We start from the raw sequence: 115,343 nt of genomic DNA, 5'->3' as shown, positions 1-115,343 counted from the left end.
TTTGCTCGGCTGTGATTTTTTCTTTGGAAACCATTCTGTCTAAATTTTTAGCAATGGTATCCATACCCTTTTTAAGGGAAGTTTCGCTAATATCGATTAATTGAACTTTAAATCCGCTTTGTGCAAACGTATGTGCTATACCATTTCCCATGGTTCCTGCTCCAATAACTGCAACGTTTTTCATAAAAAGTATTTTTTAGTTCCACGCTTGTGGAAATTTTAAATTATTTAAAATTGATTTATAATAAGGGTTGCAACACGCAATGCTTCTGTACCATCATGTAATGTTACAACGGGTTTTGTATTGTTTGTAATAGCATATGCAAATGTTTCCAACTCATCTAAAATTGCATTGTTGGCTGCTATTTCTGGATTGTCAAAATAGATTTGTTTTTTAATGCCTTCAGCATTTTGTAAAATCATATCGAAATCGCCAGGATTTTTCGGAGCATCTTTCATTTTTACAACCTCACATTTCTTTTCCAGAAAATCTACTGATATGTAAGCATCTTTTTGAAAGAAACGCGATTTACGCATGTTTTTTAAAGAAATACGGCTAGCCGTTAAATTGGCAACACAACCATTTTCAAACTCTATTCGCGCATTGGCAATATCTGGCGTGTCACTAATAACCGAAACACCACTGGCCGACACATTCTTAACGGTTGATTTTACAACGCTTAAAATAATGTCAATATCATGAATCATTAAATCTAATACCACTGGAACATCCGTCCCTCGTGGATTAAATTCTGCCAACCTATGCGTTTCAATAAACATGGGATTTTCTATTTTATCCTTAACAGCGGTAAAAGCAGGGTTAAAACGTTCTACATGTCCAACCTGTCCACGAATATTATGTTGCGCTAAAAGCTCACGAATTTCTTCGGCTTCTTCAACGGTATTTGTGATAGGTTTTTCAATAAAAATATGTTTGCCTTTGGCGATGGCTTGTTTGGCACAATCGTAATGCGAAAGCGTAGGCGTAACAATATCAACCATATCAACAGCATCAATTAAATCGTCAATGGAATTAAAATATTTGTATCCAAACTCGTCTACTACCTTTTTGGCATTAGCTTCGTCGGCATCATAGAAACCAACCAATTCATATTTATCAGATTGTTGTAATAACCTTAAGTGAATTTTACCAAGATGACCAGCACCAAGAACACCAGCTTTAATCATTATTTTATCGTTTTCAACAAAAATAAGATTTTTCGTAGTTTAATTACATGAATTTGAGTATAAAATCCAACTGGAAAAAATCTTATAAAAAATGGCTGCTATTTAATTTTTATGATGAAAATGTTTGATTAATTTTAGCCATAAAATTACTGACCAATTGAAAGACACATTTAAGCATAAAGGTATGCGCCAGCAACTTGTTAAGGTTGTTGAGAGTAAAGGTATTACAGATAAAAATGTTTTAAATGCCATTGGCAAAATACCGAGACATTTATTCATGGATTCAGGTTTTTTAGATCATGCTTATCAAGACAAGGCATTCCCTATTGCTGCAGACCAAACTATTTCGCAACCTTATACAGTTGCGTTTCAAACTCAATTATTACAAGTTAAAAGCGGAGATAAAGTGTTGGAAATTGGTACAGGGAGCGGTTACCAAACAGCTGTTTTATGTGAATTGGGAGCCCAAGTTTATAGTATAGAGCGGCAGCACGAATTGTTTAAAAAAACCAGTAAATTTTTACCAAAATTAGGCTATCGTGCTAAAAAGCTAATTTTTGGAGATGGTTATATTGGTCTTAAGGAAGAAGCACCTTTTAATGGCATTATAGTTACTGCAGGCGCACCTTTTGTTCCTAAACCTTTATTAAGTCAATTAGCTATTGGTGGACGTTTGGTTATTCCAGTTGGAGATGATGTTCAAACCATGACCTTATTTATCAGGAGAGACCCTAAACAATTTGAAAAGCATGAGTATGGCGAATTTAGGTTTGTACCTTTGCTTGAAGATAAAAACTAATTTTTCGGTAAATAGGTTTCAGGAATAGGGTGGTCTTTTGTTTCCTGCATCCAGAAAATATTAACAATCCACCAACGGTTCTCATCAAATAGCAATTGAATACTGTTTATGCCACGCATAAACGGTTTTTCATCGGCTTCACTATTAAAAGCTTCATAAGTACTGAATACTTGAGCAATGTTTCCAAAAACATCAACTTTTCTATGGATTTCCTTTTCGAAAAAACCATTATCGGTGAGCCATTTTCCAGAAGAGTTAATATAATCATCCACAGTCATGTATCGCGCTAAAAAATCACCTTCTTGATTGCGGCCTGTTGGTATAAGTTTTGAATTAGCATAAAAGAGGTGCTTCATTAAATCCCAATTACGCTCTTGGCCTTTTTCACCAGAAATAACACCGTAAAGATTAGTGATTAAAGAATCTATGCTAGAGGTTTTTTCTGCATACAATTCAGCAGCGTCTTGTGCTTGAACCCAAAAGGTATTGAAAATAATAAGGATAGTGCAAACAAACTTTTTCATAACTAAGGATTTTAATTAATAGCTCTTTTTTATTCTGTCTAAACGGACTTTATTTTCACGATCTTTTATGGTCTCACGCTTATCATAAAGCTTTTTACCTTTGGCTAGTGCGATATCTAATTTGGCATAACCTTTTTCGTTAATAAATAGTCGTAATGGTATTATTGTTAAGCCTGTATTTTGGACTTCCTTTTGCAGTTTTTTAAGTTCTTTTTTATTTAAAAGTAACTTGCGTTCTGCTTTGGGTTTATGGTTATAATATGTACCGTATAGGTATTCCTCAATCGTCATATTAATAACAAACAGTTCGTTATTATCGTTGAACTCACAAAAACTTTCAGCAATAGATGCTTTGCTATTCCTAATCGATTTTATTTCAGTACCTGTTAAAACAATACCTGCTGTGTACTTATCTAAAATTTCATATTGAAATCGCGCTTTCTTATTCTGTATGTTGATTGTTTTTTGCATATAGGCAAAGGTAATTAATTCAATGTATTACTGTTCATTAATTTCCAAAACCTGATCTGCAATTACACCATTAATAATAGTTACCACATAAAGGTTGCCGTTGTTGCTATCATCAATATCACCATACTTTTCTTTGCCAATAACCTGATTGACAAACATGGGTGTTGTATTACTATGGCCAACTATTAATACTTTTTTTCCACTATTCTTAAATTTAAACGTTTCTATGTTTAAATCTTTAGGATTGTAAATGGTCAATTCTACTTGGCACCTTTTAGCTGTTGGATTTGCTGTTTCTTTTGTTCTATGGTAATCTGTTGAATAAACGGCGTCAAAATCAACATGCTTTAATATATCATTCCAATGATTGGCTCTGGCTTTACCTATTTCAGTTAAATGTGGATCTCTATTTGTTTTGTTGCTTCGGTCTTTTTCAGCATGACGAATAAAATAAAATGTAGTTATGGTATTGTCTAATGGTCCAGTTTTACTTTTTTCTTGGGCATAATCTGACAATCCGATAAGGAATGCACATAATAACAAAGTTATCTTAAATTTCATGATGTTAGTTTTTTTGTTCCTCTAAAAATCGTAATACTGCTTTCCAATTGGCTTTAACTGGTGCCTGCACACGATCTTCTACCAACATAGATGAACCGTGTCTGCCATTGTTGGCTACATAAGTTTGATGACCAAACTGATCTGCTAGAGCTATTTGGTTTCTAACACTTTCAATCTGTGCTTCATCGTATGGTCGTAATAAAAGCATAGGTGTTTTTAGGGTTTCAAACAAACCATTAGGGTTACAGCCGGCTAAAGGTTCTCCAGAAGCAGGCGAAAAGGCCAAAACAGCATCGATTGAGTCGGGATTTTCATGTGCTAATTTAATGGCTAACGCAGCACTAAAACTACTTCCCCAAGCTATTAATTTGCCATTAAACCCATTGTTTTTTATGTAGTTTACACTAGCTTCTAAATCAGGGTAGGCATCGCAGTAATTGTATCTATTAATACCAATATCTGCTACAGTTCGGTTGTAACTGCCCAGTAATTGCCCACCAACACGTTGGTCAACTGCCAATATATTGTAGCCTTCCTCAAGTAGTCTTGGAATAATAGGAGCATATTCAGATCTTACATTTGCTCCTCCTTGATGGAACAATAAAATAGTGGCGCCCTGTGAGTCTTGCTGGTATAAATCAGCATAGACTTTTATGCTGTCAGCAGTATAAAAATGAATTTCCTTGCCTTTTGAGTTGGCATCATCTGAATGAACTTCAGAATCGGTTTTTGGGTTGCAGGATGAGTTGAAAATTACCAATATAAAATAAAGGAAATAGCTAGTTTTCATGATATTATTAGTTAACTGGTCTACTCAAATATAGACACAGTTTAATAATACCTGATTTAAATATTTGTTAAAATTAGTTTAGGCTAGCTCTAAAGCAATCTCAATCATTTCCTTAAAAGTAGATTCACGTTCTTTACTTGTAGTGCGTTCTCCAGTAACCAATGAATCTGAAATGGTTAGGATTGACAAAGCATTTACGTTATGTTTGGCTGCTACAGTGTATAATCCAGCAGATTCCATTTCAACACAAAGCACACCGAATTTGGACCATTTTTTGTAGGATTCGAAATTATCGGCATAAAACTCATCAGAAGTAAATACATTACCTGCTTTAAGCGGAATATTCTTTGCCTTTGCGGCTTCAACTGCTTTTTGAAACAATCCAAAATCTGCTGTTGGTGCATAATCGGCACCACCAAAACGTAGCTCGTTAACGCCAGAGTTGGATGATGCTGCCATAGCTAAAACAATATCTCGAATTTTAACATGTTCTTGATACGATCCAGCACTACCAACACGAATCAGGTTTTTAACGCCAAATTCACTTATTAATTCATGCGCATATATAGATATACTGGGCACACCCATGCCTGTACCCATTACTGACACACGTTTGCCTTTGTAGGTGCCAGTATAGCCAAACATATTACGGACTCTATTGAAGCATACAGGATTTTCTAAAAATGTTTCGGCTATCCATTTTGCTCGTAATGGGTCACCTGGCAATAAAATGGTTTCAGCAATATCTCCTTTTTTAGCTTCAATATGCACACTCATAATTTATACGTTTACTTTTGCTTTACTTTCTTGTACAATTGATACACCCGAAGAAGTTCCAATTCTATTGGCTCCTAAATCAATATACTTTAAAGCAGTTTCTAGATTTTTAATGCCTCCAGAGGCTTTTATCTTGGCTTGATTACGTACTGTTTTTTTTATCATTTTAACAGCAGTAAGTGTAGCGCCGCCTTTACCAAACCCTGTTGAGGTTTTAACAAAATCGGCTTTAGCATCTAAACAAATTTGCGTAGCCTTTACCACTTCATTTTTAGATAATTCGCAAATCTCTATAATAACTTTTAAAGGTGTTTTTCCAATGGCCAATTTAACATCGCGAATGTCTTTATAAACACTTACGTAGTTTTCACTTTTCAGCATGCCAATATTCATGACCATATCTATTTCATCTGCGCCTTGCTCTATAGCTTGTTTAGCTTCAAATACTTTGGTTTCGGTTGTACAAGCACCCAAAGGAAAACCAACAACTGTACACACCTTTACATTGGATTTAGATACTAGTTGTTTAGCATAAGGCACATAAGAGCCATTGACACAAACCGAATAAAAACGGTGCTTTTTTGCTTCGGAACATAACGCTTTAATATCTTTTTGGGTAGCAGAGGGTTTAAGGAGCGTATGATCTATATATTCATTAATCTTCATAAGATAATATTGTAGGTTAAAGTGCTGTAAAAATACGATTAACTGTTAAATAATTGCTATGAAATAGCAATTTTATCATAAAATTAAGAGTGCTCATAACGCATAAATTGAACTTTCTTTACAATTTGTTGATTTTGAAATTTTGCTTTGGGAATAATTCAGATATTAATCTGTTGTAAATGAATATTTTTTGAATGTTTTATATAATAACGCTTGTAAGGTGAAATTAATTATAGGGTTTAAAAAGTAAAAGGCAATACTCCTCAAAAAAAGATTTGTATCGCCTTTTCAAACTAACTAACCAACTATTATGAAAACGTAACAGTTTGAAATTTATTACGCATATTCACATTAAAATTCTTCAACTACTAAATCACCTTGATTTCTAAACACTAATTTATCATCAAAAGCATCTAAAAGTATAATGCTATCTGTCGTTACACGACCCGATAAAATCTCTTTACTCAACTGATTCAGTACTTCTTTTTGTATCACACGTTTTACAGGCCTTGCACCATATTCTGGATTATAACCTTTTTCAGCCAGATATTCAATGGCTTCTTGAGTAGCGTCAAAAGTGATACCTTGTTGTGCAATCATTTTGGTGATGCCTTTTAGCTGTAAACCGACAATATCAGTAATATTCTCTTTAGTCAACGGTGTAAACATAATGGTATCGTCTATACGGTTTAAAAATTCTGGTCTTACCGATTGTTTTAATAAAGCCAATACATCAACTTTTGCTGCTTCCATAGCACTATCAATATCTTTTGTAGCTTCAAAACGTTCTTGTATAATATGACTTCCCATATTTGAAGTCATAATTATAATCGTGTTTTTAAAATCGGCAATTCTTCCTTTGTTATCTGTTAATCGCCCTTCATCTAATACTTGTAACAAAATGTTGAAGGTATCTGGATGTGCCTTTTCAATTTCATCTAACAGAACTACTGAATATGGCTTGCGTCTTACAGCTTCTGTTAATTGACCACCTTCGTCATAACCTACATAACCTGGAGGTGCGCCAACTAACCTGCTCACAGCATGACGCTCTTGATATTCACTCATATCAATTCGGGTCATAGCGTTTTCATCATCAAATAAATACTCTGCTAGAGCTTTCGCTAATTCAGTTTTACCAACACCTGTTGTTCCTAGAAACAAGAATGTTCCAATAGGTTTTTGAGGATTTTGTAATCCAGAACGGCTGCGTCTTACGGCATCACTAACAGCTTCAATGGCTTCTTCTTGGCCAACTACACGTTTGTGCAATTCATCTTCCAACTTCAATAGCTTTTCGCGTTCACTCTGTAACATTTTGGTTACCGGAATACCTGTCCATTTAGCTACAACTTCAGCAATATCGTCATAGGTGACCTCTTCCTTTATCAAAGAACTGCCGCTTTGATTCTCTTGCAATTCTTTTTGAAGTTTCTCCAAGTTTTCTTGAGCTTCTTTTATCTTTCCATAGCGTATTTCAGCAACCTTACCGTAGTCGCCTTCACGCTCGGCGCGTTCGGCTTCTAATTTGTAGTTTTCAATGTCAGACTTGGTCATCTGAATATTATCAACCACTTCTTTTTCGCTCTTCCACTTGGCGTTTATTTCATTTCGCTCTTCTTTGAGATTTGCTAATTCAGAACGCAGCGATTTTAACTTGGCTTCGTCTTTTTCACGCTTAATGGCTTCAATCTCGATTTCCAGCTGCATAATCTTGCGATCCAAAACATCCAATTCTTCGGGTTTGGAGTTGATTTCCATGCGAAGTTTCGAAGCAGCCTCATCCATCAAATCAATAGCCTTATCTGGTAGAAAACGATTAGTGATATAGCGTTCCGAAAGTTCTACGGCACCAATAATAGCCTCATCTTTAATACGAACCTTATGGTGGGTTTCGTATTTTTCCTTGATACCACGTAAAATAGAAATAGCACTTTCGGTATCTGGCTCATTAACCGTTACCTTTTGGAAACGACGTTCCAAAGCTTTATCCTTTTCAAAATACTTTTGGTATTCGTCTAAAGTAGTAGCACCAATGGCGCGTAGCTCACCTCTTGCCAAAGCGGGTTTTAAAATATTGGCTGCATCCATAGCACCTTGTCCGCCACCTGCACCAACCAAAGTGTGAATCTCATCAATAAAGAGTACAATATCACCTTCACTAGTGGTAACTTCCTTAATAACTGCTTTTAAGCGCTCTTCAAACTCACCTTTATATTTGGCACCTGCAATAAGGGCACCCATGTCTAAAGCGAAAATTTGTTTTTCCTTTAAGTTTTCAGGGACATCTCCATCAATTATTCTGTGTGCTAAACCTTCAGCGATGGCTGTTTTACCAGTTCCTGGTTCACCAACTAAAATGGGGTTGTTTTTGGTTCGACGCGACAGGATTTGTAGAATACGTCTAATCTCCTCATCGCGACCAATTACAGGATCCAGTTTACCATCTCTGGCCAACTGATTCAGGTTTTTAGCGTATTTGCTTAAGGAATTATAAGTTTCTTCCTGACTCTGTGATGTTACACGGTCGCCTTTGCGTAATTCTTCAATGGCTGCTGTTAGGGCTTTTTCGGTGACACCTTGGTCTTTAAGCATTTGTGCTATTTTACTGTTTGATTTAAAAACAGCAAGTATTAAGTGCTCGACAGATACGTATTCGTCATTCATTTTTTTAGCAATGATGGATGCCTCGTTCAAGGTTTTTCCAGCATCGCGCGATAACATAATATCCCCACCAGAAACTTTTGGATAGCTTTCCAATTGCTTGTCTAAAGCCTGTTCCAATACGTTTACGTTGACATTCAGTTTCTTTAAAATGAAAGGCAATACGTTTTCGTCAACATTGAAAAGCGCTTTAAAAATATGCTCATTTTCTATTTGTTGATTCTCGAAGCTCTGCGCAAGCTGTTGTGCTTGCTGTATGGCTTCCTGTGATTTTATGGTATAATTGTTAAAATTCATTTGTTTAATTTTTCTTTTAATGTGTGTTGTTTGAAAGGTCTATTTCAATTACCTTACCAGTTCTATTTAGACGACAAAATGTCTGCTTATAGTTGATTATTAGTGACGTTTCGTCAGTTGTAAGATTTTGAAAAGTAACCGACTTACTAAAATAAAGCGTCAGTTCGAGTGTTTCTGAAAGAAACGTATCGAGAACAAGAGGATTGACTTCTCGATACAATTTTTCTACGAAAAACCACTCGAAGTGACAAGATAATAATATACTATGGGCATACTAAATAAACTATTCGGGACTTCTGAACCCAAAGAAACCAAGCAACTACCATGGATTCCGTTAAACGAGATCCAGCAACTGCAACATATTACCGAAAAATCGAAAACCAAAACACAGGTTATCTTTAAACACTCTACACGTTGTGGTATTAGCCGTATGGTGATGAACCAGTTTGTGGAATCGTACAACTTGACCGAAAAGGAATTGGATTTGTATTACTTGGATTTATTATCCTATCGCAATGTTTCCAACGAAGTAGGTTATAAGTTTCAAGTTATGCATGAGTCACCACAGTTATTGGTTATTAAAAACGGTGTAACCGTAGCACATGCTAGTCATGGTGCTATTAATACTATAGACTTAAAGCGGTTCGTTTAAAGCCTAGTAAGAAAAATTAGGTTTAGCGTGTATTGAAATTGTTAGTTTAAAAAACTAACTTCGCCCTAATGAATTTTGACAGCCAAATTATTTTTTTCTTTAGTGCGTTGGGAGCCTTTAATGGGTTTATACTAGCTATTTATTTTGCTGTAATTGCAGAGAAGAAAAAATTTTCTAACTATTTTTTAGCTTTTTTGTTGTTGGTTTTAAGCATCCGGATTATTAAATCGGTGTTTTATTTTTTTAATCCAGGATTGTCCGGTGTATTTATTCAAATTGGGCTTTCGGCCTGTATTTTAATTGGGCCGTTTTTGTACCTCTATCTCAAGTCGCAAACCACGCAAAAATCCAAAGCATGGGCTGTTCATGTTTTACCCTACTTAATTGGGATTACCATTTTGGGTATAAGCTATCCGTACATAGAGCATCGTCCAATATGGAGTCGGTATATTGTAAGAGGCATTTACTTGCAATGGTTGGTGTATATTGTCTTATCCTTTAAATATGTAAAACCACTTTTTAAAATTGCGTTTGAAAAAAAGAATAGGCTTAAGAGTATAGAGATTTGGTTGTTAAGTATATTTTCTGGGGTTTCGGTAATTTGGTTTGCTTACAATATAGCCTCGTATACCTCGTATATTGTCGGTGCATTGTCTTTTTCATTTGTACTGTATTTAATTGTACTGCTTTTTGTGTTTAGAAATAAAAAGGAAGCCACGTTTTTTGAGGAAAAGGAAAAATATAAGAACAATAAAATTGATGCCAAAACAGTAGCGCTTATTGCTACTAGAATCAAACAAGTCCAAGAACAGAACTTGTATTTAAACCCTAAAATAACTTTAGCCAGTACTGCAAAGGAATTAAACATTTCAAAGCATCAGCTATCGCAGTTTTTAAATAATAACCTCAATAAATCATTTTCAGTTTTCATCAATGAATTGCGAATTGAAAAAGCCAAAGAGTTATTGCAGACAACTAACCAATATACCATTGAAGGAATAGGTTACGAATGTGGCTTTAACTCGAAATCGACTTTTCACACTACTTTTAAGAAAGTAACCGGACAAACACCTTCCGACTACCAAAAAGCATTAGCAAAATAAGTGTGATATTATAAATTAGAACTTCTACTTGATAAGTTAGAACCCGCAAGCCATCAGGTTTTCTCATATTTGCTTTAAAATATTACTTAAATAGATATGCGAACACTTGTAATTTCTTTTTTAATGCTATTTATAGCATCTAATGGTTTGTCCCAACATAAACAATCTGGGCGAATAGTATTTGTGACTTCCAATCAGGAAACTTATGGGAACTCCAATAAAAAGACAGCCAATCATTTTGGAGAAATTGTATTAGCCTATGATGTATTTGTAAAACATGGCTACTCAATTGATTTTATAAGTCCAAATGGTGGTGCGATACCTATAGGGTATACTTCTGAATCAGATTCCATTCAGAACCATTACTTAAATGATACCAAATTTATGAAGGCATTAAAAAACACCTTGCGCCCTACAGATATCAATCCTTCAGATTACGATGCTGTATATTACAGTGGTGGTGGTTCGGCCATGTTTGGAATAGCCAATAACACCACAATTAACAGCATAGCCGAAGCTATTTACAGGAATAATGGCATTATTTCAGCTGTATGTCATGGTACTGCAGGAATTACCAACCTAAAGACCAAAACTGGTGAGCCGCTTTACCAAGGAAAGCAGATTAGTGGCTATCCAGATATATTCGAAAATAAAGATGCTGCGTATTACAAAACTTTTCCGTTTTCTATTGAAGAAAAAATAAAGCAGAACAAAGGAGAGTTTCGCTATTCTGAAAAGAAACGAGATAACTTTTATGTTATGGACGGTCAATTTATTACGGGTCAGGATCCGTCTTCAACTGTTTCTGTAGCAACACAAGTAGTTAAAACATTACAAAACCAATAAACTAAATTTTATATCATGAAAAACACCATTTTATCCATTCTTTTTGTTTTTTCGATAAACCTTATTAGTGCTCAAAGCCAAAGCGGAACGACAGATATTCAAGAGATTTCAGAAACCTTAATGTTGTATATTGACGGTACCCAAAACGGAAAGCCAGAAAAATTAAAAAAGGCCTTTCATCCAGACTTTAATCTTTATACGGTAACCGAAGAAGATAGTTTGCGTATTCGCTCTGGCGCCAAGTACGTTTCCAATGTAAAAGAAGGGAAAATCAGTAATCGTATTGGGCGTATTATTTCTATTGATTATGAAAATGATGTGGCTATTGCTAAAGTGGAAATTTTAGTGGCCAATAGAATTTATACAGATTATTTTTTGTTGTTGAAATATGAAGGATCTTGGAAAATAGTTCATAAGAGTTACACCTGGAAACCAGCAAAAAGTTAAATATTATGTAACAAAAAGTAATGATTTAAGTCATATAGTAGTTCATCAAATCAAAAAACATGTTTTTAAATCAACTCACCCGATTACACATCGTAAGTCTGTTTATTGCCTTAATGTTGTTTAGTATTAAATCGAATGCTGAAACAATTGATAGCAAACAAGCAACCACCTACACCATAACAATTCATAAAAGCAATCCTAAACTCGCTCAAATAGAAGCTAGATTTACACTCAAGGATAGTTTGTTGTATATGGGTTGGGGCGCATCGAATCTATCCAATAGATGGGCAACCTTTGTACACAACCTTGAGGTTATGGACAAACAAGAGCAATTATTGTCTGTACAAGCGTTAGATGATGCCCAATGGAAAATTAATGCGCCAATACATACGGAAATAAGATTACGTTATGATGTTCATTTAGATCATGAAAACTACGATTGGAGTAGTGGTATAGATGCAGTGGCTTATACAACAGATTTAGGAGTTTTCTATACTGGCAGGACCTTATTTGTACTTAACGGTGAAGACCGAACGAATATAAGCGTAAGCTTTAATATACCCAAGGATTGGGCGGTAACCAATCCATGGTCTGAAAGTGCTGAAAATGCGAAAAGTTTTATGGCAACAAATATTACCGATTTGGTAACAGCACTGATTTTCGCTGGAAATCACAAAGAAATATCACTTAAACGTGATGATTTTGAGTTGGTTTTTGCTTTGGGTTCTACAGATATTATGAATCAGGAAACTGAACTTAAGGAACTAGCTCAAGGTGTGTTGGATTATTATATTGAGCTTATGGGCGGAATTCCTAATCCGAGTCCAGATAATCCCTTACATAAATCTGTGGTTGTCATTAGTTCATCGGAGAAAACAGATGGCGAAGCTCTTGGTAACAATGTGAGTGTGCTAATTGAAAAAAATGGTGATGATTTATCCAAAACTTTTTCAAGATTTATTTTTGCTCATGAATTTTTTCATCTATGGTGTGGTAAATCTTTTAGTCCAGCATCTGATGATAGCGAATGGTTTAAGGAAGGTTTCACAAATTATTATACGTTGAAAGCTTTGCGTCACGTTAATTTTTTAACAGATGAATCCTATTTAGATTTTTTAAGTAGCTTTTTTTATAAACGATATCATAACGACGAGGGAGTTGGACGCTATGCGATGGCAGATGGAGAAAAAAAACATGATCATTGGGGTTTGGTTTATGCAGGTGGAATGTTGGTTGGCATGTCGCAAGATCTGATTATTAGAAATGCCACAAATAATGAAAAAAGCATAGACGATTTAATGAGGCAATTATTTGAAAAATATGGTGGAAGTAACAATACATATACACTGCAAGAACTTCAAGAGTTATATGGAGAATTAAGTGGTACTATTCCAACCGAATTTTTTAATATGTATATATTAGGCACAAATAAAATACCAATTGACGAATATTTAACTTTAGCAGGATTAGATGCTAAAATTGAAAACGGTCAGTTAATTATTTCAAAAACCGATGTGACAACACCCAAGCAACAAAATGTATTGGATGGTTTTTTTGGTGAGTTAAACACGAAATAAGATTATCTACCTGACCATTAAACAAAAAACTCCCTAAATTTGTTGGGGGTTTTTATGTATTTGAGTAAAAATTATTTACTTTTTTTAGGGTTATAAACGGGTAGGAGTTGGGTAGAAACTTCACCAAAACCAATACGTGTACCATCTTTTTCACAATGTCCACGCATAATGACGGTATCGTAATCATTAATAAATTTACGTTCGCTGCCATCGGTCATTTTTAGTGGTTTTTCGCCACGCCATGTCAGTTCCAGCATAGAGCCATAAGAGTCTGGTGTTGGGCCAGAAATGGTACCGCTTCCCATCATATCGCCAGAGTTTACTGGGCAACCGTTTACCGTATGGTGCGCCAATTGTTGGCACATGTTCCAATACATGTATTTAAAGTTCGAGTTGCTCACAACTGTTTCTTTAGCTTTTTTAGGTTTTATGGCAACCTCCAAGTTTATATCGTAGCTCTTTTTACCTTTATATTGTAAATAGGGTAATTGAGGTTTTTTAGGTTTTGGGCTTTCAACACGGAAAGGCTCTAAAGCATCCAAGGTCACAATCCAAGGAGAAATAGATGAAGCAAAGTTTTTTGCCAAGAATGGACCTAGTGGTACGTATTCCCACTTTTGTATATCACGAGCAGACCAGTCATTAAAAAGAACTAGTCCAAAAATATACTCTTCAGCTTCTTCAATAGGAATAGGTTCACCCAAATCGTTCGCATCGGTCGTAATAAAGGCCATTTCTAATTCGAAATCTACCAACTTACTTGGTCCAAAAACAGGCGTGTCGCTATCAGCTGGTAAGGTTTGTCCTTGTGGTCTGTGTACCGGAATACCAGAAGGAATAATAGAACTACTTCTACCATGATAACCGACAGGAATATGCAACCAATTTGGCATCAAGGCATTTTCTGGGTCACGGAACATAGTGCCCACATTAGTGGCGTGCTCAATACTCGAGTAAAAATCAGTATAGTCACCAATTTGTACAGGGAGTTGCATTTCAATTTCATCTAAACGGAAGAGTACAATTTCCTTGTGCTTTTTGTTATTCTTTAATTCGTCATTTTCAGCATCAAAAATTTTGGCAATACGGTTACGTACTGAGCGCCATGTTTTTCGGCCATCGGCAATAAAGTCGTTTAGGGAATCCTGTAGAAAGATATCGTCGGTTAACGGAATACCATCAAAATAACCCAATTGGTGCAAAGCACCTAAATCAATAGCTGTATCACCAATTCGTGTTCCAATGGTAATAATATCGTCACGTGTTAAAAACACACCAAACGGAATATTTTGAATCGGGAAATCAGAATTTTTATCGACATGTAACCAAGACCTTCTATCTGGATTGTTGGCTGAAAGTGGCATAGTATTGTTTAAATTTAATAGTTGATAATTCTAGTCAAACCTACATAACTTTTTATTTTAAAACTAATTTTAAACATAAAATATAGGTTGTAGAAAGTTATTTACAGCTGTGTAAAACTTCTTGAGGTAAATATATGTTTTTTGAATAATTAAATACATGGATTTGTTATTTTTGACTTCAATTTAACTATAACCAAAATTTATGCAACGCGACGAACAAATTTTTGAATTGATAGCGGCTGAAAAAGAACGTCAGCTTCATGGTATAGAACTTATTGCATCGGAGAATTTTGTAAGTGACCAAGTGATGGAAGCAGCAGGTTCTGTATTAACTAATAAATATGCTGAAGGCTACCCAGGAAAGCGCTATTATGGCGGCTGTGAAGTGGTTGATGAAGTGGAGAATTTAGCAATTGAGCGCGCTAAAACCTTGTTTAATGCCGAATATGTAAACGTACAGCCACATTCGGGAAGTCAGGCCAATACGGCTGTCTTTGCCGCTTGCCTAAAACCAGGTGATACGATTCTGGGTTTTGATTTGTCGCATGGAGGGCATTTAACACATGGCTCGCCAGTAAACTTTTCTGGAAAATTATATAATCCGGTTTTTTATGGCGTAAAAAAGGAAACTGGTTTAATTGATTACGACCATGTTGCTGAAATGGCGCAAAAAGAAAAGCCAAAACTAATTATTGCAGGAGCTTCTGCCTATTCGCGTGATATGGACTTTAAACGTTTCCGTGAGATTGCTGATTCTGTTGGAGCAATTTTGTTGGCCGATATTTCTCACCCAGCTGGATTGATTGCCAAAGGTATTTTGAATGATCCATTACCTCATTGCCATATTGTGACTACAACAACTCACAAGACCTTACGTGGACCAAGAGGTGGAATGATTATGATGGGTCAGGATTTTGATAATCCGTTCGATATTACCTTAAAAAATGGTAGCTTACGTAAAATGTCGTCGTTGCTGGATTCCGGTGTATTTCCAGGAAACCAAGGTGGACCTTTAGAACATATTATAGCTGCTAAAGCCATTGCTTTTGGTGAAGCCTTAACAGATGATTTTATGCATTATATGTTGCAGGTAAAGAAAAATGCAGCTGCTATGTCTGAAGCGTTTGTGAAGCGTGACTATCACATTATTTCTGGTGGTACGGACAATCATATGATGTTGATTGATTTACGTAATAAAAATATTACAGGCAAAGATGCAGAACAAGCCTTGGTGAAAGCTGAAATTACCGTAAATAAAAACATGGTGCCATTTGATGATAAAAGTCCTTTTGTTACATCAGGCATTCGAGTGGGTACGCCAGCGATTACTACACGAGGTTTGAAAGAAGATGATATGGAAGCTATTGTTGCTTTAGTTGATGAGGTGATTATGAACTATGAAGATGAAGCTAAACTAGAACAAGTAGCCGAAAAAGTGAATGCGTTGATGGAGGGTTTACCATTATTTGCATAGCATTAATATAACAACACAAAAAAACCTGCTCACGGGCAGGTTTTTTATTTTAAGACTTTTCTTCATAAGGGCCTTCCCAAAGCACTTGTTCAATCATCCACTTATCACCACGTTTGGAGAGTAACATATAGTCTATGCCCCACCAAGCGGTTACTTTGGCAGCGGCTATGTTATTTCCTATGTTCAAAACTTCCACTTGTTTGGGTGCATCAGGTTTAGCAAAGTTTTTCTTGGCTTTTACATTTTCGGCGTAAGCTAAGGCCTGGTCAAAAGACATGTGGTCAACTTGTTTGTATTCACCTGTATCCTTATTCTTCCAAAAACCAAATTTGTTGAGTTCAGGTTGTAGGCAAGCTTTAAGTTTAGCAGAGTCACCTTCATAAAAGCCTTCAATGTAACTATAACAGGCTTTTTCTACCAATTCTTTATTGGTTTGCGAATGACCTATTGCCATTCCAATTATTAGTAAAGCGAGTGTAATAAATTTTTCCATGCTGTTTGCTAGTTTGATTATTATTAAGCACCTTTTGGTACGTATTAAAAGTAACTATTAAAACAGTAAGTAGTTGTTAACGAGACGTTAATCTAAAAATCAGTATGTTGGTAGGCACCAGCATCAGGATTTGGACTGGTTGGTCTTGTCTCCATTAAAATATCAAATTGAGTCGTACCACTAACAAATGATGGATTTCCAATTTCTATTGCTCCCGAATTTTCACCAATAATCAATTGGTTTTCATAAGGCTCCATGAAATGTGGATCATCATTAAACCGGTTACCCTCGTACAGTTCAGTATTATTGAAGTTATAGTTTTCGCCATCAAAATTGTTGTTGGGATCAGAAAAACGTAACAAGCAATTTGAAAACTTAAATTCAAACAAGACAGGATTGGTATTGTCGTTAATTTCGTCTAAAATAAATTCTGGATTATCATTACCATAAATGATACAGTTATTAAAATTGGCTTCGGTTAAATCTGCAATTATTGTGGCATCAGATGTTTCCGTAAAATTGTTTAGCAATAGTACAGGGAACTGTCTAAAACTATTTCTCCAATAATTAGCTATGGTACAGTGGGTAAAATTGTATTTACCTCCTAGAGTTCCCGCAAACGAAGACTGACCAGAATTGTTGATTACAACATTTTTAGCTAAAATAGAAGTGTTTCTTCCCAGAATTCCAAAGTTACTCGAATTGTATATTTGCGAGTTTGTAATAGTAAGTTTATCAGTGGCAGCATCGGGATTACCGTCGCTTAAAATACCAACACCCGAATTTTTAATGGTTGCATAATTAAAGATGTTGTTCACACTACCTTCAAATAACCAAATTGTGCCCCATTGCCCAGGAACATCACTGAAAATAGGTTCCAATCGGTCACCTTCAAAAATCACTTCGTTCTCTAAAGCTTCAGGGTCATTACTAAATAACCCATTAACATGAATAGAAGCATCTTCGGATACGAGAATACCAGAATCGGCATGGAAATGCACGCGAGCACCAGCTTCTATGGTTAATGTTTCGCCATTGGGAACAGCCGCATAACCATAAATGACATAAGGACGCTCGTTGGTAAAGGTAAATTCATCTGGCATAAGATAACGGCCTTGAATGTCGGTTTCAATTTGCTCGCCACCTACATTAAGCGTTAGTGTTTCTATTATCCCTGTTGCATTATCTCGATCTGGATAGATAAATACAGCATCTTTAACCAAGGTCACCAAATCCACATCTTGCATGTTGGCTCCAGAATCGAAAATAATTTTGTCGGTATATAAAAACTCACCGTCAGTGCTTGGTAGATTATTAATATCTATAGTGGTTTCGATAAAAATAAATAAGCTGTCATTGGCTAATAATTCCACATTTTGAAAGGTTCTACCTGGCATACCATCAACATTTAAACGGTATTCAGAATCTTCACCGCGCTCTAATCCCAGTGTGGGAATGTTGATGTCGTTATCGCTACGGTTGTATACTTTTAGGTTGTATGTGCTTGAGCCTATGTTTGTAAAAACGGTATCTAGATACACGGTATCTCGCGAGAATTCAAGATTTCCAGTACTGGGTTCAAACTCAAAATCTTTTCGGCAGGAGCTCCACAATACTAAAAAGGCTAAACAAGAAATAAAGTATACTAATCGTTTCATTGACATTATTTAAATTTTATGACCAATTGGTAGCGTTTCAAAAATATAACTTTTGAATTGATGATTTAGTATGAAAGCGGATTTATATTTAAAAATTCTAATCCTTTTTAGTGTTTTGTGTTTTCAACTAGTATTAGAAAGGACTGACTTAATTGAATGAGTTCTTCCAACAAATGGACTTGATTGTTCTTTGATAACAATTTTTTGTCAATATTATGTGCTCCACAGTATTCAAAAAACAATTGTTTAAGATTGTCGGGAATGTTGAGTTCGTTTTTTAGAAGGTCATCGGTAAAAAAAGAATCGGTAAGAAATAAGTCATTAAAATCCTGATATAGGGCAATTTCTTGAACGGTTTTTTTCTTGTTTTTAAAGAGTTTTCCTATGAGTTTGAAAATGGCTACAAAATCTACATTTGTACTAGGCGAAAGTCCGTACAAATGAGGGTTGTTTTTTATATCGTTAGCAATTTGGCTGTTTTGCCTACGTTGAACTTCTACCGTAAGGGTTTGCTCATCTTTTTTCTTGACAGATTGAATGGAAACTTCATCTAAAGCATTAGTAGCTTCTTTAAGTTCAATAACATTAATTTGATTTAAGTGCGTTTCTGTTACAAGAATTGTCTGTTCTTGATAAAAAAGGGAACTGAATATTAGTGTATCGTTTACTGCAGCCTGAATTGAAAAGTGCCCACCTCTATTAGAATACGTAAGTACTTGTTTGGTACTATTAAAAACCTTGATGTTCTCTAGGACTGATTTTGAATCGTAAACTTTTCCCTCGAATGTTTGGGCGTTTAAGTTACTGACAACTAGAAGCAGCAACAAGAAAAAGCGAAATAAATACACAGAAAGTTGGTTATAGTTTCTGTAAATGTATTTTTTAGGCTGTTGGTATAGTAGCTTGTTAAGAAAGTTTAACAGCCATTTTACATATTAATTAACAAAACAAGGTGATAATATTTGAAGTTATTCGTGTGGGCTTTTGGGTCTCTTTGGACATGAAACACCATTTGGTTTCCGATTCAGCTAACAATTTTTGTGTTTTGGCATTACGGATTTCCACTACACGTGTTGAGGTAACGCCTTCAGATTTAACGACATAAGTTTTTAAACTGATTTGATCGTTTAAAAGCGCTGGGCTTTTATATACTATATGGTGTGATAGCATGACCCAAAAGTATTTGTCTAATATATTTTGCGAAGCTCTAGAGAGCCAATGTTGCTCTGCAATATCTTGAACCCATTTTACATAACGTACATTATTTACGTGGTTTAAGGCATCTAAATCGGATTGGGTTGTGGTTATGGTTTTTTCAAAAATCTGCATATTCAAAAATAATGCAAAAAAATCGAGAATCTCATTATTTAAAAGGGTGTGTTATACTGTAAAAGAATTTACCAAGATTACTACGCTCTAGTTCTCCGCTTTTTATTTTTTCACGTTTTTCTTTTCTTAATGCTTTATCCTGCATGAATTTATTTTTGTAAAAGCTTTTGGTGTTGTTTTTTGCAATCTTTTGTTTAGTAATTTCTTCAGGTGTTGTATAATTGTTGTCGTAATGATTTTGAATATATCCATAACCTTGATCGTAGCTTTCTGAATATGAAATCATACCTGTATACACTACTTCACCTAAAATTTCAGAGTCAATATCCATACAAAATGAATGATCATTATTGACTCCAATAGTAACTTCTTTTGTTTTATAACCTAAATAACTGAATGAAACAATATTTCCTAAACTAGCTGTAATTTTATAGTTTCCATCAAAATCTGTTTGGGTACCTCTAGTAGTGCCTTTAATAATTATGTTTACTCCAGGTAAGGGCAATCCACTTTCATCAGCAATGGTTCCAGATATCGTTTTACTGTTTAAAACCGATACAGCTGTTTTTCCTTTTACAGTTGGTTGTTTTGTGGTGTCTGTTTGCTCTGCAATTGGCTTTTCTTGACTTAATGCTTGATGGCTTGTGAATGACAAAAAGGAGAGTAGGCTTGATGCCAAAAATGTTCTAAAGCTATTGGTGGTTTTTCGACTGTAAACCAATTCCTTATTTAGTTGTTTACCTTTGAATCGTCCGCATAAGTTTCGATTGTTTAAATAGGCTTTTACAATTTGTTCATCTGTTTTATTCGTAAAATCGTAAACCGTTTTTGTGCATACAGCACAATGGCGACCTTTGTCAACTGGTGTCATGTCGTTCCAGTTTTCATGACATGGTGCCGGAATGGATAGTGTTAGTGTTTTTCTCATAGTCCAAATAACTATAAGAAGCAAGACTTATAAAATGTATAATACGTGAAAACCTTATTTGATTGAGTGAAACCTACTTTTCAGTGATTTCAACTTCAAAGAGTTTATCCCAATACTTACCGGTTACAAACAAAGTTCCTGTTTCTGGGTTATAGGCAATGCCGTTTAGCACGTCTAGTTTAGGATGTTGTTTTACACTGTCTTTTAAAGGTGTAAAATCTATAACGCCTTCAACAGCACCATTTTCAGGATTAATTATGGCCACGCCGTTTTTGTTCCAGCGGTTAGCATAGATTTTTTCGTTTACCCATTCAAGCTCGTTAAGTTCTACAACTTTCCCTTTGTTGTGATAAGCTTGTATGTATTCTTCTTCAACAAGGGTTTCTGGGTTAAGGGTCCAAATTTTTTCGGTGCCATCACTTTTGTACAGTTTAGAACCATCGTTACAAATGCCCCAACCTTCTAGACTGTTACCGTATTTAAAGCTTCCAGTTTTTTCAAAGGTGTTAACATCGTATACAAACCCAGTTCCTTTTTTCCAGGTTAGCTGATAAATCTTATCATTCATAATGGTAATGCCTTCACCAAAGTACTCATTAGGTAAGTCAATATTTTTTAAAACTTCACCAGTTTTATAATCTACTTTGCGCAGTTTTGATTCACGGTATTGACCAGTGCCTTCATATAATTCACCATTATAAAATTCCAATCCTTGTGTATACGAACTCATGTCATGAGGATATTCGTTAATAATAGTGTAGGTATATATTTTAGGTGTTTGGTTATTTAAAATTGTAATACTTTTAGAAATACTAGCTTGTTCACCATTTACTGAAAAACTGGCTTCTAAATCATGAGTGCCCAATTTCATATTTATTAATGCTTCATTTGATGTAACAGAATTACCATCTAAAGTAAATGATACATTTTCTATTGGGTGGTTTTTGGGGTTGTTTAAGCTGAATTCCAAATTGTCGCCTAGCGTTACGGCATCGTTTTGGGCATTTGTGGTTATGGATAAGTCTTGTTTGACTTCAGTTATGCTGGCTCCACAGGATACCATTAAAACACATAAAAATATGATTGTAAGAGACTTATAAAGCTTCATGATTTTTGTAGAATTTGGAGCAAGATATTTATTAAAATTCAGTTTAAAAAATCATTGTGATAAATTTAAAAGATTGTATCTTTGCACTCGGCAAGTCCTACACAACCAGCTCCTGTTGAATCCTCCAGGGCGGGAACGCAGCAAAGGTAAGCGGTCGTAGCGGTGTGATGTAGGTAGCTTGCCTTTTTTTATGCCCTAAACTTTCCTTTTTTTTGTACTTTTGAAACGCAAAAAAACCATTTATAGATGTCTAAAGTTGTTTTAATTACGGGTGGGTCTTCCGGAATCGGAAAATCAGTTGGTGAGTATCTCTCTCAAAAAGGTTTTGTAGTATATGGCACTAGCAGGTCTCCCGAAAAATATACCAATAGCTTGTTTCCTATTGTTGGATTGGATGTCGCTAAAGTAGATACTATTGCACAAGCTGTTCAAACGGTTATTGAAAATGAAGGTCGAATTGATGTTTTGGTAAACAATGCAGGAGCTGGAATTACAGGCCCTATAGAGGAAATTCCTGAAGCTGAAATAAAAAACAATTTTGAAACCAATTTTTTTGGGCCAATTAACGTTATAAAAGCCGTGTTGCCACACATGCGTAAACAGCAATCCGGTTTGATTATTAATGTAACGTCTATCGCTGGTTATATGGGTTTACCGTATCGTGGTATTTATAGTGCGAGTAAAGGTGCTTTAGAGTTGTTAACAGAAGCCTTTAGAATGGAACTAAAACCTTTTAATGTTGAGATGACCAATGTGGCACCTGGTGATTTTGCCACCAATATTGCGGCTGGTCGTTATCATGCTCACGTATTGGATGATTCACCTTATAAAGAGACCTACGGAAAATCTTTAGAACTGATGAATGAGCATGTTGATGCAGGTAAAGACCCTTTGGAAATGGCTAAGGCTGTTTTAACTATTATCAACACATCTAAACCCAAAGTGCATTATAAAGTTGGGGAGTTTATGCAGAAATTCTCTATAGTACTAAAACGCATTCTGCCTGATACGGTTTATGAAAAAATGCTTATGAACCACTATAAGTTATAGACTATTCTATAGTAATATGCTCATTTGGTGTTGGGTTTAAATAGGTTTCGTGGATAACAATCTCGCAGTCATTACCCAAAATACTAAAGTTAATATAACCGTAATGTGGTTCGCCATTTAAAATCATTTTCACTACAATATACCAGTCAGATAAAATACCTGGATTATCATAAATATTCCACTCACGGCCAGTCCAAATATTGTATTGTTTGTATGGGTATTCAGATTCCCCAATAAAATCATGATACTCTCCAATGTAAACTGAATCACTTTCACTCGTAAAATCTTCAGATAAAATAGTACCATTTACAGTAGTTTGTAAGCCACCGTAAAATGCACCGTTGAAATTGTCAAAATATCCTAAAATTGTGTTATTAGGATTTGTACTTGTAAAATTAATTTCACTTTTTAAATATGGTACTTCATAAGAGTGATATTGAATAATTTCTTCATTATATATTATTGAATAATCAGGATTATTATCATTACTTACATCAATATTAAAAGGAGTTTGAGAACCTAAACAGTCTTGAAAGGAAGTGTATTCAGGAACTTCTTCCGTAAAATAATCATCTTCATTTAACTCAATCCAAAAATCAATATTATAGATTTCGTTTTGATGAGTGTTACTAATTCTCCCTACAAAAAGTCTATCTTCTATATATTCTTGGATTGTCAACTCATATAATAAAAAAGACTCTGAAATGCTTCTTGTGTCGAATATATTACCACCCTGATTGTAAACCGTATAGTAGTAGTTATAATCTATACAGTTGCCTATTTTGTTAAAGACAAAAATTGCCTTCGCTCCGCATTCTGGGCCACAATTCCCTTCAAAACTTAATTCTATTATATTATCTGAATACCTACCTTTCCAAGGTGTATCATCAATTGTCCATCCAGCTTGTTCAGCAAAAAAGATTTCATTTGCAACGGTTAACCCTAAATCATCAAATTGCATTTCGCAGGATTCTTCTTCTGGAATAGCACTGTTTTCTGGGTTGTCGTCGTCGTTTTGGCAGTTTAAGCATAGCAATACTATACCTATAAAGGGTAGTATTCTTTTCATAGCGGTTGTCTTTTTTATTTAAAGTTACAATTTTTACTGATACTTAAAAATTTTCACTATTTATACTAGCTTTAATTGTTAATTAATTTTCATAACAAATCAACAAGAAAACTCGCATTTAGTTGTACTTTTGCGCCATTAACAAACACAACTTATAATAAATAGTTTATGAAATTTTTTATTGATACGGCTAATTTAGACCAGATTCGTGAAGCTCAAGATTTGGGTGTTCTTGATGGTGTAACCACTAATCCATCTTTAATGGCTAAAGAAGGTATTACTGGGCACGACAACATAATGAAACACTATGTTGATATCTGCAATATTGTAGATGGAGATGTTAGTGCGGAGGTTATCGCAACCGATTTTGAAGGTATGATTCGTGAAGGTGAAGCTTTAGCTGAATTACACGACCAAATTGTAGTGAAATTACCGATGATTAAAGATGGTGTAAAGGCTTGTAAATACTTTTCCGATAAAGGTATTAAAACCAATGTGACTTTAGTGTTTTCTCCTGGTCAAGCTTTATTGGCAGCCAAGGCAGGTGCGACTTACGTATCACCATTTATTGGTCGTTTAGATGATATTTCAACCGACGGGTTAAACCTTATTGCAGAAATTCGCCATATATATGATAATTATGCTTTTGATACTGAAATTTTAGCAGCTTCTGTACGCCATACCATGCATATTATAGACTGTGCCAAATTAGGAGCAGATGTAATGACAGGGCCTTTAAGCGCAATTGAAGGTTTGCTAAAACACCCTTTAACAGATATTGGTTTAGCTAAATTTTTAGAAGACTTTAAAAAAGGTAACTAAAATTACTTTTTACCGATAAAAAAAAGCCTTAACGTTAATTGTTAAGGCTTTTTAATTTCTAACACTTAAATAATTATCTGTTTAACAGACCCAATAGTTCGTCTTCAAACCCAATATAAAACATATTGGTGTGCGCATTAACTATTTTAGCCTTTTGGTCTAGAATTATAACTTTATTAATAGGATAAATAGCTAATTGGTGCCTGGCTTCTTTAGGATTTTTAAAAACGTACTCTTGTTTTGTATTGTATTTGTACTCCTTAATAATTTTGCGCCAAAGCTTATCGTTTTCCACATTAACGTTAATAGCAATAAAATCTACTTCAGGATACTTTTGCTTTAATTCATTAGCTTTTTTATGACTATCAATGTGGGTTCTGTAAGCTGTAGACCAAAAGTAAATTACAGTTGGTCGCTTTATTAACGATCGTATTGTTTTTTGGTTGTTTTTAAAATCTGTAATCTCAACTTGAGGAATTGGGTTTCCAGGTTTTAAGCTTTTTAAAGAATTAACTAAATCAGCCACATAATTTTGCTGATGACCATCAGAACATTTGGCTTTAAACGATTCTAATAATGGGTCAAATTTATCTACGTCTTTACTTTTGGTAATAAATTCAACGGCAGCTTCCATCAATAATGAATTTTTAAGCTCTTTATCAGTTACTAAACTGTCAATTAAATTAAGGCGAATTAAATTATAGTCTAATGATTTAATATTGAAAACACTATCATCCGTTTTTTCAAAATATTTAGCAAGTGCCATATTTTCGAAATGATATTTTAGAAAAGAGGAGTAAGGAAAATAGTCCATAACCATTTTATGGTCATAATTTACATCCTTCCTGTAGCTATAAAAATCTTCAGGTAAAGACTCTAATGTTTTACGCTCGCTATTAACATAGTTAACAAAAGGGTAAACCTCTTTGCTTAAATAATAATCATAATTAATGTTGGCTTCTGCTATTTCGCTAAAAGCAGGAGTTGCATCGTAATTTTCTATAAAATAATTGAGCTTGTCCAATTTGCTATTTCTAATAGAATCGATACGCTTTGTAAAATCGGTAACAGGCAATTGACAAAGCCCTAAAACTTCCTTGTCTTCAATTTCGCCTTCTAGAAACAGGTTAATTAAGTAGTTGTTTTTTTTAGCACCTTTTCCACTGAATACAAGAGTTTCATCAAATTCCATTGTATTTAGGCGAAACATAATACTATCTTGAGGCTCCAATAAAACCATTTGATACTCTAGGCCTTGCGCAGCCCAAAGACGAAAGGTGTAAAGTCCAGACTCTACAGGTTTTACCTTGTAAATAAATCGGTTATTCTCGTCAAGAGTAATAGTATCTAATGCTTTGTCAGATTTTGCAATAATTACAAAATCTTTAATGGGGTTTACTACCTCACCACCAAAATAGGCAATATCGCCTTCATCAATTTTATTGTCTTTTTTGCAAGACACCAATGTCACGCTAGTAAACGCAATAAGACACAGAAATCGTAGTAATCTCATATTTATTAATCCCAATCTAGAAAGTTAGTTACCACAAAAGTAAAAGTTGTGGGTGTTAACTGTTGTTAATTGACTGTTAAATATTATTATACTTGGATTTTCTTCAACTTATGGTTGCTTTTTTTTACTTTTGCGCCAAATTTAAAAAGCAAGCTATGTTATCAGTTTCTAATTTATCGGTTCAGTTTGGAAAACGTGTGTTGTTTGATGAGGTGAGTACAACCTTTAACCAAGGCAATTGTTATGGTATTATTGGTGCAAATGGAGCCGGAAAATCTACGTTTTTGAAAATCCTTTCAGGAAAGCAAGAGCCCACATCTGGTAGTGTACATTTAGAGCCCGGAAAGCGCATGTCAGTTTTGGAGCAAAACCATAATTTGTACGATGAGCATACGGTTTTAGAAACTGTAATAATGGGTAATAAGCCTTTACATAAAATTAAAACGGAAATCGATGCTTTGTATGCTGATTATACCGATGAAAACGCCGAAAAAATTGGAGAACTTCAGGTAGAGTTTGAAGAAATGAACGGTTGGAATGCCGATAGTGATGCTGCGGCATTATTGTCCAATTTGGGTATAAAAGAAGATTTACATTATACCATGATGGCCGATTTAGATGGTAAGCAAAAAGTACGTGTGCTTTTGGCGCAGGCACTTTTTGGAAACCCTGATGTTTTAATTATGGATGAGCCTACCAACGATTTGGATTATGAAACTATATCCTGGTTGGAAAACTTTTTGGCTAACTACGATAATTGTGTGATTGTCGTGTCTCATGACCGTCACTTTTTAGATGCTGTTTGTACGCATATATCTGATATCGATTTTGGAAAAATAAATCATTATTCTGGTAACTATACCTTTTGGTATGAATCCTCTCAACTAGCTGCCAAACAACGTGCCCAGCAGAATAAAAAAGCTGAAGAAAAGAAAAAAGAACTGGAAGAGTTCATTCGTCGTTTTTCTGCTAACGTGGCGAAAAGTAAGCAGGCCACAAGTAGAAAGAAAATGATCGATAAATTAAATATTGATGAAATTAGACCAACAAGTCGCCGTTACCCAGCCATTATTTTTGAGCGCGAGCGTGAGGCTGGCGATCAAATTCTAAATGTTGAAGGTTTAACGGCTTCTTTAGAAGGAGAGGTGTTATTTAGAAACATAGATTTAAATTTAGCCAAAGGCGATAAGGTGGTAGTTTACTCTAAAGATTCTCGTGCTACTACAGCTTTTTATGAAATTTTGAATGATAATCAAAAAGCAGATGCTGGTAAATTTGCTTGGGGAATCACCACAACACAATCGTACTTGCCTTTGGATAACAGTAAATTCTTTGACAACAATTTAACTTTGGTCGATTGGTTGCGCCAGTGGGCAAAAACCGAAGAAGAGCGCGAAGAAGTTCACATTCGTGGATTTTTGGGAAAAATGATTTTTAGTGGAGAAGAAGCGCTAAAAAAATCTAATGTTTTATCAGGAGGAGAGAAGGTGCGTTGTATGTTAAGTCGTATGATGATGATGCGTGCCAATGTATTGATGCTAGATGAACCAACTAACCATTTAGACTTGGAAAGTATTACGGCGTTTAACAACTCATTAAAGAACTTTAAAGGTACAGTATTGTTTACAACGCACGATCATGAGTTTGCGCAAACCGTTGCAAACCGCGTTGTTGAATTAACACCTAATGGTATTATAGACAGGTATACTACTTTTGACGAGTATATGCAGGATTCTAAAATAAAAGCTTTACGCGAGAAAATGTATGCTGTTACGGCGTAATTAGTTGTCTAATTCAGAGGTTACATCGTTAACGATGGGCATGGCGTTTTCTAGTTCGTCTTGATGTACATAAACATCTTGATAACCTGGAACTGAAGAGCCAAATCCAGCCAATCTACCTGATTCTGTTTCGTCCTTAACTATTGCCGTTATATCAACAGCCTTAAGTTTGTCAACGATTAATTGGGCAACTATAAAACTTCCTGTAAAAACTTTTTTATACTCTGAATCCATAATAAGTGGTTTTTGCTGTTACTTAAAGATACGAAATTTCTGAATTAAAACACATGTTTTACAACAGGAATGAGGTAAGGTGAAACTGGATTTGTAACATGCTGAAAATGGGTTAATTGAAAAATAACGCTAAAAAAACATGTTACTAACATTATTAAGTTATATTTGTACTTTATTAAATTATTTAAATTATTACAATGAGTAAAGGAACAGTAAAATTCTTCAACGATTCTAAAGGATTTGGATTTATCGTAGAAGATGACACAAACAAAGAACATTTTGTTCACATTTCTGGATTAATCGATGAGATTCGTGAAGGTGATGTAGTAGAATTCGATCTTACAGAAGGTAGAAAAGGAATGAACGCAGTAAACGTTAAAGTATTATAATATATATTTTAAACTTATTGAAACACAAAAGCCTCGAAATTTTTCGAGGCTTTTTTTATGTTTAAAAAGTTCCTATAAACCCAATTTGGTTGGTTGAAAACGTGAAATTCCAACTTATTTTTGGAGGGTTTTTATATGTGTATTTTTTCTTGGTAAATAAAAACTTATCAATGCTGTCTACCACTACAACACTTAAAATGGTACCAACAGCGACATCGGTTAACCAATGAGCGCCTTCTACCAATCGTGTTATTGGTGTAATGGCTCCAATAGAATAAATACCAATTTTAACCCAAGTATTGTCAAACTGCTTGGCAATAGCATGCGCCATGGTAACAGAAAGAACCGTATGTCCTGATGGAAACGAGTGGTACATGGCTTCGCTAGAAAATGGGTTAAAGTCATCATAGTCTTTTCCAGAACTTGGTCTTGCTCTTCCAAAAGCCGTTTTGCTAAAGGATTGGAGAGTTCCTGCTGTTATTGTCGATGAAACAATTAACACACAGGTTTTTCTTACTGTTTCATTTTTGGTTACTAGTCCATAACCATACAGTCCTGCATTTAATACAAAAAACGTTTGTGGTTTACCAAACCTATAGCCAAAGTCTAAAGCAAATTGCGGATAGTTGTCTTTTTGACCAGTAAAAAAATCATTGGCAGCCTCATCGGCTAAAGAAAGAGCAAAGACACCAACGGCTAAAGTAGTCAGTTTCCTAAAGTCATCATTATCCCATCTTAAAGGACTGGTGTAAGCATAGGCAACGCTTTGAGTTGTGTTTTTCGCATCATATTTCAGTATGTCCCAAACCGTAAGCGAATCTTGTGAATATTCTAATGAATTGGCTTGCTGGCCAAAACATACAAGGCTATATAAACTGCATACAAGGCAAAATAGTTGCCGCATAAACTTTATCGTAATTCTGCGCCAAGCTGCTTTTCAAAATTTGCTTGTAGCTTACTCATTATTTTATCGATTTGCTTATCTGTTAATGTTTTGTTCTCGTCTTGTAATGTAAAGCTTACTGCGTAACTTTTTTTGCCCGCTGGTAAATTTTTACCTTCATAAACATCAAACAGATTTACGTCTTTTAGAAGCTGTTTTTCGGTTTGCATAGCAATAGCATCAATTTCTGCAAAACTTACTGACTGGTCTAATAGCAATGCAAAATCACGACGTACTTCAGGATATTTAGGAATAGCCTTAAATATTACTTGGTTTGCTTTGGCAGCTTCAATTACAGCATCCCATTTAAAATTGGCATATAGTACAGGTTGCGAAATACCAAAATGTTTTAAAACCGATTTTTTTACCAAACCAAACTCCACTAAAACTGTTTTTCTTGTTGATAATTGCATGCCTTCACTAAACACATCGGCTTTAAAAGGAGCAGCTTTCAAGTTGTTGATACCTAATCGTTGTAAGATAGCTTCAATAGTACCTTTTAAATAATAAAAATCACTAGGCTTACTTTCGGCATTCCAGCGTTCGGTTTGTTTATTACCAGTAACAATTAATGCCAAATGTTTGAATTCTTCGCGTTTACCATTATAATCATGGTATGTCTTGCCAAATTCAAATAGCTTTAAATCTTCTCGTTTGCGGTTAACGTTATGGCGTACATTTTCTAATCCAGAGAATAGCATAGATTGTCGCATGACGCTTAAATCGTTACTCAACGGATTAAGCATTTCTACATTGTGTTCTATATGCAAATCATTACTCAATTCAACATAATCTGGTGTGGTTAACGAGTTGGTCATGGTTTCAAAAAAACCTTGCGATGCCAACTGATTGCCTATAATGTTTTGTAACTTATAATCTTCAAATTTCGAAGTATTCGAAATAGAGGCGTTAAGCTTTTCGGTTGTTTTTATGTTGTTGTAACCGTATACACGTAGAATTTCTTCAATTATATCCGCTTCACGCTGCACATCATTACGGTAAGCTGGAACAGTTAAACCTAAACCAGCTTCGGTTACGTTGTTAATTTTAATATCAAGCGACATTAAAATCTCTTTTATCTTTTCACGCGGAATATCTTCACCTATAAGTTTCTTGGCATTATCAAAACTCATACGCACTTGGAAGTCTTCAATCTTTTTTGGGTAAACATCTATAATATCACTTGTAATTTCACCTCCTGCAATTTCTTCAATTAAAAGTGCAGCACGCTTTAAAGCGTATTCCGTAATATTAGGATCAATACCACGCTCAAATCTGAATGAGGCATCTGTATTCAGACCATGGCGTTTTGCCGTTTTACGTATACTTACCGGATTAAAATAGGCACTTTCCAAAAATATGCTCGTAGTTTGTTCAGTGACTCCAGATTCCATACCGCCAAAAACACCAGCAATACACATAGGTGTTTCGGCATTACAGATCATTAAATCGTCTTCATGCAATTCGCGTTCAACACCATCTAATGTTTTAAACTTTGTACCCGATTTTAAGGTTTTAACTACAACTTTGTTACCTGTTATTTTTGCAGCATCAAAAGCATGTAACGGTTGACCTAGTTCGTGTAATACATAATTGGTAATATCTACCACATTGTTAATAGGTGCTAGGCCAATGGCTTTTAACCGGTTTTGGATCCACGCAGGCGATTCGGCTACTTTAATGCCCGAAATAGTTACACCACAATACCGAGGTGCCAATTGTTTGTTTTGAACATCAACATCAATTTTTAAGGAACGGTTATCCACATGAAAAGCAGAAACCGAAGGTGTAATTAACTCCCTGCTTTTTTCTTGCTGTAATAAGCCTGCTTTTAAATCGCGCGCTACGCCATAATGACTCATGGCATCAGCACGATTGGGTGTTAGGCCAATTTCAAAAACGTAATCGTTTTCAATATCAAATATATCTGAAAGTTTCGCGCCAACCTCTGAGCCTTTATCTAGAACTAAAATACCGTCGTGCGACTGCCCTAAACCAAGTTCGTCTTCAGCGCAAATCATACCATGACTCGCTTCGCCACGAATTTTGCCTTTTTTTATTTTCCAAGCTTCACCTTCAGGTGTGTATAGGGTCGTGCCAATCGTTGCTACCGGTACTTTTTGTCCTGCAGCCACATTTGGTGCACCACAAACAATTTGTAAAGGCTCGCTCTCGCCAATACTTACAGTTGTAATTTTTAGCCTGTCTGCATTTGGGTGTTGCTCACAAGTCAATACTTCACCAACAACAATACCTTCTAAACCACCTTTAACCGATTGGTATACGGTAAGACCTTCTACTTCTAAACCCAAATCGGTTAGTAGTTCACTAATCGCTTCAGGATTTTCACTTAACTTAATAAATTGTTTTAGCCAATTATAAGAAACCTTCATGTGCTATGCGCTATTTTAAGAGTGCAAAGATAAAATATTGCTTCTAGCATTCAAACAATGCGCCTTAAATTGTAAACTTAAAATTGTTGTAAGTTTTTTTGTGAAACACCGATTAACTATGCATATTTACAATCTATGAGAAATTTTTTGTACCTATTTGTTTTAACACTATTGTTTTCATGCCATGAAGACATGCCAAAACAGCTTGAAGCCACCACCTACCGAGCAGTTTTAAAAGTGAATGATACTTTAGATATGCCTTTTGTGTTTGAGGTGAAATCGCCAACCGAATTAATTATTTTCAATGCCGAAGAACACATTGAAGTTGATGAGGTGAGCTATAAAAACGATTCTGTTTTTATAAAAACTCCGGTTTTTGAAGGATTCATAGCGGCTGAATTACTAGATGATGGTTCACTGTCTGGTAGTTATATAAAGGAAAATTTAAATCGTGTGGTACCATTTTATGCTAATAAAGGCAGAACCCGTTTTAAGGTTGATGCTCAAGCTAAATTTGATGTTTCTGGAAATTGGGAAACCGTTTTTAGTCCTGATGACGATGCTCATAGGTACATTGGTAAAGGAATATTTAAGCAAGATGGAAATACCGTAACCGGAACGTTTAGAACCACAACGGGCGACTATCGGTTTTTGGAAGGTGTGGTAGATGGTAACCAACTAAAACTCTCTACATTTGATGGTGCCCATGCCTTTTTGTTTACAGCAACAGTAACCGATAGCACCATGCAAGGACGGTTCTATTCCGGAAACCATTGGCAAGAGCCTTTTGTGGCTAAACGTAATGAAAGTTTTGAGTTACCAGATTCTGATAGCTTAACCTATTTAAAGGAAGGATATGACAAGGTAAGCTTTAGCTTTCCTGATAGCAATGGTAATCTGGTGAGTTTAGAGGATGAGCGTTTTAAAAACAAAGTGGTTTTGGTACAGATTATGGGAACTTGGTGTCCAAACTGTTTGGATGAAAGTAAATATTTTGCCGAGTTTTATAAGCAACGCCAAAATACCGATTTAGAAATAGTAGCCTTGGCTTTTGAGTATGTAAAAACAGAAGCGCAAGGTTTTGAAAATATAAAACGCTTAACCGATCGTGTTGGTATTACCTATCCTGTGCTATTGGCGCAAACCGGAACCTCAAGTAAAACAGCTGCACAAGAAAAATTGCCTATGCTGAATAAGGTATTAAGCTATCCAACTACTATTTTTATCGATAAAACAGGACAGGTGCGTAAAATACATACGGGTTTTAATGGTCCAGCTACGGGCGAAAAATACACCGAATTTAAAAACGAATTTGAAAGTTTTGTAAAGCAGTTGTTGGAGGAGGAGTAGAGGAGTTGCGGTTATAGGTCCAGCATATGGCCCGTTGCGTGTCTCGAGTTACGGATTATTCAGTTTGGTTTGAAGTTTGTTTTGTAGGAATTCAAATTTAGTAAGCAACAATGCCAGCTATGGGCTATATGTATTGTTAACAAAAGTTATTTATATTTAATTATTTCAGAAAATTCAATTGATTTAGAATTCGTTACAATCATTTTTTGAAGACAAGATATAATTAATGTAGCGCCGAAATCATTCAGTCCAATAAGTTTGCTATAATATTCATCTATTGACTTCATTCTTAAAAATTTGTCTGATCCGTATCTTAATATTTCCATATCTCCGTGAACAAACTTACTTCTATAATCATAGAATTCATTAATCTTTCTATTAATAACTTTTAACTGTTCAGGATTCCCTAAATGAAGATAGATTCGTGTTTTTAATGTTCTAATAATAGAGTCATTTGATTTAATTCCAAAAAAAGATTCGAGACTTTGGATAATCCAAACAACTAATGAAGGATTGTATCCTATGTGAGCGTCATTGCAAAAATACAATAGTTAAAATAATGTTCTTTCTAAATCATTTTGAGCTTTAATATTTAACCCAATGTTTAATGAATCATACCATATCACAACTTCTTTCAAAGGTAAAGCTTGAATTTTTGGCCATCCTCCATAATTTAATGAAACATCAAAAGAACTATGTAAGTATCCAGAGAATAGATTTATTTCATCTTGAAAATCGTTATTGAATATAACAGTTGATTTTATAGACAATGAGCCAGGCAATGATAGATTCACGCACAGAAATAAAACGTCCAGATAACTTGTAATTAAAAAATTTTCAACATTTTTTCTATTAGAAATATCGACGGCATTATCATATAAAATAGTCATTAAAATATCTCCACCCCAGAAATCATTATGTACTTTGATTTTATTAAATATATCAGTGAAGTCAGAATGAATTGTTATCATTGCTTTATCATATTCGAAGGAATATTTTTTAAAAACATCTCTAACTTCTTCCCAATGTTTAATTAGACAAATATTTTTGTTTGGGTATTCAAAATCAGGACCTTGTATGTTTATTCTGAATTTTTTAATGTCGGATAATTTTTTCTAAAGCAAAGATAAATTCAGTTTTGATACTGAAATACCTTCAGCACAGGTTGACTTTGTCGTCTGATACTGAAACATAGTTCAGTACAAGTAAGCGAAGTTAGAGTTTTCTAGTCATTAAATCAATAGGTAGTGGTACGTAATTTATAAAGGACCACAATTCTTAACAAAGCGTTAATTAACAGAAGATTTATGTTAATTAACACAACGCTAACAACTTACAATTGGGTTTGTGTCTAACTTCATAACACTAATTTAAACTTAATTATTATGAAACAGAACAACCTTTTTACAGCCGTGCTGTGCCTTTTTTTATTAGTTAGTCTAACTACTACGGCACAGCTACAAACACCACAAGCCAGCGCCAAAGCTACAGTTATGCAACGCGTTGGTGTTACCGATATTAGCGTTACCTATTCCAGACCAAGTGTTAATGGTCGGGAGCTATGGGGTAGCCTTGTACCTTATGGTATGAACAACTTGGGTTTTGGTACAGCAACGGCTGCGCCATGGCGTGCTGGGGCTAACGAGAATACTACCATTACTTTTGCCAACGATGCCACAGTTGAAGGTAAAACAATTAAAGCCGGTACCTATGGTTTGTTTTTTGAAGTTAAGCCTAATAACGAGGCTACACTAATCCTCTCGCACGATACCCAAGCTTGGGGTAGTTTCTTCTATGATAAAAACCGCGATGCCTTGCGTGCCGATATTGCAACAACAGAGGCGCCTCATCATGAATTATTGACTTTTGAATTTAGCAATATTACGCCAACAAGTGCTGTATTATCGTTGGTTTGGGGTAAAAAGGCTTTTCCGGTAAACATTTCGGTTAATACCACACAAATTGTTTTAGACGATTTTAAAGCAAAATCTACAGGGCAGTTTGGGTTTAATCGTCAGAATTGGGAACAGGCTGCTGCCTATGCCCTTAATAATGGTGGCGATTTAAACGAAGCCTTAACATGGATTGATGGAGCTATTGCTGGTAATTTTTATAGTCAGAAGAATTTTAATAATGTAGCCATAAAAGCCCAGATTTTAAACAAAATGGGACGTACCGACGAGTATGCTTCACTCATGGATGAGGCAGCAGGTATGGCAAATAAACAGCAGTTAAATGCATTGGGTTACCAAATGATAGCAGCAAAAGATTACGAACGTGCTGAAAAATATTTTAAGCAAAATATAGCTAATCATCCTGAAGACCCTAATGGTTATGATAGTTTGGGTGAATGTTATAAAAACATGGGTGATACTAAAAATGCCATTAAGTATTTTAAGAAATCTTTATCCATGAATCCTCCCGCAAATGTTAAAGCCAATTCTGAAAAACATTTAAAGGAATTAGGCGCACTGTAATAGTTTTGTTTTTAGGGACAAACTGTTTTGTTCAAAAGACTGTTTAAATATATGATAGGGTAGTTTTAAGCGTTTATTGCGAAATCTGTGAATTTTAGTGTTATTAATCAATAGCAATAAGTGTATTTTTATCTAGTAGTTTTTAAGCAGTCTTTTTCTTTTTCTAACTTATGTAATTCCAAATATTACGATACTTGCTCATTTGTTTGTAGGTGTTTAAAATGGCTGCATTGTTTGGTGAGGCAAGACTCGGGTCGTTATTTAAAATTTGTTTAGCCCAATATCGAGCTGTTTTAAGAATATCGTTGTCTTTTATTAAATCGGCTATTTTTAAATTTAATACACCGCTTTGTTGGGTGCCCATAATATCGCCTGGTCCGCGTAGTTTTAAATCAACTTCGGCAATTTCAAACCCATCGTTAGTACGAACCATGGTTTCCAAGCGCACTTTACTGTCGTTACTTAACTTGTGGCTCGTCATGAGTATGCAATAGCTTTGTTCAGCACCGCGACCTACCCGACCTCGCAATTGGTGTAATTGCGAGAGGCCAAAGCGTTCGGCACTTTCAATTACCATAACTGAAGCATTGGGTACGTTAACACCAACCTCAATAACGGTTGTTGCAACCATAATTTGCGTTTCGCCCTTGGCGAAGCGCTGCATTTCATAATCTTTGTCGGCAGCTTTCATTTTGCCATGAACAATAGAAATTTGATATTCCGGTTTTGGGAAATCGCGTTCAATGCTGGCATAACCATCCATTAAATCTTTATAATCCATTTTTTCACTTTCTTGAATTAATGGATATACAATATACACTTGCCTGCCTTTGGCAATTTCATCGCGTATAAAACGAAATACTTTTAAGCGATTATTGTCGTATCTATGAACTGTTTTTATGGCTTGTCTACCTGGTGGTAATTCGTCAATAATCGAGATGTCCAAGTCACCATAAACAGACATGGCCAAAGTTCGTGGAATAGGTGTTGCTGTCATCACCAAAATATGTGGAGGAGACGAGTTTTTACGCCATAATTTACTTCTTTGGGCAACTCCAAATCGGTGTTGCTCGTCTATGATGGCGAGTCCTAAATTTTTGAATTTCACCTTATCTTCCAAAAGTGCATGAGTACCAACAAGTATCTGTAAATCGCCATTTTCAAGATTTTCGTGAATCTCTTTTCGATCTAAAGTATTGCTAGAACCTGTTAATAATTTTATACTGATATTCAGTTTATTACACCATTCAAATAATCCGTTATAGTGTTGAACTGACAAAATTTCAGTCGGAGCCATTAGGCAGGCTTGAAAACCGTTGTCAAGCGCTATGAGCATTGACATGAAGGCAACTATTGTCTTCCCGGAACCTACATCACCTTGTAAAAGTCGATTCATTTGTGCGTTGCTACCTAGATCGGCTCGAATTTCTTTCAATACACGTTTTTGCGCATAGGTTAATTCGAAGGGTAAATGGTCTTTGAAAAAGGTATTGAAGTAGTCGCCTACTTGCTCAAAAGGAAATCCTTTAATTTTGGATTTATGGATAAGATTTTTTAAAATTAATTGCAGTTGAATGTAAAAAAGTTCTTCAAATTTTAGTCGGTATTGGGCTCGAGCTAACAGTTCTTGGTTTTGTGGAAAATGTACATTGAGTAGTGCTTGACTTTTAGATATTAATTTTTGGCTATTGAGTAGTTCGGGAGACAAAGTTTCGGTAAACCTGCCTTTGGTTTCTGTAAACAATTGCTGCATAATTTTAATAAACACACGATTGCTAATGCCTTTGTTTGTTAATTTTTCCGTTGAAGGATAAATGGGCTGCATAACCGATTGTATGTTTTTCTCATGGTCTTTAAGTAGTTCCATGTCAGGATGTGGCATAGAAAACTTGCCGTTAAACCAATTGGTTTTACCAAAAATCACATAATCTGTTTTTAGTTTAAGATTTTCCCGAATCCATTTATGGCCACGAAACCAAACCAATTCCATTGTACCTGTATCATCATGAAATGTAGCTACTAGGCGCTTGCCACGTTTTTGAGCAACTTCTTCAAACTTAATAATTTGCCCTATAATTTGAACATCGGCACTGTTGCGTTGTAGTTCATTGATTTTGTAATATCGCGTGCGATCTAAATACCGATTGGGAAACAGATTTATTAAATCTTGATAGGTGTGAATACCAAGCTCCTTTCGCAGTAATTCCGCACGATTGGGGCCAACGCCTTTAAGGTAGTCTATGGGAGTTTGAAGGTTGGTACTCATATTAGCGAAATTAAGTGTTTTCAATCAATTCGAGAAATGCATTTTTTTGTATTTTGGACTAATCTTTGTGTTCAGATTGCCTATGAGATTGTTTTTAAGCCTACTACTCTTCGTTTGTGCCAAAATGGTTTTGGCGCAACAAACCGATTATGTGGATTTTACCTTTTGTAAAGCTTTTGTGAAATTCGATACCGTAGAAAAATCAGTTTCTGGTATAGTGCGCCATAAATTTGTTATGTTAAAGGATGTTGATTCTGTATTTGTTGATGCGCAAAAAATGGACATCACAAATCCGGTGGAATTATTGGATTTTGAAAACTCTGAAACCTATAAAATAGCATACAGAAATGACGGTAGTAAGATTTGGCTTAAGTATGGTTTTAAAGCAGGGAAGCAGTATGAGGTTATTATAAATTATAAGGTAATTCCTGGCAAGGCTTTGTATTTTGTGGGTTGGGATAATGAAGCGCCTAACCAAATTTGGACGCAAGGTCAAGGAAAATATACCAGTAATTGGTTGCCCAGTTTTGATGACATGAATGAAAAGGTAGCCTTTTCGTTAACCATTCGGTTTAATAATGAATACGAAGTTATTTCCAACGGAAAAAAAGTCTTTGAAACGGAAACTGTAGACGGTAAAGCCGACCACGTGTTTATGATGGAAAAACCTATGTCTAGCTATTTAGTTGCTTTAGCGATTGGAAAGTATGATAAGCAAGTCGAAACTTCAGCAAGCGGAATTCCGCTAGAGATGTATTATTATCCTGAAGATTCCTTGAAAGTAGAGCCAACCTATCGCTACACAAAGCAAATGTTCGATTTTTTAGAACAAGAGATAGGTGTGCCTTACCCCTGGCAGAATTACAAACAGGTGCCTGTACATGATTTTCTGTATGCTGGAATGGAAAATACCAGTTTAACGATTTTTTCTGATGCTTTTGTGACGGATTCCATTGGGTTTAACGATAAGAACTATGTTAATGTTAATGCGCATGAATTAGCACATCAATGGTTTGGGGATATGGTTACAGAAACTTCAGGAACGCATCATTGGTTGCAAGAAGGTTTTGCTACGTACTATGCTTTGTTGGCAGAGCGTGCGGTGTTTGGTGATAAGTATTATTATTGGCGTTTGTATGAATATGCTCAAGAATTATTGGATCAAGATAATAGAGGCGCTGGTACGGCTTTGTTGAATCCGAAATCGAGTAGCGTTACGTTTTATAAAAAAGGCGCTTGGTTATTGCATATGCTTCGCGAAAAAATAGGTGATTTTGCTTTTAGGCAGGCTGTTAGAAATTATTTGATAGCTCATCAATTTCAAAACGTATCTTCTGAAGATTTTATTCGAGAAGTTAAAAATGTAAGTGATGTTGAAGTTGATGGTTTTTTTGAAAAATGGCTTGAAAGCCCTGTCTTCCCTTATAATGAAGTTATGGCGAGTTTGGAGCAGTCTAAATTTATCCAGGAATACCTAATGGCTGATTGTGAGGCTAATAATGCTAAATGTGATTATTATTTGGAGGCGCCATTGTCTGATCAGGCAAAATCAAAAATAATTTCGCAAGTGCCAGAACGTATTACTTCAGATGTGTTTATGGATGGCTTAAAAGTGAGGCAAGCCATAGCAAAACATGTGAGTAAAATACCAGATTCTTTAAAAACGCAATATGAATCGCTTTTAAAAGATGATTCTTATGTAACCATTGAGGCTGCTTTGTACAATTTATGGTCTAATTTTCCTAATGATCGCATACGGTATCTTGATAAAACCAAGGGTATTATTGGGTTTCAAGATAGGAATGTGCGTTTGTTATGGTTGGTTCTGGCTTTGTCGACTCCAGACTATGAACAGAACAACAAACAAGCCTATTTTGATGAATTAATTGGTTATACGGCTCCAGATTATGGATTTGAGGTGCGTATGGGAGCATTCTCGTATTTACAAGCTTTAAATCTATTTCCTGAAGCTGCTTTGGCGAATTTGGTAAATGCTACAAATCATTACAATTGGCAGTTTAGATCCTTTGCCAGGGATTTGGTGGGTGCTTTGTCTAACGATGAACGCTATGCTGATATTCTAGAAAAATTAAAAAACAGTTAATATGCGTGCATTGGTAATTTCCGGTGGAGGGAGTAAAGGCGCTTATGCAGGTGGCGTGGCGCAGTATTTAATGGAGGTTGAGGGTAGGAGGTACGATATGTTTTTGGGTACGTCTACGGGTAGTTTGTTGGTGCCGCATTTGGCTGTTAATAACATACCAAAGCTTTATGATATTTTTACCAATGTGCAGCAACATGACATTTTTAGTGTAAGTCCTTTTGTGCAGCGTAAAAAAGGTGATCGTGAGTATGTGTCCATTGATTTTGTTAATTCGCTTTGGCAATTTGTGCGCTTAAAACGAACTTTTGGGGAAAGTAAGGCTTTGCGTCGCAATATTAGAAAGAATTTTACTCGTGAAGAATATGAGATTGTAAAAGCGACCAAGCATGATTTGGTGGTAACTGTTTCTAACCTATCGAAAAATAGGGTAGAGTATAAGTCCATTAAAGATTGTGCTTATGAAGAGTTTTGTAATTGGATATGGATTTCATGTAATTATATTCCATTTATGTCTATAGCAAAAGTCAATGGTTATGAATATGCCGATGGAGGTCTTGGGTGTGTGGTCCCTATACGTGAGGCTATTAAGCGAGGTGCGACAGAGGTTGATGCTATTGTTTTGGAGGCTGAAAATATGGAACGCAATAAAGTTTTAGGTAAAAACCCATTCTCTTTAATGTTGAATTTATTCGGGCACTTATTGGATCAAGTAGAGCGTAATGATATCATTATTGGGCAATTGGCGGCAAAAAACAGAGGTGTTAAGTTGAACATGTATTATACGCCTACAACACTAACTGAAAACTCATTAATATTCAGTAAGCGTTTAATGACTAAATGGTGGCAGCAAGGTTATGATTATGCGCAAGATAAACATGGTGATATTACCACATCTCGCTAACTTCCTGCTTTATATAAGATAATGCAGCATCGCTTGGTGCGCGTTTCTCCATCATCTCGGTAAGAACTACTTCGCGGAGTTTATTAGCGGTATCGGTTTTTTCTAGCAAGCTAGCCTTTCTAATGAGTTGGATAGTTGCGTTTTTGGCAGCTGTGATAATGTTCCAGCATTCGTCGCTTAAATAAATTTGTTGTGATAAATTGTGGTCAAACTCCTGTTCAATACTTTGTATAAGTAAAGATTCGTAATCTTCTTTATTTGAGGATATTGGAGCCACACGAATAAGTAATTTTGATGGAGTGATACGTTCTAAAAATAATGCCATACGTTCGTAAGCCTGAAGCCTTAAGGGCATAGAGTTGACCTGCATATCTTTATGTAATAAAAAGCGTCTGCGACCATCTTCATTTTTTGTATGTTCCTTAAAAAAGAAATAAGCAATTAATCCGGTTATTAAAGCTGGAACAGCATAGAGAAAAACTTCAAAAATTTTATCGACTTCCATAGTAGGTGTTTTAAGTATTGGTGTTTTTAGAACCTCCCAAATATAAACAATCTTTTAAATCCTGTATACTGGTAAAAGGGACTTTTGTTTTTTCATACATATAGGTTCTGTTCAATTCTTCAGATAAGTTATGGTCATCTACATTTACATCAATATCTTCCATAGTAAACTGGCAAGGGTGTTCATAACCTGCTGCATGGGTTATTTCAATTAATTCTTTTCTAAAAGTTTTAAAGTATTGAGCTAAACGCTCTGATTTTAAAGGAATATTAATACCCCTTTGCAACCACTTGCTTTGCGTGGCAACTCCGCTAGGACAACGATTCGTATGGCAGACTTGGGCTTGAATACAACCAATACTCATCATGGCTTCGCGAGCAACATTAATGCAGTCAACACCCATTGCGAAAGCCATTGCAGCTTTAGCAGGAAACCCTAATTTACCGCTTCCAATAAACACAATGCGTGAGGTTAGATTACGCTTTTGAAATACCTTGTATAAATCACTAAAACCATAGACCCATGGTAGTGATACGTGATCGGCAAAACTAGGTGGTGCAGCTCCTGTACCACCTTCGCCACCATCTACGGTAATAAAATCAGGGCCTTTTCCTGTTTGTTCCATAATATCTGCCAGTTCATTCCACTGGTCTAATTTGCCAATAGCAGCTTTTATACCAACAGGAAGTCCAGTTTTTTCGGCAATGGCTTCAATAAAATCAACCATTTCCTGAACATTTGAAAAGGCGGAATGATTAGGTGGTGACAAAACATCTTTACCAACGGGAACGTGTCTGATATTGGCTATTTCTTGGCTTATTTTTGCTGCTGGAAGAACACCTCCTTTGCCAGGTTTTGCGCCTTGGGAAAGTTTGATTTCAATAGCGCGAACAAAAGGGTTTTTGTTAACTAAATTGACAAGCTTGTCCATTGAGAAATTGCCTTGCTCGTCTCTAACCCCAAAATATCCTGTTCCAAAGTGAAAAATAACATCGCCGCCATTCGAATGGTAAGGAGATAGGCCACCTTCACCAGTATTGTGATAGGCACCTGATATTTTAACACCTATATTGAGTGACTCAACTGCTTTGGCGGATAATGAGCCGAAACTCATAGCCGAAACATTAATTATTGAAGCGGGTCTATATGGTTTTCTTCTTTGGTTATGTAAACCCATAACTTTAGCACAAGGCAAAAAAGATTTATCAATAGTATTGGGATGATTTTCTTCCAATTTGAAAGGCATCATAGCATTGTTTATAAAAATATGCTGATGTGCGTAAATATCACGGTCGGTACCAAAGCCTTCATAGTTGTTTTCGTTTTTAGCAGAGGCGTAAATCCAACCTCTTTCTATACGGTTAAACGGGAGTTCCTCTCTATTGTTTGCTACAAAATATTGACGGATTTCAGGGCCTATGCTTTCAAATAAATATCTAATATGACCAATAATGGGAAAGTTGTGACTAATGGTATGACGCTTTTGGATAAAGACATCTCGAATTGCAATAAGTACTAAGGCAATAATAATCCACATCCACCATGTTGTATTACCCAAGAATTCAAAAAAAGTATCCATACTAAATATTTTGAAGTAAATATATTTAAAATATGGATAAAGTAAGGCTCTTACAAGTCCTATAAATTCTAAAATTTGTTATTTAATAAATGTAATTGTTATATCTAATGGTTTTAAAAATGTATTACGGTTATATAACATATATGCCTTTAAATTGTTTATAATTATTAATAATTCTAGCGGTCTAAAAGGTTTACAATACTTATTTTCACACTTTGAAAAAACAGTCCCTTTGGAAAAATATTTAAGTCAGTTAAATGATGCCCAATTAGCGCCAACTTTGCAAAAAGATGGTCCTATGATTGTAATTGCTGGAGCAGGTTCTGGAAAGACACGTGTTTTAACTTATCGTATAGCCTATCTTATGAGTCAAGGTGTTGATGCGTTTAATATTTTAGCATTGACATTTACTAATAAGGCAGCCAGAGAAATGAAAGGTCGTATCGCTGAAATAGTTGGTGATGGAGAAGCAAAAAATCTTTGGATGGGAACATTCCACTCTGTATTTGCCAAAATCTTGCGTTTTGAGGCGGATAAGTTAGGCTACCCAAGTAATTTCACCATTTATGATACACAAGATTCCGATAGATTAATAGCGTCTATCATAAAAGAAATGAATCTTGATAAAGATGTTTATAAATACAAACAAATACGCTCTCGCATATCTTCATATAAAAACAGCCTAATAACCGTTAAGGCTTATTTTCAAAACCCAGAGTTAATTGAAGCCGATACTATGGCAAGGCGCCCACGCTTGGGTGAGATATATAAGAATTATGTAGACCGTTGTTTTAAGGCAGGCGCCATGGATTTTGACGATTTGTTATTGAAAACTAACGAACTCCTTACCAGATTTCCAGATGTGTTGGCAAAGTACCAAGATAAGTTTCGCTATATTTTAGTTGATGAGTATCAGGATACCAACCATTCCCAGTATTTGATTGTTAGGGCACTTTCTGATAGATTTCAAAATATATGTGTAGTAGGAGATGATGCGCAAAGCATTTATGCGTTTCGTGGTGCTAACATAAATAATATCCTGAATTTTCAAAGAGATTATGACGATGTGAAAGTGTTCCGATTGGAACAAAATTACCGTTCAACCAAGAATATTGTAAACGCAGCCAATTCCATTATAGACAAAAACCAAACCAAGTTAGATAAGGTGGTTTGGACAGCCAATGATGAAGGGCCTAAAATAATTGTAAATCGGTCGTTGACTGATGGTGATGAAGGGCGTTATGTGGCCAGTTCTATTTTTGAGAATAAAATGCAGAATCAACTTCAGAATAGTGATTTTGCAGTTCTGTACCGCACAAATGCGCAATCTCGTGCTATTGAGGATGCCTTAAGAAAGCGCGATATTCCTTATCGGATTTATGGAGGCTTGTCCTTTTACCAGCGGAAGGAGATTAAGGATGTGCTGTCGTACTTGCGTTTGGTTATCAATCCGGCAGATGAGGAAGCTTTAAAGCGGGTTATTAATTATCCGGCTCGAGGAATTGGTCAAACAACTTTAGATAAGTTGATTGTAGCCGCAAATGGCTATGAGCGCACTATTTTTAAAGTTCTTGAAAATATTGACAAGCTAGATGTTGGCATAAATTCTGGAACAAAAACGAAACTGAAAAATTTTGTGACTTTAATCAAAAGTTTTCAGGTTATGAATGAAACGGCCAATGCATTCGAATTGGCAGAACATGTAGTAAAAGCCAGTGGATTAATTCGTGAATTTAACAAAGATGGTACGCCCGAAGGTGTTGCCAGGATGGAAAACATTGAAGAGTTGCTTAACGGTATTAAGGACTTTGTTGAGGGGCAAAAGGAAATAGCTGATGCTACTGCTTCATTGGCAGAATTTTTAGAAGATGTGGCACTTGCTACAGATTTAGATGCCGATAAAGGCGATAGTAACCATGTGGCTTTAATGACGATTCATTTAGCTAAAGGATTGGAGTTTCCGTATGTATATATTGTAGGTTTAGAGGAAGATCTATTCCCAAGTGCTATGAGTATGAATACACGTAGTGAGCTAGAGGAGGAGCGACGTTTGTTTTATGTGGCATTGACTCGCGCCGAAAAGCAAGCATATTTAACGTATGCTTTATCTCGCTATCGTTGGGGGAAATTAATAGATTCTGAACCAAGTAGGTTTATTGAAGAAATAGATGACCAATATTTAGAAGTTGTTACGCCAATTGAGGAACGACGTTTTAACCCCATGTTGGATGCTGATATTTTTGGAGATGTTGAACCCAATAAAATTAGATTTAAAAAGCCTGTACAACCTACATTTAAAAAGGGGAGAGCAGTCAATAAAGTAGAAAAGAAACCCGTATCTACACCTAAAAACCTAAAACCAGTTTCTAAAACTTCAGGGAACACCAATTTGTTTGATAGTAAGTTGGCGGTTGGTAATATTGTAGAGCATTTAAGATTTGGAAAAGGAGAGGTGCTTAAAATAGAAGGTGTCGGAAGTGATGTTAAAGCTGAAATTAAATTTGATAATGGCGGTGTAAAAAAATTATTGTTACGCTTCGCAAAACTTGAAGTTATAGGCTGAAAGTTTATTTAACCATGCAAACCGAATTAATATTGCCTTTACCATCATATTCTTTTACCGGATTATCGGGATCAATCAACCATTCATTATCAATAATAAATTTGTAATGGTGTTTCCCGCCTGCTAAAGTTAAGGTTAGCGTCCAACCAAAATCTGTTTTTTTCATTTTTGGTTCATTTTCAGACCAATTATTAAAACTTCCAGAAAGAATAACTTTTTTGGCATCTAAAAAACCTTGTAATTCAAAGGTAACCTCTTTGCTTATATTGATTACCGAGTTATATTCCCCAAATTCGTTTCCAACTTTATTGGGATTGTAAGGATCTTCAATCCATTTACCGTCAACTATATATCTATATTCATACGATCCTGGTTTTATCTGTAAAGTTATCTCCCAACCATTTCCCACCTTATTCATTTCAAATAGATTTTCATCCCATTTATTGAATGAGCCGGCAAGTATTACCTTTTTTGCATTGTTGTAACCATAAAGTTTAAAACAAGCGTTGCCATCTTCATTTTGATAAGCAGTATAGAACTTTAAATTATAAACGTTTAAAGGTTTTCCGTTAGGTGTTTTTGCCGGAACAATATTGGCTATTTTATCTGTTGGTTCGGCCCAGTATTTACCATTAATTAGAAATTTAAATTCCCAAGAAGATTCATTTGAAAAATCTGTTATTTTTTTTCTTAACTCAAATGTATTATCGCCAATTTTAATCATTTGCCACTTATCACGCGTCCAGTTGTTAAACTGCCCAGAGACAATAACTTCTTCTATTTTTAAGTCATCAAAATCTTTTATGCTGCCAGAGGAATCAGAGGTAGCCTTTTCATAATCGCGAGTATCGAATACAAAAACAATATCATCACCATCAATTTTATAGCCCAGAACATTTTTATCTTGAGAAATGCTCAATGTGCAGGTAAGAAATAAAAGAATAGAGGTGGTATGTTTGATTGCTAACTTCAATGTCTTTTTATTGGATAATTAATAAAATATAATTTCTCTTTCTGATAATTTATTATGGTTCTTTTATATTTAAAGAATTCGTACCCTAATATACCATCTAAATCTGTACCAAATGCTTCGTTTACCCTTTTTAAGTTAGTTAGAACGGTATCCATTGGTCCAAAATATATGGTTTTGCTTAATCTAACACGATGTAATTTACCTGCAATGACTTCGGTTTTCTTGTTACTAGCGTCCATCAAGACCAAACGTTTTTTAGGAATAAAGCAATTGAGTAAATCTTTGTTTAGGTTTTTACTTATTTGATTGAATTCAGCTGCTGTATCAAGCCCAAACTTCACTTTTTTATTGTTGATATCTCCAAAAAGAATTATTGTATGATTTTTTAAAGTAAAATTTAAACTATCAACAATTTTTTCAAGATAAACGTTTTTATCAAGCTTATTCCCAAATCGGTCAACCTTTGATAGTGTAATTTGATTCAAATGCAAGTCAACAAAGACTTCGTAATCTTTTAAAACAGAATAGCCAATAATACCTAAAAGCTTTATTTTCTTGCTTTGCTCAATATGAGATAGGTTTATAACGTCGGACTTTAAGGTTTCTAGTTTAAAATTTTGGAGCACAAAATCTTTTACATGTTTTTCATAAGGATTGTCAATTGCCTCCATTACTCCAAATGATTGATTTTTCTTTTCGTGATGTTTGTAAAGATTATTGAAGTGCATTTTGTTAAGAATCATAGATTCAGAACCTGTATCTATAATAAAATTTCCTTTCTTGTTATAAATTTCAGCTTCAACAATAATAAGATGATCTACTAGTTTAAAGGGAATTCGTGTAGTGTATTCGTTTATCTTTTCAGATTTCGGAAAAATAATAGTCCCTTTTTTAATAATATCATTGGCATTCAAGACACTTGAGAAGCAAACAATTAATAAAAATAATAGTATTCTTGGCATATTAATATGACTGAAAAAATATTTAAATGTTACAGGGTTTAAAAAGATAGATTATAAATTTAAGCTTAATTTTTTCAAATGTTTTAATAGTGCACAACAATTCAATGAAAAATATTTAATTTGTAAAGAATCATTTAAACTAAATCCATAAATGGCGGAATTTATTAGAATTTACGAAGAAAACCCAAACCCAAAAGAAATTAAACGTGTTGTTGATGTTTTAAAAAAGGGTGGGTTAATTATTTATCCTACCGATACTGTTTATGGTTTGGGTTGCGATATTACTAACACTAAAGCATTAGAAAAAATTGCTAGGATTAAAGGTGTAAAACTAGAGAATTCTAATTTTTCTTTTGTATGTCGCGATTTAAGTAATTTAAGCGACTATGTTAAGCAGATAGACACTTCTACTTTTAAGATTTTAAAACGTGCTCTGCCAGGCCCATATACCTTTATCCTTCCTGGGGCTAAAACATTACCATCTGTTTTTAAGAAGAAAAAAACCGTAGGTATTCGTATCCCAAACAATCAGATTGCTTTAGAGATTGTTAAAGAGCTGGGTAACCCAATAATATCTTCTTCCATTCGTGATGAAGATGATGTTATTGAGTATACAACAGACCCTGAACTGATTCTCGAAAAATGGGATAATCTTGTAGATTTAGTAATCGATGGTGGTTACGGAGATAACGTAGCGTCAACAATTATTGATCTATCTGAAAACACTCCAACAGTCATTCGAGAAGGAAAAGGAAGCCTTGAGATATTTTAGTTAAAGCTTAGCTGACTTATTAAATATTCTGTTTTTTTGACAATTTTGGTCTAAAATAATGGAGTCTGCTTTAAAATAACTTTCAGATTTAATGACGTTTAACATCCAATCAAAATGATTTTTAGAACGTCTTTTAAAACGGTAGGGTAAAACTTGTATCATAGTCTTAATGTTTTAAAGTAGGTAACTATTTTTAGTTACAAGATGGACTGAATGTAGATTTGGTATATTTAAAATAACACTTAAAACCATATAAATCATTGATTTTCTATGAATTGCAAATTTTATTTGATGAACTAACATTTCTTGCATTTTTAGTATAGATAAACGTCAAATATGTTGGATAAACGGAATTGAGATTTAAGGAAAATAAAAAAAGCCTAACAAATATTTGTTAGGCTTTTACAATATTAATTACTTGGTTAAACTAGTTGGAACCAGCTTCAAGATTTTTCATTTCTTTTTCAATCATATCGTAGAATTCGTCAATTTTTGGTAAAATAACAATTCTTGTACGTCTGTTTGCAGCTCTACCTTCGGCAGTATCATTGGTGTCAATTGGCACATATTGAGAACGACCTGCAGCTATAAGCTTGCTGGAGTTAACACCTAAATCTTCGAGCACTCGAACAACTGATGTAGCGCGTTTAACACTTAAATCCCAGTTGTCTAACAATGGAGGTTTGTTGTAAGGTACAGGGTCTGTATGCGCTTCAACCATACATTCAAAATCAGGTTTGCTTTTTACAACCTTGGCAACTTTGCCTAAAACTTCTTTTGCGCGTTCGTTTACAACATAACTACCGCTCTTAAATAATAATTTGTCAGCTATAGAAATGAATACAACGCCTTTTTCAACATTTACTTCAATATCTGGGTCATTGATACCAACTTCTTTTTTCAAGCTAGTTACTAAAGCTAACATAACACTGTCCTTTTTGTTAACAGCATCTTGTAAACGTGATATTTTTAAATCTTTTTCTTTCATGCTTTCAAGTGTCTTTTCAACATTTGATGCACCTTTAGAAGTTAGCATGGTAAGATCCTTATTACTTTGTATTAGGTTTTCATTAGAATTTTTTAAGTCAGCAATACGCTCTTCTAAAGATTTAACGCGTGCGTCAGCTGATGCTTTATCGGCCAAACAAGAATTTAATTTTACAGTTGCAGAATTTAGTAAGTCTTGAGTTTCTTTTTGTTTTGCTTCTAGAGCAGCGTATTCTTTTTTAGATACACATGATCCTAGAAGGAACATTGCAGATATACCAAATAAGATTATTTTTTTCATTTTTTAAATGTTTTTTAGATGTTATTAATTAACATACCAAAATTATGCAAAAGAATAATGCATAAATGAAATGTTAACAAAAATTTTAACACTATTTATAAACAATTAAAAAGTCTTGATGTTTTTCATGTAATAACGCCACACAATTGATTTAGTTTGGAAGTAATTGCCCTTTTGTAATAGCTGCTTTCTGGTGTTTAATAATCTTGGAAGATTTATGTAAAAGCTGAAATGTGCTTTTATAATGGCTAAAATGTGGCCGAATTTAAATTCAAATAAAAATTTAACGCCCGCAACACCATCGAGAAGCAATCGGGTAAAGACCAGAGACAATAGATTCCCTTTTGCATTTTTTACAAGGGTAAAAAGACTATTCCTAAAATTTAAATAGGTTTTTTTAGGATTGGTGTTTTTTAGGGTAGCTCCTCCTAAATGGTAAATAGTAGAATCGCCAACATATTTTGTAACGTAACCTTTGTTAAAAGCCCTCCAGCATAAATCTATTTCCTCCATGTGGGCAAAAAACGACTCGTCAAATCCGTTTAAGTTTTTAAAAACCTGCGCTTTTATAAAAAAACAAGCGCCAGAAGCCCAAAATATTTCTACATTATCATTGTATTGTCTAGAATCTTTTTCAATTGTATTGAATATACGACCTCTACAATAAGGGTATCCATATTTATCAATAAAACCACCAGCGGCTCCAGCGTATTCAAAAAAGTCTTTGTTTTTGTAGTCTAATATTTTGGGTTGTATAATGGAGGTTTCAGGATTACTTTCAAATTCTTCAATTACCGGCTGCAACCAGTTTTTCGTGACTTCAACATCACTATTCAACAAACAATAAACATCTGCTTTTATTTGTTTAAGAGCCTCGTTGTAGCCTTTTGCATAGCCGCCGTTTTCAGTATTTTGAATGATATTAATAGTCGGAAAATGGGTTTTTACATAATCTACTGAATTATCAGTAGAGGCATTGTCCGCAAGGTAAACATCAGCTTCATTTGAATACGAAATTACCGATGGTATAAACTGCTCTAGTAGGGTTTTTCCGTTCCAGTTTAATATAACAACAGCAATTTTCATAATGTGTAATTTGGAATGTCTTTAAGAAAATTATAGCGTGATTGATTAAAATCCATTTGGCAATAATAATGATTTAATCCATTTGTAACCATTAAATAGTCTGCTTTTAACTGTAAATTATAACGCGCTATTTGGTCAAAAGTATCTTGGTTTATGGTAATTGTAGGGCTTTTACATTCAACTAGTAGATGGATGGTACTGTCTGAATTGTACACAACAATATCGTAACGTTTTTTTAAGTTGTTAATTACCAGTTCTTTTTCAACATTAATAAAGGATTTAGGGAAATTTTTGTACGAAATTAAATAGTGTACACAGTTTTGCCTTACCCATTCTTCGGGTTGCAAAACCACAAATTTTTTCCGAATGATATCGAATATAGATACTTTATTTTCGCTATTTTTGAATCGAAACGAAAACTTTGGAAAATTGAGTTTTTGCATGAAACCGTTCAGGATTTTTTCAAAGTTAATCTACAATAATCAATTACCAAAGGTTATTTATTATAATAGCATGTTTATATAAAACCATTGCAATTTTGGATGATGTAAAGCTGATAGTAAACGACATAAAATCTGGCAAAATAAAGCCTATTTATTTTTTAATGGGTGAAGAACCTTATTACATTGATAAGATTTCAGATTTTATTGAGGATACCGTTTTAAGCGAAGAGGAGAGAGGGTTTAACCAAATGGTTTTATATGGTCGTGATGTTACCATAGAAGATATTGTTGGACATGCCAAGCGATTTCCAATGATGGCCGAATATCAGGTTGTTATTGTTAAAGAAGCTCAAGATTTATCACGTAGTATAGAAAAACTTACTGCTTATGCTAAACAACCACAGACTTCAACGGTTTTGGTCTTTAATTATAAGTATAAAACTATTGATAAACGAAAAAGTTTATACAAAGAGTTAAAGAAAACAGGTGTTGTTTTTGAAAGCAAGAAATTATACGATAACCAAGTACCTGATTGGATTAGACGTGTGTTGGCTGGTCAGAATTATTCCATTACACCAAAAGCAGCTTTAATTTTAGTTGAGTTTTTAGGAACGGATTTAAGTAAGATAACTAACGAGCTTAATAAGCTTAAAATAATTTTACCTGAAGGCACACAAATTACACCCGAACATATAGAAAAGAATATTGGAATTAGTAAGGATTACAATAATTTTGAGCTGCGAAAGGCTCTAGGAGAAAGGAATGCGGTTAAAGCGCATAAGATTATTAATTATTTTTCGGACAATCCTAAAGATAACAACATTATTGTAACTGTCTCGCTGTTATTTAATTTCTATTCTCAATTGTTAAGACTGCATGGCTTGAATGATAAATCGCCACGAAGTGTGGCTTCGGCTTTACGCATTAACCCGTATTTTGTTAATGAGTATCTTACTGCAGCTAGAAATTACCCCATGAAACGGGTTAGCCAAATAGTTGCAACGTTACGTGATTTTGACGTAAAAAGTAAGGGTGTGGGCGCTAATGCACTTCCGCAGCGTGACCTTTTAAAAGAATTAATTGTCCGTATCTTAAATTAGTTTTTACTTTGGTTTTAAAGACATGACATAATTATAACTTTCTGTAAATAGTTGAGTCATTAAAACCGAATTGGTTAATAAGCTGTCTGGAATTAATACATAATCTTTCATTACGGCACCATAAGACCTGTATTCGCTTGTATTGTATTTCGCCTTAAAGGCCTCTTGTGATGGCTTTGATAACCTAACTCCAATTTCACCTGCCTTGTTTAATAACGCAAACATATAACCGTTTGCAGAACAGTAAATCATGGACTTGCCTTTGCGTTCAAACTCAGGGCAAGTTTCTACAATGGTATCAAACAGTTGTAATTTATCATTCCAGTTGGACATTATGTTGAGTTTAGAGGGTTTTGAGTTCTTTTAGCTGTAGATTATAGTCGTATTGTAAATCTTCATGAAGCGTTGCAATATTTTTTTTTATTACAACAATTTGTCTCTTGTAGATATTGGTTAGCGTTACATTGTTCTCTATTGAAGGAGAGAATACTTGTAGTTTTTTACAGAAATGAAGCAGCAATTCCACTTCGGTTTCTTTTTTAAGTGAATATCTAGCGTACTTTTTGATTGTCCTTAAAATTTTCCGTACACTTTTTTTAATATAAAAATAACTTGCTCTATTAATGTTTTTGAATTGCTCATCTATTTCAATCTTAATACTATTAATGTAATCTTCTTCATTATGCGATTCGAATAGTAAATAGGTTAGGAGCTCTTTGTTCTCTTTTTTAAATCGTGCCAATCTCAAGCACAGTTGCATTAACTCTTCATGTGAGCGGTGTTGCAATTCTTTTTTTATGGTAACTACAGATTCTGCTTTCATTTAATATTTGTAGTGTTTTCTAATAGTTCTTTTTACTCGAAAGAGCCTGAAAATACCAATGAAAAGTATAATAGGAGAAATACAAATTAATATAACACCGAAAAATTTCAAATCACTAAAAAACTCAATTTTAAGCAGTGTAACACCAGTTCCCAGAATCACAATAAAGGTTCTGAAATAGGCTAAAAAAGTGCGTTCATTTGCTAACTTGGTTCTTTCTATGGCTAGCCAGTCTCGAATAATTAGTTTGTTTTTGTCATCCATATTACCCTTTTAAAAGATTAATGCTTACGGTTGCTAATTCATTTTTCGGAAAAGTGGTGTAATAATTTTTATCTGGAGTTAATCCAGCTTCTTTAGCGATTTTATTAAACACATTGGTTTCTAAAATATATTGATCGCTATAACCATGGGTAGCGTCATAAGCTGTGGCAGCTGTTCTTCCAATGTTTTGAGCTGTAATTTTAGGATCCAACGTATGCAATTCTATAATTAATAAACCAAATTGTTCAACAAAGGGTTTCCATTTGTTTAAATGTTCCAAGAGCGAATCTTCAACCGCATTGTTTGAAAGATGTTTGCCATTGGAAGCAAAGGAACCAGATGATGTACTAATTCTGTTCGATTGTATTTTGGGTTCTTCCCAAACACGGTTGTGGTCTAAAAATGTACGAACATTAAGGAGATCTCTTAATTCAATATTATAATCTTCTTTTAAATCTTTGGAGAGTAAATCTGGTCTACCAATATCGCCCCAAATAACTTTGGCCCAAATATCAGCTTTTATTAAATTGGCTCGAGTTACTTTTAGCGCTGCTTGGTTAAAATCGGCACCAACCAATAACAAGGGATATTCTTCTAACATTTTGCCGCGATTGGTTTGGTGTTCAATAACATCGAAAATATGCTGAATAAAGGCGCCATTACCACAACCCATATCTAATATTCCTTTAGGTTGTTCGTCTATGGGTTTGTTGAACAGTTTTTTAATGACTTCGTCTATAACCTTGAAATAAGTTGCATGTGCACCACCGCTTCCCCAGACATTCATTTCGCGGTCTACATGTTTTTCAGTCTCCGTAGGGTCCTTGGTTTTTAGAATTAATGGATTACCAAAAATCAACTCATCTAATTTTAAGAAGGTTGGTAAATAGGAAACCGTAACACCATAAGCTGAAGCTCTTTTAGCAAAAAACAAACCTTTGTCGGTAAATTGGTAGGTGTTTTTCTTTTTGGTAAACCAACCCAAATGAGCAAAGAAATCCAATATTTTTTTAAAACTTTCAGGGTCTTTATGGTATTCTTCAGCAGTGAATGAAGCTTCCATAAAGTATTTGTGAAACAAGCCATTTACACCTAATAAAACAATTATTGGGCCTACTATGCAACCTTCAATGTGTTTTAAGATTTGATATTCAACAGAATCTTCAGTAATGTGGTTTAAACCAAACTGATTTTGATATTTTTTAAATATACGTTCCAATGCTATAAAGGCATCTGGACCAATTCGTTCTTCTGGAAATTTTACGGCATAGTTAAGTAGTTTAACACTATCTTCATATAATGTAGCTAATTCAAAAGCCTTTTTACTTAGCTTATTAATCTCGTAAGAAACCGTATTGGTTTTATTATTTAAGTCTTGTTCTAGCCAACCTTGTGAACATAATATCCTTAATGCTACATTGAGGTAACCTTTATTGGCCTGAAATTTTGAGGAAAGTTCATCCAGTGATGATTTCTTTTTTTCAATTAAGTATTTTAGAACACCTTTCTGGTATAAGGCGTATGCTGTAGTAGCCGTAGCAATACCATCTAAATGCCTGAAAATTATACCTCGAAGTTGTTCTTTATCTGTTTTGGTTAGCATGAATTAGGCTTTTTTTAAATATATAAAAAAAAGCCCTAAACTTAAGTTTGGGCTTTTAAATTATATTTTGGTTTTTATTTAATCTATAAAAGGATTGCTCCATTTAGCATCGGTATAAATATTATTACCTGCCAAAGTTTTTATAAACTCAAAAATATCTTCACGTTCTTGTTGTGTTAAGTTAAGTTGTTGCGGATTTCCTCCTGGCATAAGTCTTGGATCTAAATTGTTGTTGCCAGCTAAACTTATTTGGTTATAATGAGTTAATACCGTCATGAAATTATTGGAAGCACCAATATGCATAAATGGGCCATTGTTGGATCCATCAGATTTCACGACGTCTCGTAAACTAGGTGATCGTGTTACTATTAAATCTGAACCTGTACCATTTGCGTTTCCAATAACTCCGTTGTTAAGAGAATTTGGGTCTATATCAAATTCTGGTGCTTGATGGCAACCTGCGCAACCAAGGCCACCGTTTATGCGTACACCTTGATTGTTGAAAATGGGAGGTTGAAGAAATAATCTTTTGCCATTGTTTTCTTGAGCTGTGAAGTTTGGAAAAGGCTCACCTTCTGTAGTTACTTGCGCACGTCCTAAATCATACTTACTGTCGAAAGACTGTATGCTTCTAATAAATTGAGCTAATGCTAATTGAATTTTAGATTCTGATATTTCGGTATTCCCAAATGCAAAGTCAAACAATGCAGGATAATACTCCGTTTCTTCTAATTTATTGATTAAATCGTTAAAATTTAAATCACCATTCTCGCCACTAAAACCCATTTCTACATGATCTTTAATTGGCATAGTTGTTTGCTGTTCTAATGAATTGGCGCGTTCGTCCCAAAAGAAATTTTCTTCATTACTAAATCGAGCATTGACTAATCGCATTGAATGTCTGCCTGTTGTGCCGTCTACACCTGAACTAACATTAGCATCATCACTAAAAGCAAATTCTTGCTTATGACAACTAGAACATGATATTGTTTCGTTTACAGATAGTTTTTTATCATAAAACAAGATACGACCCAATGTGGCTACTTCGTTGGTAATATTGTTACCGGATGTATTATCTTTTGTTATATAATTTGGGACAAACTGATTAGAATAATTAAATAGGTTGTCAAAATCAATATTTAAAATTTCTGAAAAGTCAAGGCTGTTATTGTTTTCATTATTTATAGTATCGCCATTGTTACTGCTGTCGTCATTAGAGCATGATAAAAATATAATGGCACAAAGAAGGTAAACTAGTGCTTTCATAATAATATGTTTGGGTTGTCAATTTTGAGATACTTATAAAAAAAAAGTCCCATATGATATATAGGACTTAAATAACTTAAAATGGTTTAATCGTGAGTTATCTTAATTTTGGAAAATCATTAGGATTAACTTCGTGCATGACATTATAAACTGCTTCAAAAACATCTTCTGCAGATGGTTTCGAAAAATAATCACCATCGGTTCCATAAGCTGGTCGGTGCTGTTGCGCTGTAAGTGTTTGCGGTTTGCTGTCTAAATGCTGGTAAGCATTTTGGGTATTTAAAATTTCATTTAAAATAAATGCCGAAGCGCCACCAGGAACATCTTCGTCAATTACCATTAAACGATTGGTTTTAGCCACACTTTTTACAATATCATGATTTAAGTCAAAAGGCAATAGAGATTGAACGTCAATAATTTCAGTATCTATACCTACTTCCATTAATTCTTTGGCCGCTTGCTCTATTATACGTAGGGTAGAGCCATAAGAGACCAACGTGATATCTTGACCTTTTCGTATGGTTTCAACCACGCCAAGAGGTGTTTTAAATTCTCCAAGGTTAGTAGGCATTTTTTCTTTTAGGCGATATCCATTTAAGCATTCGACTATCAAGCCAGGTTCATCACCTTCCAATAAAGTATTATAGAAACCAGCTGCTTTAGTCATGTTTCTAGGGACTAGCACATGAATTCCACGAACTAAATTAATAATGCCTCCCATTTGCGAGCCCGAATGCCATATACCCTCTAATCTATGTCCTCGAGTTCTAATAATTAGTGGTGCTTTTTGGCGACCTTTGGTTCTGTATTGTAAGGTTGCTAAATCGTCACTCATTATTTGTAGAGCATACAAAATGTAATCTAAATACTGAATTTCTGCAATTGGTCGAAGGCCTCTCATGGCCATACCAATACCTTGCCCTAGAATAGTGGCCTCGCGAATGCCTACATCCGACACACGCAACTCACCATATTTTTCTTGCATGCCTTCCAAGCCTTGGTTAACGTCACCAATATGACCTGCATCTTCTCCAAACACCAATGTTTCAGGGTATTTACTAAAAATGGCATCAAAATTATCACGTATTACCAATCTCGCATCTACTTCTTCAGCATTGTCATTGTAGGTTGGTTTTACTTCTGAAACATTTAAAGCTGAACTTTCAGATTCAGAATATAAATGGGAACTATATTTTGGTTGAATTGCAGAAATGTAATTGTTAATCCAATTTACTAGGCTTGTTTTAACTTCAGACGATTCACTAACCACATATCTTAACGCCTTTCGTGCAGTAGATAGAATCTCTTTTCTAATAGGTTCTTTTATTTCTGCTAAATCATTGGCAAGTTTTTCTATAAAAACCTTGTTTGAACTCGAATTGGCTACATTATTCAAAATAGCAATTAGTTCGTTTTGTTCATCTTTTAAAGGTTTTGTAAATGCAGTCCAAGCCGCTTTTTTACCGTCGCGAACTTGCTTTTTTATATCCTTTTCAATCTCTTTTAATTCTTCATCAGTAGCAATACTATTAGCAACCATCCAATCGCGTAATTGTGAATTGCAATCGTATTCTGCTTCCCAAGCTAAACGGTTTTCATCTTTATAACGCTCATGTGAACCAGAAGTAGAATGGCCTTGCGGTTGTGTTAATTCTTGAACATGAATTAAGACAGGAACATGTTCTTCACGAGCTATTTGAGAAGCTTTTTGATAGGTTTCTATAAGCGCGGCATAATCCCAACCTTTTACGCGAAGTATTTCAAAGCCATTGTTATTTTCGTCGCGTTGGAAACCTTTTAATATTTCAGAGATATTCTCTTTTGTTGTTTGATGTCTAGCATGAACGGAAATACCATACTCGTCATCCCACACACTCATTACCATTGGCACTTGTAAAACACCGGCTGCATTTATAGTTTCAAAAAATAATCCTTCACTTGTACTAGCATTTCCGATAGTTCCCCAGGCTACTTCATTTCCATTTACAGAAAAATTAGTGGTATCAATACCTTTTACATTTCGGTATATTTTGGATGCTTGCGCCAAACCCAATAACCGTGGCATTTGACCTGCAGTTGGAGAAATGTCGGCACTGGAATTCTTTTGAGCAGTTAAGTCTTTCCAATTGCCATTTTCATCTAAACTGTGCGTAGCAAAATGACCACCCATTTGTCGACCAGCCGACATAGGCTCTTCCTTTAAATCGGTATTGGCATATAATCCAGCAAAAAACTGTTCGATATTTAATTCGCCTATAGCCATCATAAAGGTTTGATCGCGATAATAACCCGAGCGGAAATCTCCGTTTTCAAAAGCTTTGGCTAAAGCCAATTGAGGGACTTCTTTTCCGTCACCAAAAATACCAAACTTAGCTTTGCCTGTAAGGACTTCTCGTCTTCCCAGAAGACTGCATTCACGTGATGTGACAGCAATTTTGTAATCGTTTAAAACTTCAGTTTTAAAGTCCTCAAAAGACAAGTCTTTTTTTATTTCAGGGTTTGTTTGCATAGGGTGTAAGGTATTTTTGCAAAGGTAGTTAATATTAGCAAGATTTGCAATGTCAATTTATGTTATAAAATTGACAATATCTTTACAAAACGCATTTTTTATTGCGATATTTTTAATAAAAATGAAAATAATGCATTTCCATTAAGAATAATGTATTTTGATTTGGGTCTAGTACCAGCGTCTTGAAAATAAACCTAATAGTGTTTTGAAGTCTAAAGTTACAATAAAACGAATTCTTTCAGCATAATTGGATTCGGCAATTTCCCAACCTAAATTTGAATAAACTGGAAAGTATAATTCAAAGTAATCTTCAACTAGACTAACGCGTATACCTGAATCGTAAACAAATTCAGCATTGACACCTTTGTTTTTCACAAAACCAAGGTCGCCATAGGCAAAAATATACTTCCAAATGGTAATGCTTCCATTTGCTGTTGTTATCCATTGATTGGCAAAAGCTGGGTTTAGCTGCGATTTAAAACCACCTTCTGCAATTATTAATTGCTGGCTGAATAATCCTGAACTTTCAGAACGTCCGTAGTAGTTATAATCAAACAGATAATCGGTTGGTCTATCTAGTGCAAAGCTAAAATAGTCAGAATCGGTGCTGGTTTTATTGTTTAAAAATATTCCCGCAAAAAAGCGAATGTTATATTGTCTGTTGCGTTCGGTTAATTTACGGTATTCATAGTTTAAGGCTAGCTTGCTAAATTTATCTGATATTTGAAAATCTGCAAACCATGACGAGTAATTGATTAAATCTCTATCTACATGGCTATAGCGCGCATTAAAGACTCCATAATTAGGCTCTTCAGTTTCATTAATATTAGTAGGATTGGGGTTTTCATCTCTGTTAATACCTACATAACGTACTGTTAAATAATCTCTCTTGTTAGAGCGTAAATTACTTTTATCCCTGAATTGAAACACAACACCAGGTGTCAGTTTTAAAACAAAAAGGTCATCGGCATAACTTGAGTAACTAAAACCACCACCATAGCGTACCAAAAACATATTGGAATTACTTCTGATATACTGGTTGTAAACTAAAGATGCTGAACCAGTTAACGATTGTGATCTTAATCCATACTGTGGAGAAATTTGATAATTAAGAGCCTTTTTAAGAACTGTTTTATTATAAGCTTTAACCCCAAGAACAAATCCATCGTAAATGTTATTAAATTCAATTAAAGGCATTAAGAATACCTGATTGTATTTTGGATCCTCAATATCTTTAAAAAGCCTAAATTGAACAGGTCTGTTAAATAGGGCTTTGGTTAATGTTTTAGTATTGTTACGCAAGTTGAATTCTGGAATAATTTGATCTTGATTTAGAACCAATTTTGTTAAACCATTATCTGAAACTTTAATAGTGGTTGAATCGATTACATTATCTACCCATATTTTTGATTTCACCGTATCATCAGTCATGGCAAACAACGAAATTGGAACTACTGCATTGGTGTTGTTTTTTATGGTTACTTCAACAGAGTCGCCTATGCGCTCTGCTCTACTTATGGTGTAATCTATAATTTTATTTGTCTTTAAATAATCATTAAAAAACCAATCTAGGTTTTTTTTAGAATTGGATTCTAACAATTTTTTAAAGTCTTCTGTATTGGTTTCCTTTAAATTTCGAGTTGCTAAATACTCTTTAATAGTACTTTCAATAACTTGACCCTGTAAGTAGGAATTTAAATAGTTAAGCCCTACACCAGCTTTATATTTATTGGCAATATTTTCATTGAACTTTAATAATGAATCCTTTTGCATAAGTAGAGGCTGATCTAAATTCCCTCTTGCCATGTGCATATACAAAAAAGGATATTGAGCATTAAACTTTAATTGAGCGGCATGAAATGACTTAAGTCCCCAAATTTTAGAGAGTGTTCCAGCGAGTTTCATATTAGGGTAGTATTCATCTACATATTTCATAAGGTAATATGTTTGAATACCATCAAAAATCCATTGATCTTCTCTTGGGTTGATAAGTAAAATATTTTCTAAATAGTTGTGTAAAGCTGTTTTTAATATTTTTAATTCATACTGAAAGTCATCAGGGAATGGTCTAATAAAATCAGGTAGTAAGTTCAGTCCATATATAGGGCTCTTTTTGTAATCAACATTTGTAATCAGTAATTTTTCATGTGGATAAGAACCAAGATTGTGTGATAAAAATGCGGCTATATTATCTGTAATTAGCGCTTTGTTTAAAGGATTGAGTTCTTCGTCATCAACATTGGATACAACCGTAAAAAAATCTGTTTTAACATATCTGAAAACAGGTTGTCTGCTTAAAACCAATTTTGAATTCACACGATTTTCACCTCTAAAAACAAAAACTTTAGAACTGTCAATTTGATTGTAATCAAATTCGTTTAGTTCAGATTCTGCATAAAAATAATCAGGGCATTTTACTTCCAAGCGAATATCAGATTTAGGGACAAATAAATCATCTAAATCCTTATTGCTACTATATTGCCATTCGCCATTATAAATTGCTGGAGTTATATACCAATACCGCAGGTTGTAATTACCATCTGAAGCAATGCCATATCTAGTAAACTTATCGTTAGGGATTTGAACAATATAACTTAAGTTAAGGGTGTATGAACTATTTGGCAGCAAAGGTTCAGATAAAGTTACCTTGACAACATCAATCTGGTCTTTTAATCTAACAAAATCAACATCCTTATTGTTTTGTTTTAGTTCTGTAATTACAGTATAGCCTCGATCTTCGTTTTTCGCAAAATGAAACTCGGTTTTAAATTCTTCGGCAAATCGTTTTGCCAAAGGCGTACTTTTAGTTGAATAGCTATTACTCCAATCGTTTAGATAAACCGTGTGTAGTGTATCGTTAGTAGTATTGTAATAGGTGATTTCTTGCGAAATTTTAATTTGATTATTGCGGACATTAAAATCGGCCTTAATATCCATAGTATTTTGACTTATTACCCAAAAAGGGCATAAGATTAAAAAGAGTTTTATGGCAGATTTTAAATTCAATTAACTTTTACAAATTTTATAGGGTTAGTATTGGATTTGCTTGTAGTCAAGTAATACATGCCATTCGACAAGCTTACACAAGGAATACTTATTAAACTTGAGTTAAAAAGCTTAATGGTTTTTACTTTTTGACCAATTGTGTTGTAAATCACCAATTCCTCTAAATTCTTACTAGAATCAATTTTTAAAACCAAGTCATTGTTAACAACATTAGAGCCAACAATTTCAATTCCACTAGAATAGTTAAACTCTCTGATATCAAGTAGAGTTTGGTCGGTTTCAATTTGTATGGTTACGGGTAAATGATCGCTAAAGTTATGTAGTGCATCACGAATGCTAAATGAAAAATCAGAACCACTACATTCAAAATCGTTTATTGCTTGGTTTAAACAATTACTATTACCATTGTTGCCATAAACTTGATAAGATTCATCGACATAATTTAGACTATCATCAGTCATAAGGTTGTTTGATGTCATTATAAAATCAAACCGATCATCAAAACCACCTGTTGTACCACCCATTCCGGTTTGTGTACGCGTTGACTGCGTAAATACTTCAACATAATTTGAATTATTATGCCAGCTACCTATGCGGTTTGCAGGATCGTTAAACGGAATGTTGTTTAGCGGATTTATAAATTCTTGAAAAGCACCTTCAGAACTAGTATAAACATTAAAATCTCCTGCAAGTATCACATGGATGTCGGATGGTAATGTGTTTAAATAAGCCGTTAAATCTTGAGCCATCTGTAATCTTAAGGCTTGATTTTCTGTACCGCTAGAAGCCTTTAGATGACAAATAATGGCATGTAAAATTATAGGATTGGTGTCTTGGTTTACCGAGTTGATTTTTAATTCATAATGATTAAAATCCCTAAATATTGTTGAGACAATTGTTTGGTTTTCCAATATGAATTTAGAAGCATCGTAAAACACTAAATTTTGCAAATCGTTTTGGTCGCCAATCTCATCATCAGAAGTGTTTAATTCAAAAGCAGCCATTTCGAAATCAGGGTTTACACGATCTTGAATAAGTTGCAAAATGGTGTTTGCACCTTCCTCATTATTAAGCTCACAAACCATGAAAATATCAGGATTATAATCTGCCAATATAATCTCTAAATCATTCAAGCGATTAGGAACCGCGTCTTCAAGTGGGAAATTAAGCAAATTATAAAACATAATATTAAAGGTTTCTTGTGAAAACCCAATAGTTATGTTAAGGATATAAACTATCCAAATAATGTGCAATTTCTTTTTCATACTATATGTTTCGAACTTTAATTTAAAAGTTCGGACTTAATCTATATTCCTTATAGAAGTTATCCAGAATAGAAATAACTTCATCTGGAGTATCAACTAAATGAATAAGGTCTAAATCTTTTGCGCTAATATTTTCAAACTTATCCAATAAGGTGTTTTTTACCCAATCTAAAAGTCCAGACCAAAAATCGGTTCCTACTAAAATAATAGGAAATGTTTCAATTTTATTAGTTTGAATAAGTGTCATGGCTTCAAAAAGTTCATCTAAAGTTCCAAAACCGCCAGGCATAACCACAAAGCCTTGAGAATACTTAACAAACATAACTTTTCTAACAAAGAAATAATCAAAATCTAAACTCTTGTCAGAATCGATATAAGGATTGTCATGCTGTTCAAAAGGCAATTCTATGTTCAGCCCGACTGAAGTTCCTCCAGCAATATGAGCCCCTTTATTACCAGCTTCCATAATACCAGGTCCACCACCAGTAATAACGCCATAGCCATGGTCTACGATTTTACAGGCAATATCTTCAGCCAATTTGTAATATTTATGGTCTGGTTTTGTACGAGCCGATCCAAATATTGAAACACAAGGGCCAATTCGGCTCAATTTTTCATAGCCATTTACAAACTCACCCATGATTTTAAATATAGCCCATGAGTCATTTGTTTTTATTTCATTCCATCGTTTATGATGTTGTTCTTTTCTCATTTAAAATTTTTTAAAATTCGTCAACTAGCTAAATTAGTTCTTTTTTTAAGAATTGTGCTGTATAGCTTTTTTTATTTTTTATGATTTCCTCTGGAGTACCTTTAGCAATAACTTCACCGCCATTTTTTCCGCCTTCGTAACCAATGTCTATAATATAGTCAACTGTTTTTATAACGTCTAAATTGTGTTCTATAATTAATACCGTATTGCCTTTGTCTGCCAATTTATTTAATACTATCATTAAAACACGAATATCTTCAAAATGTAATCCCGTTGTTGGTTCATCTAGAATATAAAACGTGTTTCCTGTATCACGTTTGCTTAATTCGGTTGCTAATTTAATACGTTGGGCTTCGCCACCTGAAAGCGTAGTACTTTGTTGCCCAAGGGTGATGTATCCTAAACCAACATCTTTTATGGTTTTTAGTTTTTTATAAATTTTTGGAATGTGCTCAAAGAAATCCACAGCGTCATTAATGGTCATTTCTAAAATATCACTAATAGACTTTCCTTTGTAGCGAATTTCTAGTGTTTCGCGGTTAAAACGTTTGCCTTGGCATGTTTCACATTCCACATATACATCTGGTAGGAAATTCATTTCAATAACGCGTAAGCCACCACCTTGGCATGTTTTGCAGCGACCTCCTTTAACATTAAAACTAAATCGTCCTGGTTTGTAACCACGTATCATGGCTTCGGGTATCTTGGCAAATAAGCTACGTATTTCACTAAACACACCAGTGTATGTTGCTGGATTGCTGCGCGGAGTTCTACCTATTGGCGATTGGTTGATGTCTATTACCTTATCAATATGCTCTAAGCCTTTAATGCTTTTGTATGGCATAGGTTTTTTTACACCATTAAAATAATGGGCATTCATAATAGGGTAAAGAGTTTCGTTGATTAAGGTAGATTTACCACTTCCTGAAACACCGGTTACGCCAATCATTTTTCCTAAAGGAATATCGATGGATACATTTTTTAAGTTGTTGCCTGTGCATCCTTTTAGAGATAAAGTTTTGCCATTTCCTTTACGGCGTTTTTTGGGAACTTCAATTTCTTTATTTCCGTTAAGGTAATCTGCAGTTAGTGTGTCATGGGTTTTAAGCTCATTAGGAGGGCCTAAACTTATTATCTCGCCACCATGATTTCCAGCCTTTGGACCAATGTCTATAACATAATCGGCATGTTCAATCATATCTTTGTCATGTTCAACTACAATTACCGAATTACCAATATCCCGAAGTGATACTAATGATTTTATGAGTTTTTCGTTATCTCGTTGGTGAAGGCCAATACTAGGTTCATCTAAAATATACAGAACACCCACAAGTTGGGACCCTATTTGAGTAGCCAAACGGATACGTTGCGCTTCACCACCAGATAAAGATTTGGAACTTCGGTTTAATGATAGGTAATCTAAACCAACATCAAGTAGAAATTGTAATCGCGTACGAATCTCTTTGGTGATTTCTTCAGAAATCTTTTTTTGCATATTAGTTAAATACTCATCCAAATTCTGAAACCATTGCGCTAAATCAACAATATCCTTTTGTGCAAGTTCGGCGATATTAAGGTCGTTAACTTTAAAGTAAAGCGATTCTTTTCGTAGTCGTGATCCAGTACATTCAGAACACGTAACTTTATCCATATAGTCTTTTGCCCAACGTTTTAATGAGGTTGATTCGGCTGACTTGTATTGGTTTTCAATAAAATTGGCAACACCTTCGAAATCTATTTTATAATCTCGTGTAACACCAAGTGTTTTACTTTCTATTGAAAATTTCTCGTTGCCTCCATACATAATAACCTGCTTGGCTTCTTCAGGAATGTCTTTGTAAGCATCGTTTAATGAAAATCCGTAGCGTTGCGCAATAGTTTCAAACTGCTTAAAAATCCAACTGTTTTTTTGAGGACCATGAGGTGCCAGTGCACCAGCATTTATTGATAGTTTGGGATTAGGAATTATTTTAGATTCATTTATTTCATATAGCGTTCCAATACCATTACATTTCGGACAGGCGCCTTTTGGAGAATTGAACGAGAAGTTATTAGGTTCTGGATTTGGGTATGAAATTCCACTGGAAGGACACATTAAATTTCTGCTGAAATAGCGAACATCTTGAGTGTCCTGATCTATAACCATTAGTACATCATCACCATGGTACATGGCTGTGTTTATGGTTTCCATTAAGCGTTTATCATTATCGGCAGTATCATCAATTTTTAAGCGGTCGATTACAATTTCAATATCATGTGTTTTGTAACGATCCAGTTTCATGCCCTTTACCAAATCACGAATTTCACCATCCGTTCTAACTTTAACAAAACCTTGTTTGGCAATTTGTTCAAACAACTCACGGTAATGTCCTTTTCTTGAGCGTACAACTGGAGCCAATATGTTTATGCGCTTACCACTAAACGATTCTTTTATGAGGTTCTTGATTTGCTCATCATTATAACTAACCATTTTTTCACCAGTATTATAGCTGTATGCATCACTGGCACGAGCAAATAGCAAACGCAGAAAATCGTAAATTTCGGTTATGGTTCCAACGGTTGAACGTGGTGATTTACTGGTTGTTTTTTGTTCAATGGCAATAACAGGAGAAAGACCATCAATTTTATCAACATCTGGACGTTCAAGGCCACCTAAAAATTGTCTGGCATACGCCGAAAAGGTTTCAATGTAACGTCTTTGACCTTCAGCATAAATGGTATCGAAAGCAAGTGACGATTTTCCGCTTCCAGATAAACCGGTTATTACGACCAATTTTTCTCGCGGAATAGAAACATCAATATTTTTGAGATTGTGAACGCGGGCGCCTTTAACCTCTATAAACTCTTCAAAATCACTCATTTTTTCAATACAACCTGTTAATTTGGCAAAGTTGCAAAGGTATTTAATTTGCTTGTAAAAATGAAGCCCGTTAAGATTCGCTTAAGATTTTATTGCGTAAAAGAATTATTATAAATAATTATCACTTTTAATGATGAAATTGACTTTTAAATTGAATTAAAATTTTTAGTTTTAGACATATATTTTTAAAACTTATATATGGGAAAACAGTTTAGTGAAATACCTGATAAGCAAATTGATTTTATAAAGCATCAAAAGTTGTTTTTTGTAGGTACTGCTGCTACTGATGGGCGTGTGAACATTTCTCCTAAAGGGATGGATACATTTCGCGTAATACACCCTAAAAAAATTGTGTGGTTAAATTTAACAGGAAGCGGTAACGAAACAGCGGCACATTTACTTAAGAGCAATAGAATGACCATTATGTTTTGTGCTTTTGAAGGTAAGCCCAATATTTTAAGGCTGTATGGGCAAGCTAGAATATACCATAATACCGATGCCGCGTATAGTCAATATATAAGCCTGTTTCCAAATATTGCTGGCTCGCGACAAGTAATAGAATTAGATGTTGATTTGGTTCAAACATCCTGTGGTTATGCAGTGCCTTATATGGATTTTAAAGCGGAACGTAATCAGTTAAAAGTTTCAATGGAGAAGAAAGGTGAAGATAGAATTAAAACGTATTGGGAAGAAAAAAACGCACAAAGTATAGACGGTTTTAAAACTGAAATTGAGAAAAATTTAAAATAAAAATAAACATGAAAATATTAGGAATTAGCTCACGAATTAATCATCCAGAGTACGGTAAAGGCGTTGTAACGAATGTAACTTCAAAACATTATTGGGTGACTTTTATAGATGGCGGATTGGAAACCATAGATATTGATTCTGAATTTGAAGTTATTGAAGCGGCCGAAGATGATGTGGATACGGTAAGCTTTTTTGATGTGGAAAGTAGCCTTGTGGAGATATTAAAAAGATATAGCGATGTATCTGAAATTGTACATATAGCAGATAAGTGGAAAGGAGGCAAGTTAATTTTAGAGCCTGGTGATACCGCTTTGCAAAGCAAGGAAGTGCCCATAGATAATTTCTTTCATAAAATAACCATGGTACGTGATAGACTCCGCGTTATGGAACAGAAAATTAATTCCAGTAAAAATTTGGACGAGCAGGAGAAAATAGATTTACAGCAGTACATAACGAGATCTTATGGTAGCTTGACCACGTTTAATGTTTTGTTTAAATTAAAGGATCAACAGTTTAAAGGGCAGAGTTTAAAATAGGTTATTTTGTTCCTTGAATATCGTTAAGTTTAATGTCTAAAAATAACATTTCGTGGAATGTTGGTAATTGTGCTCCGCTTTCTGTAGTTGTCCAATCGTTCCATGAAGCTTCTAAACCGCCAATAGGTAAGATGTCAACCCACATTTTAAATTTTGTGGGTTTATTGTCTTTGTCTAAAAACCATAAATACGAATCACCTGGTGTTGTGCCTCCAGATGTGTAAGTTACTAATAAAGCATCCTCGCCAGTTTCTGTTTTTACTAGGCTTCTTTGGGTTCCTGGATCAAAAACCTTGTAAGGAGCCACAAGCCAAAAGGAGTCGTTGTTGAAATAATTAGTGGCTTCGTCTATGAGTTCTTCTGCTTGTTCGCCTTCTACCTTAAAATTATGCACATAAGCTTTAGATTTAGAAGGATTGTTTAAGTTTAAATCTACTTTGTATTCCTTCCAATATACGACACAAGTGTTTTTGTCTTTTTGCCATTTAAAATGATGACGGTTTTTAAACGTCCATTCAATATAATTAGTGTTTTTATAGGCTTCGTAGTTAAGGGCTTCCAACATATTATTAGCCAATAATTCTGCCTTTTGGTTAGATTCTCCAATGGGCAAATCTTCATTGTATTTAAAATAAACAAATCCAAAAAATAGTAGACTGGGTAAAGTGAAAAATATCACCAATCCAGCAGTTACCTTAAGGATTTTTTTCAGTTTCATTTTATTGAATTTTTGCCTTTAAACTAACAGCTAAAACATCAGCAGCTTTAGGATAATTTCTAAACCACAATTCTGGTTCAATGAGTTCCAGTTCTGAAAGTGCTATTTGTCCATCGTTATCTGTAAATATATCAACTCTAGCGTAAATGGGCAATTCTGGACATGCTTTTACGGCATTTTGGGCAAATGCAATCTCTTCTTTCGAAGGCACGTAGCCATGCACGGTTCCGCCAAAATCATCCTGAACCCTAAAATCACCGTCTTTTGCTTTTTTTAAAACAGCGTGTGTAAACTGTCCGTTAAAGACCATTAATGATAACTCACCTTCTGATACGATATTGTGTTGAAAGGGTTGAAGCATCATGGACTCTTGAGTGATTAAATCTGAAAATAAAGATTCATATTCTGATAAGTTGTTTAAGTTTAACTTATAAGTGTGTCTTGCAGCGCCAGAAATACAAGGTTTTAAAACCGTTTCTTCCCAATTGAGCTGCTCATGTAATTGAGCCAAATTTATATTTGTACCTGTTTCAATGAAATGGGTTTTGGCAATGCGAACACCAGCTTTTTCCAAATCTAATAAATAGTGTTTATTCAGATTCCAACGAATAATATTTTCAGAATTGAATAAGGTAGTTACTTTGGATACTTGAGTTAACCATTTTGAAAATTCGCTAAATCTGTCAAAATAATCCCAGGTGGTTCTAAATAGAACGGACTTGGTTTTAGACCAATCAAAATCAGGATCATCCCAAGCTAGGCGTAATGTTTTTAAACCTAGTTTATTTAAAGCATCTTGCACCAAGAAATCTTCGTAAAATACATTATGCTTGTAGACATCGGTTTTAGAATCTTCTAAATAGCGTTTGTCAGTAAGAATTACAATGTCTGTCATATTAATCGTCGTATAGCTTCGCGTTTACTCAAGGGTTTTAAAGTGTTTTTGTTTACAAAATCAAGCACAGCTTTTGGATTTACTTTACCATATTCCCTTAGTGCCCAACCAATTGCTTTTTGTATAAAAAATTCATCAGATTCTTTGTGGATTAAACATTGTTTAAACAACAATGCCTCATCAGTCTTTTCTTTATAGCCCAGTTGAAAGATGATACTGCTTCTTTGTAACCATAAATTTTTTGAATTTGAAAACTGTAACATGATAGTAGGTATTTCTTCTTTGTAAAGCAGCAAATATTTTCCCAATATTTGTTTGGCAACAAAATCGACTGAATCCCACCATGAGTTGGTGGTGATTAATTTTTCAATAAGTATGATGTCCTCTTTTTTGTAGGATTTTCGTAGTTGCTTTTCAAATAACTCAATGGCTACCATATGCATTTCACGTTGCGGAATATCATATAAATCGAAAGTAAGAGTTCTAACCGTATCGCGAATTTCAAGTTTATGTTTTTCAATAATAGGCTTAGATATCGAACGCCGTAAGGGTGCTTTTATACCATAAAATGGAAATTTTTTAAGCATATAATCAGACATCTGCTCTGCAAAAACATCATTAGCTTGAGATTGAAATGCTTGTTGTAATTCAGATATAAATGTCATTTTAAAACCCTATTGCTGTATCGTCACCTCGCCAATCGGCACCACCTTCCAGTTTGCCGTCGTCAGTAACTAATATACCATCAACAATACCGATGACTGGAGATCGTTCTTCATTTATGATGTATCCTTTTGTTTCCAACTGCCTAATTAATTCTTTACTAAACCTACCTGGTTCCATTCTAATTTCATCGGGAAGCCATTGATGATGAAAACGTGCAGCATTAACAGCCTCCTGCATACTCATATTATGCTCGTGAACATTCAAAATAGTTTGTAAAACCGAAGTAATAATAGTTGAACCGCCTGGCGTTCCAACACTCATTAAAAGTTCGCCATCCTTTTCAACTATAGTAGGCGTCATGGAGCTTAACATACGTTTTTCGGGCAGAATACTGTTCGCTTGGGCGCCAATAAGGCCATAGACATTGGGTACTCCAGGTTTACTGCTAAAATCGTCCATTTCATTATTTAGGAAAAAGCCCAATTCTGGACAGTAAAGTTTAGAACCAAATCCGCTGTTTAATGTAGTTGTTACAGCAATGGCATTGCCAAATTGGTCCACAATGGAGTAGTGGGTAGTTTCATTGCTCTCAATAATGTCTACTTTTCCATGGGAGACTTTATTTGAAGGCGTTGCGTTTTCAAAAGAAAAATCCTGCATTCTGTCAGTTACATAAGCTTGACTGATTAGACTTTCAACAGGAATGTTTACAAAATCTGGATCACCTAGGTAATAGCTTCTATCTGCATAAGCACGGCGTTCGGCTTCGGTAATGACTTGAATATACTCTAAACTGTTATGCTCAAATTCTGATACCTTGTAAGGTTCAATCATTGTCATAATCTGTGCCAAGCAAATACCACCACTGGATGGTGGCGACATGGAAATGATTTTTAAACCGTTATATTCAAATGTTATGGGTTTGCGCCATTTAGCTTCATATCGAGACAAATCTTCTTCTGTAATTATACCGCCTTGACTTTGAATAAATTCGGCTAATATTTTAGCAGTTTCTCCTTTATAAAATTCGTCTTTACCATTTTTCATTAAAGCTTTTAATGTATTGGCTAAAGCAGGATATTTAATGGTGTCGTTTTCTTTCCAACTACCATCCAGAACGGTACCATGTGGATTAACTTGATTAAAGTAAGGTTGAAAATACTCTAGACGTGCTTCTTGTTTTGCGGTAACTACCACACCTTTCCGAGCCAAATCAATAACGGGTTGTATAATATCTTCAATTGGTAAAATTCCAAAACGTTTATGTGATGCAAATACTCCGGCAATAGTGCCAGGTACTCCTACAGCCATGGCACCAACTGTACTTTTATCTGGAATAACATTACCATTTTTATCTACATACATATCTTTTGTGGCAGCTAATGGGGCTTTTTCTCGATAGTCTAATGCTCCAATTTCACCCGAATTTAAGCGATAGACCATGAAACCACCACCACCAATATTACCAGCATAAGGGTAGGCTACGGCTAAAGCCAATTCTGTTGCCGCCATGGCATCAAAAGCGTTGCCGCCTTTTTGTAAAATGGCAGAACCAATTTTGGAAGCTTCAACACGTGCGGAAACAACCATAGCTTTTTCAGTGATAAGGCCAATGGTCTTTGTTTTAGGATTAACATTTTTTTCTGAATTGTTTTTACAGTTTATGAGAATAAATGCAAAACAGAATATGAACAATAGTTTTTTCATGGTTCGTTATTGATTTTTTTGGTGAGCTCAACGCGTTTTACATTTGAAAATTGAATTAATTCATCAAAAAACAGTGTAAATTCATTTTCAAATTCTGAATAAAAGGCATTTAGTTCAGTAGTGGCCTTGTTCATTTTCGATTTGTTTTTGGTTCGCCTGTTCATGCCGTCAAGTACACGCTGAATACCTTCGATATTGGCATAGTTTAATAACCAATTGTCCGCAATCATAAATGGCATCATTTTTTTGGTGCGTTCTGGTAATATTTCAAAGTTTTTCTCAAGGGAAGCATAAAAATTTTCAACATAGATATCCAAAGGTGTTTTGGAATATGATAACCAATTTTTTGCTAGAAAATGATCGTATAGAATATCTACAATTACACCACTGTAGTGGCTGTAGCTTTTATGTAGCCGTTTTGTGCTTTGCCTTACAATTGGGTGAGTATCGGTAAAGCTGTCTATTTCACGATGCAACAATATACCAATTTGAATATCATTGGAATAATTCTTGTACTTTTTCCCTTTAATGCCATCAGCAATAAAATTGCCAATGGTTACCAATTCATTGTTTCCGGAAAGATAAATGTGAGCGAGAAAATTCATTTTCCGAATTTACAAATTCGTAATATAGAAAACACACAGAAAACTTATATTTGTTGAAATTTTAAAAAATAACATGACTTTAATAAAATCTATATCTGGAATACGAGGTACCATTGGTGGGACTGTTGGTGAGAATTTAACACCAATAGATGCCGTTAAATTTGCTTCAGCTTATGGTGTTTGGTTAAAACAACAACGAAACAAAGATACTCATAAAGTTGTTGTGGGACGTGATGCCCGAATTTCTGGTGAAATGATACAAAATTTGGTTATGAATACCTTGGTCGGTTTAGGTATACATGTAGTGGATTTAGGCTTATCAACAACACCAACTGTTGAGGTAGCTGTACCAATGGAACATGCTGATGGTGGCATTATTTTAACCGCTAGTCATAACCCTAAACAATGGAATGCTCTTAAATTGTTGAACGAAAAGGGAGAATTTTTAAATGGTGCCGAAGGAGCAAAAATTTTAGAGATAGCAGAGTCTGATGAGATGTCCTTTGCAGATGTTGATAATTTAGGTAAGATTACTAAAAACCAAGCCTATATTGATATGCATATTGATGAGGTTTTAAATTTACCACTTGTTAATAAAAAAGCCATTGAAGATGCCAAATTTAAAGTGGTTGTCGATGGCGTAAACTCTACAGGAGGGATTGCTATTCCTTTGTTGTTGGAACGATTGGGTGTTCATCCTGTGAAATTATATTGTGAGCCCAATGGTCATTTTCCGCATAACCCAGAGCCTTTAAAAGAACATTTAACCGATTTATCTAAAGCTGTTGTAAAAGAACATGCCGATTTTGGGATTGTTGTAGACCCTGATGTGGATCGATTGGCATTTATGGACGAAAAAGGCGAGATGTTTGGAGAGGAATATACTTTGGTGGCTTGTGCCGATTATGTGCTTTCTGAAACACCGGGAAATACAGTAAGTAATATGAGTTCTACCAGAGCTTTACGTGATGTAACAGAAAAACATGGCGGAACTTACGAAGCCAGTGCTGTTGGAGAAGTGAATGTAGTAGAGCTTATGAAAAAGAATAACGCTGTAATTGGTGGTGAAGGGAATGGTGGAATTATTTATCCCGAATTACACTATGGACGTGATGCTTTGGTTGGTATTGCACTTTTTTTAAGCCTTTTGGCTGATAAAAAGATGTCAGTTAGTGCCTTGCGTGCTTCCTATCCAAACTATTTTATGAGCAAAAAGAAAATTGAACTGACTCCTGGATTGGATGTAGATGGTATTTTAAAAGCTATGGAAACCAAATATGCTCATGAAAACCTAACAACCATTGATGGTGTGAAAATAGATTTTTCTGATAGTTGGGTGCATTTGCGTAAAAGTAATACCGAACCTATAATTCGTATTTATACTGAAGCGCCTTCTCAAGTTGAGGCAGATACTTTAGCCGATAAAATTATATCAGAAATAAAAGCTGTCGCTAATATTTAGTACTTTTGCCTTATAATTTAATAGCCATGATTACTTCAATGTCCGATTTAAAAAAGTCAACTGATTTAGAATCGTATTTCAACACGTTTAGAAATAACATTATTGGAATTGACCAAGAATTTGAGTCTCCTTTTGGGAAGAAAAAAATTCTTTATACCGATTGGACAGCATCAGGTCGTTTATATCGACCCATTGAAGAAAAAATGTGCAATGAATTTGGGCCTTATGTAGCCAATACACATACCGAAACAACAGTTTCAGGCACTGCCATGACAAAAGCTTACCATGAAGCTAAAAACATTATTAAAAAGCATGTAAATTGTAATGATGATGATGTTCTGATTGTTTCAGGTAATGGAATGACAGGTGTTGTTAATAAATTTCAACGAATTTTAGGCTTAAAAATCCCCGAGAATTTGAGTAAACATACTCAAGTACCAGAAGAAATTTGCCCGGTTGTATTTGTGTCACATATGGAGCATCATTCCAATCAAACAACATGGTTGGAAACCATTGCCAAGGTTGTGGTTATTCCGCCTGGTGAGGATGGTTTGTTTAGTTTGGAAAATTTAGAAAGACTATTGGTAGAACATCAAGATTGCACCATAAAGATAGCTTCAATTATACATGGTTCTAACGTTACAGGTATACAAAACCCAGTTCATGAGGCAGCAGAGCTTATGCACAAGCATGGTGGTGTTTGTTTTGTGGATTATGCCTGTTCTGCTCCATATGTTCATATTAATATGCATCCTGAAAACGAGAATCAAGCACTTGATGCCATTTTCTTTTCACCACATAAATTTTTAGGTGGCCCTGGATCTTCAGGAGTATTAATTTTTAATAAGAAGTTGTACAAGAACATGATTCCAGATTGTCCGGGTGGCGGAACCGTGAGTTGGACAAACCCTTGGGGAGAACATAAGTATATAGACAATATTGAAGATCGTGAAGATGGTGGTACTCCAGGTTTCTTACAGACTATACGTACAGCTTTAGCCATTAAGTTAAAAGAGCAAATGGGTGTTGATACTATGCTTGAACGCGAACATCAGATAATTGATTATGTTTTTAAGACTTTAAAACCTATTGATAACATTAATATTTTGGCTGGTCAGCATCAAGATAGGTTAGGGGTTATTTCATTTTACATTGATGATTTGCATTACAATTTAGGTGTGAAATTGCTGAACGACCGATTTGGGATTCAAACACGAGGTGGTTGTAGTTGCGCCGGTACATATGGTCATTATCTGTTACATGTAGATTATGAAACCTCTCATGAATTAACACAAGAAATTTCACTAGGCGAATTAACACGTAAGCCTGGTTGGATACGTATGTCGATTCATCCTACAACAACAGATGCTGAAATAAAGTTAGTTTGCGATAGTATTATTGATCTCGCCAAGCATCACAAAGAATGGGCTTTAGATTATGACTATGATAGAAGTTCAAATGAGTTCAATCATAAATCATTAGAAGGTAAATCTGAAGCTGATACCATAATAGAGGATTGGTTTAAGCTTTAAGCTGGTTTTTTATTGCGATGTTTCCAGCGTTTATGTGTCCATAAATAAAATTCAGGCGCTTTAATTATTTGCTGCTCTAGTTCGTAGGTAAACTTATCGGTTATATCAAAATCGGCATAGTCATTAGCATTTTCAGCTAGAGTTATAAATTCTGCTTCATAATGCCCACGCTTCACTTTTTCAATTTTTAAATAGGTAACCGATAGGTCTAAATCTTTGGCTATTCTTTCGGCTCCAGTAAAGCAAGGTACTTCAATGTTCATGAATGTTGTCCAATAATATTTTTTAAAGCTTTTTGGCGATTGGTCGCTTAAAAAAGCAATTACAGATTTAATATTTTGTTTTTCGTATTCTGTTATTCTGGCAACGGCTTTTTTGGTATCTATGAGTTCGGTATTATAACGTGAGCGGAGTCTTCTTACCAGATTGTCAAAGTATGTATTTGCAATGGTTTTATAAATACCAATACCCTTCATAGTAATATGGTTTTCTACTACAAAAGACCATTCGTAACTGGCATAATGCCCATACATGACTACAATACTTTTATTAAGAGCTTCTAACTTTTGTAAGCTTTCTGGGTTTTTTATGATAAATCGCTTGTTTAGTTGTTTACGGGAAATGGTTAAAGTTTTTATCATCTCTAAAAACATATCACACATGTGGTGATAAAACTTTTTGGAAATGATTTTGATTTCCTGCTCTGACTTTTCTGGAAAAACCAACATTAAATTTTCTTTTACTGTTTTTCTGCGATAACCAATAACATAAAATACCAACAGGTAAACACTATCAGAAAAGAGATACAAGAGTCTAAAAGGAAGTATTGAGATTAACCATAGAAATGGATAAATTATAATGTAAGCAAGAAATTGCATGAATTAATTTTAGATTTGCAGAGACAAATATATATTATATTCTATTTATACGTTTACTATTTATGGGCAATTTAAGTTTAATAACTATCATTATTATAGCAGCAAATGTTATGATATCCTTCAAGGGATTTAACGATTACAGCTTCTTTGAAAAGTATAAGTTTAATGTTGGTGCCGTTAGAAGGGGAGAGCAAATTCGTTTGTTTAGTGCTGGGTTTTTACATGTTGACAATGCCCACTTGTTTTTTAATATGTTTACCCTATACTTTTTTGCTGATGTTGTTATTGCATACTTGGGAAGCTTTAAGTTTTTGGTTGTGTATATAGGTAGTTTGTTATTGGGAAATTTATTATCACTGGTTTTTCATAAAAATGAATACTATTATAGCGCTGTTGGTGCGAGTGGAGCAGTTACGGGTGTATTGTATTCTGCTATATTATTGCAACCAGACATGAGTTTAATTATGTTTTTTATCCCCATACCAATTCCAGCTTATATCTTTGGAATAGGCTATTTGTTATACTCTATTTATGGTATGAAAAGGCAAATAGGTAATATTGGTCATGATGCCCATTTTGGAGGTGCCATAGGTGGTTATGTCATCACTTTAATATTGGCCTCGTGGTTGTTTAAGGAAAATTTACTTATGATAGGCTTGCTGGCATTACCAATCATTTTATTGTTTGTGTTGAAGAAACTAGGGAAGTTATAACAAAAAAGCCTTTCAATAGTGAAAGGCTTTTTTGTTTGTGGTTATTACACTTAATCTAGGAGTTCCGATATTTTTTGTTCCAATGCTGGACCTCTTAAGTTCTTGGCTACTATTTTACCATTTTCATCAAGGATAAATGTAGCAGGAATGGCGTTTATATTGTACAGCTTTGCAATTGGGTCGTTAAAATACTGTAGGTTGGACACATGATGCCAATCTAGGCTGTCAGTCTCTATAGCTTTTAACCACGCTTCTTTAGGGTTGTTCTGTCTTTTGTTGCCATCTAAAGAAATGCCTATAATTTCCAGGCCTTTTTCATGATATTTATTATATACCTTTACTACATTAGGGTTTTCTTTTCTACATGGTCCACACCACGAAGCCCAAAAATCTACAATGGTGACTTTGCCCCTAATATCATTTAAGGCAATGGTTTTACCTTCTGGTGTTGTTCCAGAAAATTCTGGAGCTACACTGCCTATTTCAGTGGCTATAGTAGCATCAACAATGCGTTTTATTTCCTTGCCAGAACGTGTGTTTTTTACATCTTGGGTAAAGGTATTGTAAATCTCTTCAGCTTCTTTTGCCGTAACAACTTTAGCATTTAAAAAGTCCTCTAACATTACAGCACTTATTGCAGCGTTGTTGTACTTTTTTATGTTTTCAATACTCTTGTCGTTATTCACCTTTACCAGGCTATCATATTTCGCCCTAATTTGTTGCATGGTTTGCATATCATTATTGGCTTGGGCTACGCGAAATTGTTGGTTTAGTTTGGCATTTTGATCTCGTAATGGCTTGGCGAAATCTTGATAGATTTTAAAAATGTCGTTTTCTTTGCTTCCCGTAACAATAGAATTTGCAATTGTATCTTTATTGAATTCAATATTCATGGTTTCATTCTCAACAATCAAAGGAAACGAACCTTTGTAGTTGTCAATAAAAATATAATACAAGTCTGGCGATTCCACAGAACCTTTGAGTTCTAATTTTCCATTGGTTATTATTGTGGAGTCGATAGTTACAGTTTTTATCCTATCAAGTTTTACCAACTTAATTTTTCTGCCACTGTAAAAGGAATCTATTTTTCCTTTAATAAGAAAACTGTCGTTTTCTTTTTCGCAAGAGATGGTAAATAGTACTAAAGCTGCAACTAAAATTTTTTTAATCATGTGTTTTGTTTTAGATGTGCAAATATAACAGATAAAACACTTATTACTTGTTAAGAATTAGCTAATATCGGTTTGACCTAAAGTGCGTTCTATTTACTATTTTTGTGGTATGATTCAAAACGATACTATTATTGCCTTGGCTACTCCGTCTGGAGCTGGTGCTATTGCTGTTTTACGGCTGTCTGGAACGGATGCTATTGGTATGGTTTCTGACTGTTTTCAGTCGGTTACCAATGGCAAACAGTTACGTGACCAGAAGACCCATACTATACATTTAGGACATATTAAGGATGACAATCGGGTAATTGATGAGGTTTTGGTATCGGTATTCAAGAATCCCAATTCTTATACTGGTGAAAACGTGGTTGAAATAAGTTGCCATGGTTCGCCCTATATTCAACAAGAGATTATTCAATTGTTTTTGCGAAAAGGTTGTAGAATGGCTGATGCAGGGGAGTTTACCTTGCGTGCTTTTTTAAATGGAAAACTGGATTTAAGTCAGGCTGAAGCTGTAGCCGATCTTATTGCCAGCGATAATGAAGCCTCCCATCAAATAGCGATGCAGCAAATGCGCGGTGGTTTTTCCTCTGAAATTGCCAAACTTCGTGAGGAACTCTTGAACTTTGCTTCGTTGATAGAGTTGGAGTTGGACTTTTCGGAAGAGGATGTGGAGTTTGCCGATAGAACGCAGTTTAGGGAACTTATTGATAGAATTACGTTTGTGTTAAAACGTTTAATCGATTCCTTTGCGGTTGGCAATGTTATTAAAAATGGTATTCCAGTGGCAATTGTTGGTGAGCCCAACGTAGGCAAATCGACGCTTTTGAATGCGCTGCTGAATGAAGAGCGCGCCATTGTTTCTGAAATAGCAGGAACTACACGCGATACGATAGAGGATGAGATTTCCATAGGTGGTATAGGTTTTCGGTTTATAGATACCGCAGGTATTCGTGAAACCCAGGATGTTGTAGAAAGCATTGGTATTAAAAAGACTTTTGAAAAAATAGAGCAATCGCAGGTAACCATTTATTTGTTTGATGCCCCTTCAGTCCTCCAGACAGCTTCCCCAAAAGGGAAGCAATTTGAAGCTTTAAAAAATGAAATCTGGCAAATAAAAAATAAATACCCGCAAAAACCTTTACTCATAATAGCTAATAAGATAGATAAACTGGATGACACGCAATTGGCATCTTTACAAGCGGCTATTCCAGAGGTAAAATTACTATCGGCTAAAACCGGTTTTGGTGTGGAGCAATTGACCAATGCGCTATTGAATTTGATTAATACGGGTGCACTTCGTAATAATGAAACAATAGTTACCAATACCAGACACTATGATGCTTTGCTTAAAGCTTTTGAAGAGATACAAAAAGTGAAGCATGGCTTGGATTCTGGACTATCAAGTGATTTAATGGCTATAGATGTTCGTGAGGCCTTGTATTACTTTGGGCTGATAACAGGGGAGGTTACCAATGACGATCTTTTGGGTAATATTTTTGCTAACTTTTGTATCGGGAAGTAACTTACTTTCTTTTGTTTGTTAATGTATTGATTTTATTGACTTTACGAGTTTTTATCTTCTCTTTTTTGTTGCTTTTTTGCTCTTTTTTAACTAAATTTGTTGTATATCTGTTGCCTTAAATACGGATTTGTTGCCCAAATCTGTTGGCTAAAAGATTGGCGAAATGATGCACCATATTGCCCCACGTTGCACCATAACGCTACATAAAGCACCATTTATGAGCAGTAATTTATACATCCCAAAAATCTGTAAACATTGCGGTAATGCTTTTACAGCACGTACAACAGTAACTAAATACTGTGGTGATACTTGCGCTAAAAAGGCCTATAAGGCACGTAAGCGTAAAGAAAAAGTACAAGCTACTCTTGCAAAGGATATGCAGCAGCAAAAAGAAGCTGTTCAAGTTCCAAACCTCAACACGGTAAATAATAAAGATTTTTTAAGCGTTACTGAAGCCTCACAATTGATTGGTGTTAGTAGATGGACCATTCAAAGAATGATTCAACAAGGACGTTTAAAAGCAGTCCCTTTTGGTAGAAAACGTATTGTAGCCAGATGGCAAATAGAAAACCTTTTTAATTAGCATCCTATGAAAGTAACATTAAGACAACGCAAAAAGAATGATAAAATAAGTCTGTATTTAGATTACTATCATAAAGGAAAACGCAAAACCGAGTATTTACGCTTATACCTTACACCTAATCCTAAAACTAAAACCGAAAGAGAGGTTAACAAGAAAACCAAGCAATTAGCAGAAACCATTTGCGCACAACGCCAAATAGAAATACAAAACGGTATTTACGGGTTTCAGGATATTGAGAAATTAAAAGGAAGTTTTATTACTTATGTTACAGCTTTAGCTGAAAAGAAAAATACAAGCTCTGGCAACTATGGCAATTGGAACAGTATGCTAAAACATTTAAAGACCTTTTGTCCTACAGATGTTAGTTTTCAAGATTTGGATAAATCATTTGTAGAGCGTTTCAAAGAGTATTTAGACAAAGATGCTATGGCAAGAGCAGGTAAAAAATTGTCTCAAAACTCTAAATATTCATACTATGGTAAGTTTTGTGCAGCTTTAAAGCAAGCAGTTAAGGATGGTATTTTAAAAGTCAATCCTGCTAATGGTGTAGATTATTTCAAACAAGGAGAACCTCAACGAGAATTTTTAACGCTTGATGAATTACAAAAAGCAGTTAACACAGAATGTGAATTACCATTATTAAAAAATGCTTTTATATTTTCAGCCCTTACCGGATTGCGTTGGTCAGATATTGAAAAATTGGTATGGTCAGAAATCCAACACTCTAAAGAAATGGGTTATTACATACGTTTCAGACAAAAGAAAACCAAAGGTGCTGAAACATTACCAATTTCAGAACAGGCAAGAGAATTATTAGGTGAAGCAGGAAAACCCGAAGCAAAAGTTTTTGAAGGTTTACATTATAGTGCCTGGTCAAACCTTAAATTACAACAATGGATGATGAAAGCAGGTATTACAAAAGATATAACATTTCATTGTGCGCGTCATACGTATGCTACTTTACAGTTAACTTTGGGTACAGATATTTACACAGTATCAAAATTATTAGGACATAAAGAATTGAGAACAACACAGATTTATGCAAAGGTAATTGATGATAAAAAGAAAGAAGCTGCTAACCGTATTCAATTGGATTTATAATGAATGGAAATGTATTTGCAAGTTTGGTGTCGATTACCAACGGTTTACATAGAGACGATAGATCAGATAGAGAATTTAATTTTCAGAACTCTGAATTAAAGGAAACACCAAAAGCTACTAATGTGGTTTTTAAAGTAAACTTTAAAAGACCTCTAAACAGTAAAAAAGAATATTACTTTAAGCTGATTTCAAATGATACTGAAACCGAATTAGCAACATTAAAATCCCAATTCCCAAAAGATGCTACGGAACCCGAAAACAAGTATAACTATACCGTACAATTTAATAAGTTCAATAAGTATTTAAAGGATATTGCCACCTACATTAAAAAGCAGTCTATAAGTAACAATTTAGGCAATGACACCGATTATATCATCAATTACTTAAAAGTATCTGCAATTCGCTTATACATTGAACTACAAGAGCAATACGGACAATTTTCAGAATCTGCATTATTCTCAATTCAAGAAATAGCAGAAAAGTACTTTAACGATATTGATTTTGATACTTCAGTATTTCTAAAATTAGAAACTGATAAAAAAGAGGTGGTTAAAAAGCTATCTAAAACAACGAGTAAGCCTAAAACCTCATTTGGTTATAAAAATAGAGATACTTCAAAATTACTTCCAGTTATAAAGCAATTACATTTTAGGATTGAACTATTAGACAATAGAACTACCCCTGAACAATTGGAAAAACTGTTATTAGCAGAAAACTTCAATAATATAGATTACAAGATTTACCTGCAATGTGAAACAACACAATTTAGCTATGTAGTTAAAGAATTGAAATCTTATTTCCATAATTTGAAACCAACAACTATAGAGCGTTCAGGAAAATTTATAACTAAAACTGGAGCAGCTTTAAGAGCAGGAAATTTATACAAAAACAAGATTGATAGCCCGAAAGAAAAGGAAGAAATCGATAAAACAATCCAACAACTGCAATAAAAAACAGTAAGATTAGTAAGAAATCTTACTGTTGTCTTACTCTCATTTTACACTCTTACTAAAATCCGATAGCCAATTTTAAACCTTTGTCCTGTTCTTGAAAACCAAGAATGACATTTGGCCAGATGTCCATTTCTATTTTTAAAATTAATTAGTTATGGACGAAATATTAGAACGTCTTAAAATTATCGAAGCACACGTTTTAGACAGAAACATTATTGTAAAAAACGTATTGAGCTTTAACGAAGCCTGTAAATTTTTGGAATTGTCACAATCCCATTTATACAAGCTTACGAGTACCGGAACCATTCCGCATTACAAACCAAATGGTAAGAAGATTTATTTCAACAGAGTAGAATTAGAACAATGGTTATTAACTAACCGTGTCGATTCACAAGATGAAATCGAACAGCAAGCTGCCGATTACTTAATTAAGAAAGGAGCGGTGAAGTTATGACTGAAATAATCGATTTACTCTTGGCGCTCTCACAAGAAATAAAGGACTTAAAAGCACGTATCGAGTTGTTACGACATTCGAGAGCGGAAGTATTAAAAGATACGTGGATAGACAACCAAGACGTATTGCAGACCTTACACATCAGTAAGCGAACCTTACAGACCTTTAGAGATAACGGAACACTGCCTTATAGCAAAGTAAAGGGTAAGTTTTATTACAAAGTGTCCGATGTAGAGCAATTGCTTCAAGATAACTACTACAACCATAATTTCAATCAAGATGGAAGTAAGTAGAGAGGCAATTTTAGACAAAACACATTACGGCTTAAAGATTTATGCCTACGTGTTAAGACACTATTATCCTGAAACAACAGTCCTTTCTGTAAAAGGAAGGGACTGCGGGATAACCCGAAACCCTTTTAATGGTGGTAAAGAAACTTTACGGATTCATATTGATGGCGTTATAGCAACACATCGAGATACAGAACTAAAAACTTTTAACGGAGATGTATTCGATTTTGCACAGTACCATTTCAGAATAACCGATGAAGAAGAATTGTTGCATAAGATTAACCAAGAGTTGCACCTAAATTTAGAAGTCAAGGAAAAAAGCGAATTAGATTGGTTGAATGGTCCAGATGATACCTGGTATGCTTACTGTAGCTTTTTCAAAGCCCCGGTTCGCAATGTGTTTCCTGCGGAAACTATGCGATTACATCAAGTATTTGCATTAATCACAAGTGATAAATACAAAAGGATTACTGAAGATTTAAGAGCAATAACCGATGTAAAAGAAGCACGTAAATTCAAAGCTAATCGCTTTGATTACGTCACTATTTCAGGAACATTTGAAAAGCGAAACGATAACAATTTGTTAGAGCATTCCAATCTATTAACTATTGATTTTGACCATTTAGATAATCTACAAGAGTTAAGAACCCAATTATTGAATGATGAATATTTTGAAACCGAAATGCTATTTACATCACCTTCCGGTGATGGTCTAAAATGGATTATCAGAATAGATGTTTCAGAAGTAACACATTCAGAGTATTTCACCGCAGTAGCCAATTACATTAAGCATACCTATAACATTGAGGTTGACCAATCAGGTAAAGACGTTTCCAGAGCGTGTTTTTTACCATACGACCCAACAGCTTTTTTACATAAAAGACACCAAGCATTATGACAAAAATATTTAACCCAAAAGAATGGTTGGAAGTTCCAAAAGAACAACCGCAACCAACAAGCAACAACGCAGCAACTAATGTTGTTGCTGTTGCTGATAATGACATTGAAACCTACATTTCAGCAATTGAGCAATCAGGTATAGACATCACAGGAAATTATGCCACTTGGAGAGATTTAGGATTTGCTTTGGCTGAAGAATATGGAGAGACAGGAAGAGATTATTTACACAGAATAAGCAAAAACTATGTAGGTTATGATTCAAAAGAATGTGACGAACAATTTAACAAATGTTTAAATGCAAAAGGTCACGGCATTACCATTGCAACGTTTTACCATTATGCACATCAGGCAGGTATAAAACCGATGAAGCAACAAAACAACAACGAAGTTGCAACAAATGTTGCAACTGTTGTTGATGCACCAGAGCAAGCAATGCCAACAATACCAGATGAGGTATTTAATAGCTTACCGCAGTTTTTACAACAAGTTGTAAATCCTGCGAGCAGTCAAGAGGAAAAGGACATTTTGTTGTTAGGAGCTTTAACGGCTTTTAGTGCCTGCTTTCCCAAACTCTTTGGTATCTACGACCAACGTAAAGTTTTTGCTAATTTATATCTGTTTGTAACTGCACCTGCATCTGCAGGTAAAGGCAGGCTTAACCAAATTAAAAATTTGGTAGATCCTGTACATAAATTAAAACGTGAGCAAGCCAAAGTACTAAAGCAACAATTTAATACAGAAATGGCAACGTATAATATGAACAAGGGTAAAGATGAAAATTTAGAGAAACCCGGTAAGCCACCCGAAAGAATGTTGTTTATCCCTGCCAACAATAGTGTTACTGGAGTATATCAATTAATTTCTGATAATGAAGGCAGAGGATTGATTTTTGAAACCGAAGGCGATACATTAGCACAAGCATTTAAAAGCGATTACGGTAATTATAGCGATGGTTTTCGTAAAGCCTTCCATCACGAAACCATTAGTTATTATCGTAGAACTGATAGAGAGTATGTAGATATAGAAAAACCGTGTCTGTCTACTGTATTGTCAGGAACACCCAAGCAAGTGGCAACATTAATCCCGAATGCCGAAAATGGTTTGTTCAGTCGCTTTATATTCTATTATATGAATATAAAGCCCACTTGGAAAAATGTATTTTCAAGCAATAACAATGTTGGTTTAGATGATTACTATTCGCAATTAGGAAGTGAGTTTTTAGGCCTATATAAAACATTGAAGAATAATCCTGAAATTGAGGTAAGACTAACAACACCTCAACAACAGCAATTCAATACATTTTTTGAATCCTTACAGACTAAATACATCAACTTACAACCGGAAGAGTATATTGCAACCATTAGACGATTAGGCTTAATAGCATTTCGATTAATGATGTTATTTACAGCATTTCGCATTATGGAAGATGGTGATGTTAATCAAGTAAAAGAATGTGAGGATGTCGATTTCCAAAATGCACTAACAATCATTGCTATTTTAGTAAAGCATAGTAGTAAGGTATTTAATGATTTACCAATTGAACAAAAAGCTGTAAAACGCCTAAATCGTAAAGAACGTTTTTTAGAAAGTTTACCAAAGCAATTCAGTAGACAAGAGTATTTAGATTTAGCAACCAAACAAAACATTCCACATAAAACAGCAGAAGGCTATATCACCAAATTTGTTGAGGCTGGATTAATACATAGAGAAGCACATAATAACTATTCTAATCCTGCAAAATCATTATAAGGAAATTGAGGAAACAAAGGAATTTAAGTATAGGTTTCCTTAAATCCTTAACTTCCTCATTGTCTGTTAATAACTGTTTATATCTTTTTGTTTTCCTTTAGCTTCCTTTTCTTAAATTAGACAAAATCTGACAAGTCTAATTAATGCTATTATGGAGTTTGGCGAATACATACGCTCATTGCGCGAAAAGCGCAATTTGCTATTAAGGGAAATGGCTGCAAATATTAATATGGATGTCGCTTATTTAAGCAAGATTGAACGAGGAAACCGTATGGCAAGACGAGAGCAGGTAATAGCATTTGCAAAAGAATTAAAAGAAGATGAGAACAAATTAATTAAGCTTTGGATGTCCGAACAGATTGTACAGATGATAAGAAATGAAAAGGACAGTACGGAAATCCTCAAAATAGCTGAAGAAAAAATTAGTAAGATTGAAAAGAAATGTAAATAATGTCAAGAATAAACGCACTTTCAAATTTCAGAAAAGATAACAATATCTTCTTTTTAGACTTGGAGTTACAAACCTTTCGCAATTATGCAAAGTTTGTAGAAGACCATTTCGAACAATCAGTTTCTAATGGAGAAGAAGAGTATAAAAAAATAATGCATAAAATAGACCATAATCCATTAACCTATTCTAATGAAGAACTAACTCATATTCAGGATAATTTAGTTGATAGGTTAATAGAAATTGATAGGGATTTTGTACAAAGTTTCAGAGCTTCAATGATTACACAATTGTTCTCTTTTATAGAACGGACTATTCAAGACGTGTGTAATTCTTATTGCTTAATGCATAATAAAGAGTTTGGTTTGGATGATTTACGTGGAAATAGTGAATTTGAAAAAGCAAAGTTGTTTTTAACACGATCTGCGGGTGTAAATATGAAAAATTTAGAACCTCACTGGTCGTTTATTAATAATTTACGAAGAGTAGGTAACTGTATCGTTCATAATAACAGCACAATTTTATTTGGTGAAGATAAAAAATTAGAAATATTAAAAGCATTTTCAAAAGGTAGATATACCTTTTATGTAAGAGACAGGGAATTTAAATCTCATTATTTACTCTTTGATAACAAAAAGTTTATAGATGAAATTATTGAAAATATATTAGGTCTATTTGAAAAACTTGAAAAGTACGATGTCTATTTATAACCTATAATTACTCACTATATGTAAATACAAAAACACCTCAATACCTATGCAAGAACACTTAAAAACCAACATACTCAATTTTAAATGGCCAAGTAGCACACCTGTCATATATTTATCGTTAGAAGATATTGAGGGTAGCCATCCAATCCATAAATCAAAGTTTTCAAAGCAGATTAAAGAGGCGTTTCCAGATACAGATATATCAGGTTTAGAGCATATTTTCACCACATTTACCCAAGAAATACCCAATGCCCCAAGTATCAAAATAAATTTAATAAAGGAAAAAGAACTACGCATATACAAACAATTCCTTAAACACCAATTAAAAACCTACTTTTTAGAAAAGGGTTATATCGTGGTCAAAAACTTTGTACGTGATGTACAGGTTTGGATGCCTTCAAAAAAAGGAAATACAGCAGACTATAATTTATACTATAAATTCTCATTCAAAATACTGTTTGCAACACTAACAGACTTACCAGAACTTGTAGTATCGTATGATGGTACGTCAAAAGTTCTCACAAAGTCAGTTAAGGAAATTGAGGAAACAGAGTATATTAAGCGTTGTGTGTATGGTCAAAAAACCTTCAATTACCAAATGAACCTTGATACAGAGGATAAAGAAGAGTTTTACAACAGCATAGAATTTACTCAAGCCTTTCCAATATTCAATTTACAACTGGCAAGAGCTTTAAATATACCTATTGAAGAACCAGACAGACCAAAGAACAGATACCAAAAGTATGTAGCACTCATCACTACTTTTGCTAAAAACTACTTGTTTACAGAAGAATTTAAGACCTTGTTTCCTTTTAAGCAAGATGCCTTTATAGATGTTCCTGGCAATCGCATCAATCACATCAACCCTAACTTGGGCTTATTAGAGTTTGGTAAAGACCAATATGGTAACAAAAGAACCCATTTAGTGCCTAAAAAGGCAATGAACATTCTAAACCCTTACAGACGCCCAAGCAATCAAAATATCAAGATATTTTTCATTTGCCATACCTCACATAAAGATTCGGTGCTGTCTTTCTATCAAAATTTAAAAGAAGGAGTAAATACTGAAAAGAACTATTACAAAGGATTGGAAGCTTATGTAAATATAAAGGCTACAGCATCAAAAGACCACTTTATTGAATTTACCAACGAAAATGACCCAATACCTGAAATAGTTGAACAGCTTGAAAGTTTAACTTTTGACCACGACAATGTAAAGTATGCAGCATTTTATATAAGTCCTTTCGATAAGTTTACACCAGATCCTGACGATAGGGAAATTTACATCCGCATTAAAGAACTGTTTTTAAATGAAGGCATTGTAACCCAAGTGGTCGATTACGAAAAAATGATTGTAAATATCCAAGACCAATACAACTTCCAATTCTCATTACAAAATATGGCATTGGCTATCCACGCCAAATTAGGTGGTGCACCTTGGAAGTTGGCAGTAACCGATAAAAAAGAATTGGTGATTGGTGTAGGAGCATTTACCAATCAAGGCGAAAACAGAAGATATATAGCAAGTGCCTTTAGTTTTCAAAACAATGGTTTGTTTAGAAATTTTGAATACTTCAACCAAAACGAAACAGAGTTATTGGCAGGGAGTATTTTAAAGGCTATTAGGGATTTTACGTCTGTAGCAGAAGCAGATAAGGTAGTGATTCATTTTTATAAAGAAATGAAATATGAGGAGTTAAAACCCATAATAGAAGGGATGCACAAACTAAAATTAGGAGTGCCTTTGTATATACTAAACATCAACAAAACAGAATCTGAAGACATCATTGCTTACGATTTAAATTGGGATAACAAACTAATGCCGGTTAGTGGTACATACATTCGCATTGCCGAAAACCAATTCTTATTGTTTAACAATGCACGTTATCCAAGTGACCGCTTTTATTCAGATACTGATGGGTTTCCATTTCCGATAAAAATAAAAATAAGCAGTCCGGATGATGATGCTTTTGAAGATGTTGAGGTTATTGAAGAATTGTTAACCCAAGTATATCAGTTCAGCCGATTGTATTGGAAATCCTTACGCCAACAAAATGTGCCAATTACCATAAAATATCCCGAAATGGTAGCCCAAATAGCACCTCGTTTTGAAAACGGTGTTCCAGAGGATGCAAAAGATACGTTGTGGTTTTTATAAATACTTTGCAACACCATTGCATTAAAATATTTTTATCTTTGTCTCGATGAAAGTGTTAGCACTCATATTATCTATTTATATCTTTGCGCTCAATTTAGTGCCTTGTGAAGATAATGGTATACCTGATAATGAGGTTAAAACTGAAATTTCTCAAGCGTTAGACAACGACCATCAACACCAAGGAGCAGATTTATGCTCACCATTTTGCCAATGCCACTGTTGTCATATTCACGTTACACATTTTAATGTTGTAGATTACAGTATATCTAATACTGTTATTCCAACTCAATTATTCTATTATTTTGATGGTCTTGAAAAAGACTTCAATACTACCCTTTTACAACCACCACAGGTTTAATGAATACCTGCGTATGCAGGTATCTTATAAATTCAAGTAACCCATTTTTGTAATAGGTTGCTTATCTCTATTTATAAATTCATTATAACCATTCTTATGATTAATAAAATCATTGATTTTTCAATCAATAATAAATTCATTATTGGTTTGCTAACGCTTACCATTATTGGAGCAGGTATCTGGAGTATGACAAAAGTACCCATAGATGCCGTTCCCGATATTACCAACAACCAAGTTCAGGTAATAACGCAATCCCCAAATTTAGGTACAGAAGATATTGAGCAAATAGTTACCTATCCTGTTGAGGTGGCAATGAGCAATTTGCCCAATGTGGAAGAAATTCGCTCAATTTCACGCTTTGGTCTGTCAGTAGTAACCATCGTATTTAATGATGATATGGGTACATATCTTCCAAGGCAATTGGTAGCAGAAAAACTCAACGAAGTAAAAGAACAAATTCCTGCTGGTTTTGGCGAACCTACAATGGGGCCTATATCCACAGGTCTGGGAGAAATATATCAATACACTTTAAAAGTAGCCCCAGAGTTTAAAGACAAATATTCCATTTCAGATGTGCGTACAATGCAAGACTGGATTGTACAACGCCAAATGGCAATGGTTCCTGGGGTTGTCGAGGTCAACGCTATTGGTGGTAAAATAAAACAGTATGAAGTTGCTGTAGACCCTAACGAGCTTAAATCTATAGGGATTACCATTACAGATGTATTTGAAGCCCTCGAAGCCAACAACCAAAATACGGGTGGTGCTTATATCGAAAAAAACCACCAGGCTAATTTTATACGTGGAGAAGGTTTGGCAAGAAGTTTAAACGATATAAAAAAAATTACGGTTAAAACCATTAATAATGTGCCTATCACCATTGGTGACATCGCAACATTGCAATTTGGTTCAGCCATTCGTTACGGAGCATTAACACAAGATGGTGAAGGAGAAGTTGTCGGTGGCTTGGTAATGATGCTTAAAGGTGCAAATTCAAATGATGTGATTGCCAATGTTAAAGAGCGAATGGTTCAAATTCAAAAATCGTTACCAGAAGGCGTTGTTATTGAACCACTTTTAGACAGAAGTAAGTTAATTGGTGAAACCACTTCTACAGTTGCTAAAAACCTTATTGAAGGGGCTTTAATCGTTATTTTTATCCTCATTTTCTTGTTGGGTAATTGGCGAGGTGGTTTAATTGTAGCATCAACTATTCCACTATCTTTACTGTTTGCATTTATTTTAATGAATGTATTCAACGTATGGGCAAACCTGATGAGTTTAGGAGCTATAGATTTCGGAATTATTGTAGATGGTGCAGTAATTATTGTGGAGTCTACTGTATTTCTTATCGCTTCCCAAGTACTTAAAAAGAAAAAAATAACAAACAAGGAGCGTGATGAGGTTGCTGCATCGGCTTCCAAAAAAATGATGAATGCAGCCTTTTTCGGTCAGCTTATTATCCTTATTGTGTTTCTTCCCATTTTAGCCTTACAAGGTATTGAAGGGAAAATGTTCAAACCAATGGCATTGACCTTTATTTTCGCAATGATTGGAGCTATGGTTTTGTGTCTTACCTACGTACCAATGATGTCTGCTTTAGTATTGAGAACACCAAAAAATGATAAATTATCTTATGGTGATAAATTTGTGCATTGGGTTGAAAATAAGTACAAACCTTTATTGGAAAAAGCCCTTTTAAAAGGCAAATTAATTACAGGGATTGCAGTGGCTCTATTTGCTGTAACAGTCTTTATGTTTACCCGAATGGGAGGTGAATTTATCCCACAACTCGATGAAGGCGATATTGCATTCCACGCCATTTTAAAACCAGGTAGTTCACTATCAGAAACAGTAGAAACCACTACCAAAATTGAGCAGATTGTAAAGGCAAAATTTCCCGAAGTTGAAAAAATAGTTAGTCGAATTGGTGTGGCTGAAATACCAACAGACCCAATGCCTATGGATTTAGCAGATGTATTTGTAATCCTAAAACCTAAAAGTGAATGGACTACGGTAGAGACAAAAGATGAGCTTATTGAAGCAATGAAAGAAGCTGTTGAAATTATCCCTGGAGTCAATTATGAATTTACCCAACCCATAGAAATGCGTTTTAATGAGTTGCTTGAAGGGGTGCGTGAAGATATTGCCATTAAGTTGTACGGCGAAGACATCGAGGTCTTATCCCAAAAGGCAGAGGAAATCACTAAAATAATTGCAGGAACACCGGGTATTGGTGATATGAAAGCCGAAGCCACAACAGGCTTACCACAAATGACCATAACCTACAATAGAGATAAGTTGGCGCAATACGGGCTGCAAATCAACACACTTAACAAAATGGTGCAATCGGCATTTGCCGGAGGAAATGCAGGCGTTATTTTTGAAGGCGAAAAACGGTTTGATTTGGTAGTTCGTTTAAACCAACACAACCGTAAGGATATATCAGATATTCAAAATCTGTTTATCAATTTGCCTTCTGGGGCACAAATTCCACTTCGTGAAATAGCTGATATATCTTATAAAGCGGGACCTATGCAAATTAGTAGGGACAATACCAACAGAAGAACCTATGTAGGTATAAATGTAAGAGGGCGTGATGTAAAATCATTGGTAGAAGAAATTAAAACCAAATTAGATGCACAATTGAAATTACCCTCTGGCTATTTTGTACGCTATGGCGGTGCTTTTGAAAATTTGGAACGAGCCAGTAACCGCTTGCAAACCGTAGTACCTATTGCCTTACTGCTTATTTTCGTACTGATATACTTTGCTTTAAAATCAGTACCACAAACCTTAATGATATACATTGCTATTCCAATGGCTACCATTGGCGGTGTGGTAGCGTTGTGGCTACGAGATATGCCCTTTAGCATTTCGGCAGGTGTTGGTTTTATTGTATTGTTTGGCGTGGCCGTACTAAACGGCTTGGTAATGATAAGTGGCTTAAATGAATTGAAAGAAGAAGGTGTTACCAATTTAAAAGAACGAATTTTGGAAGGTACAAAGCGAAGAATACGTCCCATTATGCTCACTGCTTTTACTGATGTATTGGGCTTTTTACCAATGGCTGTTTCAGCATCGGCAGGTGCAGAAGTACAGCGTCCGTTGGCAACCGTAGTTATTGGTGGGTTATTGACTTCTACATTACTCACCTTATTTGTATTGCCTATTTTATATCATTGGGTAGAGAATAAATCGTTTAGGTTAAAGCTAAACAAAAAAATAGTGAGTGCAACCGCAGTACTGGTTTTAATGTTTGTGTTTTCAACTCGAAGTAATGCACAACAAATCACGGATACCTTGTCTAAAATCACTTTAAACGATGCTGTTGCTTTATCTAAAAAGAACTATCCACTATTGAAGCAAAAACAATTGGAAGTTACCAAACAAGAAAACCTAAAATCCACAGCATATGATTTTGGTTCTACTCAAATCTTTACAGGAGGTGAAGAAGTGAAAGATGGAACAGGAATCTACACAACGGTCGGTGTTGGACAATCAAATATGGATGTGTTTGGAATCGGAGCAAAACGAAAACTGCAACAACAACGCATTGAGTTGTCTCAAAAAGCATTGCAATTATCTGAATTGGAGGTAGAACTGGAAGTGAAAAAAGCGTGGGCAAAATGTTATCAGTCTATGAGAAACTTTCAGTTGTACAAAGAGCTTGATTCCATCTATGGTAATTTTGAACAAGCAGTTACGCTGAACTTTGAAGTGGAAGCCATTTCTAAATTGGAGTATTCAGCGGCAAAAAATCAAGTGTTTCAAATTCAAAATAAAAAAGTACAGGCATACAGAGATTACCTCATAGCCATACAACAGTTAAATCTTTGGTTATTTGAAGACGAAATTTATACTGTATCAGAAGAATTGGAAAACATTGCAACGATTGAAACTGATAGCTTATCAACAAATGAACATCCAATGGTTACTGTTTCAGAAAATCAATTGAATGTCGCCGAAGCAGAATTGAGGGCAGCAAAAGCTGATAATTTACCAAAATTGAACCTTCAGGGTGGTTTACAAAAAGTTAATGGCGATTCAGGTTTTTATACCTATCAAGCAGGAATTTCTATTCCATTCCTGTCAGGATCAAATAAAGCCCGAATTAAATCGGCAAAAATTGACAATGCTATTGCAGAAAGTAATTTGTTATTCAAAAAACAAGAATTACAATCACAATATGCACAAGCAAAAGAAAATTATTTAAAATGGAAACTGTCTTGGGAATTTTACAAAACACAAGTGTTACCATTAACCAAAGACCAGAAATCAGGAGCGTTGTTGGCGTATAAGGAAGGAGAAATAGATTATACCACCTTTACACAATTGGTAAAAGAAGCCGTACAGTCAGAACTGGAAGCTCAAAACGCTTTAATCAATTATTTAGAAAGTGCATTTCAATTACAATATTTCAATCAATAACATTATGAAAAAAACAGCATATAAATACATCGCAGTCATTTTTGCAGCACTTTTTATGGTGTCTTGTGGCAATAAAAAAGACCATTCAGAAAATGATGGACATTCTCACGATAAAACAGAACAAACCAGTGAAAATGAAGAACACCACGAAGAAGGCGAAGTAACGATTAATCAGCAACAGTTTGATGCCTTAAAAATGAAAATAGACACCTTGGGCTTACGCAATATGAGTGGCTATGTTGAGGCAAACGGCACATTGGAAGTACCACCCCAAAACGAAGCTGCTATTACTTCTGTTATAGGAGCAAATGTAACATCCATAAAAGTAATTGAAGGCGATAAAGTTGAAAAAGGTCAGGTAGTGGCTTATTTGTCACATCCAAATATTATAGCCTTACAGACCGATTACCTAAACGCTTATAGCAATAGCGAACTTTTAAAGAAAAATTACGAACGCCAAAAAAAATTATACGATGCAGGAGTAGGATCTGGTGCTAATTTCCAAAAGGCAGAAGCAGAATACAAAGGTTCAACGGCATTAGTAAATGGTTTGTCAGCTCAACTGAAAATTTTGAATATCAATACAGCATCAGTTCGTAATGGGAGTATCGCTCAACAAATTCCGCTACGAAGCCCCATTGAAGGTTTTGTGCAAAAAGTCGAGGTTAAGACAGGACAATATGTAGAACCACAAACTGAACTGTTCGAGATTGTAAACACACACCACGTGCACGCAGATTTAATGGTGTTTGAAAAAGATGTCTATAAAGTAAAACAAGGGCAAAAGGTAACTTTTAGTGTGCAATCCATACCAGATGCAGAACTTACGGCCGAGATTTACTCGGTAAGCAAAACCTTTGAAGACAATCCTAAAGCGGTTCACGTGCACGCCGAAATAGAAAATAAATCAGGTAATCTCATTCCAGGTATGTACATTCAAGGAAGAATACAAACCGATAATGCTTTAACAAAGGCATTGCCTGAAAGTGCCATTGTAAAAGATGGCGATAGATTTTTTGTTTTTACGGTAGAAAAAGAAGGTGAAATTTGGGCTTTTAAGCCTGTAGAAGTAATAACTGGAGAAAAAGATGGAGATTGGATTGCAGTTACTTTTTCAGAAGAAGTATCCGCTAATACCAAATTTGCTTACAATAATGCGTATTACCTTATAGCAGAAATGAAAAAAGGAGAAGCAGAACACGCTCATTAATTATGGAAACAATAGAACAATTATTAGAGTCAAAAGGTATTCGCGTTACGGCAATGCGGTTGCTTATTTATAAATTTCTTGCAGAAAAAGAAATTGCTGTAACGTTAAGCGACATTGAAAATGCGTTTGGAAAAGCAGATAGAACAACGCTTTACAGAACAATAAAGACCTTTGAGGAAAACGATATTGTGCATCAAATAGACGATGGTACAGGTATTACCAAATACGCATTATGTGAACAAGGTTGCAATTGCAATATTAAAACAGATTTGCACTTACATTTTCATTGTAGCATCTGTGGTAATACTGTTTGCTTAACAGAACATAAAATACCACAAATCAAAGTTCCTGAAGGTTTTGTAGCAGAAAATGTAAACTTGGTGGTAAAAGGTATATGTGATAAGTGTAGTGGACAATAAATGCACTTCTGTTGCATCCTAATTTTACGGAACTTTGAATTTAAGACAACTTAAAAATGAAAAAAAAGAAAATTAATTTAAGAGACTTAAAGCTTGATTCTGATAACGGGCATAGTCACGATGATGGCCACAATCATCACGGTAAAAGTTCAAGTCAATTTAAAGCATACATTCCCGCCATTATAAGTTTTACAATGCTTATCATTGGAATAGGATTAGACTATTTTGATGTTTCTTTTTTTAAGGATTGGCTTCGTATAATTTGGTACGGCATAGCATATCTACCTGTTGGTTTTCCGGTAGTGAAAGAAGGTTGGGAAAGCATAAAAAAGGGCGATGTGTTTACAGAGTTCTTTTTAATGTCTATAGCAACTATTGGTGCGTTCATAATAGGTGAATATCCCGAAGGCGTTGCGGTGATGCTATTTTATGCAGTAGGCGAATTGTTTCAAAATGCAGCAGTCAATAGAGCCAAAGGAAACATTAAGGCCTTATTGGATGTAAGACCAAAGGAAGCCAATGTTTTTCGAGATGGGGATTATAAAAGTGTCAATCCTGAAAGTGTCGAAATAGGCGAAAAAATCCAAGTACGTGTGGGTGAAAAAATCCCATTGGATGGAATTCTGCTATCTGAAAAAGCATCTTTAAATACCGCAGCGTTAACAGGCGAAAGTAAACCTGACACCATAAATAAAAAGTCAAAAGTATATGCAGGAAGCATCAATCTGGAAAGTGTGATTGAAGTGGAAGTTACCAGCAAGTTTGAAGACAGTTCCATTGCAAGGATATTGGATTTGGTACAAAACGCCACAGCAAGAAAGTCCAAAACCGAATTGTTTATCAGGAAATTTGCACGTATTTACACACCAATTGTAGTGTTTTTAGCAATAGGTGTTACGTTTCTACCGTACTTTTTTGTAGAGGATTATGTGTTTAGGGATTGGTTGTACAGAGCATTGATTTTCTTGGTAATATCCTGCCCTTGTGCGTTGGTAATTTCTATTCCGTTGGGCTATTTTGGTGGTTTAGGCGCAGCTTCAAAAAATGGTATTCTGTTTAAAGGCGCTTCGTTTCTTGATGCAATGACCAAGATAAACACCTTGGTAATGGACAAAACAGGCACGGTTACCAAAGGAGTTTTCAAAATCAAAAACATAAAAACGTTTGATTGGAATGAAAAAGAATTTATGAACTATTTAATGGCAATGGAAGAGCAATCCACACATCCCATTGCTAAAGCTATTATGGAATACCAGAAAGGAACCAACAATTTTGAAGCAAATAAGGTCTCTGAAGTTGCAGGTAAAGGGTTAAAAGGTGTGGTAAATGGTAAAGAAGTTTTGGTTGGAAATAAAGCGTTAATGGTGTCCAATAATATAGAAGTGCCTAATGAAACTGAAGCTATCGTGGAATCTATTGTCTTGGTAGCTATTGATAATGTTTTTGCAGGTTATGTGGTAATTGCGGACGAATTAAAGGAGGATGCTAAAGAAACCATATCAAGTTTACATAGGGTAGGGATTAAAAAAATAATGATGCTTTCAGGAGATAAAGATTCCATAACTCAACAAGTGGCAAAGGATTTAAATATAGAAAATGCCAAGGGAGGTTTATTGCCAGAGGATAAATTAAATGAAGTTGAAGCAATAAAGAAAAATTCAGAAAATAAAGTAGCCTTCATTGGTGATGGTATTAATGATGCACCCGTTTTAGCAGCAAGTGATGTAGGTATAGCAATGGGCGGATTAGGTAGCGATGTAGCCATAGAAACAGCCGATGTTATCATTCAAACCGACCAACCTTCAAAAGTAGTGAAAGCTATTAAAATAGGCAGTTCCACACGAAAAATTGTATGGCAGAATATCATTTTGGCTTTTGGAATAAAAGTAATTGTACTGATTTTGGGAGCAGGAGGTTTGGCAACAATGTGGGAAGCTGTATTTGCAGACGTAGGCGTGGCTTTATTAGCAATTCTAAATGCGGTAAGGTTACAGAAAATGAAATGGAGTTGAGCATTAAACTTCTGTTAATTAAATAAGTATTTGTTAAAATTTCGTAACTTTGCAATTACAATGAAAAAAGTATTGCATAAAATAATGGCTTTCGCAATGGCTTTTGTAGTGTTATTCTCTACATTGTCATTTACGGTCAATATGCATTATTGTGGCGGTACTTTGGTTGAAACAGCATTTCTAAAAAATGTAAAAGGTTGCGGAATGGAAATGGGCAACCCTTCAACAGAAAGCTGTTCAATCACCAAGAAAAATTGTTGTGATAATAAGCAATTATCAATTGAAGGTCAAGATGAGTTACAACTTACCATTGATAAAATTTCTTTTGAGCAACAAGTATTCATTGCATCCTTTGTATATACTTACATCAACCTTTTTGAAGGTTTAGAAAAAAACGTAACGGCTTACGAAGAATACAAACCGCCACTCGTCATAAGGCGTATCTACAAGATTGACGAGACCTATTTAATTTGATTCTTAAACTTTAGACTGTGTTATCCTATGGCTTTTTGCCATAAGGATAATTTGCTGTATTCGGTGTTGTCCTAACGCCAATGTCTAACTGTTTAATTATCAAAACCAATGCTAAACAAAAGCATCAAATTCTTAATAGAAAATAAACTCGTAGCAGTTTTACTACTCGTCCTTTTCATAGGTTGGGGAACTGTAAATGCACCTTTTAATTGGGATACAGGTTTTTTACCAAGCAACCCTGTAGCTGTAGATGCTATTCCAGATATAGGCGAAAACCAACAAATTGTATTTACCAAATGGGATGGTCGTTCGCCACAAGATATTGAAGACCAAATTACCTATCCATTAACCACATCATTGTTGGGTATTCCTGGAGTAAAAACCATTCGTAGCTCGTCTATGTTTGGCTTTTCCAGTATCTACATCATTTTTGAAGAAGATATAGAGTTTTACTGGAGTCGAAGTCGCATTCTCGAAAAACTAAATTCCTTACCAAGTGGTTTATTACCTGATGGTGTTAATCCTGCTTTGGGACCAGATGCTACAGGATTAGGTCAAATATTTTGGTACACACTCGAAGGTCGTGATGAAAATGGAAATGTAACGGGTGGTTGGGATTTGCACGAATTACGTAGTATTCAAGATTACTATGTAAAATATGCATTGTCATCTGCAAGTGGTGTATCTGAAGTTGCATCTATTGGTGGTTACGTGCAAGAATATCAAGTTGATGTAAACCCAGAGTTAATGCGTCAATATAATATTGGCTTGCACCATATTGTAAAAGCAGTTAAAGAAAGTAACCGAGATATTGGAGCACAGACTTTAGAAATCAATCAAGCCGAATATCTGGTACGTGGTTTGGGTTATGTGAAATCCATAGCAGACATCGAAAATGCAGTTGTAACTTCAGAAGATTACACAGCTATCAAAATTAAAGATGTGGCAAAAGTGTCTTTAGGTCCTGCAACAAGACGTGGAATTTTAGACAAAGAAGGTGCAGAAGTGGTTGGTGGTGTTGTAGTAGCACGTTATGGCGCTAACCCAATGGAAGTGATTAATAATGTAAAAGCCAAAATAAACGAATTAAGCGCAGGACTACCTACAAAAACGTTGGCAGATGGTAGAACATCACAAGTAACTATAGTACCATTTTACGACCGTACAGAATTGATTCAAGAAACATTGGGTACACTCAATGAAGCCTTAACTTTAGAAATACTCATTACCATTTTGGTCATTATCATAATGGTATTTAATCTTCGTGCTTCCGTATTGATTTCAGGGCTATTACCTGTTGCGGTGTTAATGGTATTTATAGCAATGAAGCTCTTTGGTGTCGATGCCAATATTGTAGCACTATCAGGTATTGCTATTGCTATTGGTACAATGGTAGATGTTGGTGTCATACTTTCAGAAAACATCGTAAGGCATTTAGACGAAAACGAAAACAAATTACCAATAAACACAGTCGTTTACAACGCAACAGCAGAAGTATCTGGTGCAATCGTAACCGCAGTAATGACAACCATTATCAGTTTTATTCCTGTATTTACAATGATTGGTGCAGAAGGAAAACTATTTAGACCATTAGCATTTACTAAAACCTTTGCTTTAACAGCGTCCATAATTGTAGCCTTATTTCTAATACCACCGTTTGCGGCCTTTTTATTCCGAAAAAAGAGCATTCAAAAACATTTTAAATATGCTTTAAACGGTGTTTTAATAGTATTAGGAATAGCAGCAATAATTTATGGATATTGGTTAGGAATCATACTCATCGCTTTTGGTGTCACAGCTTTATTAAATCTTCAAAACAAGATTTCAGATAAACAAGCAAACTTTGCCAACATCATCATTTCTGCTTCGGCAATTGTATTCTTATTAGCAGAATATTGGCGACCGTTAGGAGTAAACGAAAGCATCTTCTTAAACCTCATTTTTGTAGCTATTATTTGTTTTGGCTTGTTAGGTGTATTTGGATTATTCATTAAATACTACACACGTATTTTAAGATGGTGTTTAGACAATAAATTATTATTTCTTTCCATACCTACAGCAATTGTCATAGCAGGCTTTTTCATAATGAAAAACACAGGTAAAGAGTTTATGCCATCCTTAAACGAAGGTTCTTTTCTATTAATGCCAACTTCAATGCCACACTCTGGAGTAGAAGAAAATAAGCGCGTTTTACAGCAATTGGATATGGCAGTAGCCAGTATTCCAGAGATTGAAACCGTAGTTGGTAAGGCAGGAAGAACAGAATCGGCTTTAGACCCTGCACCATTATCAATGTATGAAAATATCATTCAATACAAACCAGAATATATGTTGAATGATAAAGGAGAACGTCAACGCTATAAGGTCAACGATGATGGTAAGTATGTATTAAAAAACGGAATGTCATTGCGAGCGGAGCAACGTGAAGCGTGGCAATCTCTAAATGCAAAAGAACAACTAATCCCAGACGATGATGGCGAGTTTTACCGTAATTGGCGACCCGAAATACAATCACCAGACGATATTTGGAACGAAATTGTAAAAGTCACCAAATTACCAGGTGTCACATCAGCACCCAAACTACAACCTATTGAAACCCGATTGGTAATGCTACAAACAGGTATGCGTGCACCAATGGGAATCAAAATAAAAGGACAAGATTTAAAAGAAATCGAAGCTTTTGGAATGCAGTTAGAAACCATTTTAAAAGAAGCTGAAGGTGTAAAGGATGAAGCTGTTTTTGCAGACCGTATTGTAGGTAAACCGTATTTACTTATTGATATTGACAGAGAAAAAATTGCACGTTATGGTGTAAGTATTGAAGAGGTGCAAAACGTATTAAAAGTAGCTGTTGGTGGTATGTCCTTAACCCAAACCGTGGAAGGTCGTGAGCGTTATGGTGTACGTGTGCGTTACCCAAGAGAATTAAGAGCTAACCCAACCGATTTACAGCAAATTTACGTGCCTGTTGAAAAAGGTAGTCCTGTACCTTTAAGCGAATTGGCAACCATTCGTTACGAGCAAGGGCCACAAGTCATTAAAAGTGAAGACACCTTTTTAGTAGGCTATGTGTTGTTTGATAAAATGGATGGCTATGCAGAAGTAAATGTAGTAGAAAATGCGCAGGCAATGATTCAAAGCAAGATTGATGCAGGTGAATTAATAGTCCCAAAAGGCATTAACTATCAATTTACAGGAACTTACGAAAACCAATTACGTGCCGAAAAAACCTTATCGGTAGTTGTACCATTAGCATTGGCTATCATCTTTTTAATTCTGTACTTCCAATTCCGTTCGGTGGGTACATCATTAATGGTTTTTACAGGGATTGCAGTAGCGTTTGCAGGTGGTTTTTTAATGATATGGTTATACGGACAATCGTGGTTTTTAAACTTCAGTGTCTTTGATGAAAACCTTCGTGATTTATTCCAAATGCACACCATTAATTTAAGTGTAGCCGTTTGGGTAGGCTTCATTGCGCTCTTTGGCATTGCAACTGATGACGGAGTAGTAATGGCAACCTATTTAACACAAACATTCAATAGAAATTCACCGGAAACAAAAAAGGAAATTAGAGCATCTATTGTAGAAGCAGGTGAAAAACGTATTAGACCGTGTTTAATGACTACAGCAACAACCATTTTAGCACTCTTGCCTGTACTAACATCAACAGGACGAGGAAGCGACATTATGATTCCTATGGCAATCCCAAGTTTTGGAGGAATGCTCATCGCTTTAATCACCTTATTTGTAGTGCCAGTACTGTACAGCTGGAAAGCCGAAGTTCAACTTAAAAGAGCATCAAAATGAAACATATAAAAACAGTCTTTTTTCTTTTGTCAATTCTCTTTTGTCTCAAAGGAAACGCTCAACAATTAGAAACATTAATTGATGAAGCGTTAGAAAACAATCCCGAAATTCAAAAATTCGAGTTACAGTACAAAAGAGTTTCAGAAAAAGTGAATGAAGTCAATACCATTCCAAACACCGAATTTGGTGTGGGCTACTTTGTTAGCGAACCCGAAACCAGAACAGGCGCACAGCGTTTTAAAGTATCGGCAAAACAAATGTTACCTTGGTTTGGTACAATTACCTCTCGTGAAGACTATGTAACGTCACTTGCAGATGCTAAATACGAAGACATTGTTATTGCGAAACGCAAATTGATGGCTTCGGTATCACAATCCTATTACAATCTGTATGCAAACCAAGCAAAACAGCAAGTGTTAACTGATAATATTAAATTGTTGGAAACCTATGAAACAATGGCATTGACTTCTGTTGAGGTAGGTAAAGCGTCAGCAGTAGATGTATTACGATTACAAATGCGACAAAACGATTTACAGCAATTAAAAGATGTGTTGCAACAACAGTTTTTAGCAGAACAAACCAATTTTAATAATCTTTTAAATAGAGATAATACAATTGAGGTTTCAGTTGTAGATAGCTTAACAATTCCGATAGAAGATTTTGAAATCAATACTGAAAGTCTATCGATACATCCTGAATTAGTAAAGTTTGACAAACTCTATCAGTCTGTAGAAAAGTCAGAATTACTAAATCAAAAAGAAAGCAGTCCAATGATTGGTTTCGGGTTAGATTACATCAATGTAGAAGAAAGACCAGATATGGATTTTTCAGATAACGGTAAAGATATTGTAATGCCTATGGTTTCGGTATCAATCCCCATTTTCAATAAGAAATACAAATCTATTTCCAAACAAAACGAACTGGAACAACAAGAGATTCTTTCACAAAAACAAGAGCGCTTGAATATTTTGGAAACCCTTTTAAGCAAGGCAATTAACGAACGAATTTCTGCAAGAATTAGTTATGCCACCCAAACCAAAAACTTAAAACAGGCTAAAGATGCAGAAGATATTTTAATCAAAAGCTACGAAACAGGAACGATTAATTTTAATGATGTTTTGGATATACAGGAATTGCAATTAAAGTTTCAAATGAACCAAATAGAATCCATTAAAACCTACTATGTTCAAAGTGTCATAATTAATTATTTAATTCAGTAAACAATGAAACATACATATCATATACACGGAATGACTTGTAACGGTTGTCGCAGTCACGTTGAAGAAACACTTTCAAAAGTAAAAGGTGTTTCAAAGGCATCGGTTAATTTAGAAAAAGCCGAAGCCACTATAGAAATGGAACAGCATATTTCTTTAGAAACATTTCAAAAGGCTTTAAAAGATGATGGTGGTAAATATAGTATCCATAATCAAGAAGATCACCACCATCATTCAGAATCTAAAAAAGAAGAAACACCAAAAGGCAAAGGGACAGGTACTTTTTACTGCCCAATGCATTGCGAAAGTGATAAAACCTACGATAAACCAGGCGATTGCCCTGTATGTGGAATGGACTTGGTTGAAGAACAAAATCTATCAACATCAAATGCAGAGCAATGGACGTGCCCGATGCATCCAGAAATTGTAAAAGATGAAGCAGGTTCTTGCCCTATTTGCGGTATGGATTTAGTGCCAATGCAACCAGACCTTTCTGCTGAAGAAAAGACCTATAAAAAACTATTGAAAAAGTTTTGGATAGCAACAGCATTCACCTTGCCCATTTTCTTAATAGCTATGAGTGAAATGCTACATAACAATCCGTTATACGATATAATGGAACAGAAATATTGGAATTGGGTACAATTCATTTTATCCATACCTGTCGTGTTTTATGCTACTTGGATGTTCTTTGAACGAGCTTACAAAAGCATTAAAACGTGGAACCTCAATATGTTTACACTTATTGGTATAGGTGCAGGTGTAGCGTGGTTATTTAGTGTTTTTGGTATGTTATTTCCTGATGTGTTTCCTAATGAGTTTAAAACCGAATCGGGAGCAGTTCACGTGTATTTTGAAGCTGCAACAGTTATTTTAACATTGGTGTTGTTAGGTCAATTATTAGAAGCTCGTGCACACAGTAAAACCAATTCAGCAGTAAAAGAATTACTCAAATTAGCACCCAATAAAGCTATAAAAATAGTTGAAGGTGAAGAAGTTGAAGTAAGTATTGACAAGATAGAACTCAACGACATTCTTAAAGTAAAACCGGGTGATAAAATACCTGTGGATGGGGTGATTACCGAAGGCGAAACCAGTATAGACGAATCAATGATAACAGGCGAGCCTATTCCAGTTAACAAAATTAAGGATGATAAAGTCAGCAGCGGTACAATAAACGGCAACCAATCCTTTTTAATGAGAGCAGAAAAGGTAGGTAGTGACACGCTGTTATCCCAAATTATTCATATGGTAAATGATGCCAGTAGAAGTCGTGCACCCATTCAAAATTTAGCCGATAAGGTATCTGGGTATTTTGTACCTGTCGTTGTCATTATATCATTAATAACGTTTGCAATATGGGCTATTTGGGGACCAGAACCAGCCTATGTATATGCGTTTGTTAATGCCATCGCAGTATTAATTATTGCTTGTCCTTGTGCTTTAGGTTTGGCAACACCAATGTCAGTTATGGTTGGTGTGGGTAAAGGTGCTCAAAATGGTGTATTGATTAAAAATGCAGAAGCATTAGAAAAAATGAATAAGGTAAATACCCTTATTGTAGATAAAACAGGAACTATAACAGAAGGTAAACCCACAGTTGAAACCGTAGGTTCTTTTAGTGATAATTATAACGACAAAAAGGTACTTCAATACATCGTCTCGTTAAATACCAACAGTGAACATCCATTAGCAGAAGCAACAGTAAAATATGGTAAAGAACTTAATGCTGAAATTTTAAAATCTGCCAATTTTAGTGCAGTTACAGGAAAGGGCGTAGAAGCTGAAATTGATAATAAAAAAGTGGCTTTAGGTAATCCAAAAATGATGGAATACGCAAATGCTGAAATCACCTCTAAAATGAAGGAAGAAGCTAAAACCTATCAGAAACAAGGGAAAACAGTCTCATATTTAGCTATCGATAAAAAAGTGGTTGGTTATGTAGTTATAGGTGATAAAATCAAATATACCAGTGCAAAAGCTATAAAAGAACTGCAAAATAATGGTGTTGATGTGATAATGCTTACAGGAGATAATCACGACACAGCCCAAGCGGTAGCATCAGAGTTGAATCTGGCAGATTTTAAAGCGAGTATGTTACCCGAAGATAAATTAAAAGAAGTCGAGAAACTTCAAAACAATGGTAAAGTGGTTGCTATGGCAGGCGATGGTATCAACGATGCACCTGCATTGGCAAAAAGTGATGTAGGTATTGCAATGGGTACAGGAACAGATGTCGCTATTGAAAGTGCTATGATTACATTGGTAAAAGGTGATTTACACGGTATAGTTAAAGCTCGTCATTTAAGTAGTGCAGTAATGAAGAACATTAAACAAAACCTATTTTTTGCACTTATCTATAACACATTGGGCGTTCCTATAGCGGCAGGTGTGTTATTTCCATTTTTTGGAATTTTATTATCACCAATGATTGCAGCTTTAGCAATGAGTTTTAGTTCTGTTTCAGTTATAGGTAATGCATTACGATTAAGAACAATTAAAGTATAACCATAAAATTAAATAATATGGAAAATTCAAAAGAACACTCAAACAAAGGAAACTATAAAACCTTCTTTATAATGTTGGCTTGCTCATTTGTAGCAATGTACATTACAATGTATTTAAATACCTATTCAATAGACCACGTGTATTTTAGTTTATCAAGATTCTATATGACTTGCTTGGGTATTTCAGCAATGGCAGTAATAATGTGGTTTTTTATGCGAAAAATGTATAATGATAGAAAGAAAAATATAGCAATTCTTGCAGGTAGTTTTATTCTGTTTATAGGGGCTTTAGGGTTAGTAAGAGCACAAGCACCAATTATTGGTGATGTCCTTTGGATGAAAGCAATGATTCCTCATCACTCTATCGCTATTTTAACAAGTGAAAGGGCAGATATTCAAGACCCAGAAGTAAAAAAACTGGCAGAAGATATTATTGAAGCACAACGCAAGGAAATAGAAGAAATGAAAGCAATGATAAAACGATTAGAAAATGAAAAATAACAAAATAATAATTTATATCGGCATACTCGCTATTGGTTTGTTATTTGGTTGGTTATTGTTTGGCGGAACATCAAAACAGGACACAAATCATAACCATAATCAAGTAACAGAAACCAATCAAATGTGGACGTGCTCTATGCATCCGCAAATTATGCAACCAGAACCAGGCGATTGTCCTATTTGTGGTATGGATTTAATTCCTGCTGAAGATGGTGCAGATGGATTAACAGCAGACCAGTTTAAATTAACAGCTAATGCAATGGCTTTGGCTAATATCCAAACTACTGTGGTTGGTAATGGTTCAGTCGAAAATGGAATCATAAAACTATCAGGTAAAATAGCTGAAAATGAAGAAGCCAATGCAGTACAGGTCAGTTACTTTTCGGGTAGAATTGAACGTTTGAATGTGAGTTTTACAGGTGAAGAAGTTCGTAAAGGTCAGCTATTAGCAACCATTTATTCACCAGAATTATATGCAGCACAACAAGAACTCATTACAGCAGCTTCTTTAAAAGAATCGCAACCTGCTTTATACAAAGCTGTACGTAATAAATTAAAACTTTGGAAACTTTCTGAAAGTCAAATTAATCAAATAGAACAAACTGGAAAAGTGAAAGAAAACGTTCCAGTCTATGCAACCGTTTCAGGTACAGTTACCGAAAAATTAGTAGAACAAGGCGATTATATTAAGCAAGGTCAGCCTTTATTAAAAATTGCTAATCTTAACACGGTTTGGGCAAATTTTGATGTTTATGAAAACCAGATAGAATTATTTAAAAAAGGACAAGAAGTCTCTATAGCTACTAACGCTTATGCAAATAAAGTATTTAACGGAAAAGTTGACTTTATCGACCCTGTTTTAAATAAAAAAACAAGAACAGTAACCTTGCGTGTAGTTCTAAACAATAAAGATGATGTGTTTAAACCAGGAATGTTTGTAACTGCAAATGTTGATGGTGTTAAAGATGAAAATAAGGAATCCTTAAAGATTCCTTCATCTGCTGTGCTATGGACAGGTGAGCGCTCTGTAGTGTATTTAAAATCAAATCCAGACCAACCCATTTTTGAAATGCGTGAAGTTAAGTTGGGTAATCAAATTGGTAATGAATATCAAGTATTAGAAGGTTTATCCAATGGCAATGAAATCGTAACTAACGGAACATTTACAGTTGATGCAGCAGCACAATTACAAGGCAAAAAATCAATGATGAATAAGCAAGGTGGCAAAACAATGACAGGTCACGAAGGTCATTTAGGTATGGATAATAATACATCAAAAAAAGAAAGTGACCATACTAATATGAATGAACGCTTAAAAGTATCGGAGAAATTTCAAGAGCAATTAAAAGAAGTATACAAAGATTACATCAATTTAAAAGATGCTTTAGTAAAAGAAGACGCAAAAGGCAGTTCGCAAAATGCAACTTCGTTACTATCAAATTTGAGTAAGACAGATATGAAATTGCTTAAGGATGAAGCACACAATCACTGGATGTCATTAGTTGGCGACATAAAAGCTTCTACGACATCAATAGCCGGTTCTCAAGACATTAAAACTCAAAGGAATCATTTTAAACATTTGTCTTCACATTTAATAAAAGCGGTTCAAATATTTGGTGTCAATGAAAAAGTCTATGTAGAATTTTGCCCTATGGCAGATAACAATAACGGAGCCTATTGGTTAAGCAAAGAAGAAAAAGTAATCAATCCATATTTTGGCGAAGCAATGCTAACCTGTGGAGAAGTAAAACAAGTAATAGAATGATAAATCAAGTAATAACAATTAAATTTTAAAAAATGAAGAAAGTAATTTTAAGTGTAGCTGTAATAGTAGCTATGGGTTTAACAAGTTGTAAAAACGAAACTAAAAAAGTTGAAGAAACTACAACAACAGAAGTGTCAAATGAAATAGCAATGACAGACTTATCTTTTGGTGTAAGAGGTAATTGTGGGATGTGTAAAAATACCATTGAAAAAGCAGCCAATAGTGTAGAAGGTGTGGCAAGTGCCAATTGGGATGTTGATAAAAAGAAGATTGATGTTTCTTTTGATGATACCAAAACAGATGCAATGGCAATTCATAATGCAATCGCAGCTTCAGGGTATGATACTGAAAAAGTAGCAGGAAATGAAGAAGCCTATAAAAATTTACCTGGTTGTTGCCAATACGATCACGAAATGATAATGAATCAATCTGGTGAAATGAAAAGTGATGTCCATTCAAATCACGATCATTAAGCAAATAATTTAAGAGTCTTTTTCGGAAGGCTCTTTTTTTACATTTTAATTTTAAAAGGGCAGGTAATAAGGTGTTCGTCAGTTGTTCCATTTTGTTTCATAAAGCATAATCACAAATGCGTTGCATTGGTGCTTACCATACATAGCACTACTGCGGTGACACATCCTCGTTAGCACTATGTATTTGCTTTACTTCACACACTACACAACTTCCTCACCCGCAGCTACTCTTGCACCCCAAACCCCAATAAGGTGTGTGCTGGTGGCACACAAAACATAAATTGGGGTACAACCGCTGCTTAATAATTTGGCTCGCCTGCTGTTCGCTGCGGGCTAATCAGGGTGTCACATTTTTTGAAGGCAGCCCTTTTGCATATACAATAACCGCTTCAAGAAATTTGAAGTATCCGAATACTTTTAAAACCGCTTTAATAACTGATTAAATAGTCTTTTAAATCCAAAAGCGGATTATTCTATATTGCAAACGCACAGCAAGAGTAACGCATTCAGTCAGCTATTTCAGCCACCACATAACCCATTTTTAAATTGGCAATTGCTCGTTAGTGAATTTTATAATCCTCAATTTCCTTAATCTACTTAAATCCTTATAAATTAAATAACCATAAGCACTCACAATTGCTAAAATTTAAAAACGGTAACCATCCTTCAATAGCTTCCTTCAATTGTTACACTTGCTTTCCCACGCTACACCCAAGCTAAAGCCAACGGCATCAAAAACCTGTGCCACCCTTGCGTTTTCAACGTAGGCGTGGTAGCCCTATCGGGCTATTTTCCCACACCACCCTTGCTCAACTCGCTGGCGGCTCGCTATTATGGCTATCGCCATACGCTACGCGATTACCTGCTTATTATGTTTTAGGTAATTTATTGAGTTCTTCTGCTAATATTGTAAGAACACGTATTCTATCGTATCTATCAGCAATGTGAGTGTCCTCGTATAAAATTCTATTTACAAAGTTTACTATATTTTGTCTTGTAAAAGATAATTTTGAATGTTCAGCAACAAATCTGAACATATCTACAAACTCTCTATGCTTAAATTTTGCAAATAACTCGAAGATATTAGTTTTAATTTCTTCCCAAACATCATTTTTGACTATACAGATTTGACATTCTTTTTGTTTATCATAGTTAATATTCTTGGTTGCTTCAAATGATTTTTCAAGCCCAAAAAAAGAGTGTTTCATTCCATTGACTTGTGTGGCCTTATTGTAAAAAATTATGATGTATTCATTAAATAATAAAAAATATGGATTTTTATACTTTGGAATATCTAAAACACTATTACTGGTTAATTTTTTTACAGCATTGGAATTAAAAAAAATCCCGATAGGATAAGGGCAATTCAAAGAAATATCTTTTTCAACGTGACTTTTCAGCTCTTGTATTGAGTCTTTCAGATTATTATTCAGATAATTTCTTATGGCTCTATGTTCCTTCTCTTTAAGAGTAAATTTATTATGTTGGGCTATAGAAAACCTTAAAATTACAGAATACCAGAATAGAGAAATTAATCCTATTTTATTTTCAAAAGAAATAACATCATCTTTATCACATTCTAAAATACTTATTTTTTTATGGATTTTATCAGCATATAAGGACTCTAAATATCCAAGCCTTTTTTCACAATCGCTACAAAAGATATTGTCTTCAATAAAAGGGATATAGTTTTGTTCAATTTCTTCATCTGTAAGTTCTCTTCCCATATATTCCTCTATTTGTTCTGGTGTCAATTCTCGACCAATGTGATTTTGTACAGCTTCACTTCCAATTGAAACTACAAACTCTTTATTTCTTTCGAATAGAGTTTTTAGGATAAATGCAGGTATTATATGTGATCCTTTTTTATCAGCTTCTTTATTTAAACAGATATTACATTTCATTTTTGAGTTTTTAATAGAGGTAAAGTAAAAAAAAGATTGCAAAGATAGATGGCTTCCTTCATCCAACGCTCATCATACTATAAAGTTCAAGCCCTACGGGTTTTGAAAAAAATATTGCACCTATGTTTAGGCGCAAATTTCAAAACCCTTTCCTTTAGCAATATTTTTTCCAAAAAACTTGACAGTATGTCAACGCCATCAAAGAAACGGCTTTCTTTTTTCTCTTTTTCTTTGTAAAAAAAATATTCATTTTTTTATTTCTGATGCAAAAGGAAGCAATCTAAAGCAACAAAATCCATATCCAACGAATAGCATAAAAGTTGCCATATATTTCAACGGAAGGTACAACTTCGTGTCAAGTCCGTACCAAGTCCGAAGAAAAGTAAGTTTCATTTAAATTATTTATGTTATGGGTAAAATTGCTCAAGGAATTTTAGGAGGGCTTTCCGGTAAGGTTGGAAACATTATCGGTGGAAGCTGGAAAGGTATTGACTACATCAGAATTAAACCTTCAAGTGTAGCCAATCCAAGAACTGTAGGTCAGGTAAACCAAAGAAACAAGTTTACTGTGACTTTAGAATTTATTCAAGCTGTTAAACCATTTATCCAAAAAGGGTATAAGTTTTTAGCAGTGAAGAAAACAGCATTTAATGCTGCGATGTCTTATGTGTTGAATAATGCCATTACAGGAGTCGAACCAGACTTTGAGGTGGATTATGCAACCGCATTAGTAAGTAGAGGCGGTTTATCAGCTGCTTTGAACCCTTCTACAGATCTTGCAACACCTGGAGAGGTAACTTTTAACTGGGATGATAACTCTGCTGAAGGTAACGCCAACGCTACCGATAAAGCAATGTTATTGGTTTACAATCCATCAAAGAAAGAATCTATTTCTTTAACAGATGGTGCAGACAGAACAGTAGGAACTCAAATTGTTGCAATACCAACAACCTACGCAGGAGATACTGTAGAGCTATTTATGGCATTTATAACTGTCGATGGTAGCCAAGTATCAAACAGTACTTATTTAGGCTCTGGGATAGCCAATTAATAGCTTGGTGCTTTTATTTGAAAACCGCTCAAATCGAGCGGTTTTTTTATGCTATATTAGTAAGTGAATTTATTAATGATTGCTCTTGTTTTACTCTTTTTATGCATTTTTTGTATCCTATTTGTTGCCCAAACACGAGGAACCCTTTATTTTAAAGAAAAGTTAAATATTGTATCGGAAAGTAATGATTTGTATTTGTGATAGTATCATATGATACTATCAAATATGAAACCGCCTTATCCTTTATCTTATTAGTTTTTCATTAATTAGATTTGTACTAGACGTTTATCTATTACGCTATAACCACACTATAAGCATGATATAAGTACGCTATAACCACGCTATAACCCTTGTTTTAAATTTTTGTATATTGCTATACATGAGGTGTTTAACTTAAATACAGGAGTTATGGCAAAACAGAAAGGTATTTTACCATTTGTAGGTACATTGGGCGGCTTAAATTTTTACTATTTGCACGGCAAACCTGTTGTTAGACAAGCTGGTGGAGGTTTTAACGCGAAAGACATCAAGAATAAGCCTAGTATGCGGCGTGTACGAGAAAACAGTAGTGAGTTTGGGCATTGTTCTGCTGTTAATAAAGTTTTTAGGATGGCGTTGCGACCTTTTTACAAAGGCTATAAGTTTACACATTTTCATAGTAGGTTGATGAGTTTGTTCACACAGTTGAAGGATTTGGATACCGTAAGTAAGCGTGGTGAACGCCGGGTTGGACAAGGTGTTGCCCATGCCAATGGCTTAAGTTTATTGAAACGGTTTAATTATACGTCTGAATGTGATGTGAAGCGTGTTCTGCCTTTTACTTATGCTGTTGACGCTACTACTTTTGAATTAACTATTTCTGAATTTCATATTAAGCAAGTTGGGTTTATAACAGGTGCTACGCATATTGAATTAACCTATGGTGTTTTGGATATGGATTTTAATACGCTGGATTTTGATTTGCATCTTGCAGATACTCTAGTGTTGGATAAGCATTTTGCTGGAAGTATTGTGTCTTTAGTACCCAATAGCATGCCTATTTCTTCTGGGTCTTTAATTTCTGTGTTAGGCGTGCGGTTTTATCAAGAGGTTGATGGGGAATTGTATATTTTGAATGCAAAGGATGGGGTAGGGATTGCGGTTTTGGATTGTTTTTAATTAATTCTTCATTTTTTGCTGATCCAAAAAACGAAGCAAAAAAGACCTTTGCTGTCGGTAGGCATTTCACCTATGGTGAACCAAGCCCAAAACTTCGCGTCGCGAGGCTCCTATTCTCGAAGCTTTTGTGCTTTATGCTTACGACAGCGGATTCCTGCGTTACAGGAATTTGGTTGGATACTGAAATGCGTTTCGAGAGCCTCAACGTCCGTTCAGGATGACAAGGTGATGCTACAGGGATTGAGTGTACGGTTTTATCAAGAGGTTGATGGGGAATTGTATATTTTGAATGCAAAGGATGGCGTAGGAATTGTGGTTTTGGAGTGTTATTAGTTTAATCTTCATTTTTTATAGGTTAAAGACCTTGTGACCTTGCCCAAATCAGGCTTTATTAAATAAGACCTTTACTTTTTGGTTGGCATTTAACTCATAGCGACAAAGCCCCAAAAATTCGACTCATGATTCTATCTTTCACTATGCTATTGTGTTTTAAGGTTGTTTTGGTAAAAAATTAATTAATAGTGAAAAAAAGTAAAGTTTTCATGGTTATAGGTTTAGAATTCTATTATTTCTTGATATTTGGAGCATTTACCCTTCCTGAATTTAAACCACGAATACTCATCGAAACAACTTTTTCATCAGTATTAAATTGAAATAGAATCTGCATATTGTCTCTTGGGTTATCACTTTCTACTAAAAATACATTTGCTTTATATGGCCATAAAAGAAGGGGTTCCACCCAGTAATTAGACTCCAGATAAAGCTTACCATCCTTAAGATATACTTCTCTATATCTTTCGCTATCCACAATATATTTACCGAGATAGGGTTGTAGGTCCTGAATACGGGTATTATGATAATCTGGTATTTTGATATTTAGTTGTTTTAAAGCCTTTGAACTTTCTACGTCTCTTGGATTGTCAGCTAATGCTTTTTGATAATGCTTTGCAGCTAAATTTGAGTTACTGTTTTCTAAATATAAGTTTCCTAGCTCACGATGAATTGTATAAAAGTTGGGCATCACGCGATCTGCTAATAATAAGGTTTTAATGGCTTCATTAACTTGATTGTTATTTCTTAAAGTACTAGCGGTTTGAAACAAACTTCGCCAGTCTACCGTATTTAAGTAATCTTCTTCATAGGTCAAGGTTGAGTCGATTATGGTTTCAACATAGTCAACCCCTTTTTCAATGATTAATTGTCCTATGGAATTAGGATCTAAAGGTGCTCTTTTGCCTTTTTTAAATTGAAAACTAAAATCATGGCTTATAGGCTCATACTCTTTAAAACTATTTTTGTTCTTTAAATAGTGGTCAAAAAAGAGCCCTATATAGTTAGTCATTTCTGCATAAAACTTATAATGGGTTTCTTTTTCATCTTCAGTTAGAGTTTCGTTATTAACCATTTCATACAATAAGAATAAACCTGAAAAGTAATTATGGTTTTCAATATCGTATCTAATCAAGGCTTTGTCGGCATATTTTACATTTTCAAGAAATGTTGCTGGATTTTGATCGGGTGACTTTAAATTTTTACCAATGAATAGTAGATTTGAAGTAAAACGTTCTGGATTGTACAATTCACTTTTTGTGAAGTCACTCAACCATCCTTGGGACATAATGGAGCCATCTAATGAAATGGTTGCGTCTACAGCTTTATTTTTTGAGGCGAATACAATGTTTGACAATCCGCCTAAACTAAACCCGAAAACACCAATTTTATTACTCGGATATTTTCTTTTTGCATATTGTAACAAGAATGCTAAATCTTCAGCCTGAACTTTAACAGCGTTTAAATTTCTTTGTTGAAGTTGTGAAAATTCACCCTTTGCCATAACTGAAAGTACTACATATCCTTTACTTGCCAAATATTCACATATAATACTATTATCTATTGCAGAAGTATTCATTGGTGGTGCATAAAGAATGATTGGGAAATCACCAGTGATTTCATCAGCATCTAGAAGAGCATGGGTATTGCTATTCAGTATTTTTTTTAATTGATCTTGTTTTGTCTTGTTGTTTAAGGAATTAACAAGCGCATTGATACTAGTGTCTTTGTCTTCTATTGATGTTTTTTCAAAGTCTATTTCAGATGATGTGAAACCAACATAATCTTTGTACTGTAAGTTATTAGATTTATTGCCGAGTTTTGACGGATACCAAATAGAAACTTGCATAGGCCTGCCTATTGGGTATTCTGTTCTATTGCCGTAATAATCATATTTTTGGAAGAAAGAGCGGCTATTATCGTAGGTGTGAAACACTTTATAGCCTACGGAAAACTCACCAAAAGTTAAGTGGTTTGTAATATTGCTTTGTGAATGAGCGTTTAAAGTAATTAAGACTATAGTGATGATATTGAAATAGATTTTTTTATTCATTGTTGTTCTGTTTGTTTTAATTAAGATAGCCTCATCATAAAATTGTTACAGTTGTGCTTATTGATTTTTAACCAATTGTCTTATTTGTTTAACAATTATTTCAGGTTGATCAATTTGTATGTAATGCCCACTTTTTTTAGCAATAATTAGCTTACTATTTATAGATAGATTCAGTAAATCTTTTTGTAATGAATCTCTATGCTTAACTAACTGCTCTGAACTCCAATTTTCATCGCCTTCAGGAATACTTTTATTTCCTCCAGCAATGACTATTAACGGAATGTCGTCCAAAGTGTATTTCCCCTTATTTAGATACATATCTTGCATGATTTCGGCTTCATAAGTATTACTTTGTCCTTTTACGTAAGTGAAAGGGCGATCATTATAAATCCAATTGAACCGCGCTTTATCTTCATCAGAAAACTTTTTAAGCATATCTCCAAAGTCTCGTTTCCCTTGAAACGATTTTATTTCAGGCTTTTTAGTCAATGGTGTTTTTACCACTTCTTTTATGGGCTGGTCAGCAGTTAAACGCATACGTTTCCATTCCATTTGTTTTGTTTCCTTGTTAAAGATTTTAA

98 protein-coding genes and 1 other RNA gene (2 of these 99 only partly in view) are annotated in these 115,343 nt (G+C 34.8%); 49 read left to right on the top strand and 50 right to left on the bottom strand.

Annotated features, from left to right (window positions below; translation table 11 throughout):
- Both MTX13_RS01615 and MTX13_RS01610 read right to left on the bottom strand, forming a co-directional pair.
- Window positions 1-184, bottom strand: the 5' end (the start) of a protein-coding gene (locus MTX13_RS01615; protein ID WP_250432626.1) for a 3-hydroxyacyl-CoA dehydrogenase family protein. 707 nt of this gene lie to the left of the window's left edge; 184 of the gene's 891 nt are visible here — the first part of the coding sequence; its start codon is at window positions 182-184; the stop codon falls past the left edge of the window.
- A gap of 44 nt (window positions 185-228) precedes the next feature.
- Window positions 229-1,188, bottom strand: coding sequence for a Gfo/Idh/MocA family protein (locus MTX13_RS01610; RefSeq protein ID WP_250432625.1), 960 nt, complete (start codon window positions 1,186-1,188; stop codon window positions 229-231).
- A gap of 157 nt (window positions 1,189-1,345) precedes the next feature.
- Between MTX13_RS01610 and MTX13_RS01605 the strand changes: the two genes are divergently transcribed.
- The gene (locus MTX13_RS01605; protein ID WP_250432624.1) at window positions 1,346-1,987 is read left to right on the top strand and encodes a protein-L-isoaspartate(D-aspartate) O-methyltransferase; all 642 of its coding nucleotides are present in this window, start codon (window positions 1,346-1,348) and stop codon (window positions 1,985-1,987) included.
- Here MTX13_RS01605 and MTX13_RS01600 read toward each other — a convergent pair.
- The 7 genes from MTX13_RS01600 to clpB all read right to left on the bottom strand — a co-directional run bounded on the left by MTX13_RS01600 (window position 1,984) and on the right by clpB (window position 8,737).
- Window positions 1,984-2,511 (bottom strand): hypothetical protein, encoded by a 528-nt coding sequence (locus tag MTX13_RS01600; protein ID WP_250432623.1) that lies wholly within the window; start codon window positions 2,509-2,511, stop codon window positions 1,984-1,986. The genes MTX13_RS01605 and MTX13_RS01600 overlap by 4 nt on opposite strands.
- A 15-nt stretch (window positions 2,512-2,526) precedes the next feature.
- On the bottom strand, window positions 2,527-2,982 hold the full coding sequence (smpB, locus tag MTX13_RS01595) for an SsrA-binding protein SmpB (RefSeq protein ID WP_250432622.1): 456 nt from the start codon (window positions 2,980-2,982) through the stop codon (window positions 2,527-2,529).
- A gap of 27 nt (window positions 2,983-3,009) precedes the next feature.
- Entirely contained in the window at window positions 3,010-3,543 is a 534-nt protein-coding gene (locus MTX13_RS01590; RefSeq protein ID WP_250432621.1) for a phosphoglycerate mutase family protein, read from the bottom strand.
- A 4-nt stretch (window positions 3,544-3,547) separates the two neighbouring features.
- Entirely contained in the window at window positions 3,548-4,333 is a 786-nt protein-coding gene (locus MTX13_RS01585) for an alpha/beta hydrolase (protein ID WP_250432620.1), read from the bottom strand.
- A gap of 78 nt (window positions 4,334-4,411) precedes the next feature.
- A complete protein-coding gene (gene deoD / locus MTX13_RS01580) occupies window positions 4,412-5,110 on the bottom strand; it encodes a purine-nucleoside phosphorylase (protein WP_250432619.1) in 699 nt (232 codons plus the stop codon).
- A 3-nt stretch (window positions 5,111-5,113) separates the two neighbouring features.
- On the bottom strand, window positions 5,114-5,776 hold the full coding sequence (gene deoC, locus MTX13_RS01575) for a deoxyribose-phosphate aldolase (RefSeq protein ID WP_250432618.1): 663 nt from the start codon (window positions 5,774-5,776) through the stop codon (window positions 5,114-5,116).
- A 351-nt stretch (window positions 5,777-6,127) separates the two neighbouring features.
- Entirely contained in the window at window positions 6,128-8,737 is a 2,610-nt protein-coding gene (clpB, locus tag MTX13_RS01570; protein WP_250432617.1) for an ATP-dependent chaperone ClpB, read from the bottom strand.
- A 265-nt stretch (window positions 8,738-9,002) separates the two neighbouring features.
- On the opposite strand from clpB, the gene ytxJ reads away from it, so the two are divergent.
- From ytxJ to MTX13_RS01545, 5 genes are all read left to right on the top strand, one after another.
- Complete coding sequence (gene ytxJ, locus MTX13_RS01565; RefSeq protein WP_250432616.1) at window positions 9,003-9,389, top strand: bacillithiol system redox-active protein YtxJ; 387 nt, start codon at window positions 9,003-9,005, stop codon at window positions 9,387-9,389.
- 68 nt (window positions 9,390-9,457) lie between these two features.
- Window positions 9,458-10,492, top strand: coding sequence for a helix-turn-helix domain-containing protein (locus MTX13_RS01560; RefSeq protein ID WP_250432615.1), 1,035 nt, complete (start codon window positions 9,458-9,460; stop codon window positions 10,490-10,492).
- A 96-nt stretch (window positions 10,493-10,588) separates the two neighbouring features.
- Entirely contained in the window at window positions 10,589-11,338 is a 750-nt protein-coding gene (locus MTX13_RS01555) for a type 1 glutamine amidotransferase domain-containing protein (RefSeq protein ID WP_250432614.1), read from the top strand.
- Window positions 11,339-11,353: 15 nt separating this feature from the next.
- Complete coding sequence (locus tag MTX13_RS01550; protein ID WP_250432613.1) at window positions 11,354-11,785, top strand: nuclear transport factor 2 family protein; 432 nt, start codon at window positions 11,354-11,356, stop codon at window positions 11,783-11,785.
- Window positions 11,786-11,844: 59 nt separating this feature from the next.
- Complete coding sequence (locus MTX13_RS01545; protein ID WP_250432612.1) at window positions 11,845-13,362, top strand: M61 family metallopeptidase; 1,518 nt, start codon at window positions 11,845-11,847, stop codon at window positions 13,360-13,362.
- A 71-nt stretch (window positions 13,363-13,433) separates the two neighbouring features.
- On the opposite strand, the gene fahA is transcribed toward MTX13_RS01545, so the two are convergent.
- The gene (gene fahA / locus MTX13_RS01540) at window positions 13,434-14,726 is read right to left on the bottom strand and encodes a fumarylacetoacetase (protein WP_250432611.1); all 1,293 of its coding nucleotides are present in this window, start codon (window positions 14,724-14,726) and stop codon (window positions 13,434-13,436) included.
- 202 nt (window positions 14,727-14,928) lie between these two features.
- Between fahA and MTX13_RS01535 the strand changes: the two genes are divergently transcribed.
- Entirely contained in the window at window positions 14,929-16,200 is a 1,272-nt protein-coding gene (locus tag MTX13_RS01535; RefSeq protein WP_250432610.1) for a serine hydroxymethyltransferase, read from the top strand.
- A 49-nt stretch (window positions 16,201-16,249) separates the two neighbouring features.
- Here MTX13_RS01535 and MTX13_RS01530 read toward each other — a convergent pair whose 3' ends face one another.
- The 6 genes from MTX13_RS01530 to MTX13_RS01505 form a co-directional block, all read right to left on the bottom strand.
- A complete protein-coding gene (locus MTX13_RS01530; protein WP_250432609.1) occupies window positions 16,250-16,693 on the bottom strand; it encodes a nuclear transport factor 2 family protein in 444 nt (147 codons plus the stop codon).
- 92 nt (window positions 16,694-16,785) lie between these two features.
- Complete coding sequence (locus MTX13_RS01525; protein WP_250432608.1) at window positions 16,786-18,351, bottom strand: hypothetical protein; 1,566 nt, start codon at window positions 18,349-18,351, stop codon at window positions 16,786-16,788.
- Window positions 18,352-18,458: 107 nt separating this feature from the next.
- Window positions 18,459-19,199, bottom strand: a complete 741-nt coding sequence (locus MTX13_RS01520) for a carboxypeptidase-like regulatory domain-containing protein (RefSeq protein WP_250432607.1) — start codon at window positions 19,197-19,199, stop codon at window positions 18,459-18,461.
- 91 nt (window positions 19,200-19,290) lie between these two features.
- Window positions 19,291-19,680 carry an acyl-CoA thioesterase gene (locus MTX13_RS01515; RefSeq protein WP_250432606.1) on the bottom strand — a complete coding sequence of 130 codons (390 nt, stop codon included), beginning with the start codon at window positions 19,678-19,680 and terminating at the stop codon, window positions 19,291-19,293.
- Window positions 19,681-19,714: 34 nt separating this feature from the next.
- Entirely contained in the window at window positions 19,715-20,608 is an 894-nt protein-coding gene (locus MTX13_RS01510) for a carboxypeptidase-like regulatory domain-containing protein (RefSeq protein ID WP_250432605.1), read from the bottom strand.
- 73 nt (window positions 20,609-20,681) lie between these two features.
- Window positions 20,682-21,716, bottom strand: coding sequence for a glutaminyl-peptide cyclotransferase (locus tag MTX13_RS01505; RefSeq protein ID WP_250432604.1), 1,035 nt, complete (start codon window positions 21,714-21,716; stop codon window positions 20,682-20,684).
- 88 nt (window positions 21,717-21,804) lie between these two features.
- On the opposite strand from MTX13_RS01505, the gene ffs reads away from it, so the two are divergent.
- Together ffs and MTX13_RS01495 are read left to right on the top strand one after the other, a co-directional pair.
- An RNA gene (gene ffs / locus MTX13_RS01500) (signal recognition particle sRNA small type) lies at window positions 21,805-21,903 on the top strand.
- 59 nt (window positions 21,904-21,962) lie between these two features.
- The gene (locus MTX13_RS01495) at window positions 21,963-22,766 is read left to right on the top strand and encodes an SDR family oxidoreductase (protein ID WP_250432603.1); all 804 of its coding nucleotides are present in this window, start codon (window positions 21,963-21,965) and stop codon (window positions 22,764-22,766) included.
- Window position 22,767: 1 nt separating this feature from the next.
- Here MTX13_RS01495 and MTX13_RS01490 read toward each other — a convergent pair whose 3' ends face one another.
- Complete coding sequence (locus MTX13_RS01490) at window positions 22,768-23,835, bottom strand: hypothetical protein (protein ID WP_250432602.1); 1,068 nt, start codon at window positions 23,833-23,835, stop codon at window positions 22,768-22,770.
- Window positions 23,836-24,003: 168 nt separating this feature from the next.
- Between MTX13_RS01490 and fsa the strand changes: the two genes are divergently transcribed.
- A complete protein-coding gene (gene fsa, locus MTX13_RS01485; RefSeq protein WP_250432601.1) occupies window positions 24,004-24,657 on the top strand; it encodes a fructose-6-phosphate aldolase in 654 nt (217 codons plus the stop codon).
- Window positions 24,658-24,730: 73 nt separating this feature from the next.
- Here the strand turns inward: fsa and MTX13_RS01480 are convergent, their stop codons facing one another.
- A complete protein-coding gene (locus MTX13_RS01480; protein WP_250432600.1) occupies window positions 24,731-26,170 on the bottom strand; it encodes a TlpA family protein disulfide reductase in 1,440 nt (479 codons plus the stop codon).
- Between the two features lie 155 nt (window positions 26,171-26,325).
- On the opposite strand from MTX13_RS01480, the gene MTX13_RS01475 reads away from it, so the two are divergent.
- The gene (locus tag MTX13_RS01475) at window positions 26,326-27,951 is read left to right on the top strand and encodes an ABC-F family ATP-binding cassette domain-containing protein (protein WP_250432599.1); all 1,626 of its coding nucleotides are present in this window, start codon (window positions 26,326-26,328) and stop codon (window positions 27,949-27,951) included.
- Here the strand turns inward: MTX13_RS01475 and MTX13_RS01470 are convergent, their stop codons facing one another.
- Window positions 27,952-28,185, bottom strand: a complete 234-nt coding sequence (locus tag MTX13_RS01470; protein ID WP_250432598.1) for a putative signal transducing protein — start codon at window positions 28,183-28,185, stop codon at window positions 27,952-27,954. It abuts the gene before it with no gap.
- A 197-nt stretch (window positions 28,186-28,382) separates the two neighbouring features.
- Here MTX13_RS01470 and MTX13_RS01465 point away from each other — a divergent pair, with 197 nt between their 5' ends.
- Window positions 28,383-28,574, top strand: a complete 192-nt coding sequence (locus MTX13_RS01465; protein ID WP_223033297.1) for a cold-shock protein — start codon at window positions 28,383-28,385, stop codon at window positions 28,572-28,574.
- A gap of 61 nt (window positions 28,575-28,635) precedes the next feature.
- On the opposite strand, the gene MTX13_RS01460 is transcribed toward MTX13_RS01465, so the two are convergent.
- A complete protein-coding gene (locus MTX13_RS01460; protein WP_250432597.1) occupies window positions 28,636-29,478 on the bottom strand; it encodes a phosphatase PAP2 family protein in 843 nt (280 codons plus the stop codon).
- Between the two features lie 5 nt (window positions 29,479-29,483).
- Window positions 29,484-31,910: a phenylalanine--tRNA ligase subunit beta gene (pheT, locus tag MTX13_RS01455; protein WP_250432596.1), complete on the bottom strand. Its 2,427-nt coding sequence runs from the start codon at window positions 31,908-31,910 to the stop codon at window positions 29,484-29,486.
- Between the two features lie 135 nt (window positions 31,911-32,045).
- Between pheT and MTX13_RS01450 the strand changes: the two genes are divergently transcribed.
- Complete coding sequence (locus MTX13_RS01450) at window positions 32,046-33,260, top strand: TlpA disulfide reductase family protein (RefSeq protein ID WP_250432595.1); 1,215 nt, start codon at window positions 32,046-32,048, stop codon at window positions 33,258-33,260.
- 551 nt (window positions 33,261-33,811) lie between these two features.
- Here MTX13_RS01450 and MTX13_RS01445 read toward each other — a convergent pair.
- The gene (locus MTX13_RS01445; protein ID WP_250432594.1) at window positions 33,812-34,231 is read right to left on the bottom strand and encodes a hypothetical protein; all 420 of its coding nucleotides are present in this window, start codon (window positions 34,229-34,231) and stop codon (window positions 33,812-33,814) included.
- Between the two features lie 414 nt (window positions 34,232-34,645).
- On the opposite strand from MTX13_RS01445, the gene MTX13_RS01440 reads away from it, so the two are divergent.
- On the top strand, window positions 34,646-35,737 hold the full coding sequence (locus MTX13_RS01440) for a DUF2911 domain-containing protein (RefSeq protein WP_250432593.1): 1,092 nt from the start codon (window positions 34,646-34,648) through the stop codon (window positions 35,735-35,737).
- A gap of 163 nt (window positions 35,738-35,900) precedes the next feature.
- On the opposite strand, the gene recG is transcribed toward MTX13_RS01440, so the two are convergent.
- Complete coding sequence (recG, locus tag MTX13_RS01435; protein WP_250432592.1) at window positions 35,901-38,003, bottom strand: ATP-dependent DNA helicase RecG; 2,103 nt, start codon at window positions 38,001-38,003, stop codon at window positions 35,901-35,903.
- Between the two features lie 82 nt (window positions 38,004-38,085).
- Between recG and MTX13_RS01430 the strand changes: the two genes are divergently transcribed.
- Window positions 38,086-40,107 carry a M1 family metallopeptidase gene (locus MTX13_RS01430; RefSeq protein ID WP_250432591.1) on the top strand — a complete coding sequence of 674 codons (2,022 nt, stop codon included), beginning with the start codon at window positions 38,086-38,088 and terminating at the stop codon, window positions 40,105-40,107.
- A 1-nt stretch (window position 40,108) separates the two neighbouring features.
- On the top strand, window positions 40,109-41,008 hold the full coding sequence (locus tag MTX13_RS01425; protein WP_250432590.1) for a patatin-like phospholipase family protein: 900 nt from the start codon (window positions 40,109-40,111) through the stop codon (window positions 41,006-41,008).
- On the opposite strand, the gene MTX13_RS01420 is transcribed toward MTX13_RS01425, so the two are convergent.
- Window positions 40,992-41,513, bottom strand: a complete 522-nt coding sequence (locus tag MTX13_RS01420; protein WP_223033306.1) for a DUF7935 family protein — start codon at window positions 41,511-41,513, stop codon at window positions 40,992-40,994. The genes MTX13_RS01425 and MTX13_RS01420 overlap by 17 nt on opposite strands.
- A gap of 10 nt (window positions 41,514-41,523) precedes the next feature.
- Complete coding sequence (locus tag MTX13_RS01415; protein WP_250432589.1) at window positions 41,524-43,092, bottom strand: FMN-binding glutamate synthase family protein; 1,569 nt, start codon at window positions 43,090-43,092, stop codon at window positions 41,524-41,526.
- A 232-nt stretch (window positions 43,093-43,324) separates the two neighbouring features.
- On the opposite strand from MTX13_RS01415, the gene MTX13_RS01410 reads away from it, so the two are divergent.
- A complete protein-coding gene (locus MTX13_RS01410) occupies window positions 43,325-45,655 on the top strand; it encodes an ATP-dependent helicase (protein ID WP_250432588.1) in 2,331 nt (776 codons plus the stop codon).
- Between the two features lie 4 nt (window positions 45,656-45,659).
- On the opposite strand, the gene MTX13_RS01405 is transcribed toward MTX13_RS01410, so the two are convergent.
- Together MTX13_RS01405 and MTX13_RS01400 are read right to left on the bottom strand one after the other, a co-directional pair.
- Entirely contained in the window at window positions 45,660-46,628 is a 969-nt protein-coding gene (locus tag MTX13_RS01405; RefSeq protein WP_250432587.1) for a hypothetical protein, read from the bottom strand.
- Window positions 46,625-47,590: a retropepsin-like aspartic protease gene (locus MTX13_RS01400; RefSeq protein ID WP_250432586.1), complete on the bottom strand. Its 966-nt coding sequence runs from the start codon at window positions 47,588-47,590 to the stop codon at window positions 46,625-46,627. Before MTX13_RS01400 ends, MTX13_RS01405 begins: the two co-directional genes overlap by 4 nt.
- A gap of 151 nt (window positions 47,591-47,741) precedes the next feature.
- Between MTX13_RS01400 and MTX13_RS01395 the strand changes: the two genes are divergently transcribed.
- Window positions 47,742-48,362: an L-threonylcarbamoyladenylate synthase gene (locus MTX13_RS01395; RefSeq protein ID WP_250432585.1), complete on the top strand. Its 621-nt coding sequence runs from the start codon at window positions 47,742-47,744 to the stop codon at window positions 48,360-48,362.
- 427 nt (window positions 48,363-48,789) lie between these two features.
- Here the strand turns inward: MTX13_RS01395 and MTX13_RS01390 are convergent, their stop codons facing one another.
- The 3 genes from MTX13_RS01390 to MTX13_RS01380 all read right to left on the bottom strand — a co-directional run bounded on the left by MTX13_RS01390 (window position 48,790) and on the right by MTX13_RS01380 (window position 51,179).
- Complete coding sequence (locus MTX13_RS01390; protein WP_250432584.1) at window positions 48,790-49,650, bottom strand: OmpA/MotB family protein; 861 nt, start codon at window positions 49,648-49,650, stop codon at window positions 48,790-48,792.
- A 105-nt stretch (window positions 49,651-49,755) separates the two neighbouring features.
- Window positions 49,756-50,736, bottom strand: a complete 981-nt coding sequence (locus MTX13_RS01385) for a glycosyltransferase family 2 protein (protein ID WP_250432583.1) — start codon at window positions 50,734-50,736, stop codon at window positions 49,756-49,758.
- Window positions 50,733-51,179, bottom strand: coding sequence for a type I restriction enzyme HsdR N-terminal domain-containing protein (locus tag MTX13_RS01380; RefSeq protein ID WP_250432582.1), 447 nt, complete (start codon window positions 51,177-51,179; stop codon window positions 50,733-50,735). The genes MTX13_RS01385 and MTX13_RS01380 overlap by 4 nt, the downstream gene beginning before the upstream one ends.
- 95 nt (window positions 51,180-51,274) lie before the next feature.
- On the opposite strand from MTX13_RS01380, the gene holA reads away from it, so the two are divergent.
- Window positions 51,275-52,279, top strand: a complete 1,005-nt coding sequence (gene holA / locus MTX13_RS01375) for a DNA polymerase III subunit delta (protein ID WP_250432581.1) — start codon at window positions 51,275-51,277, stop codon at window positions 52,277-52,279.
- 3 nt (window positions 52,280-52,282) lie between these two features.
- Here holA and MTX13_RS01370 read toward each other — a convergent pair whose 3' ends face one another.
- From MTX13_RS01370 to uvrA, 10 genes are all read right to left on the bottom strand, one after another.
- Window positions 52,283-52,612, bottom strand: coding sequence for a hypothetical protein (locus MTX13_RS01370; protein WP_250432580.1), 330 nt, complete (start codon window positions 52,610-52,612; stop codon window positions 52,283-52,285).
- A 10-nt stretch (window positions 52,613-52,622) separates the two neighbouring features.
- A complete protein-coding gene (locus MTX13_RS01365) occupies window positions 52,623-53,102 on the bottom strand; it encodes a hypothetical protein (protein WP_250432579.1) in 480 nt (159 codons plus the stop codon).
- Entirely contained in the window at window positions 53,103-53,366 is a 264-nt protein-coding gene (locus MTX13_RS01360; RefSeq protein ID WP_250432578.1) for a DUF202 domain-containing protein, read from the bottom strand.
- Window position 53,367: 1 nt separating this feature from the next.
- Window positions 53,368-54,969: a class I SAM-dependent methyltransferase gene (locus tag MTX13_RS01355; protein ID WP_250432577.1), complete on the bottom strand. Its 1,602-nt coding sequence runs from the start codon at window positions 54,967-54,969 to the stop codon at window positions 53,368-53,370.
- A gap of 78 nt (window positions 54,970-55,047) precedes the next feature.
- Window positions 55,048-56,235, bottom strand: a complete 1,188-nt coding sequence (locus tag MTX13_RS01350; RefSeq protein ID WP_250432576.1) for a cytochrome-c peroxidase — start codon at window positions 56,233-56,235, stop codon at window positions 55,048-55,050.
- A 97-nt stretch (window positions 56,236-56,332) separates the two neighbouring features.
- On the bottom strand, window positions 56,333-58,744 hold the full coding sequence (locus MTX13_RS01345) for an alpha-ketoacid dehydrogenase subunit alpha/beta (RefSeq protein ID WP_250432575.1): 2,412 nt from the start codon (window positions 58,742-58,744) through the stop codon (window positions 56,333-56,335).
- 168 nt (window positions 58,745-58,912) lie between these two features.
- Window positions 58,913-61,681 carry a gluzincin family metallopeptidase gene (locus tag MTX13_RS01340; protein WP_250432574.1) on the bottom strand — a complete coding sequence of 923 codons (2,769 nt, stop codon included), beginning with the start codon at window positions 61,679-61,681 and terminating at the stop codon, window positions 58,913-58,915.
- Between the two features lie 65 nt (window positions 61,682-61,746).
- Window positions 61,747-63,015: an endonuclease/exonuclease/phosphatase family protein gene (locus MTX13_RS01335; RefSeq protein ID WP_250432573.1), complete on the bottom strand. Its 1,269-nt coding sequence runs from the start codon at window positions 63,013-63,015 to the stop codon at window positions 61,747-61,749.
- A gap of 22 nt (window positions 63,016-63,037) precedes the next feature.
- Window positions 63,038-63,727 carry an LOG family protein gene (locus MTX13_RS01330; protein WP_250432572.1) on the bottom strand — a complete coding sequence of 230 codons (690 nt, stop codon included), beginning with the start codon at window positions 63,725-63,727 and terminating at the stop codon, window positions 63,038-63,040.
- A 28-nt stretch (window positions 63,728-63,755) separates the two neighbouring features.
- Window positions 63,756-66,587 carry an excinuclease ABC subunit UvrA gene (uvrA, locus tag MTX13_RS01325; protein WP_250432571.1) on the bottom strand — a complete coding sequence of 944 codons (2,832 nt, stop codon included), beginning with the start codon at window positions 66,585-66,587 and terminating at the stop codon, window positions 63,756-63,758.
- Between the two features lie 198 nt (window positions 66,588-66,785).
- Here uvrA and MTX13_RS01320 point away from each other — a divergent pair, with 198 nt between their 5' ends.
- Together MTX13_RS01320 and MTX13_RS01315 are read left to right on the top strand one after the other, a co-directional pair.
- Complete coding sequence (locus MTX13_RS01320; RefSeq protein WP_250432570.1) at window positions 66,786-67,337, top strand: pyridoxamine 5'-phosphate oxidase family protein; 552 nt, start codon at window positions 66,786-66,788, stop codon at window positions 67,335-67,337.
- A gap of 8 nt (window positions 67,338-67,345) precedes the next feature.
- Complete coding sequence (locus MTX13_RS01315; RefSeq protein ID WP_250432569.1) at window positions 67,346-67,873, top strand: hypothetical protein; 528 nt, start codon at window positions 67,346-67,348, stop codon at window positions 67,871-67,873.
- Window position 67,874: 1 nt separating this feature from the next.
- On the opposite strand, the gene MTX13_RS01310 is transcribed toward MTX13_RS01315, so the two are convergent.
- From MTX13_RS01310 to MTX13_RS01290, 5 genes are read right to left on the bottom strand one after another with little or no spacing between them, the layout of a single operon-like run.
- A complete protein-coding gene (locus tag MTX13_RS01310) occupies window positions 67,875-68,591 on the bottom strand; it encodes a hypothetical protein (RefSeq protein WP_250432568.1) in 717 nt (238 codons plus the stop codon).
- A 1-nt stretch (window position 68,592) separates the two neighbouring features.
- A complete protein-coding gene (locus MTX13_RS01305) occupies window positions 68,593-69,486 on the bottom strand; it encodes an ATP-grasp domain-containing protein (protein ID WP_250432567.1) in 894 nt (297 codons plus the stop codon).
- A complete protein-coding gene (locus MTX13_RS01300; RefSeq protein WP_250432566.1) occupies window positions 69,483-70,151 on the bottom strand; it encodes a DNA alkylation repair protein in 669 nt (222 codons plus the stop codon). Before MTX13_RS01300 ends, MTX13_RS01305 begins: the two co-directional genes overlap by 4 nt.
- A gap of 1 nt (window position 70,152) precedes the next feature.
- Window positions 70,153-71,859, bottom strand: a complete 1,707-nt coding sequence (gene ggt, locus MTX13_RS01295; RefSeq protein WP_250432565.1) for a gamma-glutamyltransferase — start codon at window positions 71,857-71,859, stop codon at window positions 70,153-70,155.
- Window positions 71,856-72,464, bottom strand: coding sequence for an acyl carrier protein phosphodiesterase (locus MTX13_RS01290; protein ID WP_250432564.1), 609 nt, complete (start codon window positions 72,462-72,464; stop codon window positions 71,856-71,858). The genes ggt and MTX13_RS01290 overlap by 4 nt, the downstream gene beginning before the upstream one ends.
- 73 nt (window positions 72,465-72,537) lie before the next feature.
- Between MTX13_RS01290 and glmM the strand changes: the two genes are divergently transcribed.
- Both glmM and MTX13_RS01280 read left to right on the top strand, forming a co-directional pair.
- Window positions 72,538-73,926, top strand: a complete 1,389-nt coding sequence (gene glmM / locus MTX13_RS01285) for a phosphoglucosamine mutase (protein WP_250432563.1) — start codon at window positions 72,538-72,540, stop codon at window positions 73,924-73,926.
- 26 nt (window positions 73,927-73,952) lie between these two features.
- Window positions 73,953-75,458, top strand: a complete 1,506-nt coding sequence (locus MTX13_RS01280; RefSeq protein WP_250432562.1) for an aminotransferase class V-fold PLP-dependent enzyme — start codon at window positions 73,953-73,955, stop codon at window positions 75,456-75,458.
- Here the strand turns inward: MTX13_RS01280 and MTX13_RS01275 are convergent.
- Complete coding sequence (locus MTX13_RS01275; protein WP_250432561.1) at window positions 75,455-76,336, bottom strand: lysophospholipid acyltransferase family protein; 882 nt, start codon at window positions 76,334-76,336, stop codon at window positions 75,455-75,457. The two genes, MTX13_RS01280 and MTX13_RS01275, sit on opposite strands and share 4 nt — an antisense overlap.
- A 62-nt stretch (window positions 76,337-76,398) precedes the next feature.
- Here MTX13_RS01275 and MTX13_RS01270 point away from each other — a divergent pair, with 62 nt between their 5' ends.
- Window positions 76,399-77,049 (top strand): rhomboid family intramembrane serine protease, encoded by a 651-nt coding sequence (locus MTX13_RS01270; protein ID WP_250432560.1) that lies wholly within the window; start codon window positions 76,399-76,401, stop codon window positions 77,047-77,049.
- Between the two features lie 50 nt (window positions 77,050-77,099).
- Here the strand turns inward: MTX13_RS01270 and MTX13_RS01265 are convergent, their stop codons facing one another.
- Entirely contained in the window at window positions 77,100-78,221 is a 1,122-nt protein-coding gene (locus MTX13_RS01265; protein ID WP_250432559.1) for a TlpA disulfide reductase family protein, read from the bottom strand.
- Window positions 78,222-78,330: 109 nt separating this feature from the next.
- Between MTX13_RS01265 and mnmE the strand changes: the two genes are divergently transcribed.
- The 23 genes from mnmE (at window position 78,331) to MTX13_RS01150 (ending at window position 108,266) form a co-directional block, all read left to right on the top strand.
- A complete protein-coding gene (mnmE, locus tag MTX13_RS01260; RefSeq protein ID WP_250432558.1) occupies window positions 78,331-79,743 on the top strand; it encodes a tRNA uridine-5-carboxymethylaminomethyl(34) synthesis GTPase MnmE in 1,413 nt (470 codons plus the stop codon).
- Window positions 79,744-79,960: 217 nt separating this feature from the next.
- The gene (locus tag MTX13_RS01255) at window positions 79,961-80,326 is read left to right on the top strand and encodes a helix-turn-helix domain-containing protein (protein WP_250432557.1); all 366 of its coding nucleotides are present in this window, start codon (window positions 79,961-79,963) and stop codon (window positions 80,324-80,326) included.
- Window positions 80,327-80,332: 6 nt separating this feature from the next.
- Window positions 80,333-81,427, top strand: a complete 1,095-nt coding sequence (locus MTX13_RS01250; RefSeq protein WP_250432556.1) for a site-specific integrase — start codon at window positions 80,333-80,335, stop codon at window positions 81,425-81,427.
- Window positions 81,427-82,377, top strand: a complete 951-nt coding sequence (locus tag MTX13_RS01245; protein WP_250432555.1) for a DUF6617 family protein — start codon at window positions 81,427-81,429, stop codon at window positions 82,375-82,377. The genes MTX13_RS01250 and MTX13_RS01245 overlap by 1 nt, the downstream gene beginning before the upstream one ends.
- Window positions 82,378-82,534: 157 nt before the next feature.
- Window positions 82,535-82,834 carry a helix-turn-helix domain-containing protein gene (locus tag MTX13_RS01240; RefSeq protein ID WP_132704074.1) on the top strand — a complete coding sequence of 100 codons (300 nt, stop codon included), beginning with the start codon at window positions 82,535-82,537 and terminating at the stop codon, window positions 82,832-82,834.
- On the top strand, window positions 82,831-83,127 hold the full coding sequence (locus MTX13_RS01235) for a helix-turn-helix domain-containing protein (protein ID WP_250432554.1): 297 nt from the start codon (window positions 82,831-82,833) through the stop codon (window positions 83,125-83,127). Before MTX13_RS01240 ends, MTX13_RS01235 begins: the two co-directional genes overlap by 4 nt.
- The gene (locus MTX13_RS01230) at window positions 83,114-84,022 is read left to right on the top strand and encodes a BT4734/BF3469 family protein (protein ID WP_250432553.1); all 909 of its coding nucleotides are present in this window, start codon (window positions 83,114-83,116) and stop codon (window positions 84,020-84,022) included. The genes MTX13_RS01235 and MTX13_RS01230 overlap by 14 nt, the downstream gene beginning before the upstream one ends.
- Entirely contained in the window at window positions 84,019-85,773 is a 1,755-nt protein-coding gene (locus tag MTX13_RS01225; protein ID WP_250432552.1) for a DUF3987 domain-containing protein, read from the top strand. The genes MTX13_RS01230 and MTX13_RS01225 overlap by 4 nt, the downstream gene beginning before the upstream one ends.
- Before the next feature lie 151 nt (window positions 85,774-85,924).
- Entirely contained in the window at window positions 85,925-86,224 is a 300-nt protein-coding gene (locus MTX13_RS01220; RefSeq protein WP_250432551.1) for a helix-turn-helix domain-containing protein, read from the top strand.
- Window positions 86,224-86,931 carry a hypothetical protein gene (locus tag MTX13_RS01215; protein WP_250432550.1) on the top strand — a complete coding sequence of 236 codons (708 nt, stop codon included), beginning with the start codon at window positions 86,224-86,226 and terminating at the stop codon, window positions 86,929-86,931. The genes MTX13_RS01220 and MTX13_RS01215 overlap by 1 nt, the downstream gene beginning before the upstream one ends.
- 46 nt (window positions 86,932-86,977) lie before the next feature.
- Complete coding sequence (locus tag MTX13_RS01210; RefSeq protein WP_250432549.1) at window positions 86,978-89,089, top strand: Piwi domain-containing protein; 2,112 nt, start codon at window positions 86,978-86,980, stop codon at window positions 89,087-89,089.
- Between the two features lie 46 nt (window positions 89,090-89,135).
- Window positions 89,136-89,447, top strand: a complete 312-nt coding sequence (locus MTX13_RS01205; protein ID WP_250432548.1) for a DUF6660 family protein — start codon at window positions 89,136-89,138, stop codon at window positions 89,445-89,447.
- A gap of 96 nt (window positions 89,448-89,543) precedes the next feature.
- Window positions 89,544-93,878: a CusA/CzcA family heavy metal efflux RND transporter gene (locus MTX13_RS01200; RefSeq protein WP_250432547.1), complete on the top strand. Its 4,335-nt coding sequence runs from the start codon at window positions 89,544-89,546 to the stop codon at window positions 93,876-93,878.
- Between the two features lie 4 nt (window positions 93,879-93,882).
- Window positions 93,883-95,088 (top strand): efflux RND transporter periplasmic adaptor subunit, encoded by a 1,206-nt coding sequence (locus MTX13_RS01195; RefSeq protein WP_250432546.1) that lies wholly within the window; start codon window positions 93,883-93,885, stop codon window positions 95,086-95,088.
- Window positions 95,089-95,090: 2 nt separating this feature from the next.
- Complete coding sequence (locus tag MTX13_RS01190) at window positions 95,091-95,507, top strand: Fur family transcriptional regulator (protein ID WP_250432545.1); 417 nt, start codon at window positions 95,091-95,093, stop codon at window positions 95,505-95,507.
- Between the two features lie 56 nt (window positions 95,508-95,563).
- Entirely contained in the window at window positions 95,564-97,519 is a 1,956-nt protein-coding gene (locus MTX13_RS01185; RefSeq protein ID WP_250432544.1) for a heavy metal translocating P-type ATPase, read from the top strand.
- A 60-nt stretch (window positions 97,520-97,579) separates the two neighbouring features.
- Window positions 97,580-97,993, top strand: a complete 414-nt coding sequence (locus MTX13_RS01180) for an HYC_CC_PP family protein (protein ID WP_250432543.1) — start codon at window positions 97,580-97,582, stop codon at window positions 97,991-97,993.
- A 108-nt stretch (window positions 97,994-98,101) separates the two neighbouring features.
- Window positions 98,102-101,803 carry an efflux RND transporter permease subunit gene (locus MTX13_RS01175; protein ID WP_250432542.1) on the top strand — a complete coding sequence of 1,234 codons (3,702 nt, stop codon included), beginning with the start codon at window positions 98,102-98,104 and terminating at the stop codon, window positions 101,801-101,803.
- Window positions 101,800-103,023 (top strand): TolC family protein, encoded by a 1,224-nt coding sequence (locus MTX13_RS01170; protein ID WP_250432541.1) that lies wholly within the window; start codon window positions 101,800-101,802, stop codon window positions 103,021-103,023. Before MTX13_RS01175 ends, MTX13_RS01170 begins: the two co-directional genes overlap by 4 nt.
- Before the next feature lie 3 nt (window positions 103,024-103,026).
- Window positions 103,027-105,528, top strand: coding sequence for a heavy metal translocating P-type ATPase (locus tag MTX13_RS01165; protein ID WP_250432540.1), 2,502 nt, complete (start codon window positions 103,027-103,029; stop codon window positions 105,526-105,528).
- Between the two features lie 17 nt (window positions 105,529-105,545).
- Entirely contained in the window at window positions 105,546-106,028 is a 483-nt protein-coding gene (locus MTX13_RS01160) for a DUF305 domain-containing protein (RefSeq protein ID WP_250432539.1), read from the top strand.
- Window positions 106,018-107,793 carry an efflux RND transporter periplasmic adaptor subunit gene (locus MTX13_RS01155; RefSeq protein WP_250432538.1) on the top strand — a complete coding sequence of 592 codons (1,776 nt, stop codon included), beginning with the start codon at window positions 106,018-106,020 and terminating at the stop codon, window positions 107,791-107,793. The genes MTX13_RS01160 and MTX13_RS01155 overlap by 11 nt, the downstream gene beginning before the upstream one ends.
- 32 nt (window positions 107,794-107,825) lie before the next feature.
- Window positions 107,826-108,266, top strand: coding sequence for a heavy-metal-associated domain-containing protein (locus MTX13_RS01150; RefSeq protein WP_250432537.1), 441 nt, complete (start codon window positions 107,826-107,828; stop codon window positions 108,264-108,266).
- 869 nt (window positions 108,267-109,135) lie between these two features.
- On the opposite strand, the gene MTX13_RS01145 is transcribed toward MTX13_RS01150, so the two are convergent.
- Entirely contained in the window at window positions 109,136-110,170 is a 1,035-nt protein-coding gene (locus MTX13_RS01145) for a hypothetical protein (protein WP_250432536.1), read from the bottom strand.
- A 409-nt stretch (window positions 110,171-110,579) separates the two neighbouring features.
- Between MTX13_RS01145 and MTX13_RS01140 the strand changes: the two genes are divergently transcribed.
- Window positions 110,580-111,221 carry a DUF6266 family protein gene (locus MTX13_RS01140; RefSeq protein ID WP_250432535.1) on the top strand — a complete coding sequence of 214 codons (642 nt, stop codon included), beginning with the start codon at window positions 110,580-110,582 and terminating at the stop codon, window positions 111,219-111,221.
- Window positions 111,222-111,629: 408 nt separating this feature from the next.
- Window positions 111,630-112,379 carry a hypothetical protein gene (locus MTX13_RS01135; protein ID WP_250432534.1) on the top strand — a complete coding sequence of 250 codons (750 nt, stop codon included), beginning with the start codon at window positions 111,630-111,632 and terminating at the stop codon, window positions 112,377-112,379.
- A gap of 565 nt (window positions 112,380-112,944) precedes the next feature.
- On the opposite strand, the gene MTX13_RS01130 is transcribed toward MTX13_RS01135, so the two are convergent.
- Together MTX13_RS01130 and MTX13_RS01125 are read right to left on the bottom strand one after the other, a co-directional pair.
- Complete coding sequence (locus MTX13_RS01130) at window positions 112,945-114,762, bottom strand: dienelactone hydrolase family protein (protein ID WP_250432533.1); 1,818 nt, start codon at window positions 114,760-114,762, stop codon at window positions 112,945-112,947.
- Window positions 114,763-114,819: 57 nt separating this feature from the next.
- Window positions 114,820-115,343: the 3' portion of an alpha/beta hydrolase gene (locus MTX13_RS01125; protein ID WP_250432532.1), read on the bottom strand. The gene runs 460 nt beyond the window's last position; 524 of the gene's 984 nt are visible here — the last part of the coding sequence; its start codon lies beyond the right edge, outside the window; its stop codon occupies window positions 114,820-114,822.

The organism is Hanstruepera flava (assembly GCF_023634025.1).
Classification (GTDB): Bacteria; Bacteroidota; Bacteroidia; order Flavobacteriales; family Flavobacteriaceae; genus Hanstruepera; species Hanstruepera flava.
This window is presented reverse-complemented; position numbering and strand designations above follow the sequence as displayed.

What these genes read in the sequence shown, in the direction of transcription:
- MTX13_RS01610 (WP_250432625.1), bottom strand. Translation starts at nt 1,188, where the DNA reads ATGATTAAAGCTGGTGTTCTTGGTGCTGGTCATCTTGGTAAAATTCAC.
- MTX13_RS01600 (WP_250432623.1), bottom strand. Translation starts at nt 2,511, where the DNA reads ATGAAAAAGTTTGTTTGCACTATCCTTATTATTTTCAATACCTTTTGG.
- smpB (WP_250432622.1), bottom strand. Translation starts at nt 2,982, where the DNA reads ATGCAAAAAACAATCAACATACAGAATAAGAAAGCGCGATTTCAATAT.
- MTX13_RS01590 (WP_250432621.1), bottom strand. Translation starts at nt 3,543, where the DNA reads ATGAAATTTAAGATAACTTTGTTATTATGTGCATTCCTTATCGGATTG.
- MTX13_RS01585 (WP_250432620.1), bottom strand. Translation starts at nt 4,333, where the DNA reads ATGAAAACTAGCTATTTCCTTTATTTTATATTGGTAATTTTCAACTCA.
- deoD (WP_250432619.1), bottom strand. Translation starts at nt 5,110, where the DNA reads ATGAGTGTGCATATTGAAGCTAAAAAAGGAGATATTGCTGAAACCATT.
- deoC (WP_250432618.1), bottom strand. Translation starts at nt 5,776, where the DNA reads ATGAAGATTAATGAATATATAGATCATACGCTCCTTAAACCCTCTGCT.
- clpB (WP_250432617.1), bottom strand. Translation starts at nt 8,737, where the DNA reads ATGAATTTTAACAATTATACCATAAAATCACAGGAAGCCATACAGCAA.
- ytxJ (WP_250432616.1), top strand. Translation starts at nt 9,003, where the DNA reads ATGGGCATACTAAATAAACTATTCGGGACTTCTGAACCCAAAGAAACC.
- MTX13_RS01560 (WP_250432615.1), top strand. Translation starts at nt 9,458, where the DNA reads ATGAATTTTGACAGCCAAATTATTTTTTTCTTTAGTGCGTTGGGAGCC.
- MTX13_RS01555 (WP_250432614.1), top strand. Translation starts at nt 10,589, where the DNA reads ATGCGAACACTTGTAATTTCTTTTTTAATGCTATTTATAGCATCTAAT.
- MTX13_RS01550 (WP_250432613.1), top strand. Translation starts at nt 11,354, where the DNA reads ATGAAAAACACCATTTTATCCATTCTTTTTGTTTTTTCGATAAACCTT.
- MTX13_RS01545 (WP_250432612.1), top strand. Translation starts at nt 11,845, where the DNA reads ATGTTTTTAAATCAACTCACCCGATTACACATCGTAAGTCTGTTTATT.
- fahA (WP_250432611.1), bottom strand. Translation starts at nt 14,726, where the DNA reads ATGCCACTTTCAGCCAACAATCCAGATAGAAGGTCTTGGTTACATGTC.
- MTX13_RS01535 (WP_250432610.1), top strand. Translation starts at nt 14,929, where the DNA reads ATGCAACGCGACGAACAAATTTTTGAATTGATAGCGGCTGAAAAAGAA.
- MTX13_RS01530 (WP_250432609.1), bottom strand. Translation starts at nt 16,693, where the DNA reads ATGGAAAAATTTATTACACTCGCTTTACTAATAATTGGAATGGCAATA.
- MTX13_RS01525 (WP_250432608.1), bottom strand. Translation starts at nt 18,351, where the DNA reads ATGAAACGATTAGTATACTTTATTTCTTGTTTAGCCTTTTTAGTATTG.
- MTX13_RS01515 (WP_250432606.1), bottom strand. Translation starts at nt 19,680, where the DNA reads ATGCAGATTTTTGAAAAAACCATAACCACAACCCAATCCGATTTAGAT.
- MTX13_RS01510 (WP_250432605.1), bottom strand. Translation starts at nt 20,608, where the DNA reads ATGAGAAAAACACTAACACTATCCATTCCGGCACCATGTCATGAAAAC.
- MTX13_RS01505 (WP_250432604.1), bottom strand. Translation starts at nt 21,716, where the DNA reads ATGAAGCTTTATAAGTCTCTTACAATCATATTTTTATGTGTTTTAATG.
- MTX13_RS01495 (WP_250432603.1), top strand. Translation starts at nt 21,963, where the DNA reads ATGTCTAAAGTTGTTTTAATTACGGGTGGGTCTTCCGGAATCGGAAAA.
- MTX13_RS01490 (WP_250432602.1), bottom strand. Translation starts at nt 23,835, where the DNA reads ATGAAAAGAATACTACCCTTTATAGGTATAGTATTGCTATGCTTAAAC.
- fsa (WP_250432601.1), top strand. Translation starts at nt 24,004, where the DNA reads ATGAAATTTTTTATTGATACGGCTAATTTAGACCAGATTCGTGAAGCT.
- MTX13_RS01480 (WP_250432600.1), bottom strand. Translation starts at nt 26,170, where the DNA reads ATGAGATTACTACGATTTCTGTGTCTTATTGCGTTTACTAGCGTGACA.
- MTX13_RS01475 (WP_250432599.1), top strand. Translation starts at nt 26,326, where the DNA reads ATGTTATCAGTTTCTAATTTATCGGTTCAGTTTGGAAAACGTGTGTTG.
- MTX13_RS01470 (WP_250432598.1), bottom strand. Translation starts at nt 28,185, where the DNA reads ATGGATTCAGAGTATAAAAAAGTTTTTACAGGAAGTTTTATAGTTGCC.
- MTX13_RS01465 (WP_223033297.1), top strand. Translation starts at nt 28,383, where the DNA reads ATGAGTAAAGGAACAGTAAAATTCTTCAACGATTCTAAAGGATTTGGA.
- MTX13_RS01460 (WP_250432597.1), bottom strand. Translation starts at nt 29,478, where the DNA reads ATGCGGCAACTATTTTGCCTTGTATGCAGTTTATATAGCCTTGTATGT.
- pheT (WP_250432596.1), bottom strand. Translation starts at nt 31,910, where the DNA reads ATGAAGGTTTCTTATAATTGGCTAAAACAATTTATTAAGTTAAGTGAA.
- MTX13_RS01450 (WP_250432595.1), top strand. Translation starts at nt 32,046, where the DNA reads ATGAGAAATTTTTTGTACCTATTTGTTTTAACACTATTGTTTTCATGC.
- MTX13_RS01445 (WP_250432594.1), bottom strand. Translation starts at nt 34,231, where the DNA reads ATGATAACAATTCATTCTGACTTCACTGATATATTTAATAAAATCAAA.
- MTX13_RS01440 (WP_250432593.1), top strand. Translation starts at nt 34,646, where the DNA reads ATGAAACAGAACAACCTTTTTACAGCCGTGCTGTGCCTTTTTTTATTA.
- recG (WP_250432592.1), bottom strand. Translation starts at nt 38,003, where the DNA reads ATGAGTACCAACCTTCAAACTCCCATAGACTACCTTAAAGGCGTTGGC.
- MTX13_RS01430 (WP_250432591.1), top strand. Translation starts at nt 38,086, where the DNA reads ATGAGATTGTTTTTAAGCCTACTACTCTTCGTTTGTGCCAAAATGGTT.
- MTX13_RS01425 (WP_250432590.1), top strand. Translation starts at nt 40,109, where the DNA reads ATGCGTGCATTGGTAATTTCCGGTGGAGGGAGTAAAGGCGCTTATGCA.
- MTX13_RS01420 (WP_223033306.1), bottom strand. Translation starts at nt 41,513, where the DNA reads ATGGAAGTCGATAAAATTTTTGAAGTTTTTCTCTATGCTGTTCCAGCT.
- MTX13_RS01415 (WP_250432589.1), bottom strand. Translation starts at nt 43,092, where the DNA reads ATGGATACTTTTTTTGAATTCTTGGGTAATACAACATGGTGGATGTGG.
- MTX13_RS01400 (WP_250432586.1), bottom strand. Translation starts at nt 47,590, where the DNA reads ATGCCAAGAATACTATTATTTTTATTAATTGTTTGCTTCTCAAGTGTC.
- MTX13_RS01395 (WP_250432585.1), top strand. Translation starts at nt 47,742, where the DNA reads ATGGCGGAATTTATTAGAATTTACGAAGAAAACCCAAACCCAAAAGAA.
- MTX13_RS01390 (WP_250432584.1), bottom strand. Translation starts at nt 49,650, where the DNA reads ATGAAAAAAATAATCTTATTTGGTATATCTGCAATGTTCCTTCTAGGA.
- MTX13_RS01385 (WP_250432583.1), bottom strand. Translation starts at nt 50,736, where the DNA reads ATGAAAATTGCTGTTGTTATATTAAACTGGAACGGAAAAACCCTACTA.
- MTX13_RS01380 (WP_250432582.1), bottom strand. Translation starts at nt 51,179, where the DNA reads ATGCAAAAACTCAATTTTCCAAAGTTTTCGTTTCGATTCAAAAATAGC.
- MTX13_RS01370 (WP_250432580.1), bottom strand. Translation starts at nt 52,612, where the DNA reads ATGTCCAACTGGAATGATAAATTACAACTGTTTGATACCATTGTAGAA.
- MTX13_RS01365 (WP_250432579.1), bottom strand. Translation starts at nt 53,102, where the DNA reads ATGAAAGCAGAATCTGTAGTTACCATAAAAAAAGAATTGCAACACCGC.
- MTX13_RS01360 (WP_250432578.1), bottom strand. Translation starts at nt 53,366, where the DNA reads ATGGATGACAAAAACAAACTAATTATTCGAGACTGGCTAGCCATAGAA.
- MTX13_RS01355 (WP_250432577.1), bottom strand. Translation starts at nt 54,969, where the DNA reads ATGCTAACCAAAACAGATAAAGAACAACTTCGAGGTATAATTTTCAGG.
- MTX13_RS01350 (WP_250432576.1), bottom strand. Translation starts at nt 56,235, where the DNA reads ATGAAAGCACTAGTTTACCTTCTTTGTGCCATTATATTTTTATCATGC.
- MTX13_RS01345 (WP_250432575.1), bottom strand. Translation starts at nt 58,744, where the DNA reads ATGCAAACAAACCCTGAAATAAAAAAAGACTTGTCTTTTGAGGACTTT.
- MTX13_RS01340 (WP_250432574.1), bottom strand. Translation starts at nt 61,681, where the DNA reads ATGGATATTAAGGCCGATTTTAATGTCCGCAATAATCAAATTAAAATT.
- MTX13_RS01335 (WP_250432573.1), bottom strand. Translation starts at nt 63,015, where the DNA reads ATGAAAAAGAAATTGCACATTATTTGGATAGTTTATATCCTTAACATA.
- MTX13_RS01330 (WP_250432572.1), bottom strand. Translation starts at nt 63,727, where the DNA reads ATGAGAAAAGAACAACATCATAAACGATGGAATGAAATAAAAACAAAT.
- uvrA (WP_250432571.1), bottom strand. Translation starts at nt 66,587, where the DNA reads ATGAGTGATTTTGAAGAGTTTATAGAGGTTAAAGGCGCCCGCGTTCAC.
- MTX13_RS01320 (WP_250432570.1), top strand. Translation starts at nt 66,786, where the DNA reads ATGGGAAAACAGTTTAGTGAAATACCTGATAAGCAAATTGATTTTATA.
- MTX13_RS01315 (WP_250432569.1), top strand. Translation starts at nt 67,346, where the DNA reads ATGAAAATATTAGGAATTAGCTCACGAATTAATCATCCAGAGTACGGT.
- MTX13_RS01310 (WP_250432568.1), bottom strand. Translation starts at nt 68,591, where the DNA reads ATGAAACTGAAAAAAATCCTTAAGGTAACTGCTGGATTGGTGATATTT.
- MTX13_RS01305 (WP_250432567.1), bottom strand. Translation starts at nt 69,486, where the DNA reads ATGACAGACATTGTAATTCTTACTGACAAACGCTATTTAGAAGATTCT.
- MTX13_RS01300 (WP_250432566.1), bottom strand. Translation starts at nt 70,151, where the DNA reads ATGACATTTATATCTGAATTACAACAAGCATTTCAATCTCAAGCTAAT.
- ggt (WP_250432565.1), bottom strand. Translation starts at nt 71,859, where the DNA reads ATGAAAAAACTATTGTTCATATTCTGTTTTGCATTTATTCTCATAAAC.
- MTX13_RS01290 (WP_250432564.1), bottom strand. Translation starts at nt 72,464, where the DNA reads ATGAATTTTCTCGCTCACATTTATCTTTCCGGAAACAATGAATTGGTA.
- glmM (WP_250432563.1), top strand. Translation starts at nt 72,538, where the DNA reads ATGACTTTAATAAAATCTATATCTGGAATACGAGGTACCATTGGTGGG.
- MTX13_RS01280 (WP_250432562.1), top strand. Translation starts at nt 73,953, where the DNA reads ATGATTACTTCAATGTCCGATTTAAAAAAGTCAACTGATTTAGAATCG.
- MTX13_RS01275 (WP_250432561.1), bottom strand. Translation starts at nt 76,336, where the DNA reads ATGCAATTTCTTGCTTACATTATAATTTATCCATTTCTATGGTTAATC.
- MTX13_RS01270 (WP_250432560.1), top strand. Translation starts at nt 76,399, where the DNA reads ATGGGCAATTTAAGTTTAATAACTATCATTATTATAGCAGCAAATGTT.
- MTX13_RS01265 (WP_250432559.1), bottom strand. Translation starts at nt 78,221, where the DNA reads ATGATTAAAAAAATTTTAGTTGCAGCTTTAGTACTATTTACCATCTCT.
- mnmE (WP_250432558.1), top strand. Translation starts at nt 78,331, where the DNA reads ATGATTCAAAACGATACTATTATTGCCTTGGCTACTCCGTCTGGAGCT.
- MTX13_RS01255 (WP_250432557.1), top strand. Translation starts at nt 79,961, where the DNA reads ATGAGCAGTAATTTATACATCCCAAAAATCTGTAAACATTGCGGTAAT.
- MTX13_RS01250 (WP_250432556.1), top strand. Translation starts at nt 80,333, where the DNA reads ATGAAAGTAACATTAAGACAACGCAAAAAGAATGATAAAATAAGTCTG.
- MTX13_RS01245 (WP_250432555.1), top strand. Translation starts at nt 81,427, where the DNA reads ATGAATGGAAATGTATTTGCAAGTTTGGTGTCGATTACCAACGGTTTA.
- MTX13_RS01240 (WP_132704074.1), top strand. Translation starts at nt 82,535, where the DNA reads ATGGACGAAATATTAGAACGTCTTAAAATTATCGAAGCACACGTTTTA.
- MTX13_RS01235 (WP_250432554.1), top strand. Translation starts at nt 82,831, where the DNA reads ATGACTGAAATAATCGATTTACTCTTGGCGCTCTCACAAGAAATAAAG.
- MTX13_RS01230 (WP_250432553.1), top strand. Translation starts at nt 83,114, where the DNA reads ATGGAAGTAAGTAGAGAGGCAATTTTAGACAAAACACATTACGGCTTA.
- MTX13_RS01225 (WP_250432552.1), top strand. Translation starts at nt 84,019, where the DNA reads ATGACAAAAATATTTAACCCAAAAGAATGGTTGGAAGTTCCAAAAGAA.
- MTX13_RS01220 (WP_250432551.1), top strand. Translation starts at nt 85,925, where the DNA reads ATGGAGTTTGGCGAATACATACGCTCATTGCGCGAAAAGCGCAATTTG.
- MTX13_RS01215 (WP_250432550.1), top strand. Translation starts at nt 86,224, where the DNA reads ATGTCAAGAATAAACGCACTTTCAAATTTCAGAAAAGATAACAATATC.
- MTX13_RS01210 (WP_250432549.1), top strand. Translation starts at nt 86,978, where the DNA reads ATGCAAGAACACTTAAAAACCAACATACTCAATTTTAAATGGCCAAGT.
- MTX13_RS01205 (WP_250432548.1), top strand. Translation starts at nt 89,136, where the DNA reads ATGAAAGTGTTAGCACTCATATTATCTATTTATATCTTTGCGCTCAAT.
- MTX13_RS01200 (WP_250432547.1), top strand. Translation starts at nt 89,544, where the DNA reads ATGATTAATAAAATCATTGATTTTTCAATCAATAATAAATTCATTATT.
- MTX13_RS01195 (WP_250432546.1), top strand. Translation starts at nt 93,883, where the DNA reads ATGAAAAAAACAGCATATAAATACATCGCAGTCATTTTTGCAGCACTT.
- MTX13_RS01190 (WP_250432545.1), top strand. Translation starts at nt 95,091, where the DNA reads ATGGAAACAATAGAACAATTATTAGAGTCAAAAGGTATTCGCGTTACG.
- MTX13_RS01185 (WP_250432544.1), top strand. Translation starts at nt 95,564, where the DNA reads ATGAAAAAAAAGAAAATTAATTTAAGAGACTTAAAGCTTGATTCTGAT.
- MTX13_RS01180 (WP_250432543.1), top strand. Translation starts at nt 97,580, where the DNA reads ATGAAAAAAGTATTGCATAAAATAATGGCTTTCGCAATGGCTTTTGTA.
- MTX13_RS01175 (WP_250432542.1), top strand. Translation starts at nt 98,102, where the DNA reads ATGCTAAACAAAAGCATCAAATTCTTAATAGAAAATAAACTCGTAGCA.
- MTX13_RS01170 (WP_250432541.1), top strand. Translation starts at nt 101,800, where the DNA reads ATGAAACATATAAAAACAGTCTTTTTTCTTTTGTCAATTCTCTTTTGT.
- MTX13_RS01165 (WP_250432540.1), top strand. Translation starts at nt 103,027, where the DNA reads ATGAAACATACATATCATATACACGGAATGACTTGTAACGGTTGTCGC.
- MTX13_RS01160 (WP_250432539.1), top strand. Translation starts at nt 105,546, where the DNA reads ATGGAAAATTCAAAAGAACACTCAAACAAAGGAAACTATAAAACCTTC.
- MTX13_RS01155 (WP_250432538.1), top strand. Translation starts at nt 106,018, where the DNA reads ATGAAAAATAACAAAATAATAATTTATATCGGCATACTCGCTATTGGT.
- MTX13_RS01150 (WP_250432537.1), top strand. Translation starts at nt 107,826, where the DNA reads ATGAAGAAAGTAATTTTAAGTGTAGCTGTAATAGTAGCTATGGGTTTA.
- MTX13_RS01145 (WP_250432536.1), bottom strand. Translation starts at nt 110,170, where the DNA reads ATGAAATGTAATATCTGTTTAAATAAAGAAGCTGATAAAAAAGGATCA.
- MTX13_RS01140 (WP_250432535.1), top strand. Translation starts at nt 110,580, where the DNA reads ATGGGTAAAATTGCTCAAGGAATTTTAGGAGGGCTTTCCGGTAAGGTT.
- MTX13_RS01135 (WP_250432534.1), top strand. Translation starts at nt 111,630, where the DNA reads ATGGCAAAACAGAAAGGTATTTTACCATTTGTAGGTACATTGGGCGGC.
- MTX13_RS01130 (WP_250432533.1), bottom strand. Translation starts at nt 114,762, where the DNA reads ATGAATAAAAAAATCTATTTCAATATCATCACTATAGTCTTAATTACT.